This window comes from Mesobacillus boroniphilus JCM 21738 (assembly GCF_000517385.1).
Lineage (GTDB): Bacteria > Bacillota > Bacilli > Bacillales > Cytobacillaceae > Mesobacillus > Mesobacillus boroniphilus.
The window spans coordinates 1-115,343 of record NZ_BAUW01000001.1 but is presented as its reverse complement, the minus strand read 5'-3'; the positions used below and the strand labels follow the sequence as shown (position 1 = coordinate 115,343).

Annotated in this window: 113 protein-coding genes, 27 pseudogenes and 1 riboswitch (1 of these 141 running past the window's edge); of the genes and pseudogenes, 22 read left to right on the top strand and 118 right to left on the bottom strand. The window is 42.3% G+C overall.

Going from position 1 to position 115,343, the window contains the following annotated elements; translation table 11 throughout:
* From nth to JCM21738_RS22895, 5 genes are all read right to left on the bottom strand, one after another.
* On the bottom strand, positions 1-510 hold the 5' portion of the coding sequence (gene nth / locus JCM21738_RS00650; RefSeq protein WP_023627577.1) for an endonuclease III. 141 nt of this gene lie to the left of the window's left edge; the window shows 510 of its 651 coding nt (coding positions 1-510); the start codon lies at positions 508-510; its stop codon lies off the left edge, out of view.
* A gap of 91 nt (positions 511-601) precedes the next feature.
* The gene (locus JCM21738_RS00645; protein WP_023627576.1) at positions 602-1,309 is read right to left on the bottom strand and encodes a DnaD domain-containing protein; all 708 of its coding nucleotides are present in this window, start codon (positions 1,307-1,309) and stop codon (positions 602-604) included.
* A gap of 295 nt (positions 1,310-1,604) precedes the next feature.
* Positions 1,605-2,786: a pyridoxal phosphate-dependent aminotransferase gene (locus JCM21738_RS00640; protein ID WP_031308451.1), complete on the bottom strand. Its 1,182-nt coding sequence runs from the start codon at positions 2,784-2,786 to the stop codon at positions 1,605-1,607.
* Between the two features lie 109 nt (positions 2,787-2,895).
* The gene (locus tag JCM21738_RS00635) at positions 2,896-3,381 is read right to left on the bottom strand and encodes a cell wall elongation regulator TseB-like domain-containing protein (RefSeq protein ID WP_023627574.1); all 486 of its coding nucleotides are present in this window, start codon (positions 3,379-3,381) and stop codon (positions 2,896-2,898) included.
* Between the two features lie 61 nt (positions 3,382-3,442).
* Positions 3,443-3,613, bottom strand: coding sequence for a YpmA family protein (locus JCM21738_RS22895; protein ID WP_023627573.1), 171 nt, complete (start codon positions 3,611-3,613; stop codon positions 3,443-3,445).
* A 178-nt stretch (positions 3,614-3,791) separates the two neighbouring features.
* Here JCM21738_RS22895 and JCM21738_RS00630 point away from each other — a divergent pair, with 178 nt between their 5' ends.
* Positions 3,792-4,022, top strand: a complete 231-nt coding sequence (locus tag JCM21738_RS00630; RefSeq protein WP_023627572.1) for a hypothetical protein — start codon at positions 3,792-3,794, stop codon at positions 4,020-4,022.
* 148 nt (positions 4,023-4,170) lie between these two features.
* Here JCM21738_RS00630 and JCM21738_RS00625 read toward each other — a convergent pair whose 3' ends face one another.
* The 14 genes and pseudogenes from JCM21738_RS00625 to JCM21738_RS00570 form a co-directional block, all read right to left on the bottom strand.
* A complete protein-coding gene (locus tag JCM21738_RS00625) occupies positions 4,171-5,001 on the bottom strand; it encodes a ComEC/Rec2 family competence protein (RefSeq protein WP_023627571.1) in 831 nt (276 codons plus the stop codon).
* Between the two features lie 98 nt (positions 5,002-5,099).
* Complete coding sequence (locus tag JCM21738_RS24945; RefSeq protein WP_243462826.1) at positions 5,100-5,537, bottom strand: helicase C-terminal domain-containing protein; 438 nt, start codon at positions 5,535-5,537, stop codon at positions 5,100-5,102.
* 35 nt (positions 5,538-5,572) lie between these two features.
* A complete protein-coding gene (locus JCM21738_RS24940) occupies positions 5,573-5,974 on the bottom strand; it encodes a hypothetical protein (protein ID WP_243462823.1) in 402 nt (133 codons plus the stop codon).
* The gene (locus JCM21738_RS00620; protein ID WP_243462822.1) at positions 5,971-7,893 is read right to left on the bottom strand and encodes an exonuclease domain-containing protein; all 1,923 of its coding nucleotides are present in this window, start codon (positions 7,891-7,893) and stop codon (positions 5,971-5,973) included. Before JCM21738_RS00620 ends, JCM21738_RS24940 begins: the two co-directional genes overlap by 4 nt.
* A gap of 212 nt (positions 7,894-8,105) precedes the next feature.
* Entirely contained in the window at positions 8,106-8,492 is a 387-nt protein-coding gene (gene panD / locus JCM21738_RS00615; RefSeq protein WP_023627569.1) for an aspartate 1-decarboxylase, read from the bottom strand.
* Positions 8,493-8,514: 22 nt separating this feature from the next.
* A pseudogene (gene panC, locus JCM21738_RS00610) lies at positions 8,515-9,362 on the bottom strand (pantoate--beta-alanine ligase).
* Positions 9,359-10,195: a 3-methyl-2-oxobutanoate hydroxymethyltransferase gene (panB, locus tag JCM21738_RS00605; RefSeq protein WP_023627567.1), complete on the bottom strand. Its 837-nt coding sequence runs from the start codon at positions 10,193-10,195 to the stop codon at positions 9,359-9,361. The pseudogene panC and the gene panB overlap by 4 nt, the downstream one beginning before the upstream one ends.
* Positions 10,196-10,438: 243 nt before the next feature.
* Positions 10,439-11,431, bottom strand: a pseudogene (locus tag JCM21738_RS00600) (biotin--[acetyl-CoA-carboxylase] ligase).
* Entirely contained in the window at positions 11,392-12,600 is a 1,209-nt protein-coding gene (locus JCM21738_RS00595) for a CCA tRNA nucleotidyltransferase (protein WP_023627565.1), read from the bottom strand. The pseudogene JCM21738_RS00600 and the gene JCM21738_RS00595 overlap by 40 nt, the downstream one beginning before the upstream one ends.
* Entirely contained in the window at positions 12,597-13,736 is a 1,140-nt protein-coding gene (bshA, locus tag JCM21738_RS00590) for an N-acetyl-alpha-D-glucosaminyl L-malate synthase BshA (RefSeq protein ID WP_023627564.1), read from the bottom strand. The genes JCM21738_RS00595 and bshA overlap by 4 nt, the downstream gene beginning before the upstream one ends.
* On the bottom strand, positions 13,733-14,449 hold the full coding sequence (gene bshB1 / locus JCM21738_RS00585; protein WP_023627563.1) for a bacillithiol biosynthesis deacetylase BshB1: 717 nt from the start codon (positions 14,447-14,449) through the stop codon (positions 13,733-13,735). Before bshB1 ends, bshA begins: the two co-directional genes overlap by 4 nt.
* Entirely contained in the window at positions 14,430-14,861 is a 432-nt protein-coding gene (mgsA, locus tag JCM21738_RS00580) for a methylglyoxal synthase (RefSeq protein ID WP_023627562.1), read from the bottom strand. The genes bshB1 and mgsA overlap by 20 nt, the downstream gene beginning before the upstream one ends.
* Positions 14,862-14,871: 10 nt before the next feature.
* A complete protein-coding gene (dapB, locus tag JCM21738_RS00575) occupies positions 14,872-15,672 on the bottom strand; it encodes a 4-hydroxy-tetrahydrodipicolinate reductase (protein WP_023627561.1) in 801 nt (266 codons plus the stop codon).
* A gap of 14 nt (positions 15,673-15,686) precedes the next feature.
* On the bottom strand, positions 15,687-16,001 hold the full coding sequence (locus JCM21738_RS00570) for a nucleotide pyrophosphohydrolase (RefSeq protein WP_031308449.1): 315 nt from the start codon (positions 15,999-16,001) through the stop codon (positions 15,687-15,689).
* A gap of 290 nt (positions 16,002-16,291) precedes the next feature.
* Between JCM21738_RS00570 and JCM21738_RS00565 the strand changes: the two genes are divergently transcribed.
* Positions 16,292-17,164 carry a YitT family protein gene (locus tag JCM21738_RS00565; protein ID WP_023627559.1) on the top strand — a complete coding sequence of 291 codons (873 nt, stop codon included), beginning with the start codon at positions 16,292-16,294 and terminating at the stop codon, positions 17,162-17,164.
* A 26-nt stretch (positions 17,165-17,190) separates the two neighbouring features.
* Here the strand turns inward: JCM21738_RS00565 and JCM21738_RS00560 are convergent.
* From JCM21738_RS00560 to lhaT, 3 genes and pseudogenes are all read right to left on the bottom strand, one after another.
* A pseudogene (locus JCM21738_RS00560) lies at positions 17,191-17,869 on the bottom strand (zinc metallopeptidase).
* Positions 17,870-17,930: 61 nt separating this feature from the next.
* Complete coding sequence (gene ypjB / locus JCM21738_RS00555) at positions 17,931-18,728, bottom strand: sporulation protein YpjB (protein WP_023627557.1); 798 nt, start codon at positions 18,726-18,728, stop codon at positions 17,931-17,933.
* A 69-nt stretch (positions 18,729-18,797) separates the two neighbouring features.
* On the bottom strand, positions 18,798-19,400 hold the full coding sequence (lhaT, locus tag JCM21738_RS00550; protein WP_031308444.1) for a lipoprotein heptaprenylglyceryl N-acetyltransferase LhaT: 603 nt from the start codon (positions 19,398-19,400) through the stop codon (positions 18,798-18,800).
* A 97-nt stretch (positions 19,401-19,497) separates the two neighbouring features.
* On the opposite strand from lhaT, the gene JCM21738_RS23705 reads away from it, so the two are divergent.
* Positions 19,498-19,716, top strand: coding sequence for a hypothetical protein (locus JCM21738_RS23705; RefSeq protein WP_148296033.1), 219 nt, complete (start codon positions 19,498-19,500; stop codon positions 19,714-19,716).
* 82 nt (positions 19,717-19,798) lie between these two features.
* Here the strand turns inward: JCM21738_RS23705 and JCM21738_RS00545 are convergent, their stop codons facing one another.
* From JCM21738_RS00545 to hepT, 16 genes and pseudogenes are all read right to left on the bottom strand, one after another.
* On the bottom strand, positions 19,799-20,557 hold the full coding sequence (locus tag JCM21738_RS00545; RefSeq protein WP_023627554.1) for a menaquinol-cytochrome c reductase cytochrome b/c subunit: 759 nt from the start codon (positions 20,555-20,557) through the stop codon (positions 19,799-19,801).
* Positions 20,558-20,624: 67 nt separating this feature from the next.
* Positions 20,625-21,299, bottom strand: a complete 675-nt coding sequence (qcrB, locus tag JCM21738_RS00540; protein ID WP_023627553.1) for a menaquinol-cytochrome c reductase cytochrome b subunit — start codon at positions 21,297-21,299, stop codon at positions 20,625-20,627.
* A 3-nt stretch (positions 21,300-21,302) separates the two neighbouring features.
* Positions 21,303-21,809, bottom strand: coding sequence for a QcrA and Rieske domain-containing protein (locus JCM21738_RS00535; protein WP_023627552.1), 507 nt, complete (start codon positions 21,807-21,809; stop codon positions 21,303-21,305).
* Between the two features lie 161 nt (positions 21,810-21,970).
* Complete coding sequence (locus JCM21738_RS00530) at positions 21,971-22,420, bottom strand: YpiF family protein (protein WP_023627551.1); 450 nt, start codon at positions 22,418-22,420, stop codon at positions 21,971-21,973.
* 363 nt (positions 22,421-22,783) lie between these two features.
* Positions 22,784-23,337: pseudogene (locus JCM21738_RS00525) on the bottom strand (ReoY family proteolytic degradation factor).
* Between the two features lie 42 nt (positions 23,338-23,379).
* Complete coding sequence (locus JCM21738_RS00520; protein WP_023627549.1) at positions 23,380-24,645, bottom strand: tetratricopeptide repeat protein; 1,266 nt, start codon at positions 24,643-24,645, stop codon at positions 23,380-23,382.
* Positions 24,646-24,899: 254 nt separating this feature from the next.
* Complete coding sequence (locus tag JCM21738_RS00515) at positions 24,900-25,631, bottom strand: hypothetical protein (protein WP_052019524.1); 732 nt, start codon at positions 25,629-25,631, stop codon at positions 24,900-24,902.
* Positions 25,632-25,778: 147 nt separating this feature from the next.
* A complete protein-coding gene (aroA, locus tag JCM21738_RS00510) occupies positions 25,779-27,071 on the bottom strand; it encodes a 3-phosphoshikimate 1-carboxyvinyltransferase (RefSeq protein ID WP_023627547.1) in 1,293 nt (430 codons plus the stop codon).
* Between the two features lie 17 nt (positions 27,072-27,088).
* Positions 27,089-28,194 (bottom strand): annotated as a pseudogene (locus JCM21738_RS00505) (prephenate dehydrogenase).
* A 14-nt stretch (positions 28,195-28,208) separates the two neighbouring features.
* Positions 28,209-29,311 (bottom strand): annotated as a pseudogene (gene hisC / locus JCM21738_RS00500) (histidinol-phosphate transaminase).
* 104 nt (positions 29,312-29,415) lie between these two features.
* Positions 29,416-29,772, bottom strand: coding sequence for a chorismate mutase (gene aroH / locus JCM21738_RS00495; RefSeq protein ID WP_023627544.1), 357 nt, complete (start codon positions 29,770-29,772; stop codon positions 29,416-29,418).
* Position 29,773: 1 nt separating this feature from the next.
* Positions 29,774-30,859, bottom strand: coding sequence for a 3-dehydroquinate synthase (gene aroB, locus JCM21738_RS00490; RefSeq protein WP_023627543.1), 1,086 nt, complete (start codon positions 30,857-30,859; stop codon positions 29,774-29,776).
* A 2-nt stretch (positions 30,860-30,861) separates the two neighbouring features.
* Positions 30,862-32,034 carry a chorismate synthase gene (gene aroC, locus JCM21738_RS00485; RefSeq protein WP_023627542.1) on the bottom strand — a complete coding sequence of 391 codons (1,173 nt, stop codon included), beginning with the start codon at positions 32,032-32,034 and terminating at the stop codon, positions 30,862-30,864.
* A gap of 246 nt (positions 32,035-32,280) precedes the next feature.
* Positions 32,281-33,054, bottom strand: coding sequence for a CheR family methyltransferase (locus JCM21738_RS00480; RefSeq protein WP_023627541.1), 774 nt, complete (start codon positions 33,052-33,054; stop codon positions 32,281-32,283).
* 214 nt (positions 33,055-33,268) lie between these two features.
* Complete coding sequence (gene ndk / locus JCM21738_RS00475) at positions 33,269-33,715, bottom strand: nucleoside-diphosphate kinase (protein ID WP_023627540.1); 447 nt, start codon at positions 33,713-33,715, stop codon at positions 33,269-33,271.
* A gap of 91 nt (positions 33,716-33,806) precedes the next feature.
* The gene (hepT, locus tag JCM21738_RS00470) at positions 33,807-34,769 is read right to left on the bottom strand and encodes a heptaprenyl diphosphate synthase component II (RefSeq protein ID WP_031308442.1); all 963 of its coding nucleotides are present in this window, start codon (positions 34,767-34,769) and stop codon (positions 33,807-33,809) included.
* Between the two features lie 94 nt (positions 34,770-34,863).
* Between hepT and JCM21738_RS24090 the strand changes: the two genes are divergently transcribed.
* Positions 34,864-35,034 carry a hypothetical protein gene (locus JCM21738_RS24090; protein WP_023627538.1) on the top strand — a complete coding sequence of 57 codons (171 nt, stop codon included), beginning with the start codon at positions 34,864-34,866 and terminating at the stop codon, positions 35,032-35,034.
* A gap of 132 nt (positions 35,035-35,166) precedes the next feature.
* Here JCM21738_RS24090 and JCM21738_RS00465 read toward each other — a convergent pair whose 3' ends face one another.
* The 13 genes and pseudogenes from JCM21738_RS00465 to JCM21738_RS00405 form a co-directional block, all read right to left on the bottom strand.
* A complete protein-coding gene (locus JCM21738_RS00465) occupies positions 35,167-35,868 on the bottom strand; it encodes a demethylmenaquinone methyltransferase (RefSeq protein WP_023627537.1) in 702 nt (233 codons plus the stop codon).
* Positions 35,869-35,872: 4 nt separating this feature from the next.
* On the bottom strand, positions 35,873-36,709 hold the full coding sequence (locus JCM21738_RS00460; protein ID WP_023627536.1) for a heptaprenyl diphosphate synthase component 1: 837 nt from the start codon (positions 36,707-36,709) through the stop codon (positions 35,873-35,875).
* A gap of 268 nt (positions 36,710-36,977) precedes the next feature.
* Entirely contained in the window at positions 36,978-37,211 is a 234-nt protein-coding gene (gene mtrB / locus JCM21738_RS00455) for a trp RNA-binding attenuation protein MtrB (protein ID WP_023627535.1), read from the bottom strand.
* Positions 37,212-37,368: 157 nt separating this feature from the next.
* Positions 37,369-37,935 (bottom strand): GTP cyclohydrolase I FolE, encoded by a 567-nt coding sequence (gene folE, locus JCM21738_RS00450; protein ID WP_023627534.1) that lies wholly within the window; start codon positions 37,933-37,935, stop codon positions 37,369-37,371.
* Between the two features lie 191 nt (positions 37,936-38,126).
* Positions 38,127-38,399: a non-specific DNA-binding protein Hbs gene (gene hbs / locus JCM21738_RS00445; RefSeq protein WP_023627533.1), complete on the bottom strand. Its 273-nt coding sequence runs from the start codon at positions 38,397-38,399 to the stop codon at positions 38,127-38,129.
* A gap of 509 nt (positions 38,400-38,908) precedes the next feature.
* A pseudogene (spoIVA, locus tag JCM21738_RS00440) lies at positions 38,909-40,385 on the bottom strand (stage IV sporulation protein A).
* A gap of 304 nt (positions 40,386-40,689) precedes the next feature.
* The gene (locus JCM21738_RS00435; RefSeq protein WP_023627531.1) at positions 40,690-41,403 is read right to left on the bottom strand and encodes a YphF family lipoprotein; all 714 of its coding nucleotides are present in this window, start codon (positions 41,401-41,403) and stop codon (positions 40,690-40,692) included.
* Between the two features lie 28 nt (positions 41,404-41,431).
* Positions 41,432-41,632: a DUF2768 domain-containing protein gene (locus JCM21738_RS00430; protein ID WP_023627530.1), complete on the bottom strand. Its 201-nt coding sequence runs from the start codon at positions 41,630-41,632 to the stop codon at positions 41,432-41,434.
* A gap of 229 nt (positions 41,633-41,861) precedes the next feature.
* Positions 41,862-42,908 carry an NAD(P)H-dependent glycerol-3-phosphate dehydrogenase gene (locus JCM21738_RS00425; RefSeq protein ID WP_023627529.1) on the bottom strand — a complete coding sequence of 349 codons (1,047 nt, stop codon included), beginning with the start codon at positions 42,906-42,908 and terminating at the stop codon, positions 41,862-41,864.
* A gap of 18 nt (positions 42,909-42,926) precedes the next feature.
* Positions 42,927-44,237: a ribosome biogenesis GTPase Der gene (gene der, locus JCM21738_RS00420; RefSeq protein ID WP_023627528.1), complete on the bottom strand. Its 1,311-nt coding sequence runs from the start codon at positions 44,235-44,237 to the stop codon at positions 42,927-42,929.
* Positions 44,238-44,437: 200 nt separating this feature from the next.
* Positions 44,438-44,623: a capping complex subunit for YIEGIA gene (locus tag JCM21738_RS00415; RefSeq protein WP_023627527.1), complete on the bottom strand. Its 186-nt coding sequence runs from the start codon at positions 44,621-44,623 to the stop codon at positions 44,438-44,440.
* A complete protein-coding gene (locus tag JCM21738_RS00410; RefSeq protein WP_023627526.1) occupies positions 44,620-45,513 on the bottom strand; it encodes a YIEGIA family protein in 894 nt (297 codons plus the stop codon). Before JCM21738_RS00410 ends, JCM21738_RS00415 begins: the two co-directional genes overlap by 4 nt.
* On the bottom strand, positions 45,510-46,121 hold the full coding sequence (locus tag JCM21738_RS00405; RefSeq protein WP_023627525.1) for a YphA family membrane protein: 612 nt from the start codon (positions 46,119-46,121) through the stop codon (positions 45,510-45,512). The genes JCM21738_RS00410 and JCM21738_RS00405 overlap by 4 nt, the downstream gene beginning before the upstream one ends.
* A gap of 209 nt (positions 46,122-46,330) precedes the next feature.
* On the opposite strand from JCM21738_RS00405, the gene JCM21738_RS22890 reads away from it, so the two are divergent.
* On the top strand, positions 46,331-46,474 hold the full coding sequence (locus JCM21738_RS22890) for a YpzI family protein (RefSeq protein WP_023627524.1): 144 nt from the start codon (positions 46,331-46,333) through the stop codon (positions 46,472-46,474).
* Between the two features lie 115 nt (positions 46,475-46,589).
* Here JCM21738_RS22890 and fni read toward each other — a convergent pair.
* The 9 genes and pseudogenes from fni to prsW all read right to left on the bottom strand — a co-directional run bounded on the left by fni (position 46,590) and on the right by prsW (position 54,452).
* Positions 46,590-47,649 (bottom strand): annotated as a pseudogene (fni, locus tag JCM21738_RS00400) (type 2 isopentenyl-diphosphate Delta-isomerase).
* A 12-nt stretch (positions 47,650-47,661) separates the two neighbouring features.
* A pseudogene (rpsA, locus tag JCM21738_RS00395) lies at positions 47,662-48,800 on the bottom strand (30S ribosomal protein S1).
* 201 nt (positions 48,801-49,001) lie between these two features.
* On the bottom strand, positions 49,002-49,544 hold the full coding sequence (locus JCM21738_RS00390; RefSeq protein WP_243462821.1) for a lysophospholipid acyltransferase family protein: 543 nt from the start codon (positions 49,542-49,544) through the stop codon (positions 49,002-49,004).
* Positions 49,541-50,215 carry a (d)CMP kinase gene (gene cmk, locus JCM21738_RS00385; RefSeq protein WP_023627520.1) on the bottom strand — a complete coding sequence of 225 codons (675 nt, stop codon included), beginning with the start codon at positions 50,213-50,215 and terminating at the stop codon, positions 49,541-49,543. Before cmk ends, JCM21738_RS00390 begins: the two co-directional genes overlap by 4 nt.
* A gap of 206 nt (positions 50,216-50,421) precedes the next feature.
* Entirely contained in the window at positions 50,422-50,604 is a 183-nt protein-coding gene (locus tag JCM21738_RS00380) for a YpfB family protein (RefSeq protein ID WP_023627519.1), read from the bottom strand.
* A gap of 61 nt (positions 50,605-50,665) precedes the next feature.
* On the bottom strand, positions 50,666-51,325 hold the full coding sequence (locus JCM21738_RS00375; RefSeq protein WP_023627518.1) for a flagellar brake protein: 660 nt from the start codon (positions 51,323-51,325) through the stop codon (positions 50,666-50,668).
* Between the two features lie 201 nt (positions 51,326-51,526).
* Complete coding sequence (gene ypeB / locus JCM21738_RS00370) at positions 51,527-52,876, bottom strand: germination protein YpeB (protein ID WP_023627517.1); 1,350 nt, start codon at positions 52,874-52,876, stop codon at positions 51,527-51,529.
* A gap of 12 nt (positions 52,877-52,888) precedes the next feature.
* Positions 52,889-53,667, bottom strand: a pseudogene (gene sleB / locus JCM21738_RS00365) (spore cortex-lytic enzyme).
* A gap of 114 nt (positions 53,668-53,781) precedes the next feature.
* Positions 53,782-54,452, bottom strand: a pseudogene (gene prsW / locus JCM21738_RS00360) (glutamic-type intramembrane protease PrsW).
* Positions 54,453-54,554: 102 nt separating this feature from the next.
* On the opposite strand from prsW, the gene JCM21738_RS00355 reads away from it, so the two are divergent.
* Positions 54,555-55,526, top strand: coding sequence for an asparaginase (locus JCM21738_RS00355; protein WP_023627514.1), 972 nt, complete (start codon positions 54,555-54,557; stop codon positions 55,524-55,526).
* Between the two features lie 616 nt (positions 55,527-56,142).
* On the opposite strand, the gene JCM21738_RS00350 is transcribed toward JCM21738_RS00355, so the two are convergent.
* From JCM21738_RS00350 to JCM21738_RS00325, 6 genes and pseudogenes are all read right to left on the bottom strand, one after another.
* Positions 56,143-57,108, bottom strand: a complete 966-nt coding sequence (locus JCM21738_RS00350) for a YpdA family putative bacillithiol disulfide reductase (RefSeq protein ID WP_023627513.1) — start codon at positions 57,106-57,108, stop codon at positions 56,143-56,145.
* A gap of 122 nt (positions 57,109-57,230) precedes the next feature.
* Positions 57,231-58,508 carry a Glu/Leu/Phe/Val family dehydrogenase gene (locus tag JCM21738_RS00345; RefSeq protein WP_023627512.1) on the bottom strand — a complete coding sequence of 426 codons (1,278 nt, stop codon included), beginning with the start codon at positions 58,506-58,508 and terminating at the stop codon, positions 57,231-57,233.
* Positions 58,509-58,859: 351 nt separating this feature from the next.
* Positions 58,860-59,444: a genetic competence negative regulator gene (locus tag JCM21738_RS00340; protein WP_023627511.1), complete on the bottom strand. Its 585-nt coding sequence runs from the start codon at positions 59,442-59,444 to the stop codon at positions 58,860-58,862.
* A gap of 65 nt (positions 59,445-59,509) precedes the next feature.
* A pseudogene (locus JCM21738_RS00335) lies at positions 59,510-60,419 on the bottom strand (MerR family transcriptional regulator).
* 64 nt (positions 60,420-60,483) lie between these two features.
* Complete coding sequence (locus tag JCM21738_RS00330; protein WP_023627509.1) at positions 60,484-61,272, bottom strand: metallophosphoesterase; 789 nt, start codon at positions 61,270-61,272, stop codon at positions 60,484-60,486.
* Positions 61,273-61,295: 23 nt separating this feature from the next.
* Positions 61,296-61,682 carry a hypothetical protein gene (locus JCM21738_RS00325; RefSeq protein ID WP_023627508.1) on the bottom strand — a complete coding sequence of 129 codons (387 nt, stop codon included), beginning with the start codon at positions 61,680-61,682 and terminating at the stop codon, positions 61,296-61,298.
* 139 nt (positions 61,683-61,821) lie between these two features.
* On the opposite strand from JCM21738_RS00325, the gene JCM21738_RS23700 reads away from it, so the two are divergent.
* The gene (locus tag JCM21738_RS23700; RefSeq protein ID WP_148296032.1) at positions 61,822-62,118 is read left to right on the top strand and encodes a hypothetical protein; all 297 of its coding nucleotides are present in this window, start codon (positions 61,822-61,824) and stop codon (positions 62,116-62,118) included.
* Here JCM21738_RS23700 and JCM21738_RS00320 read toward each other — a convergent pair.
* Positions 62,066-62,698 carry a CBS domain-containing protein gene (locus JCM21738_RS00320; protein ID WP_023627507.1) on the bottom strand — a complete coding sequence of 211 codons (633 nt, stop codon included), beginning with the start codon at positions 62,696-62,698 and terminating at the stop codon, positions 62,066-62,068. The genes JCM21738_RS23700 and JCM21738_RS00320 overlap by 53 nt on opposite strands.
* A 143-nt stretch (positions 62,699-62,841) precedes the next feature.
* Here JCM21738_RS00320 and JCM21738_RS00315 point away from each other — a divergent pair, with 143 nt between their 5' ends.
* From JCM21738_RS00315 to JCM21738_RS00305, 3 genes and pseudogenes are all read left to right on the top strand, one after another.
* Positions 62,842-63,087, top strand: coding sequence for a spore coat associated protein CotJA (locus JCM21738_RS00315; RefSeq protein ID WP_035208668.1), 246 nt, complete (start codon positions 62,842-62,844; stop codon positions 63,085-63,087).
* Positions 63,068-63,328, top strand: coding sequence for a spore coat protein CotJB (locus JCM21738_RS00310; RefSeq protein ID WP_023627505.1), 261 nt, complete (start codon positions 63,068-63,070; stop codon positions 63,326-63,328). Before JCM21738_RS00315 ends, JCM21738_RS00310 begins: the two co-directional genes overlap by 20 nt.
* Positions 63,329-63,354: 26 nt before the next feature.
* Positions 63,355-63,923 (top strand): annotated as a pseudogene (locus JCM21738_RS00305) (manganese catalase family protein).
* A 30-nt stretch (positions 63,924-63,953) separates the two neighbouring features.
* On the opposite strand, the gene JCM21738_RS00300 reads toward JCM21738_RS00305, so the two are convergent.
* The 6 genes from JCM21738_RS00300 to JCM21738_RS00280 form a co-directional block, all read right to left on the bottom strand.
* Entirely contained in the window at positions 63,954-64,412 is a 459-nt protein-coding gene (locus JCM21738_RS00300) for a YpbF family protein (protein ID WP_023627503.1), read from the bottom strand.
* A 363-nt stretch (positions 64,413-64,775) separates the two neighbouring features.
* Positions 64,776-65,498 (bottom strand): LysM peptidoglycan-binding domain-containing protein, encoded by a 723-nt coding sequence (locus JCM21738_RS00295; protein ID WP_023627500.1) that lies wholly within the window; start codon positions 65,496-65,498, stop codon positions 64,776-64,778.
* Positions 65,491-66,093, bottom strand: a complete 603-nt coding sequence (locus tag JCM21738_RS00290) for a CPBP family intramembrane glutamic endopeptidase (RefSeq protein ID WP_023627499.1) — start codon at positions 66,091-66,093, stop codon at positions 65,491-65,493. Before JCM21738_RS00290 ends, JCM21738_RS00295 begins: the two co-directional genes overlap by 8 nt.
* Positions 66,093-66,854: a helicase-related protein gene (locus tag JCM21738_RS24935; RefSeq protein ID WP_243462820.1), complete on the bottom strand. Its 762-nt coding sequence runs from the start codon at positions 66,852-66,854 to the stop codon at positions 66,093-66,095. The genes JCM21738_RS00290 and JCM21738_RS24935 overlap by 1 nt, the downstream gene beginning before the upstream one ends.
* Complete coding sequence (locus tag JCM21738_RS24930; RefSeq protein ID WP_243462819.1) at positions 66,851-67,591, bottom strand: DEAD/DEAH box helicase; 741 nt, start codon at positions 67,589-67,591, stop codon at positions 66,851-66,853. Before JCM21738_RS24930 ends, JCM21738_RS24935 begins: the two co-directional genes overlap by 4 nt.
* A complete protein-coding gene (locus JCM21738_RS00280; RefSeq protein ID WP_023627497.1) occupies positions 67,582-68,613 on the bottom strand; it encodes a YpbB family protein in 1,032 nt (343 codons plus the stop codon). The genes JCM21738_RS24930 and JCM21738_RS00280 overlap by 10 nt, the downstream gene beginning before the upstream one ends.
* A gap of 308 nt (positions 68,614-68,921) precedes the next feature.
* On the opposite strand from JCM21738_RS00280, the gene JCM21738_RS00275 reads away from it, so the two are divergent.
* Together JCM21738_RS00275 and JCM21738_RS00270 are read left to right on the top strand one after the other, a co-directional pair.
* Entirely contained in the window at positions 68,922-69,170 is a 249-nt protein-coding gene (locus JCM21738_RS00275; RefSeq protein ID WP_023627496.1) for a ferredoxin, read from the top strand.
* Between the two features lie 206 nt (positions 69,171-69,376).
* Complete coding sequence (locus JCM21738_RS00270) at positions 69,377-69,595, top strand: hypothetical protein (RefSeq protein ID WP_023627495.1); 219 nt, start codon at positions 69,377-69,379, stop codon at positions 69,593-69,595.
* Positions 69,596-69,670: 75 nt separating this feature from the next.
* Here JCM21738_RS00270 and JCM21738_RS00265 read toward each other — a convergent pair whose 3' ends face one another.
* Positions 69,671-70,252 carry an ECF transporter S component gene (locus JCM21738_RS00265; protein WP_023627494.1) on the bottom strand — a complete coding sequence of 194 codons (582 nt, stop codon included), beginning with the start codon at positions 70,250-70,252 and terminating at the stop codon, positions 69,671-69,673.
* Between the two features lie 162 nt (positions 70,253-70,414).
* A riboswitch (FMN riboswitch) is annotated at positions 70,415-70,546 on the bottom strand.
* 292 nt (positions 70,547-70,838) lie between these two features.
* Here JCM21738_RS00265 and serA point away from each other — a divergent pair.
* Positions 70,839-72,414, top strand: a pseudogene (serA, locus tag JCM21738_RS00260) (phosphoglycerate dehydrogenase).
* Between the two features lie 201 nt (positions 72,415-72,615).
* On the opposite strand, the pseudogene JCM21738_RS00255 reads toward serA, so the two are convergent.
* Positions 72,616-73,427: pseudogene (locus JCM21738_RS00255) on the bottom strand (histidinol-phosphatase).
* A 67-nt stretch (positions 73,428-73,494) separates the two neighbouring features.
* Positions 73,495-74,466 (bottom strand): peptidoglycan DD-metalloendopeptidase family protein, encoded by a 972-nt coding sequence (locus tag JCM21738_RS00250; RefSeq protein ID WP_023627490.1) that lies wholly within the window; start codon positions 74,464-74,466, stop codon positions 73,495-73,497.
* A gap of 253 nt (positions 74,467-74,719) precedes the next feature.
* Between JCM21738_RS00250 and JCM21738_RS26450 the strand changes: the two genes are divergently transcribed.
* Positions 74,720-74,851: a hypothetical protein gene (locus JCM21738_RS26450; protein WP_256360153.1), complete on the top strand. Its 132-nt coding sequence runs from the start codon at positions 74,720-74,722 to the stop codon at positions 74,849-74,851.
* A gap of 41 nt (positions 74,852-74,892) precedes the next feature.
* Here the strand turns inward: JCM21738_RS26450 and JCM21738_RS00240 are convergent, their stop codons facing one another.
* From JCM21738_RS00240 to JCM21738_RS00180, 13 genes and pseudogenes are all read right to left on the bottom strand, one after another.
* Positions 74,893-75,558 (bottom strand): RsiX family anti-sigma factor, encoded by a 666-nt coding sequence (locus JCM21738_RS00240; protein WP_148296031.1) that lies wholly within the window; start codon positions 75,556-75,558, stop codon positions 74,893-74,895.
* Positions 75,559-75,581: 23 nt separating this feature from the next.
* Positions 75,582-75,794, bottom strand: coding sequence for a hypothetical protein (locus JCM21738_RS00235; RefSeq protein WP_035208657.1), 213 nt, complete (start codon positions 75,792-75,794; stop codon positions 75,582-75,584).
* Positions 75,795-75,833: 39 nt separating this feature from the next.
* On the bottom strand, positions 75,834-76,127 hold the full coding sequence (locus JCM21738_RS00230; protein WP_035208654.1) for a hypothetical protein: 294 nt from the start codon (positions 76,125-76,127) through the stop codon (positions 75,834-75,836).
* Entirely contained in the window at positions 76,102-76,653 is a 552-nt protein-coding gene (gene sigX / locus JCM21738_RS00225; protein ID WP_023627487.1) for an RNA polymerase sigma factor SigX, read from the bottom strand. Before sigX ends, JCM21738_RS00230 begins: the two co-directional genes overlap by 26 nt.
* 314 nt (positions 76,654-76,967) lie before the next feature.
* Positions 76,968-78,755: an ATP-binding protein gene (locus JCM21738_RS00220; RefSeq protein ID WP_023627486.1), complete on the bottom strand. Its 1,788-nt coding sequence runs from the start codon at positions 78,753-78,755 to the stop codon at positions 76,968-76,970.
* Positions 78,752-79,468 (bottom strand): response regulator, encoded by a 717-nt coding sequence (locus JCM21738_RS00215; RefSeq protein ID WP_023627485.1) that lies wholly within the window; start codon positions 79,466-79,468, stop codon positions 78,752-78,754. The genes JCM21738_RS00220 and JCM21738_RS00215 overlap by 4 nt, the downstream gene beginning before the upstream one ends.
* A 112-nt stretch (positions 79,469-79,580) precedes the next feature.
* A pseudogene (gene ccsB / locus JCM21738_RS00210) lies at positions 79,581-80,766 on the bottom strand (c-type cytochrome biogenesis protein CcsB).
* 12 nt (positions 80,767-80,778) lie between these two features.
* Positions 80,779-82,403: pseudogene (gene resB / locus JCM21738_RS00205) on the bottom strand (cytochrome c biogenesis protein ResB).
* A gap of 27 nt (positions 82,404-82,430) precedes the next feature.
* Positions 82,431-82,951: pseudogene (gene resA / locus JCM21738_RS00200) on the bottom strand (thiol-disulfide oxidoreductase ResA).
* A gap of 65 nt (positions 82,952-83,016) precedes the next feature.
* A complete protein-coding gene (rluB, locus tag JCM21738_RS00195) occupies positions 83,017-83,742 on the bottom strand; it encodes a 23S rRNA pseudouridine(2605) synthase RluB (protein WP_023627481.1) in 726 nt (241 codons plus the stop codon).
* Positions 83,743-84,155: 413 nt separating this feature from the next.
* Complete coding sequence (locus JCM21738_RS00190) at positions 84,156-84,683, bottom strand: spore maturation protein (protein WP_023627480.1); 528 nt, start codon at positions 84,681-84,683, stop codon at positions 84,156-84,158.
* Positions 84,684-84,689: 6 nt separating this feature from the next.
* The gene (locus JCM21738_RS00185; protein ID WP_023627479.1) at positions 84,690-85,277 is read right to left on the bottom strand and encodes a nucleoside recognition domain-containing protein; all 588 of its coding nucleotides are present in this window, start codon (positions 85,275-85,277) and stop codon (positions 84,690-84,692) included.
* Positions 85,270-86,398: pseudogene (locus JCM21738_RS00180) on the bottom strand (D-alanyl-D-alanine carboxypeptidase family protein). The gene JCM21738_RS00185 and the pseudogene JCM21738_RS00180 overlap by 8 nt, the downstream one beginning before the upstream one ends.
* 64 nt (positions 86,399-86,462) lie before the next feature.
* Here JCM21738_RS00180 and JCM21738_RS00175 point away from each other — a divergent pair.
* Positions 86,463-86,654, top strand: coding sequence for a hypothetical protein (locus JCM21738_RS00175; protein ID WP_023627477.1), 192 nt, complete (start codon positions 86,463-86,465; stop codon positions 86,652-86,654).
* A gap of 70 nt (positions 86,655-86,724) precedes the next feature.
* On the opposite strand, the gene JCM21738_RS00170 is transcribed toward JCM21738_RS00175, so the two are convergent.
* From JCM21738_RS00170 to JCM21738_RS00155, 4 genes and pseudogenes are all read right to left on the bottom strand, one after another.
* Entirely contained in the window at positions 86,725-87,213 is a 489-nt protein-coding gene (locus JCM21738_RS00170; RefSeq protein ID WP_023627476.1) for a YpuI family protein, read from the bottom strand.
* 173 nt (positions 87,214-87,386) lie between these two features.
* Complete coding sequence (locus tag JCM21738_RS00165) at positions 87,387-87,806, bottom strand: hypothetical protein (RefSeq protein WP_023627475.1); 420 nt, start codon at positions 87,804-87,806, stop codon at positions 87,387-87,389.
* Between the two features lie 150 nt (positions 87,807-87,956).
* A complete protein-coding gene (scpB, locus tag JCM21738_RS00160) occupies positions 87,957-88,550 on the bottom strand; it encodes an SMC-Scp complex subunit ScpB (protein WP_023627474.1) in 594 nt (197 codons plus the stop codon).
* 4 nt (positions 88,551-88,554) lie between these two features.
* Positions 88,555-89,297: pseudogene (locus JCM21738_RS00155) on the bottom strand (segregation/condensation protein A).
* 201 nt (positions 89,298-89,498) lie between these two features.
* On the opposite strand from JCM21738_RS00155, the gene JCM21738_RS00150 reads away from it, so the two are divergent.
* Positions 89,499-89,594 carry a YjcZ family sporulation protein gene (locus JCM21738_RS00150; RefSeq protein ID WP_023627472.1) on the top strand — a complete coding sequence of 32 codons (96 nt, stop codon included), beginning with the start codon at positions 89,499-89,501 and terminating at the stop codon, positions 89,592-89,594.
* Positions 89,595-89,735: 141 nt separating this feature from the next.
* A complete protein-coding gene (locus tag JCM21738_RS00145; RefSeq protein ID WP_023627471.1) occupies positions 89,736-90,266 on the top strand; it encodes a DUF309 domain-containing protein in 531 nt (176 codons plus the stop codon).
* 14 nt (positions 90,267-90,280) lie between these two features.
* Here the strand turns inward: JCM21738_RS00145 and JCM21738_RS00140 are convergent.
* The 19 genes and pseudogenes from JCM21738_RS00140 to JCM21738_RS00050 form a co-directional block, all read right to left on the bottom strand.
* A pseudogene (locus JCM21738_RS00140) lies at positions 90,281-90,657 on the bottom strand (GNAT family N-acetyltransferase).
* A 429-nt stretch (positions 90,658-91,086) separates the two neighbouring features.
* Complete coding sequence (gene lysA / locus JCM21738_RS00135; RefSeq protein WP_023627469.1) at positions 91,087-92,406, bottom strand: diaminopimelate decarboxylase; 1,320 nt, start codon at positions 92,404-92,406, stop codon at positions 91,087-91,089.
* 220 nt (positions 92,407-92,626) lie between these two features.
* Positions 92,627-94,105 carry a spore germination protein gene (locus JCM21738_RS00130; RefSeq protein ID WP_023627468.1) on the bottom strand — a complete coding sequence of 493 codons (1,479 nt, stop codon included), beginning with the start codon at positions 94,103-94,105 and terminating at the stop codon, positions 92,627-92,629.
* Positions 94,089-94,667 carry a stage V sporulation protein SpoVABEA gene (gene spoVAEA / locus JCM21738_RS00125; protein WP_023627467.1) on the bottom strand — a complete coding sequence of 193 codons (579 nt, stop codon included), beginning with the start codon at positions 94,665-94,667 and terminating at the stop codon, positions 94,089-94,091. Before spoVAEA ends, JCM21738_RS00130 begins: the two co-directional genes overlap by 17 nt.
* A gap of 67 nt (positions 94,668-94,734) precedes the next feature.
* On the bottom strand, positions 94,735-95,157 hold the full coding sequence (locus tag JCM21738_RS00120; protein ID WP_031308430.1) for a stage V sporulation protein AB: 423 nt from the start codon (positions 95,155-95,157) through the stop codon (positions 94,735-94,737).
* Positions 95,147-95,764 carry a stage V sporulation protein AA gene (locus JCM21738_RS00115; protein ID WP_031308428.1) on the bottom strand — a complete coding sequence of 206 codons (618 nt, stop codon included), beginning with the start codon at positions 95,762-95,764 and terminating at the stop codon, positions 95,147-95,149. The genes JCM21738_RS00120 and JCM21738_RS00115 overlap by 11 nt, the downstream gene beginning before the upstream one ends.
* 268 nt (positions 95,765-96,032) lie before the next feature.
* Positions 96,033-96,791 carry an RNA polymerase sporulation sigma factor SigF gene (sigF, locus tag JCM21738_RS00110; RefSeq protein ID WP_023627464.1) on the bottom strand — a complete coding sequence of 253 codons (759 nt, stop codon included), beginning with the start codon at positions 96,789-96,791 and terminating at the stop codon, positions 96,033-96,035.
* 13 nt (positions 96,792-96,804) lie between these two features.
* Positions 96,805-97,245: an anti-sigma F factor gene (gene spoIIAB / locus JCM21738_RS00105; protein ID WP_023627463.1), complete on the bottom strand. Its 441-nt coding sequence runs from the start codon at positions 97,243-97,245 to the stop codon at positions 96,805-96,807.
* A 3-nt stretch (positions 97,246-97,248) separates the two neighbouring features.
* The gene (gene spoIIAA / locus JCM21738_RS00100; protein WP_023627462.1) at positions 97,249-97,599 is read right to left on the bottom strand and encodes an anti-sigma F factor antagonist; all 351 of its coding nucleotides are present in this window, start codon (positions 97,597-97,599) and stop codon (positions 97,249-97,251) included.
* 145 nt (positions 97,600-97,744) lie between these two features.
* A complete protein-coding gene (locus JCM21738_RS00095; protein ID WP_031308426.1) occupies positions 97,745-98,914 on the bottom strand; it encodes a D-alanyl-D-alanine carboxypeptidase family protein in 1,170 nt (389 codons plus the stop codon).
* A gap of 138 nt (positions 98,915-99,052) precedes the next feature.
* Positions 99,053-100,356: pseudogene (locus JCM21738_RS00090) on the bottom strand (pyrimidine-nucleoside phosphorylase).
* 41 nt (positions 100,357-100,397) lie between these two features.
* A complete protein-coding gene (locus JCM21738_RS00085; protein WP_023627459.1) occupies positions 100,398-101,222 on the bottom strand; it encodes a purine-nucleoside phosphorylase in 825 nt (274 codons plus the stop codon).
* A gap of 12 nt (positions 101,223-101,234) precedes the next feature.
* Positions 101,235-102,411 (bottom strand): annotated as a pseudogene (gene deoB, locus JCM21738_RS00080) (phosphopentomutase).
* A 266-nt stretch (positions 102,412-102,677) separates the two neighbouring features.
* Positions 102,678-103,570, bottom strand: a pseudogene (gene xerD, locus JCM21738_RS00075) (site-specific tyrosine recombinase XerD).
* Positions 103,571-103,575: 5 nt separating this feature from the next.
* Positions 103,576-103,803 carry a YqzK family protein gene (locus tag JCM21738_RS00070; RefSeq protein WP_023627456.1) on the bottom strand — a complete coding sequence of 76 codons (228 nt, stop codon included), beginning with the start codon at positions 103,801-103,803 and terminating at the stop codon, positions 103,576-103,578.
* Between the two features lie 186 nt (positions 103,804-103,989).
* Complete coding sequence (gene fur, locus JCM21738_RS00065; protein ID WP_023627455.1) at positions 103,990-104,448, bottom strand: ferric iron uptake transcriptional regulator; 459 nt, start codon at positions 104,446-104,448, stop codon at positions 103,990-103,992.
* A 115-nt stretch (positions 104,449-104,563) separates the two neighbouring features.
* Positions 104,564-105,205, bottom strand: a complete 642-nt coding sequence (gene spoIIM / locus JCM21738_RS00060) for a stage II sporulation protein M (RefSeq protein WP_023627454.1) — start codon at positions 105,203-105,205, stop codon at positions 104,564-104,566.
* Positions 105,206-105,325: 120 nt separating this feature from the next.
* Positions 105,326-106,488, bottom strand: a pseudogene (locus tag JCM21738_RS00055) (endonuclease Q family protein).
* Positions 106,489-107,040: an NUDIX hydrolase gene (locus JCM21738_RS00050; protein WP_023627452.1), complete on the bottom strand. Its 552-nt coding sequence runs from the start codon at positions 107,038-107,040 to the stop codon at positions 106,489-106,491.
* A gap of 75 nt (positions 107,041-107,115) precedes the next feature.
* Here JCM21738_RS00050 and mciZ point away from each other — a divergent pair, with 75 nt between their 5' ends.
* A complete protein-coding gene (gene mciZ / locus JCM21738_RS22885) occupies positions 107,116-107,262 on the top strand; it encodes a Z-ring formation inhibitor MciZ (protein ID WP_023627451.1) in 147 nt (48 codons plus the stop codon).
* 60 nt (positions 107,263-107,322) lie between these two features.
* Positions 107,323-108,234 (top strand): aldo/keto reductase, encoded by a 912-nt coding sequence (locus JCM21738_RS00045; protein ID WP_023627450.1) that lies wholly within the window; start codon positions 107,323-107,325, stop codon positions 108,232-108,234.
* Between the two features lie 62 nt (positions 108,235-108,296).
* Here JCM21738_RS00045 and JCM21738_RS00040 read toward each other — a convergent pair whose 3' ends face one another.
* The 6 genes and pseudogenes from JCM21738_RS00040 to JCM21738_RS00015 all read right to left on the bottom strand — a co-directional run bounded on the left by JCM21738_RS00040 (position 108,297) and on the right by JCM21738_RS00015 (position 112,661).
* Positions 108,297-109,031: a ZIP family transporter gene (locus JCM21738_RS00040; RefSeq protein ID WP_023627449.1), complete on the bottom strand. Its 735-nt coding sequence runs from the start codon at positions 109,029-109,031 to the stop codon at positions 108,297-108,299.
* A 63-nt stretch (positions 109,032-109,094) separates the two neighbouring features.
* The gene (locus JCM21738_RS00035; protein WP_023627448.1) at positions 109,095-109,619 is read right to left on the bottom strand and encodes a GrpB family protein; all 525 of its coding nucleotides are present in this window, start codon (positions 109,617-109,619) and stop codon (positions 109,095-109,097) included.
* The gene (locus JCM21738_RS00030; RefSeq protein ID WP_023627447.1) at positions 109,616-109,864 is read right to left on the bottom strand and encodes a YqkE family protein; all 249 of its coding nucleotides are present in this window, start codon (positions 109,862-109,864) and stop codon (positions 109,616-109,618) included. The genes JCM21738_RS00035 and JCM21738_RS00030 overlap by 4 nt, the downstream gene beginning before the upstream one ends.
* A gap of 143 nt (positions 109,865-110,007) precedes the next feature.
* Positions 110,008-110,675: pseudogene (locus JCM21738_RS00025) on the bottom strand (3-oxoacid CoA-transferase subunit B).
* Positions 110,676-110,704: 29 nt separating this feature from the next.
* On the bottom strand, positions 110,705-111,394 hold the full coding sequence (locus JCM21738_RS00020; RefSeq protein ID WP_023627445.1) for a CoA transferase subunit A: 690 nt from the start codon (positions 111,392-111,394) through the stop codon (positions 110,705-110,707).
* A 79-nt stretch (positions 111,395-111,473) separates the two neighbouring features.
* Positions 111,474-112,661 (bottom strand): acetyl-CoA C-acetyltransferase, encoded by a 1,188-nt coding sequence (locus JCM21738_RS00015; protein ID WP_023627444.1) that lies wholly within the window; start codon positions 112,659-112,661, stop codon positions 111,474-111,476.
* A gap of 150 nt (positions 112,662-112,811) precedes the next feature.
* Between JCM21738_RS00015 and JCM21738_RS00010 the strand changes: the two genes are divergently transcribed.
* From JCM21738_RS00010 to JCM21738_RS00005, 3 genes and pseudogenes are all read left to right on the top strand, one after another.
* Positions 112,812-113,714 (top strand): hydroxymethylglutaryl-CoA lyase, encoded by a 903-nt coding sequence (locus JCM21738_RS00010; protein WP_023627443.1) that lies wholly within the window; start codon positions 112,812-112,814, stop codon positions 113,712-113,714.
* Between the two features lie 73 nt (positions 113,715-113,787).
* On the top strand, positions 113,788-113,919 hold the full coding sequence (locus JCM21738_RS26445; RefSeq protein ID WP_023627442.1) for a hypothetical protein: 132 nt from the start codon (positions 113,788-113,790) through the stop codon (positions 113,917-113,919).
* Between the two features lie 94 nt (positions 113,920-114,013).
* Positions 114,014-114,966: pseudogene (locus JCM21738_RS00005) on the top strand (alpha/beta hydrolase).
* The last annotated feature ends 377 nt before the right edge of the window (positions 114,967-115,343 follow it).

Below are 115,343 nucleotides of genomic sequence, written 5' to 3'. Positions count from 1 at the left end.
AGGAACCTTTCTCATCAATGTCCTCTCAACCTCAAGAACTGAATCCTTCCAGCGGCAAAAAGCCACGCGTTTGCTGACCCGCTCCACATGTGTATCAACTGCAATAGCAGGAATCCCGAAAGCAACTGAAACCACGACATTGGCTGTTTTACGCCCAACGCCAGGAAGCTTCGTCAATTCATCCCTGTCCCGCGGAACCTCTCCTCCATATTTATCGATGATCATCCTGCAAAGTTTTTGGATGTTTTTCGCTTTATTGCGATATAATCCAATTGACCGGATGTCCTGTTGCAGTTCGTCCAATGAAACACTCAAAAAATCCTCAGGACTTTTGTATTTTTGGAATAAGTTTTTTGTCACCCTATTCACCAGGGCATCAGTACACTGAGCAGATAGGGCGACTGCAATGACAAGTTCAAAAGGATTAGAATGAACCAGCTCGCAATGCGCATTAGGAAACATCTTTCCCATTTCATCAAGGCAAAACCGGATTTGCTGTTTATTTAACATATATTTCACCACGACTTTCAATATGAATTAAGACATTACACCTCGAAAAGAACTTAAAAAAAGAGAGAATAGATGAATTCTCTCGTTAGCATTACTGTTCAAGCCAGTTATAAAACGGAACAGGATTCGCAGAAACTTTAGGCTCTTCCTTCCCTGCCTTTAGAGCACCCTGATGCTGCCTGAATTTCCTTCCATAACTTTTGGCTTGTTCGATTGTCTTGATCCCGTTCTTCTTCCATTCAAAAAGAATCCGGTCTATGTACCGAAAATTCAATTTACCAGAAATGACAGCTTCTCTTAATGCAGCTTTAATGATGATAGGATCATGGTGATCGTCATCCATCCACATTGCCAGTGACTCACACTCAAAGGGTGAAAGCGGCCTGCCGAATTCCCTTTCAAACGTTGTATATAAATCTGTTTCTTCCTTCTGGTTGGTCATCTCTTGTTCCTGTTTCCGTTTGAGCATAAACTGGTCAAACAGCTTTTCCCACAACGGTTCCAGGGAATATTTTTCATATCTGATTCCGTCCGTAGAATTCCCGTCACTTATTGATATAAACCCTCTTTGAATCAGGGATCGGAGCAAATCTGTACATTCGAAAGCCGATATCGTCATGCGGGCTGCAAGTTCCGTAGGCGTAGGAAATTCATTTCCTTTTTCAGAAAAATAGAATACATGAAGTAATAATGCTAATTCTTGTTCGTTCAATCTCATTTCTTTGTACTGCGTAAGCAATACAGCAGGAATTGTAACATTCCCCTCTTTCAGCCAATCTAACATATCTGCTTTTTTCATTCCGGACACCTCTTTTCATAGTATAGCATGAACAAGCCCGGCTGGTAATAAAATAGAAAAAGATTAAAAAGGGAAATTAGTCGAAAAATAACGAAAAGGAGAGCTGATACAGACAAAATAAAACATGATTCCCCAAAATACAACAAGGCCCGCACTGTACGGGCCTTTTCGTTTTTTTATGGGTAAAGACGGATCAGTAAACGTGAAATGGGATCTTTTCAAGTACGTGTTCTACCCCGCTGATTCTCGCTACAGTTCTTTCAAGTCCAAGCCGGAAGCCCGAGTGCGAGACAATTTAAGCCTTGCTTTCAATAAATTGATGAATTCTGCTGATCGCTTCCTCCAACTGCTCAAGGGATGTAGCGTATGACAGTCGCATATAGTCTGGAGCTCCAAAACCTGAGCCAGGAACTACTGCAACATTCGCTTCTGTCAGCAATACTTCTGCAAACTCATCCACATCCGTGCAGCCCGTCATAAGAGCCGCTTCTTTTGCATTAGGGAACAGGTAAAATGCTCCCAGAGGCTTTATACAGCTGATTCCCGGTATTTCATTCAGCTTGCCGTGGATGATTTCAAGTCTTTCCTCAAAAGCCGTACGCATAGTCTCTACCGCATCCTGTGACCCTCGGTAAGCTTCAATTGTCGCATACTGTGCAGGAGTCGTTGGATTTGATGTGCTATGGCTTGCCAGGTCAGTCATTGCATTGATGATTTTACTATTACCTGCTGCATACCCGATTCTCCAGCCCGTCATTGAGTGCGACTTAGAAACTCCATTGATAATGATCGTCTGCTTCTTAAGTTCTTCTGAGAGTTCAGCAATGGATATATGCTCAGCATTTCCATAAATTAATTTTTCATAAATCTCATCAGAGATAATCAGGATTCCATTCTCAAGACATACATCACCAAGAGCCTTCAATTCCTCTCTCGAATATACCATTCCGGTAGGATTGCTTGGGGAATTAATGATGACCGCCTTTGTCTTGTCGGTGACCTTTTCCTTTAGTTGTTCAGGAGTGATTTTGAAGTTGTTCTGTTCTAGCCCTTCCACGTAGACAGGATTTCCTCCTGCAAGCTTCACTTGTTCAGGATAGCTGACCCAATAAGGAATCGGAATGATCACCTCGTCACCTTCATCAATAAGTACTTGGAACAGGGTGTACAAGCCATGCTTAGCTCCGCTTGTTACGATGATTTCATTCAACTGATATTCAAGTCCTTGATCACCTTTTAACTTCGCTGCGATTTCCTTTTTCAACTCCGGCAGACCGCCAGATGGTGTGTACTTAGTGAACCCTTCATTCATGGACTTAACAGCAGCATCAATAATATGCTGCGGTGTATTGAAGTCAGGTTCACCCGCTCCTAGTCCTATCACGTCTTTCCCTTGCGCTTTTAATTCTTTTGCTTTTGCGGTAATTGCCAAAGTTGATGAAGGAGTGAGTGCTCCCACTCTGCTGGCTAATTGGATCTCCATCCCTTTACCTCCTATTTTTTCTTTACATGTGGCTACTATTGAATCTTTAATAATATCGTATTGTCCAACATCTCTTCTTGAATCAAAAATTTGCAAATGAGAATCACAAATTATCAATGGCCCTCAGTTTTTCACCTGTATCGAAATCGACATAATAATAATTTATTGTGTCATTGTTGTTTCGGTAAAAAATTTCCCATGCCGGCCTGTCCGTCTTTTGAATTCTGGCCATGCCGAGCCTTACTTCAATAATTTCATTCGGATTTTTTTCCTGATATAGTTTATTTAAAGCTTCTTTTTTCGTGATACCATTTTTAGCATTTCGCGTGATAACTTCGCTGTTTTTTTCATTGATCCAAACATAAACAACTTCCTGTTTGGCATTTTTCCCGGTCATTACATAATAAGTCTCTTCACCACTATACAAACTGAAGTTTGTAAAATCTGAAAGGTTAGTTTCTTTTAAAGCAATTTGGACAGCCTCTTTTTCTGCTGCCTTCACTGGTTCAACCGCGTTTAAGTATACATTGACCAGAATCCCCACAATTGTAATAACAATGAGGATACTGAAAAATATCCATTTCTTCAAATGTATCCCCTTCTTTATGTATGCTTTTTACATATATTAAACAAGACAACAGCTTAATTAATCAAGTGCGATAAATAGTGAAAATTGCTTTTTCTTTGTCATCCTGATCCAATGCAAGACCGAACATTAGGTCATCACGCTTTAACGTCCTGTTTAGGGCATCTACAATTTTATACAAATCAGGACTATTCTGGACCTTTACAGTCGAAAGTACTTCAATTTTGCTTTCCATGCCCGCTTCCTCTCCTCTCACACAATTTTTGTCATTTATATATGAGCGTTCAGCCGGCAACAATACAATTAACACCACTTATTATATCAGGAGATGGTCCTCACTGGTAAAAATATTGCTGACATTAGAAAAGCGCAATCGCCTTGGTCAGCCCCGATAAGCGCTGGAGGGCCGACCAGTGAAGTCGCTCTTTGACTTCATTGGGCGGACCGAAATCGAAAAGTATAGCCGACTGCCAAGAAACGCTGAAACTGGAGACTCCGACAAAGAAGCGCTTTTTGCTTCTGCCGGCGGAGTTGAAGTTTCGGAGTTTCTAGGAGGCGACACTAGAAAAGCGTCTCGAGGGGCTAGGCGCTGGAGCTGGATTAAGAAAACCTGGATAGTTATCCACATTGAAATTATTTTATAATTTCCTATTAAACAAAAAATCTATTCTAGTCCAAACATCTAAAATGGCTGCGCAGAATATGCGCAGTTTTTCTTCAGCCCATTTTATGATTTCGAGACCTACATCTCAAGCTAAATTGTACAAAAATTACTGTAAATCAAAACAGCTATTATTCTTCACTCAAAATTGTAATGACATCATAGGTTGAATCGGTAAGCTTAATTGTTACAGTACCATGCTGCTTTGTGAAATAAACATCAATCCAGGCTTCATGCAGCATCTCCACTAAATCAGGATCTGGTTTAATCGAATTTGATTTGAAGATGACTGCGAGTTGGGGATCAAGATGCTTAATCAGCAAATCTGAAAAAGAACCTTTTGCAGCAAAAAACGGCAATTTGACAATATTGACATTCTTCAGTGGTTCGGCAAGAAATGCTTGTTCAGAAGCATGACTGGCTGAACTAACATAAAAAATTTGATGATGGAAAAATTGAAAAGAAATATCTGTGCCTTCATTCTCTTCACTGCCATTGAAAATGACTTCGGCAGTCAACCCAGGCATTAGCTTTAACAATTCTCCCTGCTTCCAGCTTTGGACCTTCACTTCAGTCGGGATTGAAGCTTCTGCAAGAACCTGATTACCAGCTTTCCCAGTAAATATCCTGCTTACATTGTATTTCTGGATTAATTGTTCGAGGTTCTCCTGCCCAGCATTCGCAGTCAAAATAATCGTCGATAAATCATTTACATGAAAAAGAGCAAGCAGCTGCTCAAGCTCTTTGAATGTACCATTGCCACCAGTATTCACCAGTATATTCTCACCATTAGCATGCTGAATCAGTGCCGCCTCTCCATCGCTTATTGCTAAGAATGTAAATGCCAATTCGTTTCTTTTCAGATTGACATCCACCCCTTCAACCTCAACGGGAGCAGAAGGAGATTCATAGGGAAAATAATACCAATTCATAAATGCCAGGATTGCTAATAAAAGCTTCATGTAGACTCCTCCAATTACTTCTAGCTTTAGAGTGCGTCATTTGGCTGAAATTATAAAAGGCTTTAAAAAAAGGAGTTCAATATTGGGCTTTCACGCAACTACAACCAATCATGAATCATGTCGACTATTTCTGTTATCGACCCTTTTTTAACTGGTATGTCAGGCACCGATTGTAAAAAAGCACTACCGTATGATGTAGTAACAAGCCTGCGATCAAAAATTAGAATAAGGCCTTTATCGTTTGAAGTACGGATCAGTCTTCCAAACCCTTGTTTGAATCTCAGGACGGCTTCAGGCAGAGATAATTCTGAAAAAGGGCTGCCACCGTTTTCCTTGATCAAAGCACACTTTGCAGCTGTTATTGGTTCATCAGGCGGTGTAAATGGAAGCCTAACTATTATCAAGCATGATAGATCCTCACCCGGAATATCAACACCCTCCCAGAAACTGCTGGTCCCGAATAAAATTGCTTTTTCGAACCGTTTGAAGTTTCTGGTCAGTCTTGTCCTGCTGCCTGCAGTAATTCCCTGTGCAATCAGAATAAATTTTTCAAGGAGACCGCTCTCTTTTATTAATTCATAAGTTTTTTCAGCATCTCATGGGATGTGAATAAAATCAGCAACCGGCCTTTAGTTGCTTCTGCTATAGAGATGATATGTTCCGTTATGGCTGCCACATAGTCATCGTTAGAAACAGACTTAATATCCGGCAAGTCATCAGGGACAATGAGCTTGACCTGAGATTGATAGGAAAATGGCGAAGGAATTTGCTTTTCCATCAGCGTATTTCGCAGTCCCAATTCCTTTTTGATATAGGAGAAGGAATTATTAACAGTGAGGGTTGCTGATGTAACAATTACGCTTCTTTTTTTCGAAAAGAATGTTTCTGCCAAATAATCAGATACATAAACAGGGCGTGAATAAATTGTCGTTGAATTCTGCAAAGCCCTCATATCTGCCTCAATCCATCTCACATAACCGCCTTCGTCCATGAATAAGGTCCTGGCCGTAGTACGGATTTTTTCCAAATCCTCTGTAACCGAAACAACCTCCTCAAGGATTGATTGCTCCACGCCTGTATAGCATGAGGGCTTTTCCCCGCCTCATCCAGCCTTCCTTCCAGAGCGGTGATCAAATCCTTTAGGTGGAAATAAAACCTTTCTGCGGTTGTTTTCAATGCAGTCCAAATCCGGTTATCTCTGTCCGGAACCATGCTTGCATTCAATTTGCTGCCATAAGATTTATTCTTCAATGCTTTTCTAGCATAAGTCCCTGCAAGTTTGAATAGTTCTTCTGTTTCATATACCAAATCAGATATCAACTGATTGATTTCAAACGTATGAAGTCTGCTGTTTCCCAGCGCGCCGTTATTATTGTAAAGCAATGTCTCCAATTTATAGAACAACTGGTTTTGATCATATAAACCAAGCTGATTCAGTACCAGCCTGACAGCCAGATAATCCAGTGACTTGCCAAAATACTTTCCTGCTGCCTTTTCGAGTTGATGACCTTCGTCGAGTACTGCATAGTCATAATTCGGCAGCGGACCCTTCTCTGAAACAAGGTCGGCAAGCAGCATTGAATGGTTAGTGATCAAAATATCCGCATTATGTGCTTTTTCGATTGCCCTTTGATAAAAGTCATAATCCTCCCAGTGCTTCGTCTTGAGGAAAATGGCGCGTTCATTTTTCACTTTACTCCAGAAAAGCATGCCCCCACTGGACAAATTGAGTTCATCAAAGTCTCCAGTTTCTGTTTGCGTAAGCCAAACAAGAATCTGCATTTTAGAAAGGGCTGTATCGTAATTATCCTCTATCTCCCTCAGAGAGTGTTCAAACCGGGCCATGCTGATGTAGTTGTTCCTGCCCTTAATCAACGATGCATTTATGGTCGTTTCCAACACTTGTGCCAATTTTGAAATGTCATTGAATAAAAGCTGTTCCTGAAGCTGTGTAGTATAGGTACTGATCACAACCGGTTTCTTACTTTCCAATGAAAAAATTGCTGCAGGAATCAAATACCCAAGTGACTTCCCTACACCCGTTCCCGCTTCAATTAAAGCATGGCCACTCTTTGAGAATGCTTCACGAACGCAGTCCATCATTACGAACTGTCCTTGTCTGATCTCATAGCCAGAAAATGCCTTTTGGAGTAAAGACATCTTTTCCGCCACTGATTCCGGATATATAATAGCACTTTGGTTAAGCTTGCGGATCACCGCTCTCTTTTTCAAGGCAATCCCACGGTAAACCTCAATATATTCAGGTAAGATCTCCAGTCTGCTCTCCTTCATACTCAAAACATCATCGAAAATTAAGTGAAGGTCACTCTTAAGACCCTCTGAGAGCTTTGCCAGTTCCTTGACTGTGACCAAAGGCAACGCTTTTATAACCTCAAGCATTATCAGGAGCAACTCTGCCGTCACTTGTGCATCACTATCAGCCTGGTGAGGGCGGTCATGATGCAAACCCTCCCTTACGGCCAAATCTGTCAGTTTATAACTGTCAGCAGTCGGATAAAGGATTCTTGCCATTTCCACAGTATCTATAACAGGACCATAAAAACCTTCCTGACGTGAATTTACTAATTCTTCTTGTAAAAAGGAAAGATCAAATAAGACATTATGAGCCACAAAATAAGCATCTTCCAGCATATCAGAAACCTGCGGAGCGATTTCCTCAAATAATGGAGCATCTTTCACCATTGAATCAGATATTCCTGTCAACTCTTCAATGAAAGCAGGAATCTCCTGCAATGGATTGACAAGCGAGGAATATCGGCCAGTAATCTTCCCATCCTCAATGATCACTGCTCCAAATTGTATAATACGATCACCCTTTTTAGGGGAATTGCCCGTTGTTTCTAAATCTACAACCACAAATTTTTGGCTCATTCTTCAATACACCTCTAACATTCAGTCAAACAAAACCGTATCATAAAAAATATGAAAGTGAAAGCGTGACAGTGTCTGTATCGTCCCAACTTTTCAGATTCAATCCCTTCCAGTCCTACTCCTATTATTACCATTACAACCACTTTTGGATTATTCTTTTTTTCTGTGGTTGGCGTATGAAAAACTCCCGATAGTACGGGAGTTTTCTTGTATTATAGGAATACCGTTCTTTCCGGTTCAGCATGCAGCATTTCAACTATACGGTTATTCTCATCCATCAACGCTACTTTTGGCTGGTGGGACGGAACCTTCTCTTCAGGGACAAGTGCATAGGAAATGATGATCACAACGTCACCCTCATGGACTAGACGGGCTGCTGCACCATTCAGGCACACTACTCCGCTCCCTCTTTCACCCGGAATAATATAAGTTTCGAAACGCGCGCCATTATTATTATTGACAATTTGAACCTTTTCGTTAGCTACCATTCCGACTGCGTCCAGAATATCGCTGTCGATCGTGATGCTGCCGACATAGTTCAGATTTGCTTCAGTTACTCTTGCTCGATGTATTTTAGCATTCATCATGGTGCGGAACATGGAATAAATCCCCCTATATAAATTATTCTGCTTCTAAAATGGCATTGTCAATCAGTCTCGCTTTTGAGAACTTCACCGCAAGGGCAATGATCACTTTACCCTTCAATGTCACCAACTCTTGCAGCTCAGGATAGGAATAGATTTCAACATAATCAACTATACCTGAAGTATTCTCATGGATATGATGTTTCATCATTCCAACAAGTTCTACAGGATTCCTTTCGCCTCTCTCAATGGCGAGCCTAGCCATCTCCAGGCTTCTGCTAAGCTCGACTGCCTGCTGTCTTTCATCTTCACTTAAATAGACATTTCGCGAACTTTTTGCAAGCCCATCATCTTCACGTACTGTTTCAACTGGAATCAATTCTATCGGATAATTGAAATCCTTGATCAGGCCATCGACCACTGCGACCTGCTGGGCATCCTTTAGGCCAAAATATGCCCTCGTCGGAAGGATGATATTAAATAGCTTAATTAAAACAGTTGCTACTCCGTCAAAATGCCCTGGCCTTGATTTGCCGCAAAGGACATTTGTCCGGTCAACAACAGATACTTTTACCGAAGCGTTATCGGGATACATTTCTTCAGCAGAAGGATAGAATATAAAATCTACCCCTCAGCCTCCGCAATCTTATGGTCGTGCTCAAAATCCCGAGGATAGGCATCCAGATCCTCTGCAGGACCAAATTGAAGCGGGTTCACGAAAATGCTCAGGACAACAACGTCATTATCCGGACGCGCCCTCTTCATCAAAGATATATGGCCTTCATGCAGAAAACCCATGGTTGGTACATATCCAATGGATTTCCCTTCAGATTTTAATTTTTGCATCTTTTCCTGCATCTCGGTGATTGTTCTAATGATTTTCATTCTTTTCCCCCGTACAACGCCTGCAGTTCTTCTTCTTTCATGGTAAAGCTATGTTTATCTTCTGGGAAGGCCTTATGCCTGACTTCTGAAACATAGGCACTGAGCCCGGAAGAGATTAGTTCATTTACATTCGTATATTGTTTCACGAATTTCGGTACACGGTCCACGCCATAGGTGATAATATCGTGGTATACAAGTACCTGTCCGTCAACTTCCGCTCCAGCCCCGATTCCAATTGTCGGGATTGCAAGGGCCTGGCTGACTTGTTCTGCAAGCTGTTTAGGTACGCATTCCAGCACAACGGCAAAGGCACCTGCCTCTTCGCATTTTTTTGCGTCATCAATCAGTTTTTTTGCCGCATCCGCACTCTTCCCCTGCACTTTATATCCGCCTAATACGCCTACAGATTGTGGGGTGAGGCCCAGATGTGCTACGACAGGTACCCCTGCCTTCGTAAGTGCTTTTATATGGTCAATAACCTCATCGGCACCTTCTAATTTCACGGCGTTTGCCCCTGTTTCCTGCATGATTCTCGCACCATTTATAAGCGTGTCTTTGATCGACAGATGATAGCTCATAAATGGCAAATCGACAACAATGAATGTATTGCCTGCTCCCCGCCTGACAGCTTTCGAATGGTGAATCATATCCTCCATTGTCACTGGTACAGTCGAGTCATAGCCAAGCACAACCATTCCAAGGGAATCACCTACGAGGATCATATCAGCTTCAGCCTGTTCTGCATGCTTGGCTGAAGGATAATCATAGGCTGTCACCATGACGATCTTGTTGCCTGTTTGCTTCATTTTTAAGAAATCAGTTGTTTGTTTCATTTTCGTTCCTCCCTTTTTCTGAAGAGGAGATAAAACAATCCATCAATGCCAGACACTAAAAAAGGATCCATCTATGCCAGAAGGACCCTTTGAAGCCTGTACTTGTTTCATCCCTCTGTCCCAGTCCGCTACCGGATCCAGGCAGAACTATTTTTTTATAAAATAAATCAACAAGGTGCAGTTCTCTCGATACCGCCCAGATTGATTATAGCAAATGACTGCATTTTTGGCTATATTACTGAGTTAACCTTCTATCTGGATATCCGCGGAGTAAATGTTATGAATTTCCCCTGCTGAATCCTCAATCAAAAGAACTCCGTCTTCAGTAATCCCGGTTGCTTTCCCTTTGATTTCACCAGTAAGGGTCCTTGCAGTGATTTGTTTACCGATGCTTATGGCGTAGCTTTCCCACATCAGCTTAATCGGGAAAAAGCCTTTTTCGAGATACAGTAAATACAATTTCTCCAATTTTTGCAGTATAATCCGGATCAATTTTTCCCTGTCTATTATATTGCCGGTTTCTATAGCGAGCGACGAAGCGATTGTTCGGATATCTTCAGGGAAATCTTCTATGCTTGTATTTACATTGATGCCGATTCCGATAATGATTGAATTAATCCGATCTGATTCAGCTTGAAGCTCCGTAAGAATCCCGGTAATTTTCTTGCCGTTAATGAGAATATCATTCGGCCATTTTATTTCAGGCAATAATCCTGTTACTTCCTCTATTGCCTGCACAACACCTACTGCAGTTATCAATGTCAGCTGCGGAGCCTTCGGAATAGGGATTTTGGCCTTAGAATGAGGCTCATCCATATACCTGTGTATTTTGGGGAATGCCACTTACGGTCCATCCTCTCTGCCTGCAGTTTGCTCTTCGGCAATCACCACAGTTCCCTCTTCGCCATTATTATAAGCCAGTTTATACGCAATTTTTTGAGTAGATTCCACGCTGTCATGGTAGTGCAGATTCCTGCCAAGGAATTCAGTGTTTAAACCAAGGGTTATTTTATCCGCAGACATATTGTCAGGTATTGAGATAATTTTGTATCCTTTTCTTCTGACCGCCTCAAATTCAAAACCTTCCTTGCGAAGCTCCTCGATATGTTTCCACACCGCCGTACGTGTGCAGCCCGAAATGTCAGCCAAATGTTGGCCGGATAGATATTCAGTTTCATTTTTTGTAAAAGCATCTATTAATTTTTTCCTGATCTCAGATTGGACGCGTTCAGCCATTCCTTTATTTTCTCCTTCTCATTTGGCACGATGCCATAGATAACAGAACGTTCGATTTCCTCAAGAAGCCCGCGCAGCCAGGGACCAGGCTGTTTATCCAGCCAGCCCATAACATCATTCCCCGTTACGTTCAATTCTTTTCGATGTTTGATCGGAAGCCGCTCATGCAATTCCTTGATTTTTTCGGTACTGCCAACAATATTTTGCAGAGACGCAAACACCATTTCAGCGCTAATTGCATCTTCCAGTCCTGCGTTATAAACCAATTCCGGATTCCAATCATTTTTAAGGCGGTGCAATAACAACAAATGAATTTGTTTGATTCGTTTAATTTTTTGGACTGGAAGCTTCCATTCTCGCAGGAATCCTTCAATTTCTTTGTCCTTCAAACCTAATTCATATACTAGCAGTACCCATGATTCCGCCAATTGGAAATCCTGTTTAAGATGTCTTGAAAAACGTATTACTTCCGCGCGCTGACCTTTCAGTCCTGGCAAATATTGAATCATTCCAGTATTCGCAAGCAATTGGACTGCTTCTCTCCTGGCTGGCCCCTTAAGCAATTTTTCGAATTCAACAGTTTTGCGTTCTACCGCTATGTTCTCCAGAAGATGACAGAGACTTGTAAGCGATTCTAAAGTCTGTGTTCCAATCGAAAAAGATAATTGTGACTGGAATCTAACAGCCCTAAGCATCCTCAAGGCATCTTCACCGAAACGTTCATCTGGATTGCCTACTGTCACAATTTCTTTTTTGTTTATCGCTTCTTTGCCCGCGAAAGGATCGAGAATGTTCCCTTTTTTGTCCATAGCCATTGCATTCATCGTGAAGTCACGCCGCTGGAGATCCTCATTTAATGACCGAATGAAAGAAACCTTATCGGGTCTTCTATAATCTGTGTAATTTTCTTCGGAACGGAATGTCGTTATTTCATAATGTTCACCTTTATAATGGACGAGAATCGTTCCATGTTCAATTCCCACATCATTGGTTTTAGGAAAAATCCGTTTTAACTCCTCAGGTAACGCTGAGGTTGCGATATCAACATCGGATATCTCGCGACCGAGGATATGATCCCTGACAGAGCCGCCGACAAAATACGCTTCATACCCTGCATTCTCTATTAACTTAAGGACAGGCACTGCCTGTATGAATGGCTGGCCAATCATTGTGCATCCTGCCCGACAATACTATAGTATATACTTTCGTATTCTGATACGATTTGTTCAGCGCTGAAGTTTTTTTCTGCCCTTTCTACCGATTTCTCAGCAAAGCGCTTGTGGATTTCAGGGTTTGAGAGTATATTAACAGCTTTTTCTGTTATTTCTTCGATATTTCCTAATTCGCATATGTAACCAGTCTCTCCGTCCACAATCACTTCCGGAATACCTCCTACATCGGTACCGATACATGGTACACCGCAAGCCATAGCTTCTAAAGCTACCAACCCGAAGCTTTCCTTTTCTGAGAGAAGAAGCATCAAATTACTCAGTGAATATAGCTCCTCTACCCTCTCCTGTTTTCCAAGCAGCAGGACTTTGTCGCGAATCCCCAATTCACTTGCAAGGTTGCAAACAATCTTCATTTCCGGTCCATCTCCAACAAGCAAAAGCTTAGCCGGCATTTTTTCTGCGATTCCTGCGAATGCTTTGATCACATCCGGAACTCTTTTAACGGACCGGAAGTTGGATACATGGATGACCACTTTCTCTTCAGGAAGGATTCCATATTCCTTTCTAAGGTCTGAGGAATCAGTCCGTTTATTGACACGAGTGTCTATGAAGTTGTATACACAGCCAATTTCCTGATCTGGTTTGATCAAATCATAGGTTTGCTGGATAAGCGAATTGGACACTGCTGTCACAACATCCGATTTTTCAATACCGAAGCGAATGGCATCCGTTAGAGATGGATCATATCCAAGTACGGTAATATCGGTACCGTGAAGCGTAGTGACAATCTTCAGATCACGTCCGCTCATCTGGCGGGCCAAAATGGCACAGACAGCATGGGGAATAGCATAATGGACGTGGAGGACATCTAAATTTTCCAAGACTGCGACCTCTGCAATCTTGCTGGCCAGCGCAATATCATATGGTGGATATTGGAATACTGAGTATTGATTGACCTCCACCTCATGAGAATAAATATTTCGGTACATTTTCTTCAGCCGGAAGGGAAGGCTCGAGGAAATGAAGTGAATCTCATGACCCTTCTCCGCCAGCAGCTTCCCAAGTTCTGTTGCGACAACACCAGATCCTCCCACCGTCGGATAGCAGGTGATGCCAATTTTTAATTTCTTCATTTACCTTCCCCTAACAAATCCTTATGGATTAACAATGGTTTTTTGGACATAAAGCCTTCGGCATATGCGACGCCAGCTTCCTTGCCTAGTAATTTCTCGCGCGCCTCGACTGTTTCGATATAGCCATTCACTAGCGGGGTATCGAAAGTTCCTGACCCTTTCATGAATTGGCTTTCGTAAGCATTCAGCGCATTGATTTTTAAATGGATATAATCCGATACATCAACTATAAAATCTGGTTTATGTAATCCATTGATCATATAAAAATGTAAAGCTTTTGGTCTGTGCGGCTTAAGCCCGTTCTCTTCATCATATTTTCTTACTGCTGCCGAAAAGACCGCCTCCTCAACAAGGCGGGCACAGCTGCCATGGTCAGGATGACGGTCATCAAAATAAGGTGCAAAAATTATGTCCGGAGTATTCCGCCTGATCACTCTAACAATTTCCCTTATGTATTCTTCCTTTAAAAACAAGCCTCTGTCCGGCAAGTCAAGCGCTTCCCTCATCTTCACTCCAAGAATTCCGGCTGCTTCGTTTGCTTCTCGGCTCCTGATCTCTACTGTTCCGTTTGATGACATCTCTGCTTTGGTCAAATCACAAATTCCGATTGATTTTCCTTCAGCAGCATATTTTGCGATTGTACCGCCCATCCCGATTTCCACGTCATCAGCATGTGCACCAAATGCCAGTATATCAAGCTTCATTGCTTCCATATTTATCACCAGTTTCCTCATTCATTATATTTCGCCAATCAAGGTCTCCTCTTTCAATCCCTTTTATGAGAATCTCAGCTGTTCCCATATTGGTCGCCAGCGGAACAGAATATACATCACATAGCCGAACGAGGGCAGTCACGTCTGGTTCATGCGGCTGGGCAGTCAATGGATCTCTGAAGAAAAGCACTGCATCTATAAGGTTATTTGCAATCCTTGCACCAATTTCCTGGTCACCGCCAAGAGGACCGGATTGAAACCTCGTCACTTCCAAACCCGTTGCTTCAATGATCCTCAATCCTGTTGTCCCGGTTGCAAATAATGTATGCTCTTCAAAGATTTCCTTATAAGCGACAGCGAAACCCACTAGGTCATCTTTCTTTTTATCATGTGCAATTAAGGCAATGTTCATGGTTTCTCCCCTATTCTATGATATTCTCTAATCCGTAAACAAAAGCATCCATTTTCATGACTGTATCCACCGCAAGCTTGACTCCAGACATAAAGGAGCTTCGATTGTATGAGTCATGGCGGATCGTTAATGTTTGTCCGTCAGCACCGAATAATACTTGCTGGTGGGCAATCAGCCCTGGAAGTCTCACTGAGTGTATATGCATACCTTCATAATCCGCACCGCGCGCACCTTGAATTGTTTCCTTTTCGTCAATGTGTCCTTGTGTTTTCGGTACACGCACATCAGATATCATTTGTGCCGTTTTCACTGCTGTACCCGATGGCGCATCAAGCTTCTGGTCGTGGTGCAGTTCAATGATCTCAACATCATTGAAATACTTGGCAGCCATTTGCGAGAATTTCATCATCAAAACGGCTCCGACTGCAAAGTTTGGAGCGATGATACAGCCTGTTTCCTGTTCAGCGCATAGCTGTTCAAGTTCTTTAAGATCTTCTTTACTGAACCCTGTAGTCCCTACCACTGGGCGAACTTTATATTTCAATGCGGTCTTAGTATGGAACATGCCTACTTCGGGTGTCGTCAGGTCAATAAGTACATTGGGCTCAACTTCCTGGAGACATTTCTCGAAATCTGTATAAATTAAGGCATCACTCGCTGGAAAGCCCTCGAGCTCACCAACTTTCATTCCTTCATATTTCCTGTCAACAACTCCCACGAGTTCATATGTATCCGTCCCGAGCACCAAATTGACAGCCTCTTTACCCATTCTTCCTCTTGGTCCTGCAATTACAACCTTTACTTTTTCCATATATTTAGTCTCCTTCAGCTGTCTTTTCTAGTCCAGCGGTCTTTGTCCCTTGTATTGAACTTTTCCATGACCATGTTATGTGCTTCTTCAAGGTCTATATTTAAAGAGTTGGCAAAACAAATCATCACAAATAGCATATCTCCAAGCTCTTCTTCTATTGTTTTTTCTTTTTCATCGTTTTTCTTTGGCTTCTCGCCATAATAATGGTTTACCTCACGAGCCAGCTCCCCGAGCTCCTCGGTCATGCGTGCAGTCAAAGCAAGAGGACTGAAGTAACCTTCTTTAAATTGGCTTATATATGAATCCACTTCCTGCTGGAGTTCTTTCATCGTTTTCTTTCCACTCAAGAAACTCACCCAACCTTTTTATGTATGTTTATCTATATCGATGTTAGCTTAATGGAGGTACTTTGACAAATATTTTTATTTCAAACTAATCATAGGCAATCATTAATAAAGCTTTTTTCCCACTTATACACTCCTCACAATACGGACTTGAAACATAGAATATTGCGACTCTTTATGCCCCTCCTGTAAAAGATTGCCCTTGTTGGTTATATTTTATATAATATAAGCGCTTTGTAAGGTAAATTTTAGTGTACTTATAGGAGGAATAAATCGTGCTTAACGGCTTAAAAATTAAAAACACCTTCTTCATTCTGCTTGGTGCGGCTATTTTCTCATTCGGCCTTGTTCATTTCAATATGCAGAATAACCTCGCAGAAGGTGGTTTCACCGGAATTACACTTTTGCTTTATTTCGTATTCGGGTGGTCTCCTTCCATTACCAACCTATTATTGAACTTGCCGCTTTTTTTCATAGGCTGGAAGCTACTCGGCCGGAATGTATTTATTTATACAATCATAGGTACAGTAGGAGTCTCCATTTTTCTGGCTATATTTCAAAAATATCAAATCGAGATGCCATTATATGAGGACTTGTTTTTAGCTGCCCTGTTTGCGGGAGTGTTCATCGGAATCGGCCTTGGGATCATATTCCGTTATGGAGGAACTACAGGCGGAGTCGACATTATCGCAAGGCTGGCTCAAAAGTATGTTGGCTGGACAATGGGTAGGACAATGTTCATGTTTGACTTTGGTGTCATTACACTTTCTCTTATTACATATTTGAACTACAGGGAAGCCATGTATACACTTGTGGTCGTTTTTGTAGGAGCCAGAGTGATCGATTTTATGCAGGAAGGTTCCTACGCTGCCAGAGGAGCTATGATCATCTCAGAGAAAAGTGAGGATATCGCAGCGAAAATCATGAAAGAAATGGACCGTGGAGTCACGAGCCTGAAGGCTGTAGGCTCTTATACAAAATCCGAAAGAGATGTTTTATACTGCGTAGTTGCCAAGAATGAAATCGTCCGATTGAAAAGTGTCATTAATTCAGTCGATCCCCATGCATTTGTTTCTGTTACGGTTGTCCACGATGTACTGGGTGAAGGATTTACGCTTGATGAAAATAAACTGCCTCTTGAAAGATAAAAAATCCGGATGATTATCCGGATTTTTTATTCTTCACTGCTAGTCATGCCTGTGTAGATCATTACTAAACGAACAAGTTCAAGTACTGCAACAGCTGCTGCAGCTACATATGTCAAAGCGGCGGCATTCAATACTTTCTTCGTTTCTCTTTCTTCATCATTCCTGATGATCCCAGCTGAAACTACCTGTTCCATTGCACGGTTCGATGCATTGAATTCAACCGGCAAAGTTACCAGTTGGAAAACAACAGCTGCGGCCATGAAAAGGATACCTAGTAAAAGCAGTCCGCTTAATTGAGCAAAAATTCCAATGAGGATCAGAATCCAGGAAAAGTTTGAACCTAGGCTTGCTACTGGAACAAGAGCATGGCGGAATCTGAGGAACGAATAGTCCTCAGCATCTTGAATCGCATGGCCTACTTCGTGAGCAGCAATTGCGGCAGCTGCGACTGAATGGCCAAAAAAGTTATCTGAAGATAATCGTACAACCTTTGAACGCGGGTCGTAGTGGTCACTTAAATAACCTCTGGTTTCTTCGACTCCAACATTGTATAAACCGTTATCATCGAGAATCTTACGAGCCACCTCTGCACCCGTCATTTGGGATGAAGAAGCCACCTGTGAATATTTCTTGTATGCTCCTTTTACCTTGAATTGAGCATAACGGGATCAAAATAATAAGCGCAAAGTAGATTATTATAGACATCTAATACCTCCCCTTACATCTCATGATGTTAACACTATTTTATAAATAGTAGAATACTTTGTCAATTCCTATGTTCTTTTTGGACGTCTTTCTTTTTATCATGGTCGCCTCGATATTTTTTCCAGCCCACATAGGACAGTGTAAGGATTATGATGCTTCCTGTAGAAATCATTACCCACCACAATGAAGGATCTGCTTCATCCTCCGTCATATCATCAAAGATATTCTGTAAATCTGATTCTAACCCTTCAAGTTCTTCCTGGCTTGAAGCTTCTTGCAATACCTTTGGGCGGTACTGATCGATAAAGCTGACTTTAGCATCAACTTTTTGGATTCTCTCCGGATTGATGTCAATCTTCATGCTTGGATAAATCACATTGTATAATGACAGGAATGAATTAAGGTTCGAATGAAACTGGTCATTGTCACCCTCATATGCAGCAGTCTTCATATCATTGAAAACAGTCATGATGGGCCCTTCCATCTCTGTCCATAACGGCTGGTGGGTGGATGCAATTGCGTCAATTACAAGCCTGAATTTTGTAACTCTGTTCATCCTTTCAGCATGTCCCAGATCAGCGTTTGCTACCGCCTCAACTGCTTCATCATGTGCCACAGTAATAATTCGCAGTTCATCCATAGTGAATGGCCGTCCATCCCCTGTAACTAGTAAGAATTCTTCTGAAAAATGATTCAACAATCTGTTTGCATCATCATAACGGTGCAGTTTCACCATTTGCAGTGCTTGGTCTGATATATTATTCAGTTCTTCAACAGGCGACTGTGGTTCTGCGTATGCTGCAAACGGTGCAATCAATAGCAAAAGCACCGAAATGAATATAAAATATTTTGCTCTCATTCCTGTCCCCCCTCTAAATACTATTAAAATGTATGAGTGGGTGGACAAGGTTAGACCATAATTCAAGTGTTATCTTGAGTTTTTTAATGAAAGTAAGAACCGATCTGGGCGCAGCGCGAAGTAATACCCGACAGCGATCGAGAAAATACTTAACCAAAACGTAAAGTAACCGATCTGGTCCATGTACAAATCTAGCGTATGGTATCTTGGCATCATTTTAAAAACATAATCAATGATTTCATTATGAAGAAGTACAACTGCAGCTACAATCAAATGCCAAGGTTTTATTCGATAAAAAGGAGCATATAATACACCTTCCACTGCCATCGCAAAATGGGATGCCATCAGCATAAGCCCAATCCAATCAAGCTGACCAGAAACGAAGAATACCATTAAATTCATGACCACCGCCCAAAGGCCATACTTGACCAAGCTTACAATAGCCAATGCTTCCATAAGCGGGCAGTTTTTCCCCATCAGGAATGCCCCTAAAACGAAGACAAAGAACAAGCTTGCAGTCGGGCTATCGGGTACGAAAAAAAGAAAGTGCAGCGGCGTATCGACAAGCTGCCACTTGTACCAATAATACCCGTATGCAGTCCCGAACACATTTACCCAAAATAAAAGCCATAATACAGATCTATCCCCTAGTAAAGGGTATATTCTTTTAATCATTTTGACGATCTCCATTTCCAAGTTTTCTATCACTATTATTACAGTTTATAGAAAATAAACCAAGTTTTCCTTATAGGTTTTCATGATGTGCTATATGTTTCTAAGCATTACCTGTTCAATCTTCAATTTTCTTATGTATGAAGAGAACCCAAGTCAAAGTAAATACAATTTGCAGAACAAAAAGCGCAAGCGCCTCGATCAGCCCCGACAAGCGCTGGAGGGCCGACCAGTGAAGTCGTTCTTTGACTTCATTGGGCGGACCGAAGCGTCTCGAGGGGCCAGGCGCTGGAGCTGGATTAAGAAAACTTCATGAAGTTATCCAGAACTCAAAAATTTTATAGTTTCCTTAACTATAAAAAAGAACCTGCAAGTTTCCTTACAGGTTCTTTGACATATTACTCGCTAAGACCGTCGATGAATTCAGCAAGAGTCTGAAGTTCCTCGTCCGTTCCTTTGAAGACCGCAGGCATGCTTCCTTTACCATTCTTAGCAACATCAGCAATTTCTTCGGCGCTCATTTTTGAATCTAACAAACTTGGCGCTGCAGCACCGCCGGCGAGTTCTCCGCCATGGCAGGAAGTACAGGTTTGAGCTTGTGCAATTTTGTAACCATCAGAGTTCTTGTCGATTTCGACATCCACAATCTGGCCTTGTTTCTTGGCTGCTTCCCAGTCATGGTGGTCAACAGATTCCCAAGTGAGATAGAAAACAGCAGCGATTGACAACAGCATAAAGCCAGTTGCGAGCGGTCGCTTTGATGGACGGCGTTCCGGACCGCGGTCAATAAATGGAGCAAGCAAAAGCGCTCCAAAAGCAAGACCCGGGATAACCAATGCTCCGATTACAGTATATGGACCCGAAGCATATGAATATTTAAGCAATTGATATAAGAATAAGAAATACCAGTCTGGCAGCGGGATATATGCTGTATCCGTAGGATCGGCAATCCTCTCAAGCGGAGGCTGATGAGCAATTGTCAGGCTCAAGAATCCGATTAGGAAAACAGCACCAACCATCCATTCCTTCAACAGGAAGTTTGGCCAAAACGCTTCCGTTTTGCCAGGGTATTCCGAGTAATCTTTCGGAATATTAGGCTTACGTTCTGCAGGGACACGTGAGTCTCCTACGAACTTCATACCTTTACCACGATGCATCGAGCAATCCCCTCCTTTTTTCGTATCATTGGCGAATCTCTATTCGCACAACTATTTCATTCATATTTTACAATGGACCAGAAATACCTTGCTTACGAATCATCAGGAAGTGCGCTCCCATTAAGCCTAATAATGCAGCAGGCAAGAAGAATACGTGGATCGCGAAGAAACGAGTCAAGGTTTGTGCACCAACGATCGTTGAATGTCCGGAAAGCAATGTTTTAATGTATGGCCCAATCAATGGGACAGCTTCGGCAATCTGCAATGTAACCTTTGTTGCGAATAATGCTTTCATATCCCATGGAAGCAAGTATCCTGTCAAGCCAAGAGCTAACATTACGAAGAAAATTAAAACTCCGACAACCCAGTTCAATTCACGAGGTTTCTTATAAGCGCCCTGGAAGAACACGCGAAGCGTATGTAAGAACATCATAACGATGACAAGGCTCGCACCCCAGTGATGCATTCCGCGGACAATTTGTCCAAACGCTACCTGGTTTTGAAGATAATAAACAGATTCCCATGCATTCTTGATGTCCGGCACATAATACATTGTCAGGAACATTCCGGAAAGAATCTGAATGACAGTGATGAAAAACGTCAGACCGCCAAAGCAATACACGAACGCAGAAAAGTGGTGCGCCGGGTTAACGTGCTCAGGAACCTCATGGTCTGCGATATCGCGCCACAAAGGCGTAATATCCAAACGCTCATCTACCCAATCGTAAATTTTGTTTAACAAAGATTACGCCCCCTTTCGTGGTTCGGCTTTTCCTACATAAAGGAACCCGTCTTTTTCTTTGGTTGGATATACATCCAATGGTGCCAACGGCGGTGTGCCTTTGACGTTCATTCCGTCCTTTTCATAAAGGCCGTAGTGGCAAGGGCAGAAGAACATGTTTGGATTTTTCTTATCCGTATTCCAGTCTACAACACATCCAAGGTGTTTACATACTGGTGACAGGGCAACAATCTCCCCGCCTTCGTTCTTGAATACCCAAGCAGTTCCAGTTTCTTCAGATTCATACCATGCATCTTTTTGTGTAAAGCTAAAGTTTACTTTTTGCGGTTCATTTGCAATATCTGCGATCTTCAATGGAGTCGCGATAAAATCTCCCGCATCTTCACCCTTAAGTACAGGATCCACGGCAAATCGAACCATTGGCATCAGCATCCCTGCAGCCATGAAACCGCCTACACCTGTTAGAGTATAGTTTAAGAATTGACGTCTTGAAACACGATGCTTACTCACGCTATTCCCCCCTCTATTCCCAAGTTAAGTCCCCAACGGACATAATTTAAACACATTTCAAAACTAGGACATAACCATGATATATCAATCTCATTACAAAATCAATATAATACTATGTTGAAAACATTTTTCGCAGTGATAAAAATAACATCGGATTAATACTATTGCCATTTCTCAGTGAACAAAGATAATAGCTGATTTACCTGATCCTCCACGATGGCCATTTTCTGCTGCTCCTGCATATGCTCAAAGGACAATGACGGCAGCCACAACAGGTTACCAGTTAACTCCTTCTCTTGCTGCCTCCAGCTGCTGTCAGATGTAACATAAAACACATGCTTGAATTGCTTGTCCAATAAAGTGTTTTCCCATTCTTTCAGGGTTTTCACATTAGCTTCATGTCCTTTTATGTACGCAAAATCGGGAAATAAGAAGATACGTCCCTTAAACTGCTTTTCCAGCTGTGCAGTAAGGATTCCTATGAATTCTGCCATCGAAGCATTTTGTTTCATGTCATCACCAAAAGAAACTGGCAATAATGGCACGATTGCCGTGTCTACATATTCCGCAGCTTTCTGGTACATATCTACATCTGCTGCCACCCATCTCATAAAACCAACTCCATCATTCTATTAGGCTCCTGTCGTTTCTACCTAAGTAATTAACATAAGTACTCTACGACTTAAAGCCCCGCCATTCAATCCATCCCTATAATATCACGATTAAAACTCGTTTTCGAATGGTTTGTTAGGTTCAGGCATTTCTGCTACTCCTCCTTAGAGTTTTGCCCGAAGTGAGGTTCGGTTCGGACATTTCAGCGACTCTACCTTGGGATTTTGTCGGAAGAAGGTCCATGTTCGAATATTTTCTTGCCACACCGTTAAGTTCTTGTCCATAAGAAAATGGTTTTGGCACAAACCAGCGACTCAAGCCACAATAACAGGCAAAATAAAAAGCCTGCTATCAATAGCAAGCTATAACGAATTAACTGCGCCCAATCTTTTTAATTGTTCTGTAAGATGTTCGAAGGCTTCCTGGTCCTGGCTGTCCAGTGCCTCGTCGATCATGGTGAGCAGTTTGTCTTTTTGGAATTTTTGAATACTCTCCTCAAGAAATCTCTCTGCTACCATCTTGTCACTTTCACTGATTTGGAGCTGGCCTGGAACATAAGGGTTTTCTTCCAGCACGGCCGCAAACTGGTGGGCTTTGTTTGAAGCGTGGAAATTCAGTTGGATGTAGATTTCTTCTTCCCTGTTCAAACGAATGTCGTGGAAAGACTTTTCAGCATCTGTCGTCATCACGTTTTCTTTAAAGAAGCGGAATGGTATTGCATCCACGCAATGGGTCGACATCACTAATCCCCTTGGACAATATTGTGCACTTTCACAAAGTGCACCTTTTCCATCAGCTGGTCATGGCTCATCAAGTAGTTAAGGATCCAAACGCATTCCCGCCTTTTAAGCTGGTAATGGTTTAAGAACCAGCGGATAAAATCCTTTTTCTCGTTGACAGATACAGGGGTTGTCATTTTTGAATCCCTCCTCTGCATAACTCATTTTTTTTGTTAAGGCTACAGATTCTCCGTCATGCGTTCCAACAATTCACGGAATTCTTCATTGCCAGGTTCTTTTTCAACTAACTTACTAAAAATTTCGGCGGCGTCGGCCATTTTTCCTTCTTCAATTAAAAAATATCCGTAGTCTGTCAAAAATTCCTTGTTGTCTTTAAAGAAAGTATATGCGAGTTGGTATTTGTTTAATGACAGTGAAAAATCTTCAATTTGCTGGTAAGCCACTGCCTCATCCCAAAGAATTTGTGGTTCCTCTTCTTCTTCGTGGATGTCAGCCGCCCGCACAAGCTCAAGTACATCTTCATAGCGCTCCTGCTTAAGCAGCAGTTTGTTCAGGACAAGGACTCCTTCCATGAATCCTGGATCAAGAGCGATTGCTTCACGAAGCAATTTTTCGGCAGCTTCCTCGTCGGGAATTTTCAAAGCTAATTTGCCGCCATAAAAGTACAAATCCTTATTGAACTCATCCTGCTCGATTCCCTGCTTCACTGCATCGAAGGCCTCTTCGACCATTTCTTCGCGCTCATAAGCTTTGGCAAGGTAAAGATAAAGGGAATGGTATTCAGGATCAAGGGCTTTTAATTCCTCAAACTTTTCAATCGCTGTTTTATTATAGCCTGCCTGCAGGGCTGTAAAAGCAAAGCCAAACAATGTATTAATTTCCAGTTTTTGCTCAAGCGCTTTTTCATAAAAATGGAGTGCTTCCTCAAACGATCCGCAAGCACTTAACGCCTCTGCCATTCGCTGGTTAATGTTCACTCCGCCTATCTCTTCATGTGACTTAAGAACTGTTTCGTAATACTGGATGGCTTCAACAAGTTTTCCCTGGGAAGCGTACAGCTCACCAATAGCAAAATCGATGACTGGCTCATCCGGTAAAAGCCTTTTGGCTTCAAGCAGCTTCTTTTCACTCACTTCAAACAGACCTTCCATCTGATACAGGTCAGCCAATAGAAGCAGCGCTTGAGGAAAAGAAGGATCCTTTTCGTCTACTTTTTCAAGCGAAAGCATTGCCTCTTCCTCTTTGCCCATTTCGATTCGGGTTTCAGCGAGCAAAACATGCAGTTCGCCCTCATCTGGATATTTCTTCAACAAACTCTCGATCAATGCCTCCGTTTCTTCCATGAAACCGAAGCGGAATAATTCCTCGGAAAGCAGGAATTTTTCTTCGTCGCTGCCGTTTTCGAGAATTCTTTGATAAGCAGCCATAGCTTTTTCAAGCTGTCCATTTTCAATATAATTTGTTATTTCTTCTACTCCGACCATTTCTATCATCCTATCCTTACTTTAGGCTAATCTATATTTGCCAGTTTGCATAGAGCTGATTAACCAGCAATGCCTGAAGGTTTTAGTAATTGTCTGTAAAAAATCCTGGTGTCTTAATTATAACATTCTCTCCCTTTCCAGGCCGATAATAAACCTCGGCACCCGCGCGAATGACTTTCCCCTTATCCACAGTCACTTCAAGATGATTCGATTGAAAAAAAGCCCGTGCTCATCACGGTATTTTGTTTCCGGACTTATATTGTATAAATTATAGCTAAGTTCTCCACCACTATGCAGATTTGACTTTTCAGGGAAGATTCCGTCTTCTTTAAAATAGACCTTGACACAGGGCCTGGATTCGCTAAGTCTTCATATACTGCGGGAACCTTCTCTTTTTTCATCAAATCGCTCCAGACATTGAGCTGCAGCTGCCTCCCTTTATTATGCTTACTTTCAGGAAGGATTGGAATGACTGGACAGTTATATGGAAACAGCGCTTCCTTGATCCATCCCCACGGCATCGTCTTCAAAGAGTTCATTTCGTCGATCTCCAGAAAAATCGCTGGGACTTTCATTTTCTTACACTTCCGGATAAATCCTGGATTCAATAATCGCGGCGGAATGCTGACCCCCAGAACAAAATCGATTGGGCTGTCTAACAAATTACTTTTCGCCTGCTTAAGCTCTTCTTCAAGCTGCCGTTCAAATTGGATCTTTACTGTTGTGAATACAACTGTGCACCCCTTTAGAATAAAATTTCTCAGGTAATATTCTTTTCTCTCTTTAAAAGATTCTTTTATAGGGATGTTCGTATCAAAGAGGACATGGGTTGGGGTCATAATATAGTTGTCAGCATCCATCCTCATGTAGTTATAACGTTCAAATTTGGATGTTGTCGATATGATTCGCTGGTCCTCCACCAGTATACTTGTTTCTGTGAAAGCTTGTCCCTTCAAGAGATGGACATTATCTATAATGTATGCCATAAAACCACTCCTTTATCGGTCTTATGACAAACTATGCAGAAATTCCGAGAATATAACGACGGCAGTGCTTTTTATAGTGAAGGCAACCTTATTCAAAGACAGAAGGCCATCCATTTATCATGATTGGCCTTCAAGACAATATTTTATTCATTTTCTCACCAGCAAATACAGGTCATCAAAAAAACCAGGATATGAAACAGCGACCGCTTCGCTCTGTTCAAGGATGACATCCTGTTTACAGAGCAGGGCAGCGATGGCCAGCATCATCCCGATCCGGTGGTCGCCATGTGCTGATACAGTCCCCCCATCAAGGCTTTGTTTTCCCTGTATAATCATGCCATCATCTGAAGCCTCAATGTTTGCTCCAAGTTTCTTGAGTTCATTCACAACAGTATCAATTCGATTTGTTTCCTTAACCTTTAATTCCACTGCATCCTTAATGACCGTAGTTCCCTCTGCCTGAGTTGCCAGCAAAGCAATGACCGGAATTTCATCGATTAATCGAGGAATCAGATCGCCTTCGACTATTGTGCTCTTCAGCTTAGAATGCTTAATTCTGATATCCCCAGCAGGTTCAGCTGATTCACCTTCGTATGGTTCGATAGTGAAATCTGCTCCCATTGCTCTAAGCACATCAATTATTCCAGTTCTTGTCGGGTTTAAACCAACATTCCGGAGTATGACGTCACTCCCAGGAACGATTGCCGCTGCCGCCAGAAAAAATGCGGCAGATGAAATGTCACCAGGAACATTTATATGTGTACCCTTTAGTATTTGTCCGCCAGTTACCTTTACGGAATGCCCTTCACGTACAACTTCGCCGCCAAACTGCTTGATCATGCGCTCAGTATGATCCCTTGTTTTCACTGGCTCAACAACATTTGTCTCACCTTCAGCCTGCAATCCGGCAAGGAGGATTGCCGATTTCACCTGCGCGCTTGCGACTGGCAGTTCATATGTAATTCCATGTAATTTTCGGCCTTTCACCGTCAGCGGAGTGAATTCGCCATTATTCCTTCCCGTAATACTTGCACCCATTTTGCCGAGAGGAAGAGTCACTCTAGTCATCGGCCTTCTGGCAATCGATTCATCACCTTCAAGGTTTGATGTAAAAGGCAATCCCGATAGTATTCCCATCATCAGCCTGATGGTTGTCCCAGAATTCCCAACATACAGTGTATCCTCAGGCTGATTCAACCCGTCCACACCTTTTCCGATAACTGTTACATCGCTCCCATTCCGGACAATATTAACGCCTAGCTTGCGGAAGCAGGAAATTGTACTTAAACAGTCTTCTCCCGGCAGGAAGTTTTCGATACGGGTGATTCCATTGGCAATGGAGCCAAACATGACTGCTCTATGCGATATTGATTTATCGCCAGGTACTTTAACCTGACCTTCCAAAGTGTTTCTATTTGTCATAAGTGTTTTTACGGACATATTTCTGCTCCTTCAGTCTACTTTGCAAGAGACATATCATAGTCTGTATTTTTCCCGATGCATTCCTTTGCCCTGGCACGGTCTTCAGGTGTCTGGAAGCTGATCACGAGGACCCCATAAATATCTTCACGAGTTTCTATGATTCTTATATTCGTTATACTGATGTTTTCAACCGCCAGATAACCCGTGATTTCAGAGATCACTCCTGGATAGTCGGGAACATCTACGAAAAGGTCATAGAAACTAGGGATAGCTCCTTTGTCGCTTACAGGGAGGCTATCCCGGTATTTTTTCGCCGAATCAAAGAAATCATAGATGCTATCTCTATCTTTAGTAACCAATAATTCTTTTACCCGCCCCATTTCATCCTGCCAGTCAGTTAACAGGGAAATTAGGACTTCCCGATTCTGAAGAAGGATATCTCTCCACATCCGCGGATTGCTTGATGCGATTCGGGTGATATCCCTGAAACCGCCAGCCGCCAGGCGGTTGACAAGAGGATTTCCTTCATCAGCCCTTGACGCCTGGTGGACAAGGGAAGCAGCTATGATATGCGGAAAATGGCTGACCACCCCTGTAAGATAATCATGCTCTTCGGGGGTAACATCGAGGAACTTGGCCCTCGTACCAGAAAGCCATATTTTAAGTCGATCTACACTCTCACTTCTGACCAATGGATCAGGAGTAAGAAGATAAATGCATTTTCAAACAGGATTTTCTTCGCTGCAGCAACACCACTTTTATGAGAACCAGCCATTGGATGGCCTCCAATGAATACAATCCCTTTTTCTCTCAGACGGGATGCCTTCTTTGAAATGAATCCCTTCGTACTGCCTGTGTCTGTAACAATGACATTATTTTTCAGTTGCAATTCAGCTAAAGATTCAATAATGCTTCCGGTGGTCAATACTGGAGTCGCTATAATGATTAAATCCGCCTTTGGAGCTTCGATTTCAAAACTTCCAGCTGCCCGGTCAATGACACCCAGCATCATGGCCAGGTCCATTTGGTCTCCGTCCGCATCAAATCCGATGAGCTCTGCCCCCGGATGCTGCTCTTTAATACACATCGCCAGAGAGCCGCCAATCAAACCAAGACCAATGATCAATACGCGGCCTTCCATAAGTTCCACACCCCCTAATTAGTTATTACAGAATTAACACTTAGAAATTGTTTAATAACATCAATTATGCCTTGATTTTGTTCCTTTGAGCCAATTGTGATCCTGACACAAGTAGGAAATCCAAGCGCTGTTCCGGAACGGATGATATATCCTCTTTCAAGCAGGTATTGAAATACCTCCTGACCATCCCTTTTAAAGTCAATCAGGATGAAATTTCCCTGTGACGGATAATAACTCAATCCAGCACTATCACAAAATTGGTAAAATTGCTCTAAACCAGCTTGATTTTCTATTTTGCATTCTTCAACAAAATTCTGGTCATCAAGTGCTGCCATGGCGGCAGCTTGAGCCAATGAGTTTACATTGAATGGCTCCCTGACAGGTTCAAGTGCTGAAATTGTTTCCTCATGGGCAATTCCATAACCAACCCTGAAGCTGGCAAGCCCGTATATTTTTGAAAAAGTTCTTAGGATAATTAAATTTTGGTATTGTTTAAGCAATCTCAAAGAATCATGATAATCTTCCGCATTCACATATTCGAAATAGGCTTCATCCAGCACAACAAGCACATGACTTGGCACACGTGCCATAAAAGCTGTCAATTCTTCTTCAGTTATATAAACACCCGTTGGATTATTCGGAGAGCATAACCAGACAACTGTGGTCCGATCATCAATAGCAGCAGCCATCCCATCTAAATCATGTGCACCATTCACCAATGGGATCTCCGCTATTTCACAACCTTCGATAATTCCATTATGTTTATACTGTGGAAATGTCGGGGCAGCCATCACAGTTTTTGTCTCAGGTGTGAGCAGGCCGCGGGCAATCATCTGGATAATTTCATCTGATCCGTTGCCAAGAATGACCTCACCTTCTTTAACACCAAGATGGTCTGCCAGATGTGTACGAAGTTCGGTGGCATAGCATCGGGATAAACTGAAAATTTACCAGCATATCCTGCAATTTCGTTTTTTACTTTTTCTGAAGATCCAAATGGATTCTCATTAGATGCCAATTTCACAATTTCTGATAGACCATACTGCCTTTTCACTTCGCTAATCGATTTACCAGGCTGGTATGGTTTTAGTTTTAAAAGCTGCTCTTTCCATCTCATCTTATCCACCTCGACTATTTTACTCTTTAATTCACTATCTAATTAAAGTGATAAAGAAGATGTATTTATCATACACTGTTTAGTGCTGCAGAAAAAGTATAAAGTTATAAATCAGGTCTAAGTCCAGCAGCTCCCTCAAGATAAATATGCCTGATTTCTTCCTGTGTTTTTTCAGTGTTGAAATGGATCATGACTCTGATGCACTTCTGTAGCGAGCCGGGGACGGATAATTCTTGCATGCACATGACTGGAACATAGGTCCAGCCATCCAAATTTCTTAAAGCTCTTGCCGGAAAGGCTGCATCAACATCATGAGTAGCAGAAATGAAAATGGAAGCAACTTCTTCCGGGGCAATATTATTGGAAGCGATAGCTTCTTTTAAAAGCCTTTCAGTCGCAGAAATGATTTCTTGCTCATCATTGTCGTTTACTGTAATAGCGCCTCTTACTCCCCTAATCATCTTACTCCCCCTTTTCTACAAACTTCTTCAGGTTCATCATCAATACTTTTTCATCTATTTCAATGAGTGCAGGAACTCCAATCTTCTCTAATAAAACGAAACGAATTGTATTGTTTACAGCTTTTTTATCTTGTTTCATCCTTTCGATCAACTGCACATTAGAAAGTCCGGCTGGGATTGAAGTTTCATACCCAAGATTCTTAAGCCAGATTTTGAATGCTTCTGTATTAAAATCAAGGCCAAGCAATTGTGTGCTCAGCTTAAGGGCAAATAGCATACCAATAGCTACTGCCGCACCGTGAGTTACTTTTCCATAACCTGCTTCAGCTTCAATTGCGTGGCCCAGTGTGTGCCCGAAATTTAAAAATGCACGGATTCCAGTTTCTTTTTCATCCTCTGCGATAACAGAACCTTTAACTTGGATGCCTTTTGTCAAAAACTTAAGCAACTTTGAGTCATTCATTTTATCCAAAGACTGAATTTCTTCCCTAAGCCAGTAATAGAAGTTTTCATCGCTTATCAACGAGTGCTTGATAACTTCAGCAAAGCCCGATCGGACTTCATGTTCAGGAAGTGTCTGGAGAAAATCCAGATCATAAATGACAGCCTCTGGCTGATGGAATGCTCCAATCATGTTCTTGCCTAATGGATGGTTGACCGCTACTTTCCCTCCCACCGCACTGTCATGTGCAAGAATAGTGGTCGGGACTTGTATGAAGCGAATGCCTCTCATATAAGTAGCGGCGACAAATCCTGCTAAATCTCCAACTGCCCCTCCACCAAAAGAGATAATCAGTGATTTCCTGTCAAGTTTATTTTCAAGTGCTGAAGAAAGGCAATCATTATATACATCGAAAGTTTTCGCTTGTTCACCTGACGGGACGATTTTTTCAACAATTCCTTCCAGAGCAGTATGTTCATGGAATGAATCAAGATGATACTTCGCCACTGTTTCATCAGTAATGACCATGATAGATGTGTAACTTTCTTCAGCATCTAGAATAATATCGCGTAATTGCTGAATAGCACCTTTTCCGATGTATACCGGATAGGATTTTGTGCTTGTATGGATATTCACTTTCTCCATCTTTAAAAATCCCTCGCAGTCCTTCTTTGCTCTTCAATTGATGCCTTCAATGTGTCAAATCGATCGGCGTAGAATTGTTCTACGATAGCAGAGGCAAGCTCCCAGGCAACAACGCTTTCCGCAACCACTGCCGCCGCCGGGACGGCACATGCATCAGAGCGTTCAATGCTCGCGGCAAAAGGTTCCTTTGACTCGATATCGACACTCATCAATGGCTTGTAAAGAGTCGGGATTGGTTTCATTACACCACGGACAACAATTGGCATGCCCGTTGTCATCCCGCCTTCAAGTCCTCCAAGCCTGTTCGTTTTCCGGTAGTAACCGCTTCCCTCTTCCCAGGCTATCTCGTCATGTACCTGGCTTCCAGGCCTGCTGGCAGCTTCGAAACCGATCCCAATCTCAACTCCTTTGAAAGCATTGATGCTCATAATGGCCGCAGCAAGCTTGCCATCAAGCTTGCGGTCATAATGAACATAGCTGCCCACTCCAGCGGGCATACCCTCTGCAATCACCTCGACAACACCGCCAATAGAGTCTCCATTTTGCTTAGCATTATCAATTGCTGCCATCATTTTCGTCCCTGCATCTGAATCGAAGCATCTGACTGGAGAAGCTTCTGTTATTTCTTTAAGCTGTTCCAGTGATGTGAAGTCTAGCTTTTCAGCTTTTACACCACCGATTTCAACAACATGGGCAACTAACTCGATGCCCAGCAGTGACAACAGTTTCTTTGCAGCAGCACCTGCTGCGACTCTGACGGTAGTTTCCCGGGCAGATGAACGTTCAAGAACATTTCTCATATCCCGATGTCCATATTTAATCGCGCCATTTAAGTCTGCGTGACCAGGACGAGGACGGGAAATTATCCTTTTCACTTCATCAGCGGATTGGCCTTCGAGCGGTTCCTGTCCCATAATCCCGGTCCAATGCTTCCAATCATTATTTTCAACAACCAGCGCTATCGGGGAACCTAATGTCTGTCCATGGCGAATTCCTGAGGTAATCTGCACCTGATCCTTTTCGATTTGCATCCTTCTTCCGCGTCCATAGCCTTTCTGCCGGCGGGCAAGCTCTTTGTTTATATCTTCTGCTACTAGCGGCATGCCTGCTGGCATCCCCTCTATAATGGTTGTTAGCTGCGGTCCATGTGATTCTCCCGCTGTTAAATATCTCATATACTTTCTCCCTTCAACTCGCTAAAGGATTTGTTTTACTATATCATACAGTTCAACAGAAATAAATTAAAAATTTCGAAATATGTATTATTCCTTTTCAAGAATGAAGTCATTTTATCATGAAGCATGTTGACTCGCAAAAAACAATCTTGCGTTAATCCAGTCTTGGCGCTTAACCTGCAGAAATTGAATCACATAACTTCAGCGAAAAAAGCAAGAAGGAGCAGGGAATCCCGGCTCCTCCATTTATTTCTTCCTGTAAAAGAAAGTATCTGCGGTTTCAAAATCATATGTAATAGGATTGAAAATCTGTTCAGTGCTTCCAACAAACAGAATCCCCCCCGGCCTTAATGCTGCGCTGAATTTTTGGTAAATGCTTTCCTTGGCCTCTTCGGTAAAATAAATGAGGACATTCCTGCAGACAATCAAGTCAAAAGGACCCCCGAAACGATCGGCAAGCAAATTTTGCTTTTTAAACGTAACAGTCTTCTTAATGTCATCTTCCACCGTGTAATAGGAACCATCCTGCCGAAAAAACTTTTTAACCATATCCTTAGGGGCTTCATTCAGCGATCTTTCTGCATAAACTCCGCGCCTCGCTTTTGCCATGACGTTTTCATCAATATCAGTTGCCAGGACCTGGATTCTCGATAATGGCATATGTTTTGACAGCACCATCGCCAATGTATAAGGTTCTTCTCCAGTGGAGCAAGCTGCACTCCAGATTTTCGGGTTCGGGTTTCTGCTTAACAACTCAGGCACTATCGATTTATCGAGGACTTCCCATCTTTTTGCGTTTCTATAAAACTCGGATACATTGATTGTCATCCGATCCAGAAATTCGTTCATGAGCTGCTGGTCTTTATCAAGTACCTGAAAGAATTCCTTGAAAGATGAGTAGCCTTTCTTTTGATAGAGTGAAGTCAACCTTCTTTTCATCTGGGCTTCTTTGTATAGAGCAAGGTTTATACCTGTCTTCTGATAGATTCTCGAGATAAAGTGTTCATAGTCTTGCGTCATCATTTTGCTCCTTATTTTTACTAGAAAAAGTTGGACATTTTCATTATATCGAAAAATAGGATTTTGGGTGATATATTTTTTCATATATCCGGAGTGCTATAAAACGTCCCGAAAAAGAAAAAGGACACTTGCTTTTCACAAGTGTCCGGAGTTTATTTATAGAATTGTCCAGCTCCAGCGCTTGTCAGTGCTGACCAAGCCGCTTAAGCTTTTCTTAGTAAACCCACTCGTTAATTGATTTGCTGTATTCAGCTAGTTCTTCTTGTTTGAAGAATAGTCCGATTTCACGCTCAGCGCTTTCTGGTGAGTCAGATCCGTGAATTACGTTCTTGCCTACAGTCACGCCGTAGTCGCCGCGGATTGTTCCAGGAGCTGCATCTTTAGGGTTAGTTGCACCCATCATCTGGCGTGCAGTAGCAATTACATTCTCTCCCTGCCATACCATAGCGAATACTGGTCCTGAAGTGATAAAGTCTACCAATTCGCCGAAGAATGGACGCTCTTTATGTTCGCCATAATGCTCTTCAGCAAGTTCTCTTGGGATGTTCATAAGTTTTGCGCCAACTAGCTGGAAGCCTTTCTTTTCGAAACGAGCTACAACTTCACCGATCAGGGTGCGTTGTACTCCGTCAGGCTTGACCATCAAATAAGTCTTTTCCATGAGTTCCACTCCTATTTCTTATATGTATGTGAACCGCTTACAAAAGCAATCCTTAGAAATAGTATCATTTTTTTGAAAAATCCGCAACTTGCTAATACCTGCGTTTCCCAATGAATTTTGCAATATCACGCAATGTCTTCTTTGCCTTATTGGATGGGAGCTCTTCAAGGATTTCAAGAGCTTTATCCAGATAGCGGTCACTGATCGCCAGTGATTTTTCAATCGCTCCTGACCCCTGAACAAGCTTCAGGATTTCATTCAGTTCTTCTCTTGGCACACCTTCATGGACAGTCTTGATTCGGCTGTTGATATACTCATCCTGCATTGCATACAGAACAGGAAGAGTAATATTCCCCTGGAGAAGATCTCCGCCAGCCGGCTTGCCTAGTTCCTTTTCTGTACCCGTGAAATCCAGCACGTCGTCAGTGATCTGGAAGGACATGCCGACATAGTAGCCAAACTTATATAATTTACGATGATCCTTCTCGGGAACTCCTGCCGCCACTGCACCAAGCTGGCAGCTCGCAGCAATAAGAAGAGCAGTCTTCCGCTTGATCCGCAGCAAATAATTACGCAGATTTTGATTAAAATTATATTTATCTTTTATTTGTTCGATTTCCCCCACACTTAATTCGACTATAGTATCTGAGAGAATCTGGTGTGCTTTCGGATTTTCAATGTCAGTTATAAGCTCCAGTGCCCTGGCAAAAATGTAATCCCCAGTATACATCGCAATCCTGTTATCCCATTTTGCTTTGATTGTCGCCTGTCCTCTACGCAATTCAGCATCGTCGATGACGTCATCGTGTACAAGGGAGGCCATATGGATGAGCTCCAGGGAGACTGCGACGTCCTTGATGATTTCAATATCATAATTACCGAATTTCCCGCCAAGGAGAACAAAAACGGGCCTAATCCGTTTCCCGCCAGCCTTAAGCAAATGGAGGCTTGCCTGTCTGAGCAGCTGGGAATCCGCCTGGATTGCTTTTTCCAGCTCTCTTTCAATCAATGTCAGATCAGAATTCAAATATGTATATAATAGCTTCATCTTCATATTTATCCACCCAGCTTTTACATCCTCGATATCCATTGATGTAACTGCAACATTTTCCTTTCCGCAGCCTCAATGCAATCAGGAGATTTCTTATATGCTTGGAGCTTTACATCGAGTCCAGCTAAAAAGTTTACTTTCTCTTGAAACCAATCTCGATACAGGTCACTCCGTTAATCCGGAAAAAAGCGACAACACTAAATTAAAACAGGCTGACCTTCCTTGCCGAGCGAAAAAGAAAAAGGCAGCCATTGTCTATTGTATATAGTATCAGATTGTCTATTCACCTGAAAGAATGGTCCAGCTCGAGCGCATTGCCAGCTTTCGGCTTAGAAACGGCTTCGATTATCGAGAGAAGCCACTCTAGGCGTTGTTTTTTACCAGTACGCATGCGCTTTTCTTATTTGCGGCCGATATGCACGGCTGCTACTCCACCGCTATATGGTTTATATTCAACGTTCACGAATCCTGCTTCAGAAAACATTTTCGCCAGTTCTTTCATGCCTGGGAAATCCTTTGCGGATTCCTGGAGCCAGGAATACTCATCATAGCTCTTCGCGAACAGTTTGCCGAACATCGGCATGATAAACCTGAAGTACAATCTGTAAGCCTGCTTAAATCCTGGCATTGTTGGCTGTGAAGTTTCCAGGCATACTGCCATTCCTCCCGGCTTAAGGACTCTGTACATTTCACGAAGCACTTGATTGTAATCAGGGACATTCCTTAAACCAAAACCAATTGTGACATAGTCAAAGCTATTATCCTCAAAAGGGAGCTCCATTGCGTTCCCATGGATTAGTGTTGCCTGATCCAAATTGCGGGCCCGCAATTTCTCTTCGCCAATCTTAAGCATATTTTTGCTGAAATCAAGTCCGACCACTTCGCCATCTTTGCCTGCTGCTTCTGCAAGCGCAATTGTCCAATCAGCGGTGCCACAGCACACATCAAGTGCTTTGGCTCCTTTTGGGACATTCATCTTTTTCATTGTGTCATTACGCCATTTAATATGCTGCTGAAAACTGATGACAGAATTCATCTGGTCGTAATTTTCATAGATTTTTTCAAAGACTCCATGAACACGTTGTTCTTTCGATTGCTGCATTGCATTACCCTTCTTCCGCGAAATTTTTAGACATGGTCTGGTGCTGCCCGGAGATCAGGTCTAACCGTTCTATCAGCAAGCTGTTCATCCCTGGCAGCTTTTTTAACGCTGCATTAATCTTCGTCATTGAAAATTCAATATATCGTGTGCAAATTGTTAAAAGGTATTTTTGCTGTTCAGAAGAAATTTCAGTTGGACTCTGGTCCATTATTGGCAAAGCAATTTTTTTCAGCGCATTGAAAACCAGCGAACTGCCGTTTTTAATGAACTTCGTTTCTTCAGATAGCATCCTCTTGACAAAAAGCCAGTTAGAAGCAAATTCAAACCATTCAGCCGCATCAAAATGATCAGCGACCTTGCCTAAAAGAGACGACTCAATTAATTTAACACTTTCCATTAACTTATCGATCGCTTCAGTTTCTTTTTGATACAGCGAAATTTTATGCTCATTGACTTCTTTTACACCTGAAGCCAATCGCTTGATCATTTCTATATCATCCATATCAGCCAACAGCTTGTAATATAGTCCGCTGAAATAAATCCCAGCTAGAACTGTCAACTGGCGGCGCTTATGGGTTTCATCATCTTCACCTGCTTGTGAATTGCGGACATGCTCATGGGTATCAAGGGCAATTTGCAGGAGCATTGCGGTCACAGTGTAATTCTTTGCTCTTTCCTGATCTACTTCCTGCTGTTCCAGCAAGGAAGTAAGCAACAAGAGCCGATCATCATCTATAAAAGGTGATTCTACATACTCCAGCAAATAAGGATGTGAAAGTTTTTCGAGAAGAAGCTCTCTGGTGCCGTCTAATTTGTTTTGTAAATCTAGCAAATAAATCACCCTTGTTCCCCTTATTTATATTGGATTGCCGGCGACGTGCACAACATTGTTTTAATCAGGAAAGCCAGCCGTATATGGTGAGCTGGTCTATTTCAAAACAGACATAAAAAAAGCGCCTAAATAACTAGTTTGCAGTTGTACCGAACATTCCAAGGCAGTGACAATTATAACACAAATAGTGAAAACATGAACGGGATATTATAAATTAAACACTATTTGCGATGAATTGAGCTTGATTTTGTAACAAAATAGTTGATTTTGGATTTAATTACTTCTTCTCACTCACTATTTCACCGAATGGTGTGACAATTTTTGCATGTCCCCTGATTTTAATGGCTGATGTATGTTCTGTGAACTGGGCAATCATCACTTCTCCCTGATCAAGCTTCTCTGAATGGTGGAATCGAGTGTCTGTTCCTCTTGTTAGACCAATCACGTTTACACCGTCCTCGATGGCTTTGATTACTACATAGTCCGTGTTTACACCTTGTTTCTTATCCATTATTATCCCCCTTACAGGAAAGAATATGTCGAGCCTGGGACGTATCCGTTAAGTCACAGTTATGTTTTTTAAGATATAGCAAAAGGCTAAAAGAATTCCTTTCAGCCTTCGACAACTTTTGGGTATTGCTTACGAAAAACTTTATTGGCAAGAATCTCTAGCCTTTAATCAAAGAGAGAATTTCAGCCCTTGCGTATACATCTTCTGCTAGAGTTCCTCTTACAGCAGATGTAACTGTTTTTGAGCCAGGTTTCTTGACTCCTCTCATTGTCATGCACATATGTTCCGCTTCTACCACTACCATGACACCATGGGGATCTAGCTTTTCCATTATGGAATTCGCAATAGTAGAAGTGATCCTTTCCTGTAACTGAGGTCTTTTCGCTACTGCTTCCACAGCTCTTGCAAGCTTGCTGAGTCCTGTAACCTTGCCTCCACGCGGAATGTATGCGACATGTGCTTTGCCGAAGAAAGGAACCAAGTGATGCTCACACATTGAATAGAAAGGGATATCCTTAACCAGGACCAGTTCCTCATGGTCCTCACCAAAAATGGTGTCAAAATATTCCTTAGGATCCTGATTCAACCCCGAAAAAACTTCCTCATACATCTTCGCGACCCGCTTGGGAGTATCAAGTAAACCTTCCCTGTTTAGGTCTTCACCGACTGCCTCTAATATTAAACGCACCGCTTCTTCGATTTGGGCACGATTGACGTTTGACATCTGCGTTCCTCCTATGATCCGACAAACTCATTATAATCTTGCATAGTTAAGCAACTAATTGATTATAATATTTTCATCTTAGCATAACCAATTCTCAGCAGGCAAAACTTAATATTCCATAACATAGAAAAAAGGCCGCGAACAGGTCACGGCCTTTAGGGTTTAGCATACGCTCAGTGCGTCGTATGTAATTATTTCACTGCATCCTTAAGCGCTTTGCCAGGTTTGAAAGCAGGCACCTTGCTTGCAGAGATTTCGATTTCATCACCAGTTTGTGGGTTGCGTCCTTTACGGGCAGCGCGCTCACGAACTTCGAAGTTACCAAAACCGATTAATTGTACTTTGTCCCCATCTTTTAATGCATTTAAGATTGAATCAAAAACAGCGTCAACTGCTTTGGTTGCATCTTTCTTAGAAAGCTCACTAGCTTCTGCAACTGCATTGATAAGTTCTGTTTTGTTCATGCCATTCACCTCCTCCCAAAGAAATCCCATTGCTCAGAAATTAAGCACCTTACTACATTTCTAAACAAAACATATGAATTCTATACGTTGCTGGAAGATTTTATTATCAAAGTTTTAAAAAAACTATGATAAAGAAACCATAAATTGCTTGAAACCCTGATATATAAGGGTTTGTAAGCTACAACGCTAATTCTGTTAAAAGATTATCATAATGTTTTACTCTTATCAAGATAATTTCAAGAAATAATGGGAATCTTTTCTTCTTTGAAACATAATTGTAATATGTTGACCCTCATTTATTACCCGTAATAGGCTGTATCAAACATACAATAATGAATTTTATGCCTTTTCTCCTAATTCCGCAAGCAGCCAACAAGGTCTTTACTCATAATTCACTGACAGGAAGTTATATTAGAAGATTAATTTTGGTCCAAAGTTACTTGTAAATAACTAGATAGAGTGAATGTCTTTATCAGACAAAACAAAAAGACTCCCAAAAGGAGTCCAAATTATAATATGATTGCTATTAGTCCACCGGAACCTTCGTTGATGATTCTTTCCAGCGTCTCTTTTAATTTATATCGTGCATTTTCTGGCATCAGGCTCAATTTTGCCGAAATTCCTTCTCTGACAATCGAGCTTAAGCTTCTTCCAAAGATATCAGAATTCCAGATTGACAGCGGATCATCTTCAAAATCCTGCATCAAGTAGCGGACGAGCTCTTCACTTTGTTTCTCAGTACCAATTATTGGTGAGAATTCGGATTCTACGTCCACCTTGATCATATGGATTGAAGGGGCTACGGCTCTTAATCGAACACCGAAGCGTGCTCCCTGGCGGATAATTTCTGGCTCTTCCAGGCTCATGTCCGTCAGTGAAGGTGAAGCAATGCCATATCCCGTCTGCTTAACCATTTTAAGCGCATCAGAAATCTGGTCAAACTCTGTTTTTGCATATGCAAACTCCTGCATCAGCTCAAGCAAGTGATCCTTGCCACGGATCTCTACGCCTACAATTTCTTTAAGAATCTCGTCATAAAGATCATCCGGAGCAAACAGGTCGATTTCAGCTATACCCTGGCCCATTTCAATACCCGCCAGACCAGCCCTATCGATGTACTCAAAATCGCTGAATTGATGGACAACCCTGTCTACATCACGCAGCCTCTTAATGTCCTTCACAGTCTCCTTGACAGCTTCCTGATAGCTCTCACGCAACCAGTGGTTTTCGCGGAGCACCATTACCCAGCTTGGCAGATTGACGTTCACTTCTAAGACAGGGAATTCGTAAAGTGCTTCCCTCATAACGTTGAGAACATCTGATTCCCGCATGCTTTCGACACTCATCGCAAGCACAGAATATCATATTTATCAGCCAATTGGGAACGAAGAGTTTCCGTATTTGGGTGATACGGCTGGGCGCTGTTGATTACCATAATGAACGGCTTGCGACTTCCTTTAGTTCCTCAATTACTCTTTCCTCTGCCTCAATATAATCTTGTCTTGGGATCTCCCCAATTGTCCCATCAGTCGTAATGACGACACCGAGGGTAGAATGTTCCTGAATAACCTTCCTTGTTCCAATTTCAGCTGCTTCATGAAAAGGGATTGGTTCTTCATACCAAGGCGTATTGATCATCCTTGGCCCATTCTCATCCTCATAACCCTTCGCTCCCGGCACTGTGTACCCTACGCAATCTACGAGCCTGATATTTACATCCAGACCATCATCAACGTGCACAGATGCTGCCTGGTTAGGCACGAATTTCGGTTCAGTGGTCATGATTGTTTTACCTGCTGCACTCTGTGGAAGCTCATCAAGAGCTCTGGCCCTTTCAGCCTCGTTATTGATATTAGGTAAAACCACCAGCTCCATAAATTTTTTGATAAAAGTGGATTTTCCAGTGCGGACCGCACCTACAACCCCCAGGTAAATATCACCGCCAGTCCTCTCGGCAATATCCTTAAAAATATCTACCTTTTCCAAGTGATCCCCTCCCGATCATAGAGTTAGTGGGAATAAATTCATCCAAATTAATAATCTGGGACAGTATATATTTATGATGTTGTCCTATATCAATATGACAATTTTTTATTTTTTTACCCCCTTAATTTTAATTTCAAAAAAGACTCCCTCAATTCCCATTTATGAGAACAATCGATATCTTTTTAAAGACAAAAAAACCCTACTTCTACAATATATTTTGCAGAAACAGGGTTATGACAAATTTATTAGAAATGCCAAAGCTCATAGTTCGCCCATACAATCGTAGAGCTGTGAACTTCCTATCTTATTCCTTTATTAAAAAGACCGGTTCATTGGTCTCTTTATCAATCGTATATGGCAAAGAGTATGCTGGTACGAACATGGAATTATCTACGAGAATGTCTCGGATATCCTCACCCTTTGCCAGCTCTTTCTTTGACGATTTAATAGCCTGGTAAAGGTCACTCCGGTAATCTACATAAATTTCGCCATCAGTCGAAATGATAAAATGCAGGTTCTGGTTTGTAAATGGGCTTACAACGACAGGCTCTTCTTTATAGCCAATCTTTTTAAAATCAAGAGTATACACATTTTCTGCGATCTGTTCCTTAAAAGGTGGATATCCAGATGCATTGATTCTCATTTTTATCTCACGGATTGTCTCTGCCATTCTCAAATCGAGGAGCTTCACTGTTGGATCTGTTTCAGCATCTACAAGGACATATTGAAACAAGCCTCCATTTTCATATGCGTTACCTGGTGCCTCAGCAATAAATCTTGGAACGATTTTTTTGAAATCTATTGGATACTTTTGATAAATCGGTGTCTCTAAATCCTTTGTCTTGATTGGCAGCAAGCCGCCATTTGCATCCTTGTACTGGTCTACAGCAGACTGGACACTATCAAGCTGGTCCTTATAGGGAACCTGATTCTGTACAAGTTTTTCTTCCGGATATATACAGCCAGTTAATGTGAGTAATACCAGGATGACTGGCATAAAAAGACGGATTTTGTTCATTGATCCCAACCCTTTAATCCTATGTATTTTATTCGCTCGTCGGACCGCTGAAAACAACAAAAAAGATTATCAGCCCTGCCAAGATCATCAACACATAGGCGATGATCGCCGTTGCAATTTTGAAGAAACCTTTTAACTTATAACGGCTTAAATAGATGGCAAACAAAGACAGAATCATACTGCCCATGCCAACAAAAGAAATATACATTTTCAATAATGCAGGTGACAAAATAAACCCCTCCCTTTTCCGAGAAGTATTATATCATATGAAGCAATTATGGAAGCAAAAAAGCTGAAGTAAAGAAGGGGCGGACAACTTTACCTCAGCCTACATGACTAAATACCCTAACACCCAGTTCAAACCACCAGTTTGCTTCGTTGCATCTTATGCAAGCGGTGCAGAAATCGCATCCTCGAATGCCTATATTGGCAATATTATTCATCAGAAAATTTTTAACTTAGATTTTACCTCCGAGGATGTCAGCCAGGTCTTCCATCTCGTGGGTTTTTTCTCGGGACATCAACCCATCAACAGCGTCCTTCGGATTGATGTCATTGAAAAGGATATTATATAGCGCATTAGTAATCGGCATATTGACTGCATATTTTTCAGCGAGCTGGTATGCCGCCTTCGTCGTCCTTACACCTTCTACGACCATCCCCATGTTCTCAAGGACCTCATCAAGGTTATGGCCCTTGCCAAGCAGATTTCCAGCCCGCCAGTTCCTGGAATGGACGCTCGTACAAGTGACAATCAAATCCCCTATCCCTGTCAATCCTGAAAAAGTTAATGGGCGGGCGCCCATTTTGACACCAAGCCGGGCTATTTCAGCGAGTCCCCTGGTAATCAAAGCAGCCTTGGCATTATCTCCGTAACCTAATCCATCTGAAATCCCGGCTGCAAGAGCAATTATATTCTTAAGTGCCCCTCCAATTTCCACACCGATTAAATCCGGATTTGTGTATACTCTAAAGTTATTGTTGATAAACAAATCCTGGATTTTTTCGGCTTCTTCCATATTTTTCGAGGAAACAGTAACAGTCGTCGGATGGCGCAAGCTCACCTCTTCGGCATGGCTTGGACCGGATAAGACTACAACGCTTTCTAATAAGCCCTCAAGCATTTCTTCTTCAATCATTTCAGAAATGCGAAGCAAGGAGTCCGGTTCGATCCCTTTGCTGACGTGGACAATTACCAAGGATTCAGAAGTAATCTCAGTCATCTTTCGGATTACTTCACGGATTGCTTTAGTAGGGAGAGCCAAAATTACTGTTTTGATCCCTGCCAGTGCCTCCTGAAGTGAAGAATACCCAATGATGGTTGCAGGCAGAGAAATTTCAGGAAGGTATTTCTTATTGGTATGGTGATGGTTGATTTCATCGATTTGCACTGGATTGTGCCCCCAAAGACGAACTTCATGACCATTGTCAGCGAGGACCATAGCCAAAGCCGTTCCCCAGCTTCCAGCACCAAGAACAGCTATTTTCTCACTCTTCCTTTCCATTAAATCACAACCTTTATATTATTTTCTTTGTCTCGCGAAAATCTTGATAGGAGTGCCTGTGAAATCAAAGGCATCCCTGATCCTGTTTTCAAGGAATCGCTCATAAGAAAAATGCATTAATTCAGGTTCGTTGACAAAGACAACAAAAGTAGGCGGTTTTACCGATACCTGTGTAGCATAATAAATTTTAAGTCTCTTCCCTTTGTCTGTTGGTGTCGGATTCATCGCAACAGCGTCCATGATGACTTCATTCAGGATATTGGTCTGCACCCTCATTGCATGGTTTTCACTTGCCATATCAATCATCGGCATCAATGTGTGGATCCGTTTCTTTGTTTTTGCCGATAAGAAAACAATTGGTGCATAGCTCAGGAATTGGAAGTGAGCACGGATTTTCTCCTCAAACTCCTTCATTGTCTTTTCATCTTTTTCAATTGCATCCCATTTGTTTACAACAATGATAACTGCGCGGCCTGCTTCCTCGGCATAGCCGGCGATGTGCTTATCCTGTTCGATAATACCTTCTTCGGCATTAATCACAATAAGGACAACATCGGAGCGTTCGATCGCCCTTAAAGCCCTTAAAACACTGTATTTTTCAGTCGTTTCATACACTTTTCCTTTTTTGCGCATACCCGCGGTATCAATAATGACATACTTTTGCCCATCGTAGGTTACTTGCGAGTCAATCGCGTCTCGAGTTGTACCCGCGATATCACTGACAATAACACGGTCTTCTCCAATAATCGCATTGACCAAAGAAGATTTCCCTACATTTGGCCGGCCAATCAATGAAAATTTGATCGCATCTTTATCATACTCGTCTTCCTTATACTTTGGAAAATACTTTGCCGCTTCATCCAGCAAATCACCTAAACCCAGCCCATGGGAGCCTGAAATCGGGAAAGGTTCTCCAAATCCCAGAGCATAAAAGTCGTAAATCATGTCTCTCATTTCCGGGTTGTCAATTTTATTGACTGCGAGGACAACTGGCTTGTTGGAACGATAAAGGATTCTGGCCACTTCTTCATCCGCAGATGTTACTCCCTCCCTGCCATTCACAAGAAAAATGATAACATCTGCCTCATCAATCGCAATTTCTGCCTGCTGGCGGATTTGATCCAAAAACGGCTCGTCCCCTAAATCAATCCCGCCAGTATCAATAATATTAAAATCATGTGTCAGCCATTCAGCTGAACTGTATATACGATCCCTCGTTACTCCAGGAATATCTTCAACGATCGAAATACGTTCACCAACGATTCGGTTAAAAATCGTAGACTTGCCGACATTCGGACGCCCAACGATAGCTACCACTGGTTTCGTCATGAACATCACCCTTTCAAAATTCTATTGTGCAGGTCAATGACCTGAGCCATAACAATTTCAAACTCAAAATTCTATAGTTCTCATTATTAATTTAATGCCTTGAAGACACTTATAAAATAAACCCTTCTTGATATACAGAAGGGTCTGGCTTAATCAGTTTATCAAAAGATGCTTTAAACAGGCAATAAAAACATTTCTTGTCAGTGTTTTACGATAATATAAAGTTCCTCCGTGAGGGCATGAGCGATTCCATCCAGGATGGCTTCGAGGTTGGCAGCAACCTTCTCCATTTCTTCCTTTGAATCGCAATGAAAAACAGCGGTTCCGGATGGCATTTTTTTAGGGTTCGTTGTGATGGCCGCAAGGACGAATTTCTCAAGCATCATTGAGCCCCACTCCCTTCATTGCTCTTTTTTTCAGAAGGCATCCTGATGGCGTTTTCAAGCGTTGGCACATCACCAATCACTGTTATCGCGCGCTCGATATCCCGTTCCTGAGGCAGCACGAACACCCCTACTCTGCCATCGTCCAGATCTCTTTTGGCCAGAGGTACAAGTGCAGGTGTTCCTGAATCACGATAAACTCCAAGCGCGGTTGACAAATCATGCAGCACTGCCTGTCTTTGTCCCAAGTTCGCAATTGTGGAACGGGCATTCATGTTTTTCGGTTTTAAAATGAAACCCATACCATAACGCAGTACCTCTTTCTGCCTTTCAGGAAGACCAATATTCATAATATAAATATTATCAACATATAGGCCCGCGCCATCAAACCTTGGTTCCATGTATTCAATTTCAACAATATCCTTCAGCTTTCCGCCTGACATAAGCTTATGGGAAATAAGCACCGCGATGATCGCGGCAATGAATCCAGCCCATATGTTAAAAATCAAATATGCGAGCGTGCTGACAAGCGAGGTGAAAATCACAAGATAATTGCGGCTCTCAAAAGCAATCGCAATTCCCTCAATATAGGTCTTTCCCCGGGAAACGAGTTCATAGCTATCGAGTTCGGTAAGCGTATTCCGCTCCATATTCCTGACTTCCCTGAATTGTGACGCAGCAAGGGTCAAGAAGGTAATCGCTGTGAATTCCTCTTCCATGATTGCTGGGCCTGCAACCGTGCCAAGTCCCGCCGCAATGAACCCGAGAGCTACATGAATGATTTTCCCATGCAAATACGTTGGATACTGACGATAATCGGTTCTCAGCATAAAGAGTCTCGATAACGTTCCTATTGCAATTCCGAATACGATTGGTAACGTGTATTCATTCATGAAGTCTTTTGTTCCTCCCCTTCGACTTGGTTTATTGTACTTCCCGACATGACTGCAATCATCGTTTCAATAGCTGACCAGACAAGAAGCAGTCCCAGAGATATGAATAATATGTCCATAAAAACCATGGATGCAGCAGCATAGGGAAAGTTAAATTTCCACAGAATCGCAGAATAGAATATATCACCCTGCAAAAAACCTGAAATCAACGCCAATATACGATCATATCGATCTTTATGTAACAGGACTGCCAGATAAAAACCTGCTGCTCCAAGCATAATTTTCCGATCGAATAACACCCATACCGGGTCGAATAATTCGAACATTAAAAAACTAGTGTAGGCAAGCATGATAATAAATGCAGATAAAAATAAATATAAAAATGAACCTGTCTTTTTACGCCTTGTTTCCAAAAAAATAAAAATGGCAATCGCAAAAGCAGATAGGTGAAGCTCAAAAATAAGAACATCAACTGTAAATGGCGCCGCAAAAATGACGGCAAGCAACATAACAGTCCATTTCAACCGAAGCGGATTATATTTATTCATGAAGAAAGTAGTCCAAACCCATCCTATCCATGCCAGCCAATAAAAGTACAACCCTTCCATTCAACCCCTCCTATCATTTCCATTATGGTAATCGCTTATGTAATTTAATCTTTTTTGCATAAAGTTTTTTAGCTGTTCCATGTTAAGAAAAGCAGTACATTTATTACAGCTGAAAAACAGTTTTAGATTGGGGCAATTCATAGGAATAGACCCGATTACACTGACAAATCTCTGTAAGGCTTTTATTTTAATGACCAGGAGGTAATGGTATGGGCAAAGACAGACAGGAAAAAAAGCTTAAGAAGAGCGGAAGAGTGGAGTCTGACCGTGACCAGGCACTGCACTACCCAGGATCTGCTAAAATGCAAAGCCCCGAAGAAGCTCGTTCCTTAAATGACGGCAAGTATAGCTAAAAGCGAGGCCACTGGACAGGTAATGACTTGCTGACCATTATGTTACGTTATCATGAACAAACAAGCAGAAGGGCCCCCTGCTCTTGCAGGGGGCCCTTCTGTTTTTATTCTTAGATCAATTTTCCTTCCTTCTAGCAAAAGCCTTCGTATCTATGCCTCTTTGTTCGAGCCAATGATGCGTATCTCCTGAAATGACCATGGGTACGTTTTTGAGTTCCTCAATCGTATGTACACCTAGTGCTGTCATAATAACAGTAATTTCATCTTTTAGCAGATGGATTTCCTTGATTAGATCTTCAGTCCCATTTTCCATCAAGGTCTTTAGCAAGTAACCAGCCATTGCGGCACCATCGGCACCTAATGCAAGTGCTTTAACAATATCAAGGCTAGTCTGTATTCCACCTGAAGCAATTACGGAAAGTTCCGGTGATGAAGATTTTGTTTCGATTATGGAGGCTGCAGTCGGAATACCCCAAATCCTCGAAAAACGTTAACAAACGATTTCTTCGTTTATTTTCAATTTCCGCAAAATTGGTACCTCCAAATCCGCCAATATCAATATAGCGTATCCCTGAAGAGAAGAGCTCGGCTGCAGTCTCGGCACTTATGCCAAACCCAACCTCTTTTACAAATATCGGGATTCCGATACTTTGTTGGATTTCAGCAATTCTTTCTAACGCGCCTTCAAAATCCCTGTCTCCCTCAGGCATGGTCAATTCCTGTACTACATTCAAATGAATTTGCAGTGCATCCGCCTGGATCATATCGATTGCGGCCTTTGCCTGTCCAACAGTTGCCTCACTGCCCAGATTGGCAAGGATAATACCGTCAGGATGCATTTCCCTGACTATTTCATAACTTTTTCGTTCGTCTGTATCCTTCAGTGCAGCCATTTGAGATCCAACAGCAATCGCAGATCCTGTCTCTCTTGCCGCCACAGCCAATTCACGGTTTATACGGCAAGTTCTCTCTCCGCCGCCGCCTGTCATTGCATTTATAAATATTGGCGAACTTAAAGAAAGTTCGCCAATTTTAGTTTCCAATTTTACTGAATCAAAATTTGATCCAGGCAGGCTTTGATTTACAAACTTAATATCGTCAAAACCGGTTAGCCGATTCTGGCCTGTTTCGAGGGCATATTGTATATGGTCCCATTTACGTTTTGATCTTGACACTATTTATCACCATTACTGTTTAAGATTCTTAAGCTTGTCTCCGATCATATCACCTAAGCTGAAACCTTTTGTTTCTTCAGGAAGTTCATAGTCAAATGCTTCACCGCTTCCTCTTTCCTCAAACTCTTTCATGCTAAGGGAAAGTCTTTGGTCTTCCTTGTTAACGTCAAGCACCTTTACTTTTACAGTCTGCCCTTCCTGAAGGACTTCATGCGGTGTGCCGATATGCTTATGAGAAATTTGTGAAATATGGACAAGGCCTTCAACCCCAGGGAACACTTCAACAAACGCACCATAAGAAACTAAACGTTTCACAGTGCCTTCTAAAGTGCTGCCCTTTGAAGCCTTCTCATTAATGTCTGCCCATGGTCCAGGAAGTGTTTCTTTGATAGAAAGTGATATACGCTCATTGTCTCGGTCAACGCTCAATACTTTCACTTGAACCTGCTGGCCTTCCTGAACAACATCAGATGGCTTTTCAACATGCTCATGGGAAAGCTGTGAAATATGGACAAGGCCATCAACTCCACCGATATCCACGAACGCGCCAAAGTCTGTGATTCTTTGTACTGTACCTTCAATAACCTGTCCAGATTGGATAGCCGCAAGCAAGTCTTGCTTCTTCTTGCCTTGCTCTTCTTCCACGACAGCGCGGTGTGAAAGGATCAGGCGGTTCTTCTCCTTGTCAAGCTCCACGATTTTGAAGCTGAGTGTTTTCCCTTTGTAATCAGAGAAGTCTTCCACAAAATGGGATTCTACTAGAGATGCCGGAACAAAGCCGCGAACGCCAAGGTCAATTACCAGGCCGCCCTTAACGACGTCTTTTACTTCTGCCTCGAAAACTTCTCCGCTTTCAAACTTGCCTTTTAGTTCTTCCCAGGCTTTTACAGCATCTACTTTTCTCTTTGAGAGAATTAAAGCTTCTTCCTCAACCTTTTGAACTTCAAGCTCCAGCTCATCACCGACAGATACTGCATCTTCAGCTTTTTCAACATGAAGGCTTGATAGTTCACTAATCGGGATGATGCCATCGAGCTTGCTTCCTTCGATATCTACTAAAACTTGCTTTTCTTCCACTTTTGTTACCTGCCTTTGACACGGTCGCCAGCCTCAAAGTTTTTTACTTCGATTTGATTCATATCTTCTGACATATGTACTCCTCCTTAATCCATGACTGCTGCAAATATATGCTTTGTGGCGAAATGCCACGTAAAAAAACACATTAATTAGCCACTAAGTGAAAATTCTAATAATATCTCTTCTTAATAACTTCTTACAAACAGACATTTTTGTCAAGCAAGAAACATTACTTATATTTGTTAATAAGTTCCTGGATTTCACTCATGATCAAGTCAGTTGTCTGTTCTGCATTTAACTTTTTTTTCCTTGATTGATACCATATCGATAGGCTTTCCATATACCACCTTCAATTTCTTGAATGCTTTGTATGGACCGATGATTGCGCATGGAACGACATGAGCATCAGACCTGAGCGCAAAGAAGCCTGCCCCTGCAAGTCCCTTACCCATTTCACCTGTCTTGCTTCTTGTTCCCTCTGGAAACAATCCTAAAACCTTTCCATCCTTTAAAATTCCGAGGCCTTTCCTTAAAGCTTCCCTGTCGCTCATACCTCTTTTGACAGGGAAAGCATTTAGGTGAGGAACAATTTTCCCAAGTACAGGTATAGAGAAAAGCTCCTCCTTCGCCATGAAATGGACGGGACGGGGTGCGGTGATCCCGACAACCGGAGGATCCAGATTATCAATATGATTGGCACATAAAAGCACACCGCTATCTGCAGGCATATTTTCTCTGCCAATCACTTCAATCCGATAGATTGGTTTTAACACTGTATTTACTAAAGACCTTGCAAACGAATAAACCGTCAATTTCATCCGATCCTTTCAAGCGCCAAACCCATGATTTTCTCTACTACATCTGTAATCGACATAGATGTTGTATCAATTTCAATAGCATCATCTGCCTTTTTCAAAGGAGCTACTTCACGCTCCGAATCAATTTTGTCACGCGCGGCAATCTCTTCTTTCAGTTTATCCAGATCAGATGGGAAGCCTTTCTGGATATTCTCTGCATGTCGGCGCTGTGCCCTTTCCTCAACACTTGCAAGTAAAAAGACCTTCACCTCTGCATTCGGCAATACATGAGTGCCGATGTCCCTTCCATCCATAACTACACCGCCATCCACAGCAAACTGCTGCTGGCGTTTGACCATTTCTTTCCTGACAAGTTCATGCACCGCTACATACGATACTTGATTGGTAACTTCCGCACTCCTAATCTCATTGGTGACCTCGATACCATCAAGCAAAACCTTTTGGCCTGATTTTCCAGGCATTAGCTCTATTGATGTATTGTTTAAGATTTCAATCAACTCTGCTTCGTTGTCCAGGCTGGCTCCTTTATTCAAAGCCTTGTATGTAAGTGCTCTGTACATCGCACCTGTATCGATGTAAATATAAGTCAGTTTTTCGGCTGCAATTTTGGCAACCGTACTTTTTCCTGCTGCTGCAGGACCGTCTATGGCAATTGAAATTCGTCTATTCATATTTCCTCCTGGTACACTACTTGTTGTTCCTAGATATACTCTTATTTTAACACAAAAATCTATTAATCCTCGTCATTCAACACTTTTTTTGAGGCACTTTTCTTAACTTTGCCTGCACCCTCGGCATTAAATGTTTTTTGGGCTTCTGCATATTAAATAACCTTATAAAAGCCGCCACATAAAAAGTAAGCAGGCTTAGCACCTGCTTACTCTTTTCTCCTGAATGAATTCAGGACTTCTGAATGATTATTGTCCGTAACACCCTCGTATTGAGTAATCTGTTTAAGTTCAGGGAAAGCATTGAATTCATGGAAAAATACTTGGGCAATAACCAAAAAAATAAATTGAATGATAGCGATCTTGATTAAGATTCTTTCAAATGTTTTCATCTTTAATGCTCCTTAAAAACTTTTATTCTAGTATTGGAGCATTTCCAGGTATTTATTCCTTTTAGACAGGAAGTCCTTTTTTCTTCATATCAAGTTGTCTTTCGAAGCAGAACCTTAGGAGTAACTGCCTGTCTGTGCCCGATGAGTCAAAAAACTGGACAGACGCTTTGTTCATATCTCCTGAACCGTCGATGATCCTGACTACCTTACCATGGAACTTCCTGTATTCATATTCCCTATTTTGCATTGGAAGGACAAACCAGCACTCAATCTCCATCCCCTGCTTCACACTGCTGTTTTTATCAATCAGCAATGCTGTCCCTCCTGCACTGATATCATCGGTGACTGTAGTAAATGGAGCGAATTCTCCCTTGCCAGAGTATACAGCAACATCTACAGAGGTTTCCACCCGTACAAATTGCCTTCTTTGGACCTTGATGAGGCGTTCCTTTCCTGGATATGAAAGAATCACCATCGGGATGTTAAGCTTGATTCTTCCTTTTACCTCCGTGTCAAAATAATAATGAGACCCTGATTCGGTTACAAAATTAGCTTTTAAAGGTGTACCCTCGAGCAAGAACACTGTTCTGTTAGTATTCAAGTTTACAGGATAATCAATATACAAATCATTTCCTTTCTGCTCAACCAGTTTACATTTATATTGTTCAAAACTGTCAGAATACTTATGTTCAAGGATTATATTATCACCGATTTTTATCATAGCTAATCCACTTCCCCAATTCTGTCATGCTGTTTTTAATTTTTTGTTTGGCAAACTGTCCTCTCTATATATTTTCTCATATTTATTATGACATGGCGGACTCATCTGGTGCAATAGTCCTTTAATGGATTATTTTTACAAAATTTTTCAACTGTATTTCAGCCTTTATACAAAAAAACAGGGAAAACGCTTGGCTTTCCCTTAAACAACATCTTCATATACTGGTTCAGCATTATGAAGTTTTTCTACTTTTTCTTCTGTACCGTCTTCTGCATTGATATAAATCCTGAAGGTATCATTGTCTAGAACTCCGGTGAATTCATAACATAACACCTCTTCATTCAGGTCGTTCATGATTATTGCTTTCTTCTCATCCATCACTTTGAGGTTCGGATTTACTTTCTTTTTTGCCTCTTCTATGTCAATGCCTGCTTGCGGGATTTCCCTTGTTTTATGGGATTTCAAATAATCCTCTGCTGAAAAGCCGATCACATCGCCGTTATCCAATGCGACTTTCATATTGATTGCATCTGGATAAATCCTTACTCCGTCCTGGGTCCCTACGAATGTAAAAACTCCAATGTTATCATATTGAGCGCTTTCAAAGAGATCAAGGTCTGCAAAATTGTGATCCTTTAAAAAGGCAATTGCCTTATTAGAAGCATCATTGAGACTAAGCTTTTGATTCTTCACGTCCCGATCAAGCAAGAACCAGATTGGATAGCCGCCTTTTTTGGTTATATCCATGCTCGCTTCCAGCTTTGATTCTGGATTTTGGATCGAGACACTGAAAAAACCATAATCCGATCCTTTGCCGTTTTCGGTTACTTTTACTTTACCGCCGTCTTTGACCGGGGTATATTGTTTGGTAATCTGGACCGCTTTTTCTTTTGATATCATTTCGCCAGGCAGCTTTTTAAAGTTTTCGTCCTTCTTCTGAAGGTTAATCTGTGCTGGCCCGAAATCTGTTTCCGAATAGCTTTCTACTGTTTTTTCGACAGTCTTGAACCCATCAATGATGGTATTGTCTGTTTGTCCCTTTTCAGTCGCAAGAGCTAGCTCTACATCCATCCAGCGAAGGTTATTTTCCAGTACCATATGCTGAACTTTCCTTAAATCCTGCTGAATTTCCCCAGATTGCTCATACAGGGTTTTTAGCGTCGAATATTCTTTTTCTGTTAAAGGTTCTTTATCCAGATCGCGAATCGCTGCTTTATAACTGAAATTCCCTATATTCGCTAAAAATTCTTCCGTTTTATTGAAAGGCAAAAGTGTCAATGGAAGCTGGCCGACATCAGTATGGGCCTGTGAAGTGATCTTCCATACTTCCGCAAGTTGAGGCGATAATGAACTCCTTGAGTTCATCGCAAGTGTGGTGCCAATTTTATCGTTCAGTAAATCAATTTGATATGTCAAGTCATGAAAAGCCCTTTGATAATTGTTTTCCGCATTGATCAGTACTGCTGTTTTTTCCCTGTGCTCCTGATAACCCCAGAATGCTGTTCCGGCAATTCCTACAACCAGGACTGCTATGGCTATTCCTCTTAGCAATTGAACTCACCCCTATTTACAAAAAATATGTTTTCCAATCTTTTTTATTTGCGGTCGTGACCAAATCCAGGCGCTGGTTGCTGTATCAGGATTAAAATAGTACATAGCATTGCCAGTAGGGTCCCATCCATTGATGGCATCAAGGACCGCTTTTTTTGCAGTCTCATTTGGCGTTAGCCAGATTTGGCCATCAGCACTGCTGTGAATGCCCTCGGTTCGAAAATCACCCCGGATATAGTGTTCGGGAATGTGGCACTGTCCAAGCGATTCAAAATTACCGCAGCAACTGCTACCTGTCCGGTATACGGTTCACCCCTGGCTTCTCCATAGACCGCATTAGCCATAAGCTGAATATCATTCTGCGAGAACCCATTTGGTGTATTTGTTGCAGCCGCTGGTTTTGGTGCTGTCTTGTTTTGAGTGCCGCCACTTGCTGTGCCACCGCCTGTTTTTTCACCGCCCCAGGCAATTTTTGCATTTGGCGTTGCCTTCGCAAGCTTAAGTTTTGTTTGCCAGCCTGCAATTCCATCGATTTTTAAACCGAATTCGTATTGGAAATTCCTTAAAGCCCAATAGGTACCCCATCCGAATACTCCATCGATTTTGCCATTATAAAAACCAATGTGCTTAAGGCGTGATTGGAGTTCAATTACATCTTCACCTACCGAACCCTGCTGCAGCACCTGACTCGTAAAGGCCTCTGCCCTCTGATCGACTTCGCTAAATTGTACAAAAGACATGATCAAAGCCAGCGCGGCCATCACCTTCAAGATAGACCGATAATTCTTCATTGAATGCAACCCCCAAAGATGTGAACATAAAAGATTACTCCTATTTTTTGTTAAGAGTTGACTTTTATTCCAGAAAACAAAAAAACTCTCCATTTTTTAAAAATGAAGAGTTTTTCAGATTGGATATTGCTTTTCGATATGCTGCAGTGTCAATGTTCTCGCTTTTTTTACTTTTCGCAGACCAAGCCACCAAAGGAATATCATAAACGGAATCATCAACACGAGCCAGTCTTCCCTGGTCATCAGGATAAAATCATACATCCCATGCAAAAGGACAGGCAACATTAATGAAAGTACGATCCACTTCTTATGCACATCAGGGGAAAACTTTGCCTTACCTATATAGTAACCCATTATCACTCCAAAGAGCGCATGGCTGGAAACAGGCAACAGTGCCCTGCCCAGTGCGTCCTGAAGTCCATTGGCAAGCAGATAAAAAATATTTTCAGCCGATGCAAAGCCAGGGACACAGCCACACTGTAAATGACTCCATCATAAGGTTCATCGAAGGAAATATGCTGGAAAATCGTGTAATAAAGAATAAACCACTTAAAGAATTCTTCTAAAAGGCCAACCGTCCCGAACGCTTTAGTAAAATCACCCTGGAACAATCCCTCAACAGAGAGTACATATTGAATGAACATAAGCGGAAATACAAGCAATGCACCGAATATAAACATTTTAAACACCATGGAAAGCGGCTCTGACCCATATTGGTCCCTTAAGTAAAAATAACTTAGCAGCGCCAGACCCGGAGCTACCCCAGCAGTAACTATTCCCAGCATATGCTGTCCTCTTTTCAATTTGTTTTATTAATCGTATCATGTAATAAGAAGAAAGAAAATGGATTATTATTCTTTCTCAATGGTCTATCGGAGGTAATAGTTTTGAAGAAGAATATTTTATTGATTCATACAGGCGGTACCATATCCATGAGCGAGGATACAAATGGAGCAGTAAAACCAGGGGCGAATAACCCTTTAACACAAGGAACTGATCTTTTGTCCAGCATCGCTGACCTTGTTGTTGAAGAGCCGTTCAATTTGCCCTCTCCACATATAACACCAAAAGAGATGATGGAGTTAAAATACATCCTTGAGGATTATGATAAAAAGGGCAACATTGACGGAGCAGTAATCACTCATGGAACAGATACACTTGAAGAGACCGCATATTTCCTCGACCTCACCTGCCAGGCCAGCTTTCCGGTCGTCGTTACTGGCGCCATGCGGTCTAGCAATGAGATCGGATCAGATGGACTCTATAATTTAATTTCGTCCATAAGTGTTGCTTCCAGCTCAGATGCAAAGGGTAAGGGGGTCCTTGTTGTCCTTAATGACGAGATCCACACGGCAGTGAACGTCACCAAAACGCATACTAGCAATATCTCAACCTTTCAAAGCCCGCAATACGGCCCAATTGGCATTGTGACAAAAAGGGGTGTTCTTTTCCACCACACTCCTACGAAACATGAAAACTATCCTGTTCAGGACATCGAAAAGAAAGTGTCACTGATCAAAGCGCATGCGGGAATGGATTCATCTCTCCTCAAAGCGTTACTAGAATTAAAAGTTGATGGAGTGGTGATTGAAGCACTTGGACAAGGCAATCTTCCACCCTCAGCACTTGAGGGTGTTAAAGACCTCATTAAAAACAATATTCCGGTCGTCATTGTTTCCAGGAGTTTTGCCGGCATTGTCCAGGATGTATACGGCTATGAAGGCGGAGGTAAGCACCTCAAGGAATTGGGCGTCATCTTCTCAAACGGCCTCAACGGGCAGAAAGCAAGGATAAAACTGCTAGTAGCTCTTGCTAAAACGGATCAGATGGATGAAATAGCCGAGATGTTCATGTTTTAAAAAATGAAGGAATCAGGATACTATATGAAAAAAGCGGTGCCTGTATGTGTGCAGGCATCGCTTTGGTTTTTTATCAGTGTTCAAAAAGGAAATGTTCCCTTATGGACATCGGATAAAATACATAAGGGCACATTTAACTCCTAAATGTATCCTTATACCATGCTAAAACTCTGCATAAGGGTACGATTTTCTCCTAATCGTATCCTTATACCAAGCGAAAGCTCTCCATAAGGGTACGATTTTCTCCTAATCGTATCCTTATAACAAGCGAAAGCTCTCCATAAGGGTACAATTCTCTCCTAATCTTATCCTTATACCATGCTAAAACTCTGCATAAGGGTACGATTTTCTCCTAATCGTATCCTTATACCAAGCGAAATGTCTCCATAAGGGTACGATTCTTTCCTAATCTTATCCTTATCCTTATCCTTATACCAAGCAAAAACTTTGCATAAGGGTACGATTTTCTCCTAAATGTTTTTCTTCATTTAGAATCCCGAATCGCTGTAAAAGGGCCATAAAAAGGCTCCTAGTTGTGCCCTTAGAAGGATTAAACAGCCTTTCCATTTTGTGTAAACAAAGCGTGCCATTCAGGCACCGCTTTCCAACTTTCACTCTAAGATCGGCTTATGATCGCTTCTGCAATCTGACCGCCATGGAACCGTCCGTTTTCGATGAATATTTCATTTGCGTTGTTCCCTGCAGCGATTACTCCTGCAATAAAAATGCCTGGCACATTTGTCTCCATTGTTTCCGGGTCAAAATGGGGCCGTCCTGTATCTGCCTCGATTTTCACACCCATTTTTTGAAGGAAGGCGTGGTCGGGCCGGTATCCAGTCATCGCAAAAACATGATCATTCTTTAATTTCACCAGTTCCCCTTCATACTCGTATGCCACATTATCCTTTTCGATCACTTTTACTTCTGCATTGAATACCATTTTTACAGAACCTGTTTTTACAAGGGCTTCGAATTCCGGCAGCACCCACGGTTTGATGCTTGGCGAATATTCAGCTCCCCGGTACAAAACGGTCACTCGCGCCCCCGCCTTCTCCAGTTCAATCGCAGCATCCACACTGGAGTTTTTGCCGCCAATGACCACGACGTCCATATCAAAGTAAGGATGGGCTTCTTTGAAATAGTGGGAAACCTTTGCTAACTCTTCGCCCGGTATTCCCATTAGATTCGGATGATCATAGTAACCAGTTGCTATGACGATGTTTTTCGCGATGTATTGTTGTTTATCCGTGGAAACCTTGAAAAAGTTATCGCCCTGTTTCTCAACCTCCGTCACCTTTTCATATTTATTGATTCTAAGCTTTTCCCGCTTGACGACTTCCCGATAATAAACCAGCGCCTGATTACGCTTTGGCTTAAGGTTCTCGGTTATGAAGGGTACATCTCCAATCGCAAGCTTTTCACTGCTGCTAAAAAAAGTCTGGTGGGTTGGATAATTATAAATCGCATTGACGATATTACCTTTTTCGATTATAAGCGGATTCAAGCCCTTTTTCTTCAAAGCAATAGCGGCAGCAAGACCACATGGACCGCCCCCGACAATGATGACATCTTCCTTATTCATGTAGCAAAATCACTCCTTATGGATCTATACTATATAAACCGTATTCATAATACAAAAAATCTCCCATCATTAAATGATAGGAGATTTCATCGCAAGATTCAATTGAGAACCCTTTTCTAATGTTAAATCCAGCCTCTGAAGCGGCTAGCTTCAGCCATTTTGCGGACACCGACCATATAAGCAGCAAGACGCATGTCTACTCTTCGTGTCTCGGCTGTATCATAGATGCTGTCAAAGGATTTCACCATGACTTTTTCAAGCTTGTCTTCGACTTCTTCTTCTGTCCAATAGTACCCCTGGTTGTTCTGTACCCATTCAAAGTAAGAAACGGTTACTCCACCAGCTGAGGCAAGGACGTCCGGCACGAGCAGAATGCCGCGCTTGGTCAGAATTTCTGTTGCTTCCAAAGTCGTTGGCCCATTGGCAGCCTCAACGACGATACCAGCCCTGATATTATGGGCATTTTCTTCGGTAATCTGATTTTCTATCGCAGCTGGAACAAGAATCTCACAATCAAGTTCCAACAATTCTTTATTAGTAATTGTATTATTGAATAGTTTGGTTACTGTTCCAAAGCTGTCACGACGATCAAGCAAGTAATCGACGTCAAGTCCATCTGGGTTATGCAACGCCCCGTATGCATCTGAAATACCGATGATCTTCGCACCAGCATCATGCATGAACTTGGCCAAGTAGCTTCCGGCATTTCCGAATCCCTGGACAACCACCCTTGCGCCTTCAAGCTCAATTCCCTTTTTCTTTGCAGCTTCGCGGATACAAATCGTAACCCCTTTTGCTGTTGCTGATTCACGACCATGTGAACCACCGAGTACCAGCGGCTTGCCTGTAATGAATCCTGGAGAGTTAAATTCATCTATACGGCTATATTCATCCATCATCCAAGCCATAATCTGCGAGTTCGTGAAAACATCGGGTGCCGGGATGTCTTTTGTTGGACCTACAATCTGGCTGATCGCACGGACATATCCTCGGCTCAATCTTTCCAGTTCCCTGAATGACATATCGCGAGGATCACAAACAATCCCGCCTTTTCCGCCGCCGTACGGCAGATCGACAATGCCACATTTCAAGCTCATCCAGATTGATAAGGCTTTTACCTCTTTCTCCGTTACGTTTGGATGGAAACGTATTCCTCCCTTTGTTGGACCCACTGCATCATTGTGCTGCGCCCGGTAGCCAGTAAAGACTTTAACAGATCCGTCATCCATTCTGACAGGAATTTTCACTGTCATCATCCTGAGCGGCTCCTTTAAAAGCTCAAAAACCTCATCAGGGTATCCGAGTTTTTCCAAAGCCTTGTGAATAACAGTCTGTGTAGATCGTAAGACGTCATGTTTGTCTTCTATATTTGGATTTTCATTACCGTTTGCGGCTACCATTGATAAACCTCCTAAATCACTTTTGCGGATGTTGTCTGCTTTCATGGATTAGTATACACCTTTGGTTATTTTATGCAAGAAGAAAAAAACAGTTTTCCGCATTTTTTGATTATTAAATGAAAACGCTGCCATACAAGTCCTTATCATTATTGACTTGATAATAAATTGACTGAATAATAAGACATTTTTCAGTACAAGAACTGCATTTTAAGAGTCAGAATTGAAGTTAACTCCATAACAATTATCAAAATATCCACCCTTAGAAATCAGGCATATTTTTGCCTAATAGACCTAAATCCACAAGCACCTTTCAAACACAGCATGTACCATAAAAAAAGCCGAAGCCGTCCATTATTTGATAAAATAATGGACAAGGCTTTCGACTGCACGTTCTTCCATAATCTCGTTCCCATATTCGAGCAGTCTGTGGATGCTCAATATTGACGGAACTCCGTATTCTGCCATCAATGACACTGTCTTACTGGTTTCATCTGGCAATATACCATTCATAAGCAAATAATAATGGTCATTCATGAAATGCAGGCTGCCTCCCTCAATCCCGGCGTCCAATAGTCTTTTTGCCAGCTGGATCACGTCATCGATATTTTCGAATTCAAACAAAATGTCCTCGCTTCCATCGACCGTGACCTGCATTTCTATAATCCCATCATCAAATTGCTCCTCGTCTTCATCCTGTTCGATCATTGTGACGATCATGACCATCCCCTGTGCGTGCAATGAAAATATTTCCACTGCAACTGAACCGATGATTTCCAAATCGAATTCCTCGCTGGCCTCCTCGAGCATATCATGAAAAAGCTGGTGCCACTTCAACGAATCCTTCCATATATCCTCTTTGGTCAATCCCCGGTCGGATAAATCATCTATCGTAAGGAATATCTTGATTTTATTGTTGGTTAATCGTTCCAAGCGCATAATCATGCCCCCTGCCATCGACAAAGCTCTTATTTTAGTTTATGAAAATATCGCAGGTTGGTGAGTTATTTAAATTGATCAATGCGCTTTTTCAACCATTTTTCCCAATCCGCCCTTGTCATGCCTACAATGTTCTCTTGGTATTCTTCCTGCTGCTCTAACGGCATGGAGTCAATTGCTATACCACCAAGCCCAATAATAAGATCTGGATAGATTTTTTTAAGCTCATCGGCAAGCTTCAAAGTTGCCTCTCTATTTTCATCGATTGTGCAGGATAAGAAAAGGAACTTGGGTTTCACCTTGTCCACCACTAACTCTAGATCATTCTCTGCAAGGCTTGTGCCTAGGAAAACTACCTCAAATCCTTTTCGCCTAAGGTACAATGTATAGATCAATAAACCTAGTTCATGTCTTTCACCGGGCCCGCATACAGCAATTGACTTTGGCAGGAAGGAATTGTGCGGAAATGAATTTGATAATCCTTCAATTCTCGAACGTATAAATGACGAAGCAAAATGCTCATGTGCAGTCGTTATACTTCCCTCTTCCCACAAATCGCCCACCTTAATCAAAATCGGGCCTAATAAATCAATAACAGTTTTGTCAATGGTAAACAAACTAAAGGCATGGTTAATCAATTCATGAGCTTTGGAACTATTGAACTCAAGAAGTGCAGTCAACAGCTTGTCTCCAATCTCATCTACCATGTCCCTTCTAGCACTTCAGCCTTTTCCATGGGTAAAGCTGAGTTTTCAAGCAAAGACACAGCCTGGCTGATAGTGAAGCCTTGATTTATTTTCGAGATCAGCCACCGTAAAATTTCTACATGTTCCTCGGTATACAATCGATGACCGGATTCATTTCTGACAGGGGCAATCATCTGATATCTTCTCTCCCAAGCCCTAAGTGTCCCGGCTGAATACCAAGCATTTTGGATACTGCTTTAATATTATATTTTCCTGCGGCGTTCCCCATCCTAAAACCTCCGTTAATACCTGTACTACCGATTATAGCCATGCTGCTGCATCTGTGTAAAACCTCAATCTGCTATTTTGGAATCCGCAGCCAATGTAAGTAGATGGGTCTCAGCTCTGGCTCCAAGTCTAAGAGGCACACCAGTAGTGCCATATCCATTACTGGTAAGCACCGTTGCACCATTCTTTATTTTAATGCCGCCTAATTCATAAGGCCCAAACCCGAATATTCTGATTTGCCCCCCATGTGTATGTCCGCTTAAAACGAGGCTGATATTGTGTTCTGGCTTGAGTGTGTTGACGATGGCGGGGTTATGGCTTACGAGAATCCGGAATCCATCTTCACCCGCATCACGCATTGCCAGGTCCAGCCTGTTTTTACCAAGGCTTAAATCATCAATGCCTAAAATATGCATTACATCCCCAGTACTTGATTCAAATTTAACCGCTGTGTTGTCTAGTACTTTAACACCCAAGTGGTAAAGAAGTGAGTCGAGTTCATGGGAATTGAATTCATAATCATTGTTTCCCCAGACGAAGAAAACCGGGGCAATTGTTTTCAATTTTTCTAAATTGGCAGAAACCCTCTCTAAAGGAACGCCTTTTTCCGCAAGATCCCCACCAATAATCACAAGGTCGGCCTTTCCCTTCACCTCGTTGATTACTGAATCTTGAATAATCCGCTTATGGATATCTGATATAAAAAAGAGTTTGACAGATCCAAAGCTCTCCGGAAATTCCTTCAACCGTATTTCTTGATTCATCACTCTGTCTGTAAAAGCCTGGCGATACATATATAGAAGAAGGAAGCTGCCAATCAGCAGCATTCCAAGTATAAAATAAATAACTTCCATTTCTGCCTCCCGCAAATCTTTATCTAGCTTTCATTTGTTTCCTCTGGTGAGCTAAATGACATCATACCATAAAGCAAGCAGAAAACGAAAAAAACTGCTGTCTGCCAGGCTCCTAGGGGTGATAGCAAAAAAAATGAACCTAAACAGGTAACTGCTAAAATAATATCAAATAATAAGTTTTTCTTTCCTCTATACGCACTAATGACAGCAACTCCCCCATCCCTGATCAATCCTCCGATTGCATACATTCCGAATACAAGAGCCACTGCTCCGGCAAGGAACTCAAATGGATTTAAAATAATCTCGCCCAGGACCTCCCTAGAGGAGAGCGGAAATATAGCTGATAGCGACACGACAAACAGATAACCGCAAACCAGTCCAATGACCAGCCTGAAAAATTTCCATAGCATACAAAAACCTCCCATACACAATGTATGAAAGGCCCTTGTCTTTATTTCCGTATTAGAAAAGCGGAAGCGCCTTGGGGAGCCCCGACAAACGCTGCCCGCCTATAACGCCACGTCCTGTGGCTGGCGGGGCTAGCACATCGTGTGCCTCGGAGGGCCGCCCAGTGAAGTCTTTGACTTCATTGGGCGGACCGAAATCGAAATGTATAGCCGGCTGTCCAGAAACGCAGAAACTGGAGACTCCGACAAAGAAGCGCTTTTTGCTTCTGCCGGCGGAGTTGAAGTTTCGGAGTTTCTAGGAGGCGACACTAGACAAACGTCTCGAGGTGCTATGCGCTGGAGCTGGATATTTCTCGAAGTAAAAGATTATCCTTTCTTTGAAAAAATCAAACTTCATGAATATCAAGAATTCGGAATCCTGACTCTTCCAGCTTCTTGACAAACTTGTCAATGTTGTTTTTCTTTTCTATTTTCATGACAATTCTGCGGACGAGCTTGTCTGTCTCATCAAAAGTAACCAACGAGATAATATGTTCATGGAATTGGTGAGCAATATCAGCCAGCCTTGCGATACGGCCTTCCGTTTCTACAGAAGTAAACGCAATCCTGACACCCTCTTTATGGACACCAAAAGCACTCTGGAACTGATCCAGAGCATCTGAGCGGGTTACAGCTCCCTGGAATTTTCCATTCTCATCTATAACCGCCATTAACGGAATATCTTTCAATTTTACTAATGTTGTTTCGAAAACTTCAATGCCATGCAGAATTTGATCCTGTAGAGTCAAAATGTCCTTCGCATATTTGTTTTGCAGAAATTCTTCCTTCTGTCCACCGGTATTGAAGAATTCCTGGTGAATTCCTTGTCTTGTGACGACGCCTACATATTTGTCACCTTCCAATGCCGGAACTCCATCAATCTCATTGTCATCCAACTTTTCTAACACACTTTGCAATGTCTCATCCTGTTGAACAGTAACGCATTTGTACTTCGGTATCATTATACTTTTAACAAACATTCAACTCACCTCAATTTTAAAGTACTGCCATATCTTTATATAATTCTACAGATTCATAAAAATCCCTGCCCCCCAGATAAATTTAACATGAAATGAAATTTTACTCATAAAATAAAATGAAGTTTATTTAGAGGAGGCTTAGTTTGTCTACACATAGAAGAGTATGGTATCCGTACGCCAGTCCCTTCGACCCTTGTCCGCCTATTAAGGCAAAAACGTACTCTACGCCGCCAAATTTATTTCTGGGCTTCCAGCCGCCCAATCTAGAACAGTTCACTCCAATGCAAGCATTAAGAACAGGGACACTGTGGAAGGTTTTTTATGACCCTTGGTATTCGCCATATGAAGCTCCAAGGAGGATGATCACTCATGAAGCAGTTGCCAAATGAATTTTACGCTGCCTTGGAAGAACTCCAGGCTGTGGATTTTGTTCTCGTGGATCTCACTCTGTACTTAGATACCCATCCTGAGGATTATGAAGCTATTAACCAATTCAATCAGTTTGCAAAAGAAAGACGCCGGTTAAAAAAGGTCGTTGAAAGCATGTATGGACCTCTCCAGCAATTTGGCAACAGCTATTCAGGTTATCCCTGGAATTGGGATGACGGTCCTTGGCCATGGCAAATCTAAATTCCAATTAGGAGGGGGTATGAAACATGTGGCTTTATGAAAAAAAATTGCAGTATCCTGTAAAAGTAAGCACCTGTAACCCCATGCTCGCAAAATTCCTGGTAGAGCAATATGGCGGAGCTGATGGAGAGCTTGCTGCTGCATTGCGATACTTAAACCAGCGTTATACTATTCCTGATAAGGTAATCGGGTTATTGACAGATATTGGAACAGAAGAATTCGCTCATTTGGAAATGATCGCCACAATGATTTACAAATTGACTAAGGATGCAACTCCTGAACAAATGAAGCAGGCAGGACTAGACGCACACTACGCTAACCATGATAGTGCCCTTTTCTATCAAAATGCGCAGGTGTGCCTTGGACTGCATCCTATATCGCTGCCAAAGGTGACCCGATAGCAGACTTATATGAAGATATTGCTGCGGAAGAAAAAGCAAGGGCCACTTACCAATGGATCATCAATATGAGCGATGACCCTGACCTGAATGATGGACTGCGATACCTCAGGGAACGCGAAATCATCCACTCACAGCGCTTCCGTGAAGCAGTGGAAATTCTCAGGGATGAACAAGGAAAAAAGAGAGTATTCTAGAGTAAATAGAAGCATCCGTTATGGATGCTTCTATTTATTTTCGTGAAACAAGTTGATATCAAACTTTTTCTTCATCATATCAAACACTAAATGGCGGTTCTTCCACTCTTCTTCTTTTTTCCATAAATCCTTACTTCGGTCTACTATTTCACACCGAAGCGCCTGGTATTCTTTCTCTGCCTTTTCACGCTTCTCCTTAAACAGGATCATCAATCCATATGTCCCGATCGTCAAGATGAGGAAATATAAATTCGTGGAATTCTGTACATACACCGAAAAAATCTCAGCGAAAGAATAAGAATACGGCTTCAACACCGTAATATAAAGATAGGTGAAATAGACAGATATCAACCCAATCGTCACCCATACTGACATAAGATGCCGGGATTTATAGCGGTCAAACTTTTTCTTCCGGTCAATGACATTCTGAAGCATCCTTTTAGTTGCAGGATCAGTACGATCATCCAGGTTCTCGATTTCCTGTTCCATAGCCAGCCCTCCCCTTTTAATAAGGCTCTTTTCTCAAACTTTGCTGCTATTGACAACAAAATAGGATTGAATGACCTATGTTACTTCACAAAAAATTAAAGCTTATTATGAGAAAAGAGCATGCAGACTTAATACCGAACTGCAATATGGCTTTTTATCACGTTAAAATCGGCTTTAGGATTTTAACAGCAATCTTCACGAAAAAGCCTTTTATAATTTTTATGAACTTGTCCATGGAGTTATGATATTGGGATCCAAAAAAACAAAAAACGGATTCAGTCCATAACTATGGACTGAATCCGTTTTTTAAGGTTCAAGAAAATCTAAAAGACAACAGTTATAAACAGCCTCTTTTCACTCTGGCTAATTTTTGATGGGAATCTTTAATACTTGTCCTGCCTGGATTTCATTTCCCTGGATGTTGTTTGCTTTTCTTATGATTTGGATGCCTTCCTGGGATTTATAATATGTCATCGCAACCCGGAATAATGTTTCATTCGGTTTGACTGTATGGAAGATGATTTCTCTACCTGCAGATGTTTCATCCTCTGTGGGTGTAGTACCCTCTGCGACTGCCGGCTCAGTCTCTGGCTCTGAGGAAGCTGGAACTGTTTTTTCCGGGTTTTCTACTTCATCACCGTCAACAGGATTTTCAGCAGTGTTTTTGTCCCCGCTGCTTGATGGAGCAGGCCCGGCTGCCACAACATCGATTTCCTCTGGATCAGCAATTTCCTCATAAGATGGTGCCTCTTGGTCTTCTGGCTGTCCCACACCTTTTCCATCATTCCGATTTTCAACATTGATCATTTCCACTCCGGCACGTTCCAGCGACTTGTTCAAAGGCATCTTTGCGCCATCCAGATAAGAGATGATGCTGAAAAAAGAGATAGGCAGCAAGATGAAAAGCAGAGCCATTAACCTGATGACAGGGTATTTTACTTTGACTTTGGTTTTTTTCTGTTTTTGCCTGTGCATCTCACTTCTTGGAGGAAGAGATTCCTTTTTTTCAACAGCCTGCTCAGATTTGCGCTCTACCCTTTTTCTCAGCCGCTCCGCCTGGTCCCTGATAGGTTTTTCCTTATTCACTGTCTGTACCCCCAATTGTTGCTTGAGTCCTGATTTTAATGATCAAACCTAAAATGAAATCAATGATAAAATGCATCAAAATGGTTACAACAAGGTTATTTGTCATCATATAAATATAGCCAATCAAGAAACTCAATAAAATAATGTTAGTAAACAAAAACCAATTAAACAGATAGCGGTAATGAACGACTGCGAAAATCAAGCTCGATATGATTAACCCAGTGTTTGTCTGAATGACTCCTCTAAAAAGGATTTCCTCACTTATTGCTACCATCGCCGCAATAAGCATGATTTGGAATACACTTCTATTTCTAAATATTCTTTCGTTCAAGCCGCCATCGTCGTAGTGCGACTTTGGCAGATATTTCATAAGATTGAAGTCCAAAGCCACTACTGCCAGACCAGCAACTAACCCGATCGATAAAATGTTCCAATCGGCCCAAATAAATAATCCTTTGAATTCTGCAAAGCTATCAAACAATATCATACCTAATATAGTTGAAATCGTTAATAGTAAAATTTGCGTAGCAACTAAGTGGAAAAGCAGTTCTTTTTCAGTAAGTCCTGCCACTGTTTCCCTATATTCATCTTTCATTATATCCGCTCTCTCATCAATAGGATTGAAGCCAATTCTTGCTTCCAGTCCACCGCAGCTAGCGATTGTTCACTGAATGGTTCAGTTTCTTTATAATGGTCCATATTTATTTCACAGCTGATGCAGCAATTCCGTGGCCGTTCCTGCAATTCTTCACCGAACATTTCTAAAATAGCTTTCCTCTTACATTCATTTGTATGAACCCAAGCAAGCATCTTCTTAATTTTCGTATTTTTTACCTCCAAGCGGTTTTCAATCAATTGGAGGAGGCTCTGTTTGTCTATTTTATAATCCACCGCTTCTATGTTAGACAGGTAATCTTCGACAATCCTCCATTGAATTTCGGTGAAGCCGCATATCATTGATAGCTCTTCCACGCGGTCTGCAAGATTCTTATACTGAATACGGTTATCGATTAAAAACGCAAATAGTCTTTCGATTTGATATTGGTCAGGGAGCTCACCTTCAGCGAGCTGGTAGGCCAGTTGTTCGTCCCCTGGCGAGTATATCAGGATGGCAATTGAATCGCGGCCATCCCTTGCTGCTCTTCCTATTTCCTGAAGGTAGGACTCAATTTGCATAGGCATGTGGAAATGAATCACATATCGGACATTTTCTTTATTTATTCCCATTCCAAAAGCGCTGGTAGCACATACCACATCAAGCTGGCCATTTATGAATTGCTGCTGTATGAGGACCCGGCTTTCCGAATCCAGTCCCCCATGATATGCCATGGCATTCTTGATTCCTTTTTCTCTCATGTGCACTGCAGTTTGCTCAGCGACTTTTTGCTGGAAAAATAGATAATCCCGGGCCCCTTTAAATATTCCACCAGCTCAACTGTCCGGTCCAGCTTATCCTGAAAAGTAGATGCAAACTCCAAAGCTATTGAAATAGCAGGGCGGTCTACAGAATAGACAACCTCATTCCAGTTTCCTAAATGGAGCTTTTCGGCAATATCCTTTCGAACTTCCTTTGATGCTGTGGCTGTTAGCGCAAGCGTCAATGGCTGCCCAATCTTCTCCCTGAATTCTCCAAGCTTGAGGTAGTCCGGCCTAAAATCGTATCCCCATTGTGAGATACAGTGTGCCTCATCCACAACGAACAGTGATACAGACAAATTTCTGATCCGATTCAATACAGATTCAATCCCCAGCATTTCTGGAGATATGAAAATAAATCGAAACTTTTCGAGTTCTTCCAGGGCTTTAGTCTTTTGCTGTGGTGACAAAAAAGAATTCAAAGCAATTACTCTCTTTTCACCCATTGCCATCATTTGCTCTACCTGATCCTGCATGAGTGACAGAAGCGGTGAAACAATCAAGACTGGCCCGTCCACTAGATAGCCAGGAAGTTGGTAGCACAGCGACTTTCCCGTTCCAGTCGGCAGCATAGAAATCGTATGTTTTCCTTTTAAGACGGATTCAATCGTGTCTTCCTGCCCTGGACGGAAATCCTCGAACTTAAAATGTTTTTTTAAATACCTTTTTAACTCCATTCCACATCACCATATTTAGCCAGAACTAGCCTGATTTCAAAATAGGAAGCATCAGCCACTTGTTCTTTTATTTGCTTTAACTTTTTAGCAGAATTACGCTGTGCCGCCTGAAGAATGTTTTTCCTTTTACTCAGAGGAACATAGTGGTCTATATTGAATTCCTTGATAGAAAGAGCAATTTCCACAACATGATCTTCAATAGTGCTTTGTTTTAGGTTGCGGACAGCCGCTATCTCTTCAGGGGTATAACCCTTCTGCATTAATTTATATGTCTTATCTGTCGAAATCGTCAAAGGAACGTTACTCTCTGCCTTCTTGATTAATCCACTAAGTAATGGAAAGGCTTGTGGATTCTCAAGGACCTTCTCGAACATTGCATGAAGGCAATTCAGGAATTCGAAATGATAGTGCGCCGGTTCCATCCCAATCCATTCAGCTGCCTGCATAGTTGTCAATCCGATTTTCCTGTAGCCTGTCAACCTTAAAACAACCAGTTCCGGCTTCGTCTTTTCATTATCCAGTGCAGATATAAGCTCACCATACAGCCTTTCTGCCAGCTTATATCGATCTTCATTTTGTTGCATAATGTATTGTTTAACCCAGGTTAAGGTTTCTCGCTTATTCCTGACAGGTATAAAAGAGCGCTCATGATTAATCAAATTTGAACTCACCTGAATAAACAGCGTCAGCCTCTCCCAAAAAGAATCAGTCACCTGGTGATATTTCCATCCATTAAGATAGTCAGGAAGCCTGTATTCTGACAACTGCTGTTCCAGGGCGGCTTCGCCCTTTCCTGTTAATATTACCTTCGTATCTGCTATTTCCTCTACCAGCCCTCTATGCTGCAACCGTTTAATCATTTTTTCGAGTCCATCTCGAGTAACTGAGGGATATGTATGAAAATATGGGGTGATCTTATATAAATGAGCATCCTGAATCGTCTGTGAGGAACGCTTTCCCTGTAAAAGATGAAATATCGAATAGATGGTTCTTTCACCATTGATCCGTTTCAATATTGACAAAACAACTGTCTCCAAATACGTTATACCCATAACATCACCTTTGAATGAAAAATTAAGCTAAGGGCATTATAATATTCGGCGCCCACTATAGCAGAAAAATAATATAACATTATTTTAACATGAAAATATCTAGTAAAATGTTTTATTTTCAACGAAAAAACCATTCTACGCCTTGTGTGATAAGCATTCTCAATACTTTTTTTATTGAAATGTTGGCGATACAGTTTTACAATAGATATGAGGAATACGTTTTCACTGTTTTGGTGAAAACAGCATATTATTGTTAAACACTTGGGAGGAATTATTTCATGGCTAAGTACACAATTGTTGACAAAGAAACTTGTATTGCATGCGGAGCTTGCGGTGCGGCTGCTCCAGATATCTACGATTACGACGATGAAGGCATCGCATTCGTAACACTTGATGAAAATGAAGGTATCGTTGAGATTCCTGATGTATTAATTGACGACATGATGGACGCATTCGAGGGCTGCCCAACTGACTCAATCAAAGTTGCAGATGAGCCATTTAACGGAGATGCTACTAAGTTCGAATAAAGTAATACATAATTCCCGCTTATAAGCGGGAATTTTTTTGTTCGTTAAAGATTATTGACATGTTTTCATTTTATCTGCCACCAACTACAACTCTTGCATAGATAGGTTAGGATTTACTCAGGAGGAATCGATAATCTATAGCCACCTATACATAAGAAAAGCGCAAGCGCCTTGTTCAGCCACGACAAGCGTTGGAGGGCCGACCGGTGAAGTCGCTCTTTGACTTCATCGGGCGGACCGAAATAGAAATGTATAGCCGACTGTCCAGAAACGCAGAAACTGGAGACTCCGAAAAAGAAGCGCTTTTTGCTTCTGCCGGCGGAGTTGAAGTTTCGGAGTTTCTAGGAGGCGACACTAGACAAGCGTCTCGAAGGGCTAGGCGCTGGAGCTGGATTAAGAAAACCTGGATAGTTATCCACCATTGAAAATATTTTTAATTTCCAATTAAATTAAAAAGCAACGGTGCAGGCCGTTGCTTTTGTATACAATCTCATATGAGCTTATGCACTTTTTAATGTTTGCTGTCTCTCAATCCATGTTTTCATCCTTGTGAACATCAGCATGAATATGACAGACATCAGTATGCCTTTAACGAAATTAAATGGTAGAATACCGGCAACAATCATGGCCCGCGCTTCCGGTCCAGACATTGCTGGCATGTTCAAGAACAATGTATAGGCAGGAAGGAATACATAGTAATTAAGGACACTCATCAGGATAGCCATACTTACTGTCCCAGCCACTAAGGCAAACGTCATTCCCCTATTGGATTTCATCCGTTGATAAATATAGTAAGTTGGCAGAATAAATAAAACTCCCGCAACAAAGTTGGCAGCATGGCCTACTGGAACACCAGTATCACTTCCTGTCATGAAATAATCAAGCGTATTCTTCAAGAATTCTACTAAAATACCAGCTGCCGGACCAAAAATCAACGCAGCAATCAATGCAGGAATATCGCTGAAATCGACCATTAAGAATTTTGGAAACGGCGGCAGCGGAAAATTCAGCAGCATCAATACATAAGAGATACTGCTCAGCATACCAATTGAAACCATTGCTTTTACACTAAATTTCTTCATTTTTCCTCTCTCCTTATAGAGATCCATCTCACATAAAGAAGAAAGGTTCAGCAATCACATCCTATAACAAATAAAACCCTCAAGTTCTAAGCTTGAGAGTTTTATTTGAAGGCATGCTTAATAAACGTTTCAAAACCTGCATTTTTTGAACGTCTGCAGAACCTCCATCTTCTCCCATCCAGACTATACTGTCGGCTTTGGAATCGCACCAAATCCTGCCCATACAGGCTCGCGGCTTAGAGAATCCATCTCATTACCGCCGATCGGGAATTTCACCCTGCCCCGAAGATAGACCATATTAAATTTAACAAGTTCATTATACTGAAAAAAAAAATAATTTGTGAAGGTGTCTGCTTGTGACGATTTTTTGACAGAAATGAGTTAAATCCATTCTGTTCGTGACACGTTTATGATTTTAATACAAAACTTCTGCTAAATTCGGAATAACAGAATATATTTAGTGTTAATCCATAATATTTGATTGCGCTTTCATTCTATTTATGAACAATTATACTGTTTGACAAAAGAATATTCGTCTTGTAAAATAATCAGAAAATTACTACTTTAACAAAGGGAGTGAGAATTAATGTTCCAGGTTTTAGCGGCAGATTCAATAAAGGAAGAAGGCTTACAGCCATTATTAGAACAGGATGGTATACAGGTACATATCGGAAGTGTTGACTCTACTAGTATAGATTTACAAAAAATCGATGCCCTTATCGTCAGGAGCGCAACGAAAGTCACCTCAGAACTGCTGGATAGAATGCCATCGTTAAAGATCGTCGGCCGGGCAGGAGTCGGAGTCGATAATATCGATATTGCCGAAGCGACAAAAAGAGGAATTATCATAGTCAATGCCCCAGATGGAAATACCATTTCAACCGCAGAACATACCTTTGCGATGATGTCCGCATTAATGAGAAACATCCCCCAGGCACACGCATCTTTAAAAAATGGGGAATGGAAAAGAAATCAGTATATTGGCAATGAGCTCTACGGAAAAAACTTAGGAATCATTGGTATGGGACGGATTGGTTCTGAGCTTGCCAAAAGGGCCAGGGCTTTTGGGATGTCAGTTAAGGTGTACGACCCGTTCTTGACGATGGAGCGAGCAGAGGTTTTAGGCGTCCAATTGTCCTCCTTCGACGATGTCCTCGCTGAAACGGACATCATCTCGGTCCACACACCTTTAACGAAAGAAACGAAAGGACTTCTAAATGAAAAGACATTGAGTCAAACGAAAAAAGGAGTTTATCTCCTCAATTGTGCGAGAGGCGGAATAATTGATGAGATCGCTCTTGCGCATTACATTGAAAATGGGCATGTCGCTGGTGCTGCACTGGATGTATTTGAAGTTGAACCCCCAGGGGACCACCCTTTGCTGAAACTTGATTCTGTCATCATCACCCCACACCTAGGAGCCTCAACAAAAGAAGCGCAATTGAATGTTGCCACCCAGGTCGCCAGAGAAATCAGTACTTTTTTTTGAAAATAAACCCGTTGCCAACTCAATCAATCTCCCAGCAATATCTAAAGAAATCTATGAAAAAATCCAGCCTTATCACCAACTTGCGAAAGAAATGGGCAAGATTGTCTCAGAATGTCACAATAAAGGAATCAGTGAGCTGACTGCAACCTATTCAGGTACTGCGGCGGAACTCGAAACCTCCTTCTTAACAAAGGCACTGCTGGCAGGGTTCTTCGAAAACCGCATTGATGTGAAAGTAAACGAAGTGAATGCAATCCATATCGCAAAAGAACGCGGTATCATGGTTGGGGAAAAAGTGACTGGTAATTCATTTGGATACACAAATACCATTACAGTAAAAGCCAGCGGGGATGGAGAAACTTTTACCGCCAGAGGAACTTACATTGAACATTACGGGCCAAGAATTGTCAGCCTGGACGGGTTTAACATTGATTTCCATCCATCAGGAAACCTTCTGTATATCCAGCACATGGACCGTCCCGGTGTAATCGGGCATGTAGGAAAAGTCCTCGGTGACCACGGTGTGAACATCGCGACAATGCAGGTCGGCAGAAAAGAGGCTGGCGGCGAGGCGATAATGGTCCTCTCTTTTGACAAGCCACTTGAAGAAGAAATGATCGACAAGCTGAAATCGCTGCAGGACATCGTCACGACCAACAGTATTATACTCTGAACAAAAAGCGCAAGCGCCTCGTTCAGCCCCGACAAGCGCTGGAGGGCCGGCCAGTGAAGTCGTTCTTTGACTTCATTGGGCGGACCGAAGCGACTCGAGGGGCTAGGCGCTGGAGCTAGACACTAATCTAAGTGGATAAATTTATGCTTTCTTATCCAGTAAAAAACAAACAGGCCTCCTTTCAGTGAGGCCTGTTTGTTTTTAGCCCAAAGGAAATGATTTTCGTTCCCCTTTAGAAAAGGTGATAATTTCTTCATACCCCACCTGCCTGGCAAGGGTCAGAGCCTGATCAAAATCTGCACCGACATGCTCAGGTATATGGGCATCCGATGACAAGACAATCGGTATATTCTTATCAAAGCACAGCTGCAAAAGCCTTTTATCGGGATATAAAGTCTGTGTAGGCTTCCTCAAGCCTGCAGTACTTATCTCCACACAGGTCTTGGATTGTGCCAACGCTGTTGTTGCCCTATCATACTGTTCCAATAGGAAACTTTCATCCTCAGGGACATATTTAAAAATCTTCACAAGATCGATATGCCCGATTATATCAAAAAGATTTGATTGCGCCAGTGTTACTACCTGGTCAAAATAACTTCGATAAATTTCATAAACATCTCTTCTGTCCCATTCTTTGCGATACTCGGCAAGGTCAATCCCAAAATCACCAATCCAATGGATCGATCCAATTACATAATCAAACTCATAGCTCTTGATGAACTGTTTCATCTCCTTTTGCTTACCAGGAGTGTAGTCCATCTCGATCGACATTTTCACGTCAATTTCGTTTCTCCAGGCTTCCTCAAAAAGATGAACGTAATCTGCCATATCATAGAATCTGCGTTCATCCACCAGCTGTTGCGTAAAATATCTGCAGTCTGATAGAAGTGATATGCATGCTCAGAAATCCCGAAATGCTGAATTCCCTTTTCATTGGCTGTATCAGTAAACTGTTTCAAATAATCCAGCGTCAATGTGCCTCTTTCCAAATGGTTGTGGTAATCCGTCAGCATAGAACCCATCCCCTTTGTGACCGTTTTACCTATTATACTGTCAGATCATAACCGGTACAAGGATAGATTATCGGGTAATTAATATTTGCTGCGGTTGTATCGTGTCAGATGTCAGATTATTCAAATCTTTTAATTTCTCAATAGAGGTGTTTGTCTTTCGTGCAATTGAATGCAGTGTATCCCCTGATGCAACGACATAACTCTTATCATCTGATTTCTTTATTACTAATATATCACCTCGAGAGATGTGGCTATTATTTATGTTATTCTTTTGCTTAATCGCTTCTACCGAAGTGTTATATTGTCGTGCTATTGACCAAAGAGTCTCACCTCTTTGGACGGTATGCTTTACCATTTTTTCTTTTGACGGAGGGACCGCAGCCACTGAATTCTGTCCTTTTATTTTTTCACTTTCAACAATTCCCTTCTCACCATGACTACCAATGATGGTATCATCAGTAAGACGCAGTTTCGCGATTGTTTCCAGCGACACATCATTACTTTTTTGGTCCATAGCTACTACGGGCTGTCCTACAGCTGCTTCTCCCAAAGCCAATACGGGATCTACAGCATTTTCCTTTCCATATGTCCATTTTTTTTCATGGATTTCAAAATGAAGATGAACACCAGAAGAATCCCCTGTGTTTCCCATCAGGCCGATAATATCACCTTGCTGAACGGTTTGTCCTTCTTTTACATTCCTTGTGTTCAAATGGGCGTATACAGTTTCCAGATTGTTATCATGCTTAATGAACACAACATGTCCATATGAGCCCGAATAATATGACTTTGTTACTACTCCTTTATCAACACTATGTATAGGTGTTTTGAATTCTCCTGCAATGTCAATTCCCTTGTGGTGGCCATGGCGTGTTCCATATAAATCCGTAACGACCCCCTCGGCTGGCCAAACCCATTCTGAAGTCAATTCTTTTATATCGAGCATTTCTGCCTGAGAGTGCTTTCCGCCAAGAAATAACAAGCTGATACAGAGTGCCATTAACCCAGCAATGAGTAAACGCTTTATGTAATCCTGCATTTTCTTCCTCCTTAACTTTCTACTCCCTTTCCATCCCTATGACAGCCTGTACGAAATTAGAACTGTATGGCCGGAAAAGCAGCAACTAAAAAAGCACATTTGTTATAATTGGTGGGAAACTGCTTTTTTATGCAAAAGAAGGAAAATTTGTTTTTGTCTAGTGTTTGCGGCCGGACTCCAATCCAGAACAAAAAGCGCAAGCGCCTCGTTCAGCCCCGACAAGCGCTGGAGGGCCGACCAGTGAAGTCGTTCTTTGACTTTATTGGCAGGACCGAAACGTCTCGAGGAGTTAGGAGCCGCAGCTAGACAAGCGACTCGAGGGGCTAGGCGCTGGAGCTGGATTAAGAAAACCTGGATAGTTATCCACATTGAAAATATTTTATAATTTCCTATTAAACAAAAAAAGAAAGACCTGTTGGCCTTTCTTTAGTTGATATTTTTCTTGTTTGGAGCGAGTGGCAGCGGTAGGACTTCATTCAGATTAAAAGGTCCCAGCTGATCGATGTTCGCATTTATGAACTGAACACCAGAGTAATCAAATTCACTCGCCGTCATTAAGATCGCTTCAAGATTCGGCAGGAAACTTTCGTCCAGTTTTGTATTTTTTTCTAGGGTGATTTCTAATACTTTATCTTCGTTTCGTTCTGTTTGAGCCAGCTCGAAATTTTCGGGAAGCGATGCTGATAGGTATCCTGTTTCATCACCTTTCAACATCTTCGTAAAGGCTTCCCCTATTGTTTTATGCTGTTCTTTTGTCGGCACAAGGTAAGGATTGTGGATACCTTCTGCTTTTAAAAACAAGTACGCTCTTCTGTTTTTTGTTTCTGCGTTGATTGAGAGCTCCTCCATTGGGCCATAGTTGCCCAAGTCAATACCCGGTTTTCCTTCTGTTGTAAGGATAATTTTATTTATACCCGCTCTGGAGAAATTCTGCGTCATAGTCTCAACAAATATTATGTTTGGTGCACTTCCGTCTCGATAAGGGTGATTTTGTTTCACATCTATACCCAATGTCTCGGTCGCTTCGTCATAGCTCCAGCTAGCATCCATTGGATAGTATTCGGCCAATCCCCATTCCTCTTCCTTGAGCATCGGCATCGTTTCCGTATAGCTTTCTATCCAGGACTTTCCTTCTTCCTCGGTGTTGTTACGGTAACTGGAACGATCACCATAGCCTGGGTGTCAGGAATTACATAAGTGAAGATTTCTGAAGTCTCGATGTCTGCCTCTTCTGGATATAAAGAAATCAGACCGTCATATGGATTGGCTTCATCCAGCGCACTGATTTTTTTCCCTTTTGATTCTTCATTATCTTCTGCATCCATCATGATAGTGCTATCTTCCTGCTTGCACTTTCATTTGCCGTATCATCTTGTGGCTGTATTCATATCCATGGCTGATTTTTCTCCAGCAGCGCTGCTGTCCATGCTTTTTTCTTCAGAATAGTTAGTTCCCATCAATCCCGGTGAAAGGATAAAGGCAAGGAAAAGTGCGGCTGCCAGCGCAGCACCAGGAATGACCCATGCTGGCATTTTCTTTCTTTTTTCAACACGATGGGCGATATTCTGATAAATGTCACGAGAATCGCGATGATCTTTTACCTTAGGCATTTGCCCAAGGATTTCTTCTAGCTGCTTATCGCTTAGCTGTGACTTTTTCACTAGTCATCCCTTCCTTTTCAATCATTTCTTCCATCAGCTTTTTCAGTGTCTTTAAAGCACGGTGCTGAGTCGTCTTTACCTTACTTTCCGTCCAAGATAACGCCTCTGCTGTTTCGCTGATAGTTAACTCATGTATATAGCGCATGATGATGACCATCCGCTGGTCAACCGTGCATTGGTCAAGGCATTTGTACATCATTTGGATCTCTTCACTTTGAAGTGCCATTTCTTCAGGAATGGGCTGATCGTCCCTAACCTGGCGTGCAGACATATCAAAGGATTCAAGCAATCGCTGCTTCCAGCCCTTCTGTTTTCGGTAGTGGTCAATCGCGACATTCTTTGCAATCGAGAACAGCCATGTCTTTTCGCTGCTCTTGCCCTCAAACCGGTCATATGCCTTCAATACGCGAATGTAGACTTCCTGTACAAGGTCTTCAGCCAGCTCCCTGTTTTTTACCATATAAAATAAAAATCGAAAAACGTCATGATGATATTTTTGATACAATTCATCAAAAACGGAGTTCATAGCTCTGTTCGCCTCCGTATTCATTAAATTAGTCGTAAAGTATTAATAAAAGTTTCATAATAACTATATTATTTCTAGAATGGAAATGGAAGGAATTTTCGAGGACAAAATATTTGATGAAGTTACGTAAAATTAAAATAATTTTCCAAATTGAAGGAGGCATGGAACTAACGGACACTTTTCCCCTGATTCTCTTTGCGTTTGTCTGATAAGTCACTTTATGATACTTTACTTACCAAAACACAAACAAGTCCATCCCCAAATATGAGATGGACTTGTTAATTGTTCCTCGTGAATCAAGAATAGTCGGCAAGTTATACAATAATTCGAGGGATGAAAAAGGAAAATGTCGTTCCTTGTCCGAGTTTGCTTTTTACCGAAATATTCCCTCGATGTGCGTCGATAATATTCTTGGCAATTGCTAGTCCAAGGCCGGTGCCAGATACACCCCGAGTCCTAGATTTATCGCCTTTATAAAACCTCTCGAACAAGAATGGCAAGTCATCCTCAGGAATACCAGGCCCCTGGTCGCTCACCTCAAAATATATTCCTTTTTCATCAGTCCTTCCGCTAATGATAACAGCCGCTGAATCGGGAACGTGCCTGATTGCGTTATCGATCAGATTGGTAAGGACCTGTTCGATGCGGTCAGGATCAAACCGGAAATCCCGTTCCTCTGAATCAAATTGAACTGATAACTCAATTCCCTTTTCCTTCGCCAAACCATGGAATTTATGGATAATTCGATTTACATAAGGATTAATTTCAACAGCTTCAACGTTCAGTAGAATATGACCTGCTTCCATACGGGCCAGGTCAAGAAGTTCATTAACGAGGCGGCCCATTCTTAGTGATTCATCGTAAATGACTTTAGCCATTTCCTTTTTCTCTTCATCCGTTTGAGCGATGTCATCAACGATCGCTTCACTATAGCCTTGCATCATGGAAATTGGTGTCCTTAATTCGTGTGAAACATTGGCGATGAAATCTTCCCTCATTTTGTCGAGCTTTCGTTCCTCAGTCATATCCCGGACTACTGCAACAGCACCCCGGATGAATCTTTTATTATATAGCGGGCTGACAATAATTACCCAGGTTCTTCCCTGGGCAGTAATCTCACCAACCTGCTCTTTCTCCGTATTGACTGCCATCTGGAATAACTCCATGACTTCAGAAGGGACGGCATCTGTATTCTCGGAAGCCAGGCCCTGCTCATAATACCAGTATCTAAGGAATACTTCAGCAGGCGGGTTCGTAATCAGGATTGTGCCATCACGATTGAATGTGATTACTCCATCTGCCATGCTGCTAAGGATGCTTGTCAGTTGTTCTTTTTCCTGACTCAATGCATTCATGTTGAATTTCAGCTGTCTGCCCATCTGATTGAAAGCAGTTGCTAATTCCCCTATTTCATCATGAGTGAGGATTGGTACCTTTGTGTCAAACTTGCCTCTGGCGACTTCAAAGGCTGCTTCCCTCATTTTCCGCAATGGAGCAGTGATCCTGGTGGACAAGAAGAAAGCAAAGATTGTCGTAAGAACTATTGCCACGCCCGCTGCAAGCAAGATGAACTTGGTCGTCAGCCTGGTTGTCTCTTCCAACACTTCAAGCGACTGATAAATGAATACTGCCCCGTTTTCTTGCTCAAACTGGTGAAGCGGAACACCGATCATTAAATATTGAGTTTCATCAACCTCGTTTGAAATGCCAGGCAAGGGAGTGATGATATCAACAGTCTTGTCCTTGCTAAAAACTGCAGAAAGATCCCGATTGTTCATGAAAAATGAAATCGGTACATGTGTCGCGGCTTGATCACCTGATGAATAAAAATAAGTTTCCTTATCTTTAATGACAGTCACTTTGGAATCATCATCAACCATTCCCCATGCAATCTCAAGACCTAATTGTTCCTCCTGGCCTGGATGGTCTTCCAGTACCCTGGCTATTTTTTCTGCAGTATTGGTCATTCCTTTTCTGGTTTCATTAATGTGATAGTTTTCAAAGAATTCCATCAGCATAACTGTCAGGATGAATAACACAAATGAAACCAGCAATAGGATGGTAATCCAAAGTTTACCTACTACACTGCGCCAAAACATCATTCATTGACTACCTCGAACTTGTAGCCAACCCCCCAGACTGTCACGATCATCTTCGCAGCCTGTTCTGATACTTTATTCAACTTCTCACGCAATCTTTTCACATGTGTATCAACGGTTCGCAAATCACCGAAAAATTCATAATGCCATACTTCTTTCAATAATTGCTCTCGATCAAAAACTTTATCTGGAGCTTTCGCAAGGAAGTAAAGTAGTTCATATTCCTTAGGCGTCAGACTGACTTCTTTGCCATCTGCCAAAACCCTATGGGCATCATTATCAATGGTTAAATGAGGGAAAACAATTACATCTTTAGCAGTCGCCTCTGTCTGCAAGTAGCTTGTGCTCGATGAACGGCGCAGCATTGCTTTGACTCTTAGGACAACTTCACGGGGGCTGAACGGTTTGACGATATAATCATCAGTACCTACCTCGAAGCCTTGTACCCTGTTCACTTCCTCGCCTTTCGCGGTTAGCATGATAACAGGTGTTGACTTCTTTTCACGGAGATCACGGCAAACCTCGATTCCGTCTTTCCCAGGCATCATCAAATCAAGAAGGATTACGTCGTAATCGTTGGCAAGCGATTTTGCCAGCGCTTCATTTCCATCTTCAGCTTCATCAATTATATAGTTCTCTCTTTCAAGATACAACTTCAATAATCGTCTAATTCTTTCTTCATCATCCACTACTAAAATCTTCACGTCTTTTTCCATAAGGTATATCCCTCCCTGCGATTATTTTACATAAACATGCGTCTACTTGCCACGATTTTTTAAAAAAGGCCTTCACTTAACACAGTGAAGGCAGACATAAAATTGACACAATTTAGGAACCTGCATAAGAATGCAGACCTGCAATAACAAGGTTAACTGCAACCAGGTTGAACATGATAATGATAAAGCCAATAACCGCGAGCCATGCGGATTTTTCACCATGCCATCCTTTTGAAAGACGCAGATGCAGGAAAGCCGCATAGAAAAGCCAGGTTATCAATGCCCATACTTCCTTTGGATCCCAGCCCCAGAAACGTGTCCAGGCAATCTGTGCCCAAATCATTGCAAAAATCAGGCCGCCAAGCGTGAAGACCGGGAAGCCGATTAACACGGAGCGATAGCCAATCTCATCAACGAGATCCATATTGATATTCTTCGTCCACGGCTGCAATGCAGCAGCAACGCGCTTGCGCAGGATAACTCTTAATAATACATATAATACTATACCCGCCGCCAGTGACCAAATAACAGTATTCAATTGCATCGCATTGATGATTGCAGGAGTCCCGAACAATGGTTCAAAACGATCCTTGTCAGTCAGTTCGTACTGATGCGGTCCTACTAAAGCAGGAATTGTATACTCCTCTACAGCAGCTGTCCATCCTTGTTGATATAATTAAATTTCGCTGAATAATCTGTTGCTGCAAAGAAACTTGAAACTAAAACGAAGCCTAGTGTACTGATCAAGCCAAACAAGACAATTTCAAGCCATAAAGTACTTTTGGTTTTCTTTGTCTGGTCAACACTTTTCACAAGATAAATCAGCCCTGCAACAAAACTGATCGCCAGGATTGCTTGTCCGATCGCTGTAGTCGTGACGTGAATATGAAGCCAGTAACTTTGAAGTGCCGGAATCAATGGTGTCACTTCCCTTGGGAACATGCTTCCATAGGCGATGATCAAAGCAGCCACAGGCAATGTAAACAGTCCCAGCAATGGAGTTTTATACATAAAATAAATGACGATAAATGCCCCTACCAATGACATGCCGAAGAATGTCGTGAATTCGAACAGATTGCTGACCGGTGCGTGTCCTGAAGCAATCCATCTTAAAATAAAAAATGTCATTTGAGAAAGGAAACCCGCAATTGTTACAACGACTCCAATATTCGCCCATTTATTTGGGGCATTTTTTTATCAGCATGCCTTTTATCCTTAATAGCTCCCCCGAAAAACAAAATGCCGACTAGATAGAGGATAAATGCTGCAAACAGAAAGTTAGAACTCCACTCAACCATTAGTTTCCCTCCTTACTCCTTATTTTCTTCTGCCGCCTGGTCTTCCGGAGCATCTATCCTGAATCGGAAAAGACTTCTTCAAGCTCTCTCTTTAAACCATGCCAGTTTTTATTTGTATGTGCGGCAGTCCATACCTGGTTATTTACTCTTCTTATCCATACACGTCGATGATTCCAATATGCCCCCTGGATTACACCTATCATAAAGATTAATCCGCCAAGGCCAATTATCCATAGTGTATGGTCCTTTCTGACAGTCAGAGCCGTTACATTCTTCGTTTCGATCCCTGCGAATGTCATCTTGTAATCATTTTCACCTAAAGGCTCGAGATTCTGCCTGATGGCTACGAAGCTGACTTCACCTTCAGGCTTTTCAGGGCTGAACATCTTGAAGATGAACGCAGGATTATTCGGGATGCGTGACTTTGTCGCAGGCTCCCCATCTTCATTAAACTCGAAATCCGGGAAATAACTCATCACTTCGACTTTGTATCCATTTTCTAAATCGTACTCCATTTCAGGATCATACAAGTCTACTTCTACATCACCGAATTGTTCTTGTGTTTTTTTATTCTCAAGTTTGAACGCCATTTTGTTCATTTCATCAAGCTTGTAATCAACCTGGTATAAAGCAAAACCATCAATTTTCAAAGGCTTGTTTACCTGGATTGCCTGGTCGCGTATTTTTTCAAGTTCAGGTTTTTCACCTGGGACAATTTCTCCCTGTCTCTGGTATAAAGTAGCGTCAGTCTGATAGTTTTTAACTACCGTTCCTGCTTTGTTGATTGCATCCTGGAAAACTTCCTCATCTTTATTTTTATCATACACTTCAAAGATGAATTGTTTATTTTCAAGATAATAGCGGCCTTCTGTGCCAGGGATCGCTTTTGTTTCGCCTTCCCTTAGCCAAAGGATTTCATCCACATACATTCCAGGCACGAACCTGAGCATACCGCCAATTAAAAAAATGATCAGCCCCAGGTGGTTTACATATGGGCCCCATCGTGAAAAACGATTTTTCTCCGCAAGGATATCACCATTTTCCTCTCGCAGCTTATACCGTTTTTCCGTCAGATTTGCTTTGATTTTACCTACTGCTTCATCTGATAATACAGCATCTGACACACTGAACACTCTCTGGCGTTTTAAAAAGCTTTCATGCCTTGATACTCTCTGTTTTTTCAGAGACCTATATAATGGAATTACCCTGTCGAGGCTCGCGATAACAAGAGAAATACCGAGAGCAGCGATCAGCAGCAGATACCACCATGAACTGTATAGGTTATGGAAACCAAGATCATAATAAAGCTTTCCCATCCAACCATATTGCTCCTCATAATATTCCCATGCTGGCATGACTGGCGGGATATACATTTCCTGTGGAAAAATCGTTCCTAAAGAGGATGAAATCAAGAGGATAACGATCAGCCACACCCCAACTTTTACCGACGAAAAGAAATTCCATATTTTATCGATAATTGTCTTGTTATAAGTTTGTGAACGGCGCGCGCTACCTTCATAGCGCATATCAACTAGCTGCTTTTCTTTCTCTTTTTCTTCCAGCACTCGTCCGCAAGATTCACATAGGATCGTTCCCTGCGGATTTATATGGCCGCACTCACATTTTACTTCGTTCATAGTAAAAACTCCCTGTTCCCCTTACTTTTAAGGTTTAATCTGTTCCATGAATTCACGGACTGTTTTTTCTGATAATTCCCCAGTATGGCTTTTTACGACATTTCCTTCTTTATCAATCAAAAAGGTTATTGGCAACGGGTTAATCCATATGCTGCCTGGACTGGTCCATCGTCAATCAGGACCGGAAAAGTCATCCCTTTTCGCTCAATAAACCTATTAACAGCAAGTTCTGATTCACCGGAGTCAATTGCAAGGACCTGGACACCTTGATCCTTGAACTGCTGATACTGATTTTCGATATAAGGCATCTCCCGCTCGCATGGCTTGCACCATGTTGCCCAAAAATTAAGGAAAACTCCTTGCCCTTTATACTCAGAAAGCCTGTGTTTATTGCCTTCCATATCAACAAGGACAAAATCAGGAGCAGGTTTTCCAATCACAATCTTTTGGTTTTTATCCTTATTCATGTTAGCGTACAAAGTGTAGCCAACAGCCAGGGCCATAACCGCGAGAATAATAGTTCTAGTGATTAGACGCTTCTTTTTCATTCCCTAAACCTCCTACCGTATTTCTCCCTCATTATAACATTTCAACTACACCCATGTTAGGAAACCTAAGACTTTTTCATCGCCAGGACACGAAGCTGCTTTACTTCATGATGTGTAAGCTCCCTGATTTCCCCAGTCCTTAAGCCATTCAGCGTCAGGAATCCGTATTTTTCTCTTTTCAGTTTCAAAACAGGGTGCCCGATCGCATCGAACATTCTCCTGACCTGTCTATTCCGTCCCTCATGGATTGTGATTTCAACAATTGCGGTATCCTTCTTTTTATCAACACTCAGCAATTTAGTTCTAGCCGGTGCAGTTTTTCCATCTTCAAGCATGACGCCTCTAGCCAGGCTAGTCAGCTTTTCTTTTGAAGGAATACCTTTTACCTTTGCCACATACATCTTATCAATTTCATTGCTTGGATGCATGAGCAAGTTTGCGAATTCTCCATCGTTCGTCAGCAAAAGCAAACCCGCTGTATCATAATCAAGGCGTCCAACTGGATAAATCCTTTGTTCGATTGTTTGGAAATAGTCGGTAACAACCTTCCGGCCTTTATCATCTTGTACACTTGAAATAACACCGCGGGGTTTATAGAACAAGAAATAGACAGGTTCTTCCCCTTCAATCTGAACTCCATCCACTTCAACTTTGTCAGACGAGGTTACCTTCCGCCCAAGTTCTTTGACAACACTTCCATTTACCTTGACTCTTCCTTCGAGGATCATTTCCTCGGCTTTTCTTCTCGATGCTATTCCTGCATGAGCAATAACTTTTTGCAGTCTTTCCATAAGGTCACTCCTAATTAATATCAATTAACTATGGTTAATATTAATATCTAATCCATCCTTATGAATTATGACATAACTCACGCTGTTTTCAAAGTAAGCAATGGTGTAAAAAAGTGAAAAATAAATAAGAAAAGTTAATTGTTCTTTAACAAAAATTCGTTCTTTAAACGTTGCTGCAATATTATTTTATACTAATAATTAATTAGTTTGCGAATAATGAGTTGATCTGTTTTTAAGCTGTATTTTCAAAATTCGGGTACTGTTAGATTAAGGTATTAGTTTATGATTTTTTGAAAACAAAGAAGATACCTGCAAGAGGTATCTTCACTTTATGAGAAAAAATATGAAAATTCACTTCGAAATTGTATAAACATTTTGCTAGCCAACCCTGATCATGTCCTGAGCTTTTCTTGTCAGAACATGAATGTAACGACGACAATAGCTGTTATGATGGCTACTGCGTCTGCAAGTAGCCCAACTTTGAGTGCGTCTCCCATTTTTTTGATCCCAACAGCTCCAAAATAAACGGTAAGGACATAGAACGTTGTGTCCGTACTTCCTTGAAGGGTGGCAGCAAGTGTTCCAATAAAAGAATCCGGACCATGTACCCCGATTATGTCGCTGGTAATACCGAGCGCCGCTGTCCCTGAAATTGGCCTGATCAGAGCAAGCGGTACAATTTCAGCAGGAACTCCTACCATTTCAAGTGCTGGACGGATCCAATTCACCATAACATCAAGTGCACCTGATGCCCGAAAAACCGCAATGGCCACCATCATCCCTACCAGGAACGGCATGATGGATACAGCCATTTTGATACCTTCCTTTCCGCCTTCTACAAAACTTTCATATGTGGGGACTTTTTTATAGGTTCCATAAATCAGGATAAAGGCAATCATGACGGGGATGAACCATAGTGATATGGCTGATACAATTTCCATTTGGATTTACCCCTTTTTGCTTCTTCTGTAATAAAAGAAACGGTCAATTAATATCGCTGCAACTGCAGAGACAGCAGTCGCCACAAGAGTAGGACCAACTATATCTGTTGGATTGGCTGATTCATAATTCATCCTTATCGCGATAACCGTCGTTGGAATGAGGGTAATGCTCGCTGTATTGATCGCAAGGAAAGTGACCATCGATCGGCTCGCTTCATTCTTCCCATCATTCAGCTCCTTCAGTTCTTCCATTGCTTTGATCCCAAGAGGTGTAGCTGCGTTCCCAAGGCCGAACATATTGGCAATCATGTTTGACAGTATATAGCCCATCGCTGGATGATTGGAAGGTACTTCAGGGAACAACTTTGAAATCAGCGGTTTAAATAAAGTGGAAAGCTTTGATAATAGACCAGAATCCTCCGCGATCCTCATCATGCCAAGCCAGAACACAAGGATGCTAATAAGGCCGATACTTAGAGTGATCGCTTCCTTCGCACCGCTAAAAACTGCTTCATTCACCTCAGCCATTGTGCCATTCACCATTGCAAAGCCAAGGCCAATTAAAATCATTACCACCCAAATATAATTAACCATGATCCTTGATTCCTGCTATTGTGGTGAAGATATTCTTAAACAGATTGAAGAAAGACTTTTTCTCCTTTATCTCCACTTTGTAATAAACAGGCAAACTTGCAATCTGCTTCTCATCCAAGTAGACATTTGCCCGCCCTGCAATCGAATTTCGCATATTCTCCTCGTTTTGTGCAGCCTTTTTCAATCTATATTCTACTTTGACTTGGTCTTCTTCTTCTGAAGTTAGCGGGTAAACAAATGAATGGTCAAGGTAAACTTTATTCTTATAATGCGAATCCTTTATCCCTTTCACTTTACCTTTGGAAAGAATTTCTGCAACGTCATAATTTGAAAATGCATTTTCAAACATCTGGATATGGTCATTCCAATCATCAGGTGCATTCAGTGTAACTGCGATTAACCCAAAATCGTCCTTTTTAGCTGTGGAAACTAAAGTTCTCTTCGCCCGCTTTGTATAACCAGTTTTCCCACCAGTGCTATACTTATATTTCTCTGTCAGGAGCCTGTTTTTATTTTTCCAGACCCTGTCCCAAGATTCTGTTGGATTAGGAGCTGTGTATTTTTGTACCGGCAATTTCTTTGTAAATCTCATTTTTCATTGCATAGCGTGTCAGAATAGCCATGTCATACGCTGTGGACATATGATCCTCGTGATCATCCAACCCGTGTGGATTTGCAAAATGAGTATTTTCCATACCGATTTGCTGCGCTTTTTCGTTCATCAAGTAAGCAAATCCTTCAAGACTGCCGCCTACATGTTCCGCGATTGCGACAGCAGCATCATTACCCGATCTAAGCATTAATCCATACACCAGATCCTCGAGCCTGATTTTTTCTCCGGGCTTCAAGTAAATTGAAGATCCTTCAGTACGGACAGCATTCTCGCTCACTTTCACCTTTTCATCCAATTGGCCAGATTCTATCGCAAGGATGGCCGTCATGATTTTAGTTATACTGGCAATCCTGCTAACTCTGTACGCATCTTTTTCATATAACACCCTGCCAGATTCCTGTTCTATCAAAATAGCACTCTGGGCACTTACCGAAACTGATGCCTGCGCTGTTTGAGGAATGCAATATATTAACAGAGTGGCGATTAACAATAATTTCATCCATTTCATTTTCATTGACAGACCCTCGTCTCCTTTGGCAGTTTGTACAAGTTTATGCAGGACAAGGAGTGTTATGACACAAAAAGGTGAATGCCGAAAGGATGGACTTACAGAGGTCCTAAGTTACAACCAGAACAAAAAGCGCAAGCGCCTCGTTCAGCCCCGACAAGCGCTGGAGGGCCGACCAGTGAAGTCGTTCTTTGACTTCATTGCGCGGACCGAAGCGACTCGAGGGGCTAGGCGCTGGAGCTGGACACTAATCTAAGTGGATAAATTTATACTTTCTTATCCAGTGAAAAAAGAAACAGCTATAAATAGCTGTCCCTTGGTTTACGTTATCTTGATTGGAGCATTTTTGTTCGGTAATCTGTCTCGTAATATTCCAGCTCTTCCCGGATTCTTTGAAACCCGCTCTCAAGGCTGACCATCAGTTCGTTTACTCCAGTTGACACTGGTTGTCTGAACTTGATGGCATTCTTTCCTGTATAAGCAGCCCTGCTGTCTTCATACCATGCATCACTTTTAGGAGAGAAGAATTCTTCAATGCATTGATAGTAGATTCGGTATAATGTTTTTTCAGCTGCTGGTTTTGAAAATACCTCTGCCTGAAGGATCACCTTGCAGGCATCAAATCCTTCCTCACAGTAAACAGCCAGCTTGCGAAGGCTTGAAAGAATCGTTTTATAGTATTCTTCGTCTGCCTGCTGCCCTTGTTTCAGCACCTCAAGAGTTGTTTCATTCAAGTAGTTCTCCAGCTTCACTACTGTGTCTGCCAGGAATTCCCTAACTTCCTCGATTTGTGTTTTAACTATTGTATTCCCCAAATTGACACCCCCAATGGATTTTTACCATAACTTTTCCGATAGTTGTTGCTTTCCCATTGATTCGAGCTTACGATTCTATCCTGGAACCGGGTCTCTTGTGGGTATTTTCCCGCAACCAAGAATCCAATGAAGCTGAAGGAAAGGCAACAAAAGTTCACGAAAAGAGCCTTGCTCTAAACCGGCTGGACAATATAATCCAAGGGAGAGCGCACTTCAAAGCTGCCTTTTTGCCCGATACCTTCAAATACTCCAGGAATTTTGCTGTAATCCAGTCCTGTGAAAATATCCGCGAACTCTCTCTGTTCATTTATATATACCCTTTTACGATGGCGATATCCCGGATTTTTCAATAATGCAGCAAGTGCTACCAAATCCCTGATATATACATCCTTCGTTCCAGCCTTGAAGATTGGATCCTGTTCATATGGAGTGATACTTCCAGCCAGCTCATCAAAATACCTTACATAAAGGACATGCAGGGTCTTCTCCTTGCCATCTTCCACAAAAGTCACTTCGCTTCGGTTGAAAAAATCCTCAGAGGTGTTTGATTTTTCTTTTTCAAGTTCATAACCAATACATTGCTTTATAAGCATGGTATTCCTCCCGTTGGACATTAATTCTTAAATAGTTATGTAGAAAGAAATGCTTTTCCAGAAGAAGCCAGAAGTTCGGCATCCAAATTAAAGCATTTCCCAAATAATTATTTTGATTTTATCATAAATTCCAAACTTTGTGCACAAAAGCTATTGATCTGTTTCCATTGTTTCCTGGAACTTCTCAAAGAATAGATCCGCGTCATCCTGCAATTCGTCATCCTCAATATGATCCGGCAGTGGAGGCAGTTCGCTAATATTTTTCAATCCAAAATAATCAAGGAATTCTTTTGTTGTTCCATATAAAATGGCACGGCCCGTTCCTTCTGCTCTTCCAACTTCTTTAATCAAAGCCCTGGAAGACAGCGTATGGAGCGGCCTTTCCGTTTTTACTCCGCGGATTTCTTCGATTTCGGCCCTTGTAATCGGCTGCTTATATGCTACAATCGCCAAAGTCTCAAGGGCTGCTTGCGACAGATGCGCCGTCCCTGGTGATTCGACAAGCTTCTTTAAATATTCAGCATGCTCTTTTTTCGTAGCCAGCTGGTAAACTCCTGCCAGCTGGACGATTGTTATGCCGCGGTTTTGATCACTTTCATAATCCCGTTGAAGTTCAGCTACAATTTCATTTGCCTGTATTTCATCCACTTCAAGCACAGAAGTAATCTGCTTCAGGCTCAATCCTTCATCCCCAGCTGCAAAAAGTAGGCTCTCCAATATCCCTTTCCACTTCACTATTCCCACGCTCTTACTCCTTTCTGGCTGTCATATATATTTCAGCAAAGTTTTTCTCCTGTTCGACGTCGATTTCTTTCCGTTTGATAAGCTCAAGAATTGCCAGGAAAGTAACGACAATATGCTCACGGTCAGATTCAGGAAACAAGTCGTAGAACTTTTTCCTTGTACCGCTTTTTTTCAGGAAGCTTAAGACTTCGTCCATCCTTTTCTCTATGGAAATTTCTTGACGGGCTATCTTGGTCGACATTGGCCTTTGCAACTTTTTTCGTCTTAAAAGCTTTTGAAATGCACCAAGCATGTCATATAAAGATATATCAAGATTAGTATTGTCGCCTTTTATTTCATCTGCATACTCCGTGAGGTCACTTGGAGGTTTGGTATACATCAATCCCCGTTCCTCCTCAAGGATTTCAGGTCACTGGCTGCCTCTTTGAACTTCTTATATTCAATCAATCTTTCCACGAGTTCATTTCGTGGATCCTCTTCGTGATCAAACTCAAATTCATCTTCCAGTTCTGCTTCATGCTTAGGAAGGAGCATCTTGCTTTTGATTGCTAACAGCGTCGCTGCCATTACAAGATATTCACTTGCAACATCGAGCTGCAATTCCTTCATCGCATGGATATACATTAAATATTGTTCAGTTATTTCCGCAACCGGTATATCATAAATATCAATCTCCAAAGTATTGATCAAGTGCAGAAGTAAATCCAATGGGCCTTCAAAGGCCTCGATTTTCACGTTATATTGCATTATTTCCCACCAAAATTCCTATAATGAACTGCATCATTATATAAGTATAGTAGATAAAGTGCGTGTTATCCATTACTAATTTTAAGTACAAATATCTAGTTCTTCCTTATAAATACAAGTTTGCGCCCAAACCCTTCTCTTCGTGAATGCATATGCTGAAATTGTATATTAGGCTATTTCACTAATAGGAGGTAATGGTAAATGTCAGATAAAAAAGGTTATGGACACGGAGCGGGTTTTGCTTTAATCGTCGTGCTATTCATTTTGCTCATCATAGTTGGTGCAGCCTGGTTATAAGGTAAGGCAATTTAAAAAGCAATGAATGAATGCCCGGCACCGGCCGGGCGTTTTTTAGGTTTGCTGTTTCGCATCCTCTTCCAGTTTCATCATTTTATTCAATTTATGCTAAGCTAGTGGTACTTGATTGGGGGTTATTACATGACAAAATTTCCAACATCCTATATACAATACCTCGCTCATTTCCATGGAGACAGGGATTATTTTGAATGCCATGAGACTTTGGAAGAATATTGGAAAGCAACTGACGCTGGCAATAAAAAATCTATCTGGGTAGCATTAATCCTTTTGGCTGTGTCAACTTACCACCATCGCCGCAATAATTTTCCTGGTGCAATAAGGACTTTAACTAAAGCAGAGGAAATCTTTTCAGAGACAAAAGAAGCAACTGCCCGATTAGGAATCGACCCTGAGCTATTGACAGAAACACTGGCTATAAGAAAAAACAACTTGCTTAACAACGTTCCATACACGAGCTTTAATCTGCCTCTAAGCGACACCGAACTTAAAAAACTTTGCTATGATGAGTGCAGACATAATGGTTTTACATGGGGAACAAGCAGTAATCTGCAGAATCCTGACTTGGTCCATCGGCACTCAACAAGGGATCGAAGCGATGTCATTTCAGACCGGCGGATGGCTCTCGAGGAAAGGAAAAGCAGAGAAAAATAAAAAGGCAGTCGGACTTAACATCCACTGCCTTCTACGCTATTGTCTTCCTCGCTGCACTTTTCAAAAAAGGAAGCCGTCTCAGCATTTGCAACTGCTGTCCATTCAGGAAACATCTCCTGCAGGGAATTGACCATACGCCTTCCAATCCCTTGATGGCGGTGTGATGGATTCACAGAGATGTGAAGAAGCTGCATCATTTTATCATTAGTGAAGTTAACACCCAGTAGCCCAATGATATCTTCACCTTCCTTCCATAAAAACAGTTGCCATGAATCATCTGTTTCATAATTCTTCATCGTCTGCTGAAGTTTTTTCAAATCCTTCTCATTTGGCATGAAAGATAGCAATCCCATCGCAATCTTTTCATATGCTTTTTATATCGAATTAACATAGATATCCCTCATTGTGGTTTGACAGTAATAATGGAATGATAACAAAACCATTTTTTCCATTTTTCATCCAACTTAAACCTTAGCTTCCTGTAAATAGAAAGCGACAAAAAATAAAATGTTAAAACATCATTTTGATAATATATGTTTTTCCGTCATTTATGGTTCTTCATTTTAATTGAATTGATAATATCATACATAATCTGTACGGATACTTCAATTTTTTTTGTGGGCTATTGTCCTGGTACGATAAAAAACCAGTAGTAGGCTCCCCATCCAATAGACATCAACAATAGTAACACAAATAACAGCCAGTTGTTCTTTTTCAAACCGGAATCCCTCCCAATCTGTAATTCTACAATAAGACCGGGTATTTAGCCAACTTAACATATAATCAATAAAACCAGATAAAAAAGCTGCGGGAGAGCAGCTTAATTTTTCACCTTTTCTTTAAAAGGAAGATCCAATTTTACCATGTCTTCAAATGTTTCGCGGCGGACCACCAGTGTGTCCATGGAATCCTCCAGGAAAACGACCGCAGGCCTTGGAAGACGATTATAGTTATTGGCCATTGAATACCCGTAGGCACCAGTACAAAAAACAGCCAGAAAATCCTGGTCACCAGACTTTGGCAGCGGAAGGTCCCAGATTAGCATATCTCCCGATTCACAACACTTCCCGGCAATCGATACGGTCTCTTCAGGTTTGTCCATTACCCTGTTTGCAAGGACTGCTTCGTATTTAGCCTCGTACAATGCCGGGCGAATATTATCGCTCATTCCGCCATCGACAGCTACGTACTGGCGGACATTTGGAACATCCTTTCTCGAACCGATGCGGTAAAGGGTAGTACCGGCATCCCCAACAAGGGAACGTCCTGGTTCGATCCATATTTCCGGGATATTCATCGAATAGTGAGAAGCTTGCTTTTTCACCTCGGCAATAATCTCTTCTGCATATTGTGCTGCTGGAATAGGGTCATCTTCATCTGTATATCGAATCCCAAAACCACCGCCAAGATTGAGGACTGTAGAGTCGAAAGACAAATCCTTTTTCCACCGATGCAGTTTTTCAAAAATTTTCTGTGCAGCGAGGATGAATCCTGTTGTTTCGAAAATCTGTGAACCTATATGGCAATGCAGGCCGAGAACATCGATATTCTTGTCATCAAGGCAAAGTTTCATAGCCGCATCAGCCTGTCCATTCTGCAAATCAAATCCGAACTTCGAATCTTCCTGGCCTGTTAAAATATAATCATGTGTATGTGCTTCAATACCTGGTGTAACTCGTAATAAAACTTTGACTGCCGTATTCTTCACTTTGCAAATATCCTTCAGCATGTCAAGTTCGTAAAAGTTATCGACGACGATACAGCCAACATTGTTGTCAATAGCCATTACCAGCTCTTCCCGGCTTTTGTTGTTGCCATGGAAATGGATTCTTCCTGTAGGGAAGCCAGCCGCTATTGCTGTATAAAGCTCTCCGCCAGAAACGACGTCAAGAGAAAGATTTTCTTCCGCAGCCAACTGAACCATCGCTATGGTTGAAAAAGCTTTACTGGCATACGCTACTTGAGCGGTAATTCCTGCAGTCTCGAAAGTTCTTTTAAACGCTCTTGCCCGTTCCCTGATCAAGGCAACGTCATAAACATACAGCGGGGTTCCATATTTTTCAGCTAATTCGATTGTATCGACACCGCCAATTTCCAAATGCCCTAGTCGGTTAACCTTTGCAGTTCCATGAAATTCCATGTTGTCCCCTCATCCCTTGCCTATCATTTGATTTAAGCTTGTTTTCTTATTGTTCTGTTATTTCAGCATAAGCTTTATCCTGCTAAGTGCCGTTAATAAATAAATAAATAAATAAATAGACAGTTCACTTGATGAACTGTCTATTTATTTTTCACTTTAAGTCTTTAGTAAATTAAAAACACTTTATCATAATTTGAGGGAACGCGCAATTGTAACATAATCAGGACTTTGATGGCTGCTTGTAGCGATTCCTTGCATGGACAATGCTTGGCCGGATTTTCGATCCTGGTACAGCTCTTCTGATCAAAATCTGCATAAATGCTACAGGATGAAAAGGAATGAATGGCCAGAGGTAAGGAGTGTTCAGGGATTTAATACTAGCAAGCAACAGCAGCCAAACTGTGGTTCCTGCTACAAATCCCGGTACATGGAATATAGCAGTCGAAATCAACAGGAACACCCTTCCTAGTTTGTTTGCTATACTAAGTTCATAACTTGGTGTCGCATATGTCCCGATTGCCGCCACAGCAACATAGAGAATGACTTCTGGCACGAACATCCCTACGTCAATTGCGATCTGTCCAATCAGGACTGCAGCGATTAAGCCCATTGCAGTTGAAAGCGGCGTCGGCGTATGGATGGCTGCCATTCTCAGGAACTCAATTCCTCCATCTGCAAGCATTATTTGCAAGAAAATCGGAATATTGGAATCTTCATTAGGTCCGATAAAGGAAATTTTATCAGGGAGCAGGTCTGGATTCTGCACAAATAAGTACCACAACGGCAAAAGTAATAGTGATGCAAGCACTCCAAGGAATCGTACCCAGCGAACCATCGTGCCGACACCTGGCGATTGCCTGTACTCTTCTGCATGCTGAAGATGGTGGAAATAGGTCGTTGGCGTAATGATGACACTCGGAGATGTATCCACATAAATCAGGACATGTCCTTCTAGCAAATGGGTCGCGGCTACATCGGCCCTCTCCGTGTACCTTACAAGCGGGTAAGGGTTATAGCCTTGTTTCACCAAAAATTCTTCAATTGTTTTATCAGCCATCGTAATGCCGTCTATTTTGATTGTATTGAGTTCCTTTTTGATGACCTTGATTAAGTCAGGATTTGCGATATCTTTTATATATGCTATGGCAACGTCTGATTTCGACCTTTCTCCCACCTTCATCATCTCAAAACGCAGATTTTCATCCCGGATACGCCTTCTTGTCAATGCCGTATTGACAATGATATTTTCAACAAACCCATCCCTCGATCCACGCACAACCTTTTCTGTGTCAGGCTCCTGAGGCTGTCTTCCCGGGTAGCTTCTGACATCAACTACTAACCCTATTTCTTCCCCTTCAACCAATATGACAATGAGTCCCGAAAGAACCTGATCAACAAGCTCATCCATCGTCTTGATTTTTTCGACAGACTGGTGGGTAATCCGATTCTCTACAATCTCTTGCAGATGTGTAGAAAGTTTCTCGTTATCATTGATGTCCACAAGTCCTTCAACAATATGTACGATGAAGCTTGTATCGCACAGACCATTCACATAATAAAAATGGACATTCTTTTTAAGAATTTTCAGCTTCCTGACTCCAAGGTCAAAACTGGCTTCCAGGCCAACGTTTTCTTTCATATATTTTTCAGCTTCGTCCAATGATTTCGGGATGGGCAGCTTGTCATTGTTCTTTGGCATAGAATCCGCTCCTTTCAAGGATGATTTCCACTGCTTTTTTCGTTATTGGCGAACCGATTTTATAGTGGTCACGGCGTGCCATTTTTCCGATATCCCCTATTCCGATTATTAACGGAACATCAAGCGTATCCAAACAGTACACTGTATCTCCGTTGATTCTCCCCATTTCCAGTTCTGGAATTCCATGTTTGTCCACTCCATAGGGGGTGAGATCACCTTCCCGGTCTATGCAAAAATCCACACGGCTCCATTCCGCCATATGAGTTTTCGAAGCGACAGCAATCGCTCCGAGCACCTCAATGTCATCATGGTCAGCCACGTATTTCAGGGCTTTTTCCCCTGCTCCTTCTCCAAGAAAACCACTATCATCGAACATAACAAGCACTGGATCCTTTGCAGCTTTTTTGATTAATTTAACAAGGTGCGGCCCCGAAAGGACAGAAGGATTGCCATGTGAAAGAGAGATGCACCGCCCGCCAACTTCTGCAGCCACAAGCTCAACTGCACGCCTGGCATAATCATCACCATCTGTAATTAAGATTACCTTCCTTTTTTCGGCCATTCTCTGCCGTCCTTTCTGCAGCTCATTTTTATACTAAACACGGTGGTTGTTGGAGCTCAAAAGTTTTTTAACGTCCTACGAAGTAAATCCAATGAAATAATGATCCGAATACTTTTCCCAGTACTATTGCCATCAGCAAGGTTTCAAGTTTATCATCCACCCTGACTCTTTTAGCAAGGATTGGAAGGACATTCAGTACCTCTGTCAAAGCCGCAGCCAGCATACCTACAAATATGCCACCCGCCAATCCAAGCGGAATGGTAACCAGCGGAGAAAAACTGAGCAGCGGGTCCCTTAAGCTGCCGACAGTTCCCAATAGAGCCCCCAGGACAACAGCCCATTCATACCAGGATATCAATTTCATTGTCTTCGTTAGCTGTGTAAGTCTGGGTATCACTCCTAGAACGGACAAAAACGCAACAAATCCAGAACCTACCGCAAGCCCACTCGCCAGTCCTATCAGAATTATGAATAAGATACTAATCGTCATCTATATGCTTCACGCTTTCCTTGTTTTCATGCAGGATGACATATTGGTCAAGTGATTGCTGGTAGTTGAACATTTCAACTTCAAGAGGACTGGGCTCTTCATTTAATCTCTTTTTAAATACATGGTTAAAAAATAGTACCATGCCAACCCCAATACCGATTGAATAAGGAATTTGAAATAACAGCGGCTTCTCAACTTCTTTTCCTGTCATGATGTAATAAAGTCGCTCATGGACTGTTTGCATACTGACATCCTCATGGAAATTCATAATGGTCAAAGCTGCTCCGAAAAACAACAGGAACCAGACGAGGATAAAAAATGGAATCGACATTCCTTTTTTCTTGTAAATCACCTCGATAATCGTTTGCGGCGGCCCAACTGCTTGAACCTCATGATCCCGGTATATGCCGGTGATAAATTCAATGACCTTCATGACATCAACAATGTGGATATGATCCTTAGGCGTAACTTTAAGGACCTGAAGTGCTGCCAATTGTTCATAAATATCCTCACTGGCAATGATCTGCGCTATATCCTTTAACAAAAGTGATTCCTCAGGCTTGACCTGGACGCGATTTCGCATGCGGATATAAATCGTTTTTTCCATCAGATTCACTTCCAACACATTGTTTTCCTCGTATATTTAGTATGGATTCCTTCAGTTTTTTCATGAAGTCCAATAATTGGTTAAGAAGGGATTATGTATGAATGGGGAAAGCAGATAGGAATAACTAGTTGGTTTTATTTTTATTGGTGACCTTTTTTTAAAATCTCGACTTTTCGGGCACCAATACGCTCCCTCTTTCCAAAATCCAAGCATTCCGGGCGCCTATATCCTAATACGGGTAGATAAACATTAAAAAAGCCATATGGATTTAAAGATCCATACGGCCTTTCATTTGCTGCAGTATTTTCTTTTCAAGGCGTGAGACCTGGACCTGGGAGATTCCCAGCCGGACTGCGACCTCAGATTGGGTTTGATCCTTATAATATCTCAAATACACGATCAGTCTTTCCCGTTCGTCCAGTTCATTTATTGCCTCTTTTAACGCGATTTTATCGAACCAGCGGCCGTCTTCCCCGTTATCGATCTGGTCTAACAGGGTAATTGGGTCGCCGTCGTTTTCGTACACTGTTTCATGGATGGATGCTGGGCTGCGGCTTGCTTCCTGTGCCATGATCACATCTTCAGGCGAAAGCTCCAGAAACTCGGCTATTTCATTGACAGTTGGTACCCTGCCCAATCTTTTGGAAAGCTCATCCTTCGCTTTCCTGATTTTATTGCCAGTTTCTTTTAGTGACCTGCTTACTTTCACGGTACCGTCATCCCTGATGAAACGCTGAATTTCACCAATGATCATTGGAACGGCATACGTCGAAAACTTCACGTCATACGAGAGGTCAAATTTATCAACTGACTTCAAGAGGCCGATGCTGCCGATCTGGAACAAGTCATCAGGCTCATATCCTCTGTTGAGGAAGCGCTGGACGACAGACCATACAAGTCGCATGTTTTTCTGGACGATTAGATCCCTTGCGGCCTGGTCCCCTTGCTGGCTTCTCAAAATCAGTTCTTTGACTTCATGGTCCTTAAGATACGTTTGGCTATTATCCTTTTTTACCTCCACATCCATAAGCAGAACTCCCTTAATTGCACAGCGCTTTGCTCTTTGACAGGTGCTTTTTCAAACGAATCTCTGTCCCAAAGCCGGGCTCTGATCTCACTTGTACTTCGTCCATGAAATTTTCCATAATCGTAAAACCCATACCGGACCTTTCAAGTTCAGGCTTGGATGTATAGAGCGGCTGCATTGCTTCATCGATATCTGCAATTCCTATTCCTTCGTCTTTAATCAGCATTTCCACAGTTCCATCCTGAATCATCACAGAAATAAACACTCTTCCATCTGGATTACTTTCGTATCCATGAATGATAGCGTTTGTTACCGCTTCCGATACTACCGTCTTTATTTCGGTCAATTCATCCATCGTTGGGTCCAGCTGTGCAATGAATGCAGCAACTGTAACGCGGGCAAAAGATTCATTTTGGCTTAATGCGCTAAAATGAAGATTCATTTCATTCTTCATGTATCAAGCAACCCCCAATCTCTCTAATGCATATTCTTCTGACGGTTCAAGACGGATGATCTTGAATAGACCCGACATGTCAAATAACCTCTTGATTGGCGGAGAAATTGCGCAAACTACCATCTCTCCATGGAGCTGCTTGATTTGTTTATACCTTCCTAAAACTACCCCTAGACCCGAACTATCCATAAAGGTGAGGTGTTCAAGATTCAAGACAATGTGGCGGACTTCTTCGTTTTCAAGGGCTTTTGTTGCCTGCTCGCGAAGCTTGTCTGCAGTATGGTGATCTAATTCACCACTAACTCGAATCAATAAGACGTCATGCTTCACTTCAATATCAATGTTAAGACTCACTATCCAAAGCCTCCTTATCTGGTATAGTGAGTCAAATTCTCCATTGATTCAGCCAAATCCTTCTAAAGAACAAAACTAGTGTCTATTCGCTAAAACTAGATGGAATGGCAGTGTTTTCGACAATTCAGTGCGGAAATTTTCACTATTACTGATTTCCAGCCCTCGTAAACATACCGAATGAGCGTTTATACAGTACCCACCAGCTTGCTTTTTCCACCTTGGCATCTGCAACAAGAGGTGTTTCCGCAAGGGTCTTTCCGTCTTTTATCAGCTTCAGGGTGCCAACTCTGTCTCCTTTTTCGACTGGTGCTTTAAGATTTTTATTCAAAGTGATACTCTGCTTTACATCCTTTACGTCTGCTCCTTTTTTAGTTAAGAGGGAGACATTTTCAGATGTAACGGCATTTATTGTCTTCTTGTCACCTTTGCTGATGGCTGCCTTTCCTAGTGGATGTCCTTTCTTGAACATAGGATGCGTCTGGTACTGGCTGAAGGCATAGTCCAGCATTTTCGTTACCTGTGCATTCCTGGCCTTGGAGGTAGGTGCTCCAAACACAACAGCAACCGCACGCATGCCATCCTTTTCCGCTGTAGCAGTCAGGCAATATTTCGCTTCATTCGTAAAGCCTGTTTTCAGGCCATCCACTCCAGGGTAAAAACGAACGAGCTTATTCGTATTGACTAGCCAGAATTTCTTATCAGAATCCTCACGGAGATAATCTTCATACGTTCCAGTGAACTTGGTTATTTTTTCATACTTCAGCAATTCTTTTGCCATCATAGCCATATCAAATGCCGAGCTGTAATGGCCATCGACAGGCAATCCGGTGGTATTTTTGAAAAATGTATTTTTCAAGCCAAGTTCCTTTACTTTATCATTCATCATTTTTACGAATGCTTCTTCTGATCCGCCAATCCGCTCAGCCATTGCAACTGACGCATCGTTTCCAGATCCAATTGCTATTCCTTTCAACAACTGTTCAACTGTCATTTCTTCTCCTGGCTCAAGGAAGATTTGAGAGCCACCCATTGATGCTGCATATTCACTGGCACGGACCTTTTCATCCATTTTCAGCCTTCCTTCATCAAGAGCCTCCATAATCAATAGCATTATCATGATTTTAGTCATGCTGGCTGGCGGCAGCTTTTCATGACTGTTTTTATCTAATAGAACCTGACCTGTGTCACGTTCAATCAAAATAGCTGAACTGGCATCATTGGCCAGACCAGTGTCTCCATCATTCGCATATCCTTTTGGGGTGATGATTGCAGCTCCCATCATAAAAACAAGCAGTACACTCGTTAACTTCTTCAGATTCATGGCCATAACCCTCCTATCTTTATAGGGTCTATTTTTTCCAACTAGTCCAATTTTATACAAACAAGGTATATAAAACCGATATTTTCGTACACAAAAAAGCGAAGAGTCGCCTCTTCGCTTTTTTTGCTTTGTTTATTCTGTAATTTCTTCATGAACCAAAATCGGTGCATCAACATGTTCGCTTGAAACCTTAATATTTTCATACAGCATTTCTTTCACTTCGTTTACATCCTCGAAGTTGCTGTAAATTGTTAGGAGAGAGTCGCCTTTTTCAACTTTATCGCCGATTTTCTTGCGCAATACCAAACCTACTGCCAAATCGATTTCTGATTCCTTTGTCGCCCTTCCTGCACCAAGAAGCATTGCGGCAGTTCCCACTTCGTCAGCAACGATTTCAGCAACAAAGCCTGCATCCTTTGCTTCAAGTTCGAAGGTGTATTTTGCCTGAGGAAGCTTGCTTGGATCGTCAACAACAGAAGCATCTCCGCCTTGAGATGCCAGGAATACCTTGAACGTTTCAAGAGCGGAGCCGTTCTTGATCACTTCTTCTAATTTGCTGCGTGCTTCCCCAAGTGACTCAGCTTTGCCAGCCAGGAATACCATGTGGCTTCCGAGCGTCAAGCAAAGTTCTGTCAGGTCTTCTGGACCCTCACCCTTCAATGTATCGATTGCTTCCTTAACCTCTAAAGCATTACCAATGGCGTATCCCAACGGCTGGCTCATGTCTGATATAACAGCCATTGTCCTGCGTCCAACATTATTACCGATGCGCACCATCGCCTTTGCCAGTTCACGAGAATCACCAAGTGTCTTCATGAACGCACCTGCACCTGTTTTAACGTCCAGGACAATCGCGTCAGCGCCTGCAGCAATCTTCTTGCTCATGATTGAGCTGGCGATAAGCGGGATACTGTCGACAGTTGCGGTTACATCACGCAATGAATAGAGCTTCTTATCAGCCGGAGTTAAGTTTCCGCTTTGGCCGATAACCGCAACTTTATTTTTATTTACGAGATTGATGAATTCGTCATTGTCGATTTCTGCATGGAAGCCTTCAACGGATTCCAGCTTGTCGATTGTTCCGCCCGTATGACCAAGCCCTCGCCCTGACATTTTGGCTACTGGAACACCGACAGCAGCAACTAATGGCCCCAATACAAGAGTAGTTGTATCACCTACACCGCCGGTAGAGTGCTTGTCGACTTTTACTCCTTCAATGGCTGAAAGATCGATCTGGTCACCAGACTTCACTATTGCCATTGTAAGATCTGCGCGTTCTTTTTCCGTCATCCCCTGGAAAAAATCGCCATAGTCAGCGCACTTACCTGATAATCTGGAATCGAGCCAGCTGTATAGCCATCAACAAAAAATTGAATTTCTTCAGTTGATAATTCATGTCCGTCACGTTTTTTCTCAATAACGTCAACCATTCTCATCATTATCACCACTTATTATTATTTAGCCGGTAAGCTATTGATTAATTGTTTCCTAATGTTTTTACGATTTCATTTACGAGCAAAAGGAAGCTTGATTTCACATTTTCAGTTGTTTCAATGACTTCATCATGGCTCAATGGCTGGTCGAGAATTCCCGCCGCCATATTAGATATGCAGGAAATCCCCAGAACTTCCAGACCGGAATGCCTTGCTACGATAACCTCAGGTACTGTCGACATACCAACTGCATCTCCGCCCAATGTACGAATCATCCGTACTTCAGCAGGAGTTTCATAAACCGGACCCGGGTTGCCAAAATATACTCCCTCTTTAAGCTGAAGGTTATTCTTGTCAGCAACCTCTTTAGCAACTGCTCTTAAGTTCTTTGAGTATGCTTCACTCATATCGGGGAAACGCACGCCGAAACGGGAATCGTTTGGCCCAATAAGCGGGTTTGTTCCCATATTGTTGATATGGTCTGTAATGATCATCAAGTCGCCTGGCTCAAAGTTTTCGTTCACACCGCCGGCTGCATTCGTAACGATCAGTTTTTCAATTCCAAGTTCTTTCATGACGCGAACAGGGAAAGTAACCTTATCCATGCTATAGCCTTCGTAATAATGGAAACGCCCTTGCATCACGATTACTTCCTCACCGCTTAACTGTCCGCAAACCAACTGTCCTGCATGCCCTTCTACAGTGGAAACCGGGAAGCCCGGGATCTCGTTGTAAGGAATCTTAACCGGGTTTTCGATATCTTCAGCAAGAACACCAAGCCCAGAACCGAGAATCAATCCGATTTTCGGCTGCTGCTTAAGCTTGTCATTAATAAAAGATGCTGCATTTTGAATTTGATTGTAATCCATGAAATCCTCTCCTTATTTCAATTCCTTCAGGAAACTTGTTCCGTGTTCAGGCATTTTCACATTAAAATTTTCCGCAACAGTTGCACCTATGTCAGCAAATGTTTTACGGACAGGCAGTTCTTTTCCTTCCTTCATTCCCTTTGAGTAAACAAGGAGCGGCACGTATTCACGTGTATGGTCTGTTCCGTGATGAACAGGATCATTTCCGTGATCTGCCGTAATGATGAGAAGATCATCATCTTTCAATTTCTCGAATACCTCAGGAAGGCGGGCATCATATTCCTCGAGCGCCTTACCATAGCCTTCTGGATCGCGGCGATGTCCGAATAAAGCATCAAAATCAACAAGGTTCAGGAAGCTTAATCCTGTAAAATCCTGATCCAAAGTTGGAGCAATTTATCCATTCCGTCCATATTTGACACCGTGCGCAGAGATTCGGTCACACCTTCACCGTCATAGATATCTGAGATTTTACCGATAGCCAGTACGTCATGGCCTGACTCCCTCAATTCATTCATAACTGTTCTGTTAAAAGGCTTCAGCGCATAGTCATGGCGGTTGGATGTACGTTTGAAGTCCCCTGGTTCACCAGTAAAAGGTCTTGCGATGACTCTGCCGACCATGTATTTTTCATCAAGTGTCAATTCCCTGGCAATTTTACAAATATCATAAAGCTCTTCTATTGGAATGATATCTTCATGCGCAGCGATTTGCAGAACCGAGTCAGCAGATGTATAGACGATTAACGCCCCCGTCTTCATATGCTCTTCGCCAAGCTCAACAAGGATTTCTGTTCCGCTTGCCGGCTTGTTGCCGATGACCTTCCTGCCAGTACGTGATTCGAGTTCAGATATCAACTCTTCCGGGAACCCATCTGGGAACATCTGAAATGGCGTCTGGATATTCAAGCCATGATCTCCCAGTGTCCTGTCATTGTATCTTTCCCATTAGAAGATTCTTCCATCTTTGTATAAAAGGCCATTGGCTTTTCTGCAGGTGCGATGCCTTTAATTTCCTCGATATTGCTGAGGCCGAGTTTACCCATATTAGGCATATTCAATCCGTTCATTTTTTCTCCGATATGGCCCAGTGTATGCGAACCTTTATCTCCAAACTTTTCCGCGTCTGGAGCTTCTCCAATTCCGACTGAATCCATAACGATTAAAAATACTCTTTTATATGTATTCAACATTCCTTCTCCTCCTTAAAAGTGTGAATGCGTTACTTACCTTTTTACAATTTTATGATACCCTTTTTTGTTTCAGTTAATCGAATGCTTGCGTTTTCATTTGTCAGAAGTCTGACATCTTCATTGTACTAAATAAAATGAAAAACACAAGAAAAAAAGCCGACTTTCAGCCGGCCTTTTATGACAATTCAATGAAACTATTAAGCTGTTGGGAAAACACACTTCCATATGCCCCCCAAGGTGTGCAGATGCAAACAGTCATGCTGCTATGCCCGAGGATGGAACTTTGTATAAACGTCTTTTAACCTCGTCTTTGTCACGTGCGTATAAATTTGAGTCGTCGAGATGTCCGCATGGCCGAGCATTTCTTGCACAGCGCGAAGGTCGGCCCCATTTTCAAGCAGATGGGTGGCAAATGAATGACGCATCGTGTGCGGAGTCAATTCCTTCTCGATACCCGCTTCTGTCGCAAGGCGCTTGAGAATCTTCCAAAAGCCCTGTCGTGATAGACCTTTTCCATGGTGATTCAAAAATAAAGAGTCATCCTTATATTTTTTGGATACCAGCTTTGGCCTGCCCTTTTCCAGGTATTGCTCGATCGCGTCAGAAGCTGTCTTGCCAATCGGGATGATCCTTTCCTTGCTGCCTTTTCCCATGCAGCGGACAAATCCCATTGTCAAATGGACATCAGATAGCGTTAGTCCAATCAGTTCACTCACACGAATACCGGTAGCATACATCATTTCCAGCATCGCCTTATCACGATAGCCAAAATGGTCTGTCAGCTTCGGGCTGTCGAGAAGTGTCTCGACCTCTTCCATGCTCAATACTTTAGGCAAGGACCTTTCATGCTGTGGACTCTCGATGTGGACTGTTGGATCATGGTCAACAGCCTTTTCACGCAGCAGGAAATGATGAAAAGCCCTGATCGAGCAATATGTCTTGCCAATGTTTTTGATGATTTGCCTGTGTCTTTTAAATGACCCAGAAAATGAACAATCTGCGCACGCTGCACACCATTTAAGTCTCCAAGCTGTTCAATCTTCCTCAGATATGTGATATAACTATTCAAATCTCGTTTATAGGACACAATCGTATTCTTCGAAAGTCCCTTTTCAACAACTAAAAAGTGGATAAAGTCGTCGAGCCTATCTTCCATATTTATTACTCCCCATTCAGATAAAACAGTATCAGCCTTTCAAGCATACTTCCTTTTTCTTCGTCATAAGTACCTGACACCTTTATGGCTGCTCCCTCTGGTGCGTCATATCGATGATAGCTTTCATACTCTTCGTTAATCCACATGATACCATAATAAAATAAGATTGTGCATCCAGTGAACAATATAAATACCTTAAAGGTGTGCATGACCAATCCGAACCACGATTTCATTTTTCACGCCTCCAACTCGACACATAGAACCACGAGTTCTTCTTTTTCCAAGCCGTCTCATGTTCTATTCGACTTTACTTGATTACTAATCTGTATGCCAATTTGGACAAGAATTATACCTGAACCTGGTGCAATTTTAGTTGAAAAATAAAAAAACCCTTCTCCAGTGGAAAAAGGGTCTTGGGATCATTCAGTTTCAGCCGGTTCTTTTTCCTGGCATCTGTGGCAAATACCATGGAAAGTCAGGCGGTGGTCCTTGATTTTAAATTTCCAGTCTCTTTCAACGATTTCTTCAACATCTTCAAGAAGGTCGTCCTGGATTTCATCCACTGCTCCGCATTCGATGCAGACCAGGTGATGGTGGAAATGGGCAGCGCCTTCCTGGCGGAGATCGTAACGAGATACACCGTCCCCAAAGTTGATTTTATCAACAATTTTCAGTTCAGTCAGCAGTTCAAGTGTCCGATACACTGTTGCCAAACCAATTTCAGGAGATTTCTCTTTGACAAGCAAATAAACATCTTCCGCACTCAAGTGATCTTCTTCATGTTCAAGCAAGACGCGAACGGTAGCTTCCCGCTGCGGCGTTAATTTATAGCTGGACGAATGCAGCTGTTTCTTGATTCTATCAATTCTGTTTTCCATTTCGATAACTCTCACTCCCCCGCCACTATTCTTATATTATAACAGAAGGGAAATGAGATTCAAAATAAAATTATTACAATTAAAAAACAATAGTTATTGTTATTTAACACTAATTTTAATTAATTGAATTAATGACCGCTTTCAATAATGCCGGTGATAAATAAGCCTCCACTCCTGCCGCCACAGCCAGGAATACAAGAGCGGCGACAAATGAAAAGATATATCTAAAAAACTGAGGCATGATTGGCTGGTTGATTTTCTTCATGAATTGGTTTCGGATCATTTTCAGTGAAAAAGTCACCGCCATTGCTGCCGTAATAATGAATACCGGTATAATGATGAAGTTTTGCGGCAAGATGGATACAAAGGATAGCAGAAATCCGTCCCATTGCATTTGGTTGACAAGAAAGCCTACAGTGAATCCAACAACCATCCCTTTCATAAAAAGCAGGATCAGTATGACGGGAAGTCCTATGATGGAAACTCCGAGAATCCAGATAAGCCCGATGAATTTACCATTGTGCAAAAAGCTCTGCAAAAACAAGTCCTTTCCGTCTGCTACTTTTCCGGAAGCAGCCTGGCCAAAAAACTGCGATAAATAATAGAATAAATCCTCTTTTTGAGTGAAGCTGAGGCTGTTCACGATTACTGCCCCAAAGATGACCCCCATCAAAAACAGGACAATGACAAAAAGATAGATTGAGGAATATTCTCTTAAATGGGTTACTGCGACGTCCTGGTACCTTCGTTTCTTCATCTCTCTTCCCCCTGCATATTGGTTACTATCATCATATGCAGGGACAAAGAGTCTATGACTGCAAACCTTGTATTTCAAAATTAATAGAAATAAAAATCCGGCCGCATAGACCGGATTAACTTAATCTGATATTTTACCGTACTTGCCTCCCCCGCCTGCGTGAAAGGCGAGTTGGCCTCTTCTTGCTCTATCTATGGTTACGGCTGTCTTTTCCGGAATGACCTGTTTTAAGGAATCGAGATGGACTGAATGGAGGACTGCCATTTCTGTACCAAAATGGTTCATCAGCTTTTCTAGCATTTTCGGTCCAAGACCAGGAATGAATTCGAGCGGCACCTGGTGAATATAGGGCGGCCTTCCATTTTGATTTCCCTCTGAAGTCTTCAATTCCTGTATTCTGTCGGCGACACCTCTTACCTTTTTAACAGATCCGCATTCAAAACACGCTGCATCATATGTTGGACTGTAAGCCAAGCATTCGGCACAGACTGTCCGATGATACTTTCCAAGCTGCGGATCCAGACCATAATTCGCTTTAATACCCCGTCCTGCCGCTTGTTTTAACGCAAGTTCCAGTTCCCGGAAAGAAGGCTCAGCCATTTTAATTTTCTGGTATTCTCTGGCGATTTTCGCAAGAGAGTGGGCGTCAGAATTCGTTACAAATGGATAACGGTGGAGCTCTGCTAGCTGGTCTGCCATGTTCGTATCCGAGCTTAAGCCTAATTCAATCCCATCGATTAAGTCTGCATCAAAAACTTCTGAGAGGGAACTCTCAACACCCTTTCCGTATAAGCTTTTGAAGGGTGTAAATACATGAGCGGGAATGAAGAGCCTCCAAGTTCCTTAACCTTCCTTTGCAGAACACGGCCAGAAATATAGACTCTCTGGGAGCTTAGATGAATATTTTTCATTTGGTTTTCAAGCCATCTTGAAAAAGCTCTCATCGTCTGCAGGGTGGGCAGATAGCATAATACATGAATAGGCCCCTGGGTACTTTCATCATTGATCTCAAGCTCGGAACCAAGGATGATACTCATCCCGCCATAATTCAAACCACCTTCAGGATGTTCCGCCAACTCACCTGCTTTTAGCAAATCTTCCATTTCATCAAGTACTTCCGGTGAATGGCTGTCTATGACTCCTATCATATTCAATCCTTTATAGTCCCTTGCATGGCGGATGATGTTGCTGAACGTCAGTGATTTTGCTCCGGTGATTTTTACAGCTCGTCCTGATTTCGTCCTGCCAATGTGAATGTGTAGATCAACGAAGTATTCCTGCATTTACTTATCTAATACCTTCTGCAACTGCAGGTGCTGTACTGCATATGCTGTTTTGGCGTCAAAGATCTTTTGTTCTTTCACAAGCTGGATCGCCTCTTCTAAAGTAATCTCCATCAAGTTAACAAATTCGTCCTCATCCGCTGCTGCCGGGTTAGCTTTTTTAGTTAACCCTGTTGCTTTATATACATGGATGATTTCATCTGCGAACCCCGGAGATGTGTAGAAGGAGATAAGCCATTCCAAATTTGCGCATTCATAGCCTGTCTCCTCCTCAAGTTCACGGGCAGCACAAATTTCCGGCTTCTCGCCGGCCTCAAGCTTGCCTGCCGGGATTTCGACAATCGTCCTTTCAAGAGCCTTCCGATATTGTTCAACCATGATGATTTTATGATCAGCTGTGACTGGAATGACCGCAACTGCCCCTGGGTGCTTGACGATCTCCCTTTTTGACGTTTTTCCATTCGGCAATTCTACATCTTCTACCTGAAGGCTAATAATCTTACCTGTAAAAAGCTTCTCTGTCTTCAATGTTTTTTCTTCAAGAGATTTCATACATTTCCACTCCTGTTCTAATCTCATATCAAATTCCCATACATTTTACCATACTTATCTGAAAGGAGTATGCCGATGAAGATATACGTCCATGGCCATGGAATCACTCTTGCAGGGAAAGCGTGGGAAATCAAAACCATTTTGAAAGACTATGGCAAAAAGCATGAGTTTGTAAAAGATTGGGTTGAGACAGTCAATCAGCCGGTCCGTCGTCCAGAATAGTTGAATGCACTCCTTTCCTTTCGTTAAAATGAAACCAACATTGGAACGGAGTGATTTTTTATGAAGAAAAGGAAACTAGGTACATCTGATTTGTATATCAGCGAAATCGGCCTTGGCTGCATGTCGCTAGGAACAGACTTTTCAAAGGCACAGGCAGTGATCGAATCTGCACTCGAGGAAGGAATCAACTATTTTGATACCGCTGATTTATATGATTTCGGTGAGAATGAAAAGATAGCAGGAAAAGCCTTAAAGAATGTCAGGGAAAAGGTCGTCATTGCCACGAAGGCTGGCAATCGCTGGACCGACACGAAGCTCAGCTGGACATGGGATCCTTCTAAGGCCTACATCAAAGAAGCCGTCAAGCAAAGCTTGAAAAGATTGAATACCGATTATATTGATCTCTACCAGCTGCACGGCGGGACCATTGAAGACAACATTGATGAGACAATCGAGGCCTTTGAAGAATTAAAAGATGAAGGCTATATCAAATATTATGGAATCTCGTCCATCAGGCCGAATGTCATTCGTGAATATGCGCAAAAATCAAGCATCGTCTCTGTCATGATGCAATACAGCATACTTGACCGCCGTCCTGAAGAAGAAGCACTGCCGCTCCTTCATGATAAAAATATCAGTGCAGTCACGAGAGGTACAGTCGCTAAAGGCATGCTTAGTGACAGAATGCTCGAGAAAGCAACTTCTAAAGGGTATCTTGATTACAGCTATGAAGAATTGGAAGAGGTCCTTCCTTTATTGAAAGAGAAGCTTGCTTCAACTAGATCCCTTGCAGAAGTCGCCATCCAATATAATTTAGCACATCCTGCAGTAGCTTCTGTTGTAGCAGGAGCAAGCACACCTGAACAAATCAGGGAGAATGCCAGGGCTGCGAGTTCCGCTTCCCTGTCCCCTGAGGAAATCGATCTAATTCAATCGATTACGAAAGCAAATAAATATGACCAGCACAGATAAGAACCAAAAAAGGAACCCGTTCAGCTTAACGGGTTCCTTTTTTCTCTTTATGACTATTTACTTCATGCCAGCATCAACAAAAGTGTATAGCCTGCCAGTCCAGCGGCAAAGGCCCAGAAGTTACTCTCCCTTTCTTCTGGAAGCTCCTCTTTCATTACATTTAAAATGACTCCGCCTGCAAGCAGGGCAAAAAGCACGGCAATAAGGTTTTCATTCACTTTCCAGGCAATGCCGATTGCCCATCCTGCCAATATGGCGGCAGCGAGCTGCCATCTTCCTATTCGATCATATATTTCCTTGTGCGCCTCCCTAAGTGCATGGTCGCTGGTGATGAAATGGACAGCAAGTGCAATAAAGTAAAATATTAATCCTGAAACTGTTTCCTGTTCACCATGTAGCAATAAATATCCTATCAAACTGTTATAAAGGAAAAACGAAACGATATGGATCCAAAAAACACCTTTAGAAGCCCTGTTTAGGTTATTTTTCTCTTGCTGTCTTTTCTTTGAAGTTTTCACCATACGTTCCAGTCCATAAAATATGGCCAAACCAATCATCGCTACAATATATGTATGGTTTTCAAAGAACTTCAGGGCGTCAGATTGGATACTCTCGTCAATGACCTCGTTATGTTTGTTCAACTCAGGGAGCAAGTGGATGAATACATATGCTACAGAAATGCCCCCTGCAGCTGAAAGCAGTCTGCTTCGAGGTACGTTGTCGAGGAAGGGTAAATATCTTGAATATAAATGGATTGAAACGAATCCGGCCGCCAATATGAAGGTAATAAGTAACAATGCTTTGCTCCTTTGTTTTTTTTACCTAATTGCCCGTTCGCACAGGAAGCAAAACATTTGTTATTAAACCGGCCTCCATTGCATCGCTTTTTGTTCAATATCTTTCACAGTCGGAGATTTTTCAGCTATGTAGGAATCGATATCGAATCCATATTTTCGGGCAGCTTTTTCTTTTACATCAGAGTATTTGCTGGCTTCCTGAGGATGAGACCTTAAGTAATCACGGAATACAAGATGCCTGTATAATTGGCGGCTGCTTTTTTCAAAAGAGTGCAAATGAACTTTTCGCATCCCATTTTCGTCATGTTTTTGAAAATAGCGCCGCCCGGGGATGCCATTCTCCCCCTTCACAACGTAGCCAGCAGCCTCTATGGCAGGTGTTGCCTTTTCAACCTGCTCAAGACTGTCAGCTGCTAACATGATGTCTATGATCGGCTTGGCGCTAAGGCCGGGGACAGATGTACTGCCGATATGGTGGACTTCAACTTCTGCCGGTAAAAAGATGGATTCCAGAAGCTGCTTCTCATTTTCAAAAACCGTTTTCCACTCAGGATTGTATGGAACTACTTCCACTCTTCTTCGAGTCATTTGAACCTCTTCCAATCCATGTCGCTTTCGGAAAGCAATTCTTCAAACGATTTGTTCTTCTCCCTTAAACGCTTCTCTTCCTTCTTGCGTTCCAATTCAGCCTGCTTCTTCTGTTCTTCCTCTGCCTTCAATTGTTGTTGCTGCTCTTTTAGCTTTTGCATGATATCCTGGTTCAGGAGATCACCTAGTGTCGCTGGCTTTTCCTCTTTCTTTACTTGCTGCTGGCGTTTTTGTTTCTTTTTCATTGTTGATCCCTCATTTTTTTTGTTCAGCTGAAGCAGGATAGCTCAGCCTATTTTTTTAAAGATTATATCATGAAAACTTTTAAGTTGAGTATGCATCAGTGCTAACGAAGAAGGAACGCCCTTTTACAGGCGTTCCCGATTAATCAATATGCGTCTAAGACAACTGAGTCGTCTACCTGGAGTTCAGGTTCTGTTGATTTGATGACTTCGTCGACTGTGTAGCCTGAAGCTACTTCTACAAGCTTCAGCCCGAAAGGTGTTACGTCAATGACTGCCATATCTGTGATGATGCGGTTGACAACACCTTTTCCTGTCAGTGGCAGACTGCATTCCTTAAGGATTTTCGCTTCACCGCTCTTGTTCACATGCTCCATGATGACGATGATTTTTTGTGCTCCGTGGACAAGGTCCATTGCACCGCCCATGCCTTTGATCATCTTTCCTGGAATCATCCAGTTAGCTAGATCGCCAGCTTCCGAGACTTCCATTCCGCCAAGGATGGCGATATTGATATGTCCTCCGCGAATCATCGCAAAAGACTCAGCAGAATCAAAATACGCAGCACCTGGAATCGCCGTAACCGTTTCTTTCCCTGCGTTGATCAAATCTGGATCGACGCTGTCTTCGGCTGGATAAGGTCCAATCCCAAGCAAACCGTTTTCAGACTGAAGGACAACCTGCTTGTCGCCGGAAATGAAATTTGCAACCAATGTTGCATCCCGATGCCAAGGTTTACGTAAAAACCGTTTTCGATTTCTTTTTCAGCCCGGCGCGCGATTTTCTCCCGGACATTCCCTTTGTTTTTAATCATATGCCTTCTCCTTTCATGATCAGCCAGAGTTAACTTCTCACTGTCAGCCTTTCTATCCGTTTCTCCTGATTGCCTTCAATCAGTGTCTGGACATAAATGCTTGGAGTATGGATACTGTTCGGATCTAATTCTCCTACTTCATATAAATTCTCGACTTCGGCAATCGTGATCCTGCCGGCCGCTGCAATCATTGGATTGAAGTTCCTTGCCGTTTTATGATAGACAAGGTTCCCCATTTTATCGCCTTTCCAGGCACGGACGATGCTGAAATCCGCAGTCAGCGACTCTTCAAGGAGATACTCTTTGCCATTGAACATACGGGTTTCTTTTCCTTCCGCGATCGGTGTTCCCACTCCTGCCGGTGTGTAGAAAGCCGGAATTCCTGCACCGCCTGCCCTGATTTTTTCAGCCAGGGTTCCTTGTGGAATCAATTCGACTTCGATTTCACCGGATAATACCTGTCTTTCGAACTCTTTGTTTTCCCCAACATAAGAACCTACCATTTTCTTAATCTGCTTGTTCTTTAGCAGCAGTCCAAGTCCCCAATCGTCGACACCACAGTTATTTGAAATGACTGTCAGGTCTTTTACTCCTTTTTCAACAAGTGCCAGGATGGCATTTTCCGGGATCCCGCAGAGGCCAAAGCCGCCAACCATCAAGGTTGCGCCATCATGGATAACCGCTACGGCATCTTGAAAGGATGTGCAAATTGTTTTCATCGTTATTCCCCCTTTGACTATGGATAGCACGTGCTAATGCCAGTGCCAGCTTTCAAATAAAGTTAAAAGATTACTAGGCTTAAGCTAGCTCCACAACTGTCGCGACACCCTGTCCTCCGCCAATGCATAGGGTAGCAAGCCCGGTCTTCGCGTTACGGCGCTTCATTTCATGGATCAGTGTAACAAGGATCCTGGCTCCGCTTGCCCCGATTGGATGACCCAGCGCAATCGCACCGCCATTCACATTGAGGATGTCCTTGTTAAAATTAAGCTCACGATCGACAGCCAGTGATTGAGCGGCAAACGCTTCATTCGCCTCAATCAGCTCAATATTTTCCATCGTCATGCCCGCTTTGTTCAATGCTTTCTTAACTGCGTCAACCGGTCCGATGCCCATGATGCTCGGATCAACACCAGCACTTGCGTTAGCCCTGATCACGACAAGCGGTTTCAGGCCAAGCTCTTTCGCTTTTGCCCTGCTCATGACAACGAGAGCTGCAGCTCCGTCATTGATTCCTGACGCGTTCCCCGCCGTTACGCTGCCGTCCTTTTTGAATGCCGGACGAAGGCCGCCAAGCTTCTCCGCTGTTGTCCCTTTTTTCGGATACTCATCCGTATCAAAAATGACTGGATCACCTTTTCGCTGCGGAATTTCGATTGGCACGATTTCATCCTTGAACTTACCTTCTTCAATCGCTTTTGCAGCCTTTTCCTGGCTGGATGCTGCGAACTCATCCTGCTCGCTCCGGCCGATTTCATATTTTGCGCACAGATTTTCAGCCGTAACCCCCATATGGTAGCCATTGAAAACACACGTGAGTCCGTCGGAAGTCATACTGTCAACGAGCTTCTGGTCACCCATCTTGAAGCCATCACGGGCATTGTTCAATAAATATGGAGCCTGGCTCATATTCTCCATTCCGCCGGCCACGACGACTTCCGCATCACCCGCTATGATCGCCTGCGCTGCAAGATGGACTGCCTTCAAGCCAGATCCGCACACCTTATTGATCGTCATAGAGGAAGCGCTTTCAGGAATCCCCGCCTTAATCGCTGCCTGTCTTGCAGGGTTCTGCCCCAATCCAGCCTGGAGGACATTGCCCATGATGATTTCATCCACTTGACCAGGTTCAACCCCCGCCTGTTTCAATGCATCTTTAATTACCGCGGCACCGAGGTCTGGTGCAGAAATATTCTTCAAACTACCATTAAAGCTGCCAATTGCTGTCCTTACTGCAGCTACGATGACTGCTTCAGTCTTGCTCAAACTGCTCACCCTTTCTCTAGTTCTCACATTTTAATTACTTCTATTGCTTTTGATAAAATCCCTTTTATTTTATCAAAATTTTATTTATTCTTGCATTTTTAAAAATATTCTATTTACAATTAAGATATCTTAAGAGGAGGGTTATATCAAATGCTGCAACTTCCCGAGAAGGTTGAAATAATTGAAGTTGGCCCGAGAGACGGGCTTCAAAATGAAAAGAGTTTTGTCCCTACAGAAGTGAAAAAAGAATTTATCAATTCATTGAAGGATGCCGGAGTCAAAGAGATGGAGCTTACTTCCTTCGTATCTCCTAAATGGGTGCCACAGATGGGCGATGCCGCAGAAATCGTTGCTGACTGCCTTGACAGCAACACGAGGAATATCGTTCTCGCTCCTAATAAAAAGGGAATAGAACGCGTCTATATGACTGACTGCAAAGCGGTCGGTGTGTTCGTCGGTGTCAGCAATACCTTTAACCAAAAGAATATCAACAAAACGACTGCCGAGAGCCTGGCGGAGGTTCTGCCATTGATCGCAGAGCTTAAGTCGAAGGACTATTTTGTGCGTGCATGCATCTCAACTGCTTTTTATTGCCCGTATGAAGGCAAGGTTGAAGAAGATGATGTCCTTGGACTATGCGGTGAATTCGTTGAGGCCGGGGTCGATGAATTGAGCGTCGCCGATACAATCGGCATGGCTGCACCCCATGAGTCCTATTCTTTATTTTCCAAATTGAAGGTTGCCTACCCGGATGTGCTGCTGACAGCGCATTTCCATGATACAAGAAAGCTGGCACTGTCGAATATTTTTGCATCTCTCCAGGCAGGAGTCACCCGGTTCGACACTTCTGCCGGCGGTCTCGGTGGATGCCCGTTCGCCCCAGGAGCTGCAGGCAACGCCGCTACTGAGGATGTCGTCTATATGCTTCACAGGATGGGAATCGAAACCGGCGTCGACCTTGATAAGATGCTCAAGGCCATCGAGGTAATCCAGCCTCATATCTCAAGGCCGATTGAAAGCACCTACTTCAAGCTGAATTCTGTTACTGTTTAACTTTTTTGCATAAGCTCCTGCTCTTGAATCCATCTTATTAGATGAGGTTATTTTGAAGAAGGGAGCATGTCGCATGAGCCAAAAACGTGACAAAGGCTACAGCCAGCAAGGCAAGCCAAACGCAGATAATGTAAAACAAAAGATTGCCGCCGAGGATCTTGAAAAAGCGATTCACCCAACAAAGCGCCAGAACTCACAGCAATAAAGATGTTGGACCGCTTGATTCGGCGGTCTTTTTATGTTTGTATTATCGTTGTGAATGGTAAAATAGAGAAAATGGATGAGACGGAGGGTTCAGCTTGAGAAAGGCATTCCGCGTGTTGTTTTCTTTCTTGCTTGTCCTGGCTTCGCTGGGAGTTTATATATCCAATAAAGTCATGTTCCTGAAAAAGAAAGAGGATGATGAAATCTTTAATCGGGAAAAAGACGCCGGCCATCTTGTGCCAGATGAATATGATGTCCTGCCAAAAAGGGAAGTGAGCATTCCCTCTTCCTTCGGGTATCCGCTGAAAGCAGTCCTTGTCGAACCGCATAAGACAAATCGGTATATCATCATTGCCCATGGGGTTACCCAGAGCAAGACCAATTCGGTAAAATATATGAACCTATTCTTGAACCGCGGCTTTAATGCCGTAATCTATGACCATAGGCGCCACGGTGAATCTGGCGGAAAAACAACAAGCTATGGGTACTATGAGAAGTTTGATCTGAAATCGGTTGTAGACTGGCTAAGGGAAGAGAAAGGCCCAGATTTGCTTCTTGGCATCCACGGGGAGTCTATGGGAGCCGCTACCCTGCTTCTTTATGCGGGCATGATAGAAGACGGCGCGGACTTCTATGTGGCAGATTGCCCATTCTCTGACTTCAGCGAACAGCTCGCTTACCGGATCAAGGAAGAGGTTAAGTTTTGCCGCCAAAATTATTGCTGCCAGTCGCCAGTATGTTCGTCCGCATTCGTGATAAATATTCTTTAAGTCAGGTATCTCCGATTGCAGTTATCGAAAATATTAAAAAACCGATCCTTTTCATCCATAGCCGCATGGACGATTTCATCCTGCCATCGATGACTGAAGCTTTGTTCGAACAGAAAAAAGGGCCGAAAAAATTATTCATGGCTGATAACGGCCTTCACGCCCAATCCTACAGCGAAAACCGGGAACAATATGAAAAGGTTCTTGATGAATTTCTTGAGGAATATGGATTCGCCCAGGCAGGGAATGCAGTTGACGATACTGCTGTTGTAGATCAGTAATGTTATGTCACCAATAGACGATTGGTGACTGTTTTTATTTAACCTGGACCCAGAATCCTATCGAACATTTTTCTTCGTTTCTGGCTCCGGTTTGTCCATTAGAGCCGTTCTATCGGACATCTTTCTCCATTTCAGGCTTCGGTTTGTCCGTTAGGGTACTTGTTCCGATTCCAACAGGCGCAATAAGAAAAGCGCAAGCGCCTTGTTTAGCCCCGACAAGCGCTGGAGGGCCTGACAGTGAAGTCGTTCTTTGACTTCATTGGCAGGACCGAAGCGACTCGAGGGGCTAGGCGCTGGAGCCAGACAATTCTCGAAGTGAAGATTTATACTTTCTTATCTGGGAACAAAAAGCGCAAGCGCTTGTTCAGTCCCGACAA

Excerpts from the sequence above, each read along its gene's own strand:
- JCM21738_RS00645 (WP_023627576.1), bottom strand. The coding sequence starts at position 1,309 with ATGAAAAAAGCAGATATGTTAGATTGGCTGAAAGAGGGGAATGTTACA.
- JCM21738_RS22895 (WP_023627573.1), bottom strand. The coding sequence starts at position 3,613 with ATGGAAAGCAAAATTGAAGTACTTTCGACTGTAAAGGTCCAGAATAGT.
- JCM21738_RS00625 (WP_023627571.1), bottom strand. The coding sequence starts at position 5,001 with ATGAAGCTTTTATTAGCAATCCTGGCATTTATGAATTGGTATTATTTT.
- JCM21738_RS00620 (WP_243462822.1), bottom strand. The coding sequence starts at position 7,893 with ATGAGCCAAAAATTTGTGGTTGTAGATTTAGAAACAACGGGCAATTCC.
- panD (WP_023627569.1), bottom strand. The coding sequence starts at position 8,492 with ATGTTCCGCACCATGATGAATGCTAAAATACATCGAGCAAGAGTAACT.
- panB (WP_023627567.1), bottom strand. The coding sequence starts at position 10,195 with ATGAAACAAACAACTGATTTCTTAAAAATGAAGCAAACAGGCAACAAG.
- JCM21738_RS00595 (WP_023627565.1), bottom strand. The coding sequence starts at position 12,600 with ATGATTGGCCAGCCATTCATACAGGCAGTGCCTGTCCTTAAGTTAATA.
- bshA (WP_023627564.1), bottom strand. The coding sequence starts at position 13,736 with ATGAAGAAATTAAAAATTGGCATCACCTGCTATCCGACGGTGGGAGGA.
- bshB1 (WP_023627563.1), bottom strand. The coding sequence starts at position 14,449 with ATGGAAGCAATGAAGCTTGATATACTGGCATTTGGTGCACATGCTGAT.
- mgsA (WP_023627562.1), bottom strand. The coding sequence starts at position 14,861 with ATGAACATTGCCTTAATTGCACATGATAAAAAGAAAGATGACCTAGTG.
- dapB (WP_023627561.1), bottom strand. The coding sequence starts at position 15,672 with ATGGAAAAAGTAAAGGTTGTAATTGCAGGACCAAGAGGAAGAATGGGT.
- JCM21738_RS00570 (WP_031308449.1), bottom strand. The coding sequence starts at position 16,001 with ATGAAAGAACTCCAGCAGGAAGTGGATTCATATATAAGCCAATTTAAA.
- ypjB (WP_023627557.1), bottom strand. The coding sequence starts at position 18,728 with ATGAGAGCAAAATATTTTATATTCATTTCGGTGCTTTTGCTATTGATT.
- JCM21738_RS23705 (WP_148296033.1), top strand. The coding sequence starts at position 19,498 with ATGTTTCTAAGCATTACCTGTTCAATCTTCAATTTTCTTATGTATGAA.
- JCM21738_RS00545 (WP_023627554.1), bottom strand. The coding sequence starts at position 20,557 with ATGCATCGTGGTAAAGGTATGAAGTTCGTAGGAGACTCACGTGTCCCT.
- JCM21738_RS00530 (WP_023627551.1), bottom strand. The coding sequence starts at position 22,420 with ATGAGATGGGTGGCAGCAGATGTAGATATGTACCAGAAAGCTGCGGAA.
- JCM21738_RS00520 (WP_023627549.1), bottom strand. The coding sequence starts at position 24,645 with ATGGTCGGAGTAGAAGAAATAACAAATTATATTGAAAATGGACAGCTT.
- JCM21738_RS00515 (WP_052019524.1), bottom strand. The coding sequence starts at position 25,631 with ATGGCATACATTATAGATAATGTCCATCTCTTGAAGGGACAAGCTTTC.
- aroA (WP_023627547.1), bottom strand. The coding sequence starts at position 27,071 with ATGTCCGTAAAAACACTTATGACAAATAGAAACACTTTGGAAGGTCAG.
- aroH (WP_023627544.1), bottom strand. The coding sequence starts at position 29,772 with ATGATTAGGGGAGTAAGAGGCGCTATTACAGTAAACGACAATGATGAG.
- aroB (WP_023627543.1), bottom strand. The coding sequence starts at position 30,859 with ATGGAGAAAGTGAATATCCATACAAGCACAAAATCCTATCCGGTATAC.
- aroC (WP_023627542.1), bottom strand. The coding sequence starts at position 32,034 with ATGAGATATTTAACAGCGGGAGAATCACATGGACCGCAGCTAACAACC.
- JCM21738_RS00480 (WP_023627541.1), bottom strand. The coding sequence starts at position 33,054 with ATGACGCAAGACTATGAACACTTTATCTCGAGAATCTATCAGAAGACA.
- ndk (WP_023627540.1), bottom strand. The coding sequence starts at position 33,715 with ATGGAAAAGACTTATTTGATGGTCAAGCCTGACGGAGTACAACGCACC.
- hepT (WP_031308442.1), bottom strand. The coding sequence starts at position 34,769 with ATGAAGATGAAGCTATTATATACATATTTGAATTCTGATCTGACATTG.
- JCM21738_RS24090 (WP_023627538.1), top strand. The coding sequence starts at position 34,864 with ATGCTTGGAGCTTTACATCGAGTCCAGCTAAAAAGTTTACTTTCTCTT.
- JCM21738_RS00465 (WP_023627537.1), bottom strand. The coding sequence starts at position 35,868 with ATGCAGCAATCGAAAGAACAACGTGTTCATGGAGTCTTTGAAAAAATC.
- mtrB (WP_023627535.1), bottom strand. The coding sequence starts at position 37,211 with ATGGATAAGAAACAAGGTGTAAACACGGACTATGTAGTAATCAAAGCC.
- folE (WP_023627534.1), bottom strand. The coding sequence starts at position 37,935 with ATGTCAAACGTCAATCGTGCCCAAATCGAAGAAGCGGTGCGTTTAATA.
- hbs (WP_023627533.1), bottom strand. The coding sequence starts at position 38,399 with ATGAACAAAACAGAACTTATCAATGCAGTTGCAGAAGCTAGTGAGCTT.
- JCM21738_RS00435 (WP_023627531.1), bottom strand. The coding sequence starts at position 41,403 with ATGAACAAAATCCGTCTTTTTATGCCAGTCATCCTGGTATTACTCACA.
- JCM21738_RS00425 (WP_023627529.1), bottom strand. The coding sequence starts at position 42,908 with ATGGAAAGGAAGAGTGAGAAAATAGCTGTTCTTGGTGCTGGAAGCTGG.
- der (WP_023627528.1), bottom strand. The coding sequence starts at position 44,237 with ATGACGAAACCAGTGGTAGCTATCGTTGGGCGTCCGAATGTCGGCAAG.
- JCM21738_RS00415 (WP_023627527.1), bottom strand. The coding sequence starts at position 44,623 with ATGATGCTTGAGAAATTCGTCCTTGCGGCCATCACAACGAACCCTAAA.
- JCM21738_RS00410 (WP_023627526.1), bottom strand. The coding sequence starts at position 45,513 with ATGAATGAATACACGTTACCAATCGTATTCGGAATTGCAATAGGAACG.
- JCM21738_RS00405 (WP_023627525.1), bottom strand. The coding sequence starts at position 46,121 with ATGGAAGGGTTGTACTTTTATTGGCTGGCATGGATAGGATGGGTTTGG.
- JCM21738_RS22890 (WP_023627524.1), top strand. The coding sequence starts at position 46,331 with ATGGGCAAAGACAGACAGGAAAAAAAGCTTAAGAAGAGCGGAAGAGTG.
- JCM21738_RS00390 (WP_243462821.1), bottom strand. The coding sequence starts at position 49,544 with ATGAAATTGACGGTTTATTCGTTTGCAAGGTCTTTAGTAAATACAGTG.
- cmk (WP_023627520.1), bottom strand. The coding sequence starts at position 50,215 with ATGAATAGACGAATTTCAATTGCCATAGACGGTCCTGCAGCAGCAGGA.
- JCM21738_RS00380 (WP_023627519.1), bottom strand. The coding sequence starts at position 50,604 with ATGAAAACATTTGAAAGAATCTTAATCAAGATCGCTATCATTCAATTT.
- JCM21738_RS00375 (WP_023627518.1), bottom strand. The coding sequence starts at position 51,325 with ATGATAAAAATCGGTGATAATATAATCCTTGAACATAAGTATTCTGAC.
- JCM21738_RS00350 (WP_023627513.1), bottom strand. The coding sequence starts at position 57,108 with ATGAATAAGGAAGATGTCATCATTGTCGGGGGCGGTCCATGTGGTCTT.
- JCM21738_RS00345 (WP_023627512.1), bottom strand. The coding sequence starts at position 58,508 with ATGGTAGCCGCAAACGGTAATGAAAATCCAAATATAGAAGACAAACAT.
- JCM21738_RS00340 (WP_023627511.1), bottom strand. The coding sequence starts at position 59,444 with ATGCGCTTGGAACGATTAACCAACAATAAAATCAAGATATTCCTTACG.
- JCM21738_RS00330 (WP_023627509.1), bottom strand. The coding sequence starts at position 61,272 with ATGGAAGTTATTTATTTTATACTTGGAATGCTGCTGATTGGCAGCTTC.
- JCM21738_RS00325 (WP_023627508.1), bottom strand. The coding sequence starts at position 61,682 with ATGCTATGGAAATTTTTCAGGCTGGTCATTGGACTGGTTTGCGGTTAT.
- JCM21738_RS00320 (WP_023627507.1), bottom strand. The coding sequence starts at position 62,698 with ATGTTTGTTAAAAGTATAATGATACCGAAGTACAAATGCGTTACTGTT.
- JCM21738_RS00310 (WP_023627505.1), top strand. The coding sequence starts at position 63,068 with ATGAAGCAGTTGCCAAATGAATTTTACGCTGCCTTGGAAGAACTCCAG.
- JCM21738_RS00300 (WP_023627503.1), bottom strand. The coding sequence starts at position 64,412 with ATGGAACAGGAAATCGAGAACCTGGATGATCGTACTGATCCTGCAACT.
- JCM21738_RS00290 (WP_023627499.1), bottom strand. The coding sequence starts at position 66,093 with ATGAAAGATGAATATAGGGAAACAGTGGCAGGACTTACTGAAAAAGAA.
- JCM21738_RS24935 (WP_243462820.1), bottom strand. The coding sequence starts at position 66,854 with ATGAGAGAAAAAGGAATCAAGAATGCCATGGCATATCATGGGGGACTG.
- JCM21738_RS24930 (WP_243462819.1), bottom strand. The coding sequence starts at position 67,591 with ATGGAGTTAAAAAGGTATTTAAAAAAACATTTTAAGTTCGAGGATTTC.
- JCM21738_RS00275 (WP_023627496.1), top strand. The coding sequence starts at position 68,922 with ATGGCTAAGTACACAATTGTTGACAAAGAAACTTGTATTGCATGCGGA.
- JCM21738_RS00265 (WP_023627494.1), bottom strand. The coding sequence starts at position 70,252 with ATGAAGAAATTTAGTGTAAAAGCAATGGTTTCAATTGGTATGCTGAGC.
- JCM21738_RS00250 (WP_023627490.1), bottom strand. The coding sequence starts at position 74,466 with ATGCAGGATTACATAAAGCGTTTACTCATTGCTGGGTTAATGGCACTC.
- JCM21738_RS00240 (WP_148296031.1), bottom strand. The coding sequence starts at position 75,558 with ATGCTCAAGGAAGAGGAATGGGGATTGGCCGAATACTATCCAATGGAT.
- JCM21738_RS00235 (WP_035208657.1), bottom strand. The coding sequence starts at position 75,794 with ATGATGGATGCAGAAGATAATGAAGAATCAAAAGGGAAAAAAATCAGT.
- sigX (WP_023627487.1), bottom strand. The coding sequence starts at position 76,653 with ATGAACTCCGTTTTTGATGAATTGTATCAAAAATATCATCATGACGTT.
- JCM21738_RS00220 (WP_023627486.1), bottom strand. The coding sequence starts at position 78,755 with ATGATGTTTTGGCGCAGTGTAGTAGGTAAACTTTGGATTACCATCCTA.
- JCM21738_RS00215 (WP_023627485.1), bottom strand. The coding sequence starts at position 79,468 with ATGGAAAAAGACGTGAAGATTTTAGTAGTGGATGATGAAGAAAGAATT.
- rluB (WP_023627481.1), bottom strand. The coding sequence starts at position 83,742 with ATGGAAAGACTGCAAAAAGTTATTGCTCATGCAGGAATAGCATCGAGA.
- JCM21738_RS00190 (WP_023627480.1), bottom strand. The coding sequence starts at position 84,683 with ATGGAAATTGTATCAGCCATATCACTATGGTTCATCCCCGTCATGATT.
- JCM21738_RS00185 (WP_023627479.1), bottom strand. The coding sequence starts at position 85,277 with ATGGTTAATTATATTTGGGTGGTAATGATTTTAATTGGCCTTGGCTTT.
- JCM21738_RS00175 (WP_023627477.1), top strand. The coding sequence starts at position 86,463 with ATGACACAAAAAGGTGAATGCCGAAAGGATGGACTTACAGAGGTCCTA.
- JCM21738_RS00165 (WP_023627475.1), bottom strand. The coding sequence starts at position 87,806 with ATGCTTATAAAGCAATGTATTGGTTATGAACTTGAAAAAGAAAAATCA.
- JCM21738_RS00150 (WP_023627472.1), top strand. The coding sequence starts at position 89,499 with ATGTCAGATAAAAAAGGTTATGGACACGGAGCGGGTTTTGCTTTAATC.
- JCM21738_RS00145 (WP_023627471.1), top strand. The coding sequence starts at position 89,736 with ATGACAAAATTTCCAACATCCTATATACAATACCTCGCTCATTTCCAT.
- lysA (WP_023627469.1), bottom strand. The coding sequence starts at position 92,406 with ATGGAATTTCATGGAACTGCAAAGGTTAACCGACTAGGGCATTTGGAA.
- JCM21738_RS00130 (WP_023627468.1), bottom strand. The coding sequence starts at position 94,105 with ATGCCAAAGAACAATGACAAGCTGCCCATCCCGAAATCATTGGACGAA.
- spoVAEA (WP_023627467.1), bottom strand. The coding sequence starts at position 94,667 with ATGGCCGAAAAAAGGAAGGTAATCTTAATTACAGATGGTGATGATTAT.
- JCM21738_RS00120 (WP_031308430.1), bottom strand. The coding sequence starts at position 95,157 with ATGACGATTAGTATCTTATTCATAATTCTGATAGGACTGGCGAGTGGG.
- JCM21738_RS00115 (WP_031308428.1), bottom strand. The coding sequence starts at position 95,764 with ATGGAAAAAACGATTTATATCCGCATGCGAAATCGCGTCCAGGTCAAG.
- sigF (WP_023627464.1), bottom strand. The coding sequence starts at position 96,791 with ATGGATGTGGAGGTAAAAAAGGATAATAGCCAAACGTATCTTAAGGAC.
- spoIIAB (WP_023627463.1), bottom strand. The coding sequence starts at position 97,245 with ATGAAGAATGAAATGAATCTTCATTTTAGCGCATTAAGCCAAAATGAA.
- JCM21738_RS00085 (WP_023627459.1), bottom strand. The coding sequence starts at position 101,222 with ATGGATTACAATCAAATTCAAAATGCAGCATCTTTTATTAATGACAAG.
- JCM21738_RS00070 (WP_023627456.1), bottom strand. The coding sequence starts at position 103,803 with ATGAAATCGTGGTTCGGATTGGTCATGCACACCTTTAAGGTATTTATA.
- fur (WP_023627455.1), bottom strand. The coding sequence starts at position 104,448 with ATGGAAAACAGAATTGATAGAATCAAGAAACAGCTGCATTCGTCCAGC.
- spoIIM (WP_023627454.1), bottom strand. The coding sequence starts at position 105,205 with ATGAAGAAACGAAGGTACCAGGACGTCGCAGTAACCCATTTAAGAGAA.
- JCM21738_RS00050 (WP_023627452.1), bottom strand. The coding sequence starts at position 107,040 with ATGAAATCTCTTGAAGAAAAAACATTGAAGACAGAGAAGCTTTTTACA.
- mciZ (WP_023627451.1), top strand. The coding sequence starts at position 107,116 with ATGAAGATATACGTCCATGGCCATGGAATCACTCTTGCAGGGAAAGCG.
- JCM21738_RS00045 (WP_023627450.1), top strand. The coding sequence starts at position 107,323 with ATGAAGAAAAGGAAACTAGGTACATCTGATTTGTATATCAGCGAAATC.
- JCM21738_RS00035 (WP_023627448.1), bottom strand. The coding sequence starts at position 109,619 with ATGACTCGAAGAAGAGTGGAAGTAGTTCCATACAATCCTGAGTGGAAA.
- JCM21738_RS00030 (WP_023627447.1), bottom strand. The coding sequence starts at position 109,864 with ATGAAAAAGAAACAAAAACGCCAGCAGCAAGTAAAGAAAGAGGAAAAG.
- JCM21738_RS00020 (WP_023627445.1), bottom strand. The coding sequence starts at position 111,394 with ATGAAAACAATTTGCACATCCTTTCAAGATGCCGTAGCGGTTATCCAT.
- JCM21738_RS00010 (WP_023627443.1), top strand. The coding sequence starts at position 112,812 with ATGCTGCAACTTCCCGAGAAGGTTGAAATAATTGAAGTTGGCCCGAGA.
- JCM21738_RS26445 (WP_023627442.1), top strand. The coding sequence starts at position 113,788 with ATGAGCCAAAAACGTGACAAAGGCTACAGCCAGCAAGGCAAGCCAAAC.